Origin of the sequence: Methylosarcina fibrata AML-C10, from assembly GCF_000372865.1 — a bacterium.
GTDB lineage: Bacteria > Pseudomonadota > Gammaproteobacteria > Methylococcales > Methylomonadaceae > Methylosarcina > Methylosarcina fibrata.
On record NZ_KB889965.1, the window covers coordinates 2748292 to 2863634 of the forward strand.

General features: G+C 53.2%; 99 protein-coding genes, 1 tRNA gene and 1 CRISPR repeat array (1 of these 101 running past the window's edge). Of the genes, 52 read left to right on the forward strand and 48 right to left on the reverse strand.

The features are described 5' to 3' along the window. The 7 genes from A3OW_RS0112975 to zwf all read right to left on the reverse strand — a co-directional run. Positions 1–233: the start of a coiled-coil domain-containing protein gene (locus tag A3OW_RS0112975; RefSeq protein WP_020563871.1), read on the reverse strand. 1000 nt of this gene lie to the left of the window's left edge; only the first 233 of its 1233 coding nucleotides appear in the window; it begins with the start codon at positions 231–233; its stop codon lies off the left edge, out of view. Continuing rightward, a complete protein-coding gene (locus tag A3OW_RS0112980; RefSeq protein WP_020563872.1) occupies positions 223–1509 on the reverse strand; it encodes a hypothetical protein in 1287 nt (428 codons plus the stop codon). Before A3OW_RS0112980 ends, A3OW_RS0112975 begins: the two co-directional genes overlap by 11 nt. 333 nt (positions 1510–1842) lie before the next feature. Then, positions 1843–2148: a SemiSWEET family sugar transporter gene (locus A3OW_RS0112985; protein ID WP_332309807.1), complete on the reverse strand. Its 306-nt coding sequence runs from the start codon at positions 2146–2148 to the stop codon at positions 1843–1845. Between the two features lie 403 nt (positions 2149–2551). Further along, entirely contained in the window at positions 2552–3856 is a 1305-nt protein-coding gene (gene gltA, locus A3OW_RS0112990) for a citrate synthase (RefSeq protein WP_033411737.1), read from the reverse strand. 418 nt (positions 3857–4274) lie between these two features. After that, complete coding sequence (locus A3OW_RS0112995) at positions 4275–4925, reverse strand: bifunctional 4-hydroxy-2-oxoglutarate aldolase/2-dehydro-3-deoxy-phosphogluconate aldolase (RefSeq protein ID WP_020563875.1); 651 nt, start codon at positions 4923–4925, stop codon at positions 4275–4277. A 101-nt stretch (positions 4926–5026) separates the two neighbouring features. Further along, positions 5027–6847, reverse strand: coding sequence for a phosphogluconate dehydratase (gene edd / locus A3OW_RS0113000; protein WP_020563876.1), 1821 nt, complete (start codon positions 6845–6847; stop codon positions 5027–5029). Positions 6848–6951: 104 nt separating this feature from the next. After that, positions 6952–8421: a glucose-6-phosphate dehydrogenase gene (gene zwf / locus A3OW_RS0113005; protein ID WP_020563877.1), complete on the reverse strand. Its 1470-nt coding sequence runs from the start codon at positions 8419–8421 to the stop codon at positions 6952–6954. Positions 8422–8973: 552 nt separating this feature from the next. On the opposite strand from zwf, the gene A3OW_RS0113010 reads away from it, so the two are divergent. From A3OW_RS0113010 to A3OW_RS24945, 9 genes are all read left to right on the forward strand, one after another. Beyond that, positions 8974–9333, forward strand: a complete 360-nt coding sequence (locus A3OW_RS0113010; protein ID WP_020563878.1) for a hypothetical protein — start codon at positions 8974–8976, stop codon at positions 9331–9333. A 172-nt stretch (positions 9334–9505) separates the two neighbouring features. Continuing rightward, positions 9506–9853 carry an FUN14 domain-containing protein gene (locus A3OW_RS0113015; protein WP_020563879.1) on the forward strand — a complete coding sequence of 116 codons (348 nt, stop codon included), beginning with the start codon at positions 9506–9508 and terminating at the stop codon, positions 9851–9853. 190 nt (positions 9854–10043) lie between these two features. Continuing rightward, a complete protein-coding gene (locus A3OW_RS0113020; protein ID WP_020563880.1) occupies positions 10044–10244 on the forward strand; it encodes a cold-shock protein in 201 nt (66 codons plus the stop codon). Positions 10245–10487: 243 nt separating this feature from the next. Continuing rightward, positions 10488–11408, forward strand: a complete 921-nt coding sequence (locus tag A3OW_RS0113025; protein WP_026223573.1) for an AEC family transporter — start codon at positions 10488–10490, stop codon at positions 11406–11408. 7 nt (positions 11409–11415) lie between these two features. Further along, positions 11416–12639 (forward strand): competence/damage-inducible protein A, encoded by a 1224-nt coding sequence (locus A3OW_RS0113030; RefSeq protein ID WP_020563882.1) that lies wholly within the window; start codon positions 11416–11418, stop codon positions 12637–12639. A 4-nt stretch (positions 12640–12643) separates the two neighbouring features. Further along, positions 12644–14545: an ATP-binding cassette domain-containing protein gene (locus A3OW_RS0113035; protein ID WP_020563883.1), complete on the forward strand. Its 1902-nt coding sequence runs from the start codon at positions 12644–12646 to the stop codon at positions 14543–14545. A 70-nt stretch (positions 14546–14615) separates the two neighbouring features. Then, a tRNA-Ser gene (locus A3OW_RS0113040) sits at positions 14616–14703 on the forward strand. Between the two features lie 164 nt (positions 14704–14867). Further along, positions 14868–16079 (forward strand): tyrosine-type recombinase/integrase, encoded by a 1212-nt coding sequence (locus A3OW_RS0113045; RefSeq protein ID WP_026223574.1) that lies wholly within the window; start codon positions 14868–14870, stop codon positions 16077–16079. Between the two features lie 27 nt (positions 16080–16106). Beyond that, positions 16107–18635 (forward strand): restriction endonuclease, encoded by a 2529-nt coding sequence (locus A3OW_RS24945; protein WP_033412542.1) that lies wholly within the window; start codon positions 16107–16109, stop codon positions 18633–18635. A 4-nt stretch (positions 18636–18639) separates the two neighbouring features. On the opposite strand, the gene A3OW_RS27165 is transcribed toward A3OW_RS24945, so the two are convergent. Further along, a protein-coding gene (locus A3OW_RS27165; RefSeq protein ID WP_085984322.1) for an IS630 family transposase occupies positions 18640–19753 on the reverse strand; the annotation gives its coding sequence in 2 pieces (ribosomal slippage) (positions 18640–19327 and positions 19326–19753; 1116 coding nt in all). A 75-nt stretch (positions 19754–19828) separates the two neighbouring features. On the opposite strand from A3OW_RS27165, the gene A3OW_RS24960 reads away from it, so the two are divergent. From A3OW_RS24960 to A3OW_RS26490, 4 genes are all read left to right on the forward strand, one after another. Beyond that, complete coding sequence (locus A3OW_RS24960; protein ID WP_157385890.1) at positions 19829–22225, forward strand: type ISP restriction/modification enzyme; 2397 nt, start codon at positions 19829–19831, stop codon at positions 22223–22225. A 53-nt stretch (positions 22226–22278) separates the two neighbouring features. Beyond that, on the forward strand, positions 22279–23295 hold the full coding sequence (locus tag A3OW_RS0113055; RefSeq protein WP_020563885.1) for a hypothetical protein: 1017 nt from the start codon (positions 22279–22281) through the stop codon (positions 23293–23295). Positions 23296–23423: 128 nt separating this feature from the next. Then, positions 23424–23642, forward strand: a complete 219-nt coding sequence (locus A3OW_RS0113060; protein ID WP_020563886.1) for a helix-turn-helix transcriptional regulator — start codon at positions 23424–23426, stop codon at positions 23640–23642. Positions 23643–23651: 9 nt separating this feature from the next. Further along, the gene (locus A3OW_RS26490) at positions 23652–24233 is read left to right on the forward strand and encodes a Rha family transcriptional regulator (RefSeq protein ID WP_020563887.1); all 582 of its coding nucleotides are present in this window, start codon (positions 23652–23654) and stop codon (positions 24231–24233) included. A gap of 30 nt (positions 24234–24263) precedes the next feature. Here A3OW_RS26490 and A3OW_RS0113070 read toward each other — a convergent pair whose 3' ends face one another. Then, positions 24264–25610, reverse strand: coding sequence for an IS5 family transposase (locus A3OW_RS0113070; protein WP_020563888.1), 1347 nt, complete (start codon positions 25608–25610; stop codon positions 24264–24266). A 324-nt stretch (positions 25611–25934) separates the two neighbouring features. Between A3OW_RS0113070 and A3OW_RS0113075 the strand changes: the two genes are divergently transcribed. After that, on the forward strand, positions 25935–26288 hold the full coding sequence (locus tag A3OW_RS0113075; RefSeq protein WP_020563889.1) for a hypothetical protein: 354 nt from the start codon (positions 25935–25937) through the stop codon (positions 26286–26288). Positions 26289–26580: 292 nt separating this feature from the next. Beyond that, positions 26581–27246, forward strand: a complete 666-nt coding sequence (locus tag A3OW_RS24970) for a hypothetical protein (RefSeq protein ID WP_020563890.1) — start codon at positions 26581–26583, stop codon at positions 27244–27246. A gap of 336 nt (positions 27247–27582) precedes the next feature. Here the strand turns inward: A3OW_RS24970 and A3OW_RS0113085 are convergent, their stop codons facing one another. From A3OW_RS0113085 to A3OW_RS0113105, 5 genes are all read right to left on the reverse strand, one after another. Continuing rightward, the gene (locus A3OW_RS0113085) at positions 27583–28323 is read right to left on the reverse strand and encodes a hypothetical protein (RefSeq protein WP_157385891.1); all 741 of its coding nucleotides are present in this window, start codon (positions 28321–28323) and stop codon (positions 27583–27585) included. A 107-nt stretch (positions 28324–28430) separates the two neighbouring features. Further along, positions 28431–28988: a HEPN domain-containing protein gene (locus A3OW_RS0113090; protein ID WP_020563892.1), complete on the reverse strand. Its 558-nt coding sequence runs from the start codon at positions 28986–28988 to the stop codon at positions 28431–28433. Between the two features lie 68 nt (positions 28989–29056). Then, on the reverse strand, positions 29057–29995 hold the full coding sequence (locus A3OW_RS0113095; RefSeq protein WP_020563893.1) for an AbiTii domain-containing protein: 939 nt from the start codon (positions 29993–29995) through the stop codon (positions 29057–29059). A gap of 371 nt (positions 29996–30366) precedes the next feature. Further along, the gene (locus tag A3OW_RS0113100) at positions 30367–31518 is read right to left on the reverse strand and encodes an IS91 family transposase (RefSeq protein WP_020563894.1); all 1152 of its coding nucleotides are present in this window, start codon (positions 31516–31518) and stop codon (positions 30367–30369) included. Continuing rightward, positions 31515–32363, reverse strand: coding sequence for a tyrosine-type recombinase/integrase (locus A3OW_RS0113105; protein ID WP_020563895.1), 849 nt, complete (start codon positions 32361–32363; stop codon positions 31515–31517). The genes A3OW_RS0113100 and A3OW_RS0113105 overlap by 4 nt, the downstream gene beginning before the upstream one ends. Positions 32364–33023: 660 nt before the next feature. Here A3OW_RS0113105 and A3OW_RS0113110 point away from each other — a divergent pair. The 5 genes from A3OW_RS0113110 (at position 33024) to A3OW_RS0113130 (ending at position 39358) form a co-directional block, all read left to right on the forward strand. Beyond that, positions 33024–33680 (forward strand): NUDIX hydrolase, encoded by a 657-nt coding sequence (locus A3OW_RS0113110; protein ID WP_232422380.1) that lies wholly within the window; start codon positions 33024–33026, stop codon positions 33678–33680. Positions 33681–33698: 18 nt separating this feature from the next. Further along, positions 33699–34010 (forward strand): hypothetical protein, encoded by a 312-nt coding sequence (locus A3OW_RS0113115; protein WP_020563897.1) that lies wholly within the window; start codon positions 33699–33701, stop codon positions 34008–34010. Positions 34011–34118: 108 nt separating this feature from the next. Further along, positions 34119–36689: a hypothetical protein gene (locus A3OW_RS0113120; protein WP_020563898.1), complete on the forward strand. Its 2571-nt coding sequence runs from the start codon at positions 34119–34121 to the stop codon at positions 36687–36689. Beyond that, positions 36634–38115 carry a hypothetical protein gene (locus A3OW_RS0113125; RefSeq protein WP_020563899.1) on the forward strand — a complete coding sequence of 494 codons (1482 nt, stop codon included), beginning with the start codon at positions 36634–36636 and terminating at the stop codon, positions 38113–38115. Before A3OW_RS0113120 ends, A3OW_RS0113125 begins: the two co-directional genes overlap by 56 nt. Positions 38116–38497: 382 nt before the next feature. Continuing rightward, positions 38498–39358 (forward strand): UPF0489 family protein, encoded by an 861-nt coding sequence (locus tag A3OW_RS0113130; RefSeq protein WP_020563900.1) that lies wholly within the window; start codon positions 38498–38500, stop codon positions 39356–39358. A gap of 388 nt (positions 39359–39746) precedes the next feature. Beyond that, a CRISPR array of direct repeats spans positions 39747–43021; the repeat unit is 32 nt; unit sequence GTTTCAATCCACGCGCCCGCGGGGGGCGCGAC. 176 nt (positions 43022–43197) lie between these two features. On the opposite strand, the gene cas2 is transcribed toward A3OW_RS0113130, so the two are convergent. The 8 genes from cas2 to A3OW_RS0113170 all read right to left on the reverse strand — a co-directional run bounded on the left by cas2 (position 43198) and on the right by A3OW_RS0113170 (position 52189). Next, the gene (gene cas2 / locus A3OW_RS0113135) at positions 43198–43491 is read right to left on the reverse strand and encodes a CRISPR-associated endonuclease Cas2 (RefSeq protein ID WP_020563901.1); all 294 of its coding nucleotides are present in this window, start codon (positions 43489–43491) and stop codon (positions 43198–43200) included. Positions 43492–43503: 12 nt separating this feature from the next. Then, entirely contained in the window at positions 43504–44541 is a 1038-nt protein-coding gene (gene cas1c / locus A3OW_RS0113140) for a type I-C CRISPR-associated endonuclease Cas1c (protein ID WP_020563902.1), read from the reverse strand. 2 nt (positions 44542–44543) lie between these two features. Next, a complete protein-coding gene (gene cas4, locus A3OW_RS0113145) occupies positions 44544–45170 on the reverse strand; it encodes a CRISPR-associated protein Cas4 (protein ID WP_026223576.1) in 627 nt (208 codons plus the stop codon). A 7-nt stretch (positions 45171–45177) separates the two neighbouring features. Beyond that, positions 45178–46101, reverse strand: coding sequence for a type I-C CRISPR-associated protein Cas7/Csd2 (cas7c, locus tag A3OW_RS0113150; protein WP_020563904.1), 924 nt, complete (start codon positions 46099–46101; stop codon positions 45178–45180). After that, positions 46098–48158 (reverse strand): type I-C CRISPR-associated protein Cas8c/Csd1, encoded by a 2061-nt coding sequence (gene cas8c / locus A3OW_RS0113155; protein WP_020563905.1) that lies wholly within the window; start codon positions 48156–48158, stop codon positions 46098–46100. Before cas8c ends, cas7c begins: the two co-directional genes overlap by 4 nt. Then, positions 48155–48862 (reverse strand): type I-C CRISPR-associated protein Cas5c, encoded by a 708-nt coding sequence (cas5c, locus tag A3OW_RS0113160; RefSeq protein WP_020563906.1) that lies wholly within the window; start codon positions 48860–48862, stop codon positions 48155–48157. Before cas5c ends, cas8c begins: the two co-directional genes overlap by 4 nt. A 260-nt stretch (positions 48863–49122) precedes the next feature. After that, entirely contained in the window at positions 49123–51597 is a 2475-nt protein-coding gene (locus A3OW_RS0113165; RefSeq protein ID WP_020563907.1) for a CRISPR-associated helicase/endonuclease Cas3, read from the reverse strand. A 10-nt stretch (positions 51598–51607) separates the two neighbouring features. After that, positions 51608–52189, reverse strand: coding sequence for a CRISPR-associated endonuclease Cas3'' (locus tag A3OW_RS0113170; RefSeq protein WP_020563908.1), 582 nt, complete (start codon positions 52187–52189; stop codon positions 51608–51610). Between the two features lie 398 nt (positions 52190–52587). Between A3OW_RS0113170 and A3OW_RS29105 the strand changes: the two genes are divergently transcribed. The 4 genes from A3OW_RS29105 (at position 52588) to A3OW_RS0113190 (ending at position 54510) form a co-directional block, all read left to right on the forward strand. Further along, positions 52588–52800, forward strand: coding sequence for an Arm DNA-binding domain-containing protein (locus A3OW_RS29105; protein WP_408605672.1), 213 nt, complete (start codon positions 52588–52590; stop codon positions 52798–52800). 232 nt (positions 52801–53032) lie between these two features. Beyond that, a complete protein-coding gene (locus tag A3OW_RS28315; protein WP_020563910.1) occupies positions 53033–53191 on the forward strand; it encodes a hypothetical protein in 159 nt (52 codons plus the stop codon). 85 nt (positions 53192–53276) lie between these two features. Then, on the forward strand, positions 53277–53543 hold the full coding sequence (locus A3OW_RS0113185; protein WP_020563911.1) for a hypothetical protein: 267 nt from the start codon (positions 53277–53279) through the stop codon (positions 53541–53543). A 292-nt stretch (positions 53544–53835) separates the two neighbouring features. After that, on the forward strand, positions 53836–54510 hold the full coding sequence (locus A3OW_RS0113190) for a 2OG-Fe dioxygenase family protein (RefSeq protein ID WP_020563912.1): 675 nt from the start codon (positions 53836–53838) through the stop codon (positions 54508–54510). 23 nt (positions 54511–54533) lie between these two features. On the opposite strand, the gene A3OW_RS0113195 is transcribed toward A3OW_RS0113190, so the two are convergent. Further along, positions 54534–55787: a cysteine desulfurase-like protein gene (locus A3OW_RS0113195; protein WP_020563913.1), complete on the reverse strand. Its 1254-nt coding sequence runs from the start codon at positions 55785–55787 to the stop codon at positions 54534–54536. 189 nt (positions 55788–55976) lie between these two features. Then, positions 55977–57272, reverse strand: coding sequence for an HDOD domain-containing protein (locus A3OW_RS0113205; RefSeq protein ID WP_020563915.1), 1296 nt, complete (start codon positions 57270–57272; stop codon positions 55977–55979). A 353-nt stretch (positions 57273–57625) separates the two neighbouring features. On the opposite strand from A3OW_RS0113205, the gene A3OW_RS0113210 reads away from it, so the two are divergent. The 6 genes from A3OW_RS0113210 (at position 57626) to A3OW_RS0113235 (ending at position 63605) form a co-directional block, all read left to right on the forward strand. Next, positions 57626–57805, forward strand: a complete 180-nt coding sequence (locus tag A3OW_RS0113210) for a YezD family protein (RefSeq protein WP_033412554.1) — start codon at positions 57626–57628, stop codon at positions 57803–57805. A 92-nt stretch (positions 57806–57897) separates the two neighbouring features. Next, positions 57898–59550: an alginate export family protein gene (locus tag A3OW_RS0113215; protein ID WP_020563917.1), complete on the forward strand. Its 1653-nt coding sequence runs from the start codon at positions 57898–57900 to the stop codon at positions 59548–59550. Positions 59551–59681: 131 nt separating this feature from the next. Continuing rightward, positions 59682–60683: a sulfate ABC transporter substrate-binding protein gene (locus tag A3OW_RS0113220; RefSeq protein WP_020563918.1), complete on the forward strand. Its 1002-nt coding sequence runs from the start codon at positions 59682–59684 to the stop codon at positions 60681–60683. 39 nt (positions 60684–60722) lie between these two features. Beyond that, positions 60723–61550 (forward strand): sulfate ABC transporter permease subunit CysT, encoded by an 828-nt coding sequence (gene cysT, locus A3OW_RS0113225; protein WP_020563919.1) that lies wholly within the window; start codon positions 60723–60725, stop codon positions 61548–61550. A 12-nt stretch (positions 61551–61562) separates the two neighbouring features. Further along, the gene (gene cysW, locus A3OW_RS0113230; RefSeq protein WP_020563920.1) at positions 61563–62420 is read left to right on the forward strand and encodes a sulfate ABC transporter permease subunit CysW; all 858 of its coding nucleotides are present in this window, start codon (positions 61563–61565) and stop codon (positions 62418–62420) included. 141 nt (positions 62421–62561) lie between these two features. Then, positions 62562–63605: a sulfate/molybdate ABC transporter ATP-binding protein gene (locus A3OW_RS0113235; RefSeq protein ID WP_020563921.1), complete on the forward strand. Its 1044-nt coding sequence runs from the start codon at positions 62562–62564 to the stop codon at positions 63603–63605. A gap of 123 nt (positions 63606–63728) precedes the next feature. Here the strand turns inward: A3OW_RS0113235 and A3OW_RS0113240 are convergent, their stop codons facing one another. Next, complete coding sequence (locus tag A3OW_RS0113240; RefSeq protein WP_020563922.1) at positions 63729–64082, reverse strand: CZB domain-containing protein; 354 nt, start codon at positions 64080–64082, stop codon at positions 63729–63731. Positions 64083–64264: 182 nt separating this feature from the next. On the opposite strand from A3OW_RS0113240, the gene A3OW_RS0113245 reads away from it, so the two are divergent. Continuing rightward, positions 64265–64573, forward strand: a complete 309-nt coding sequence (locus A3OW_RS0113245) for a DUF2442 domain-containing protein (protein ID WP_051091856.1) — start codon at positions 64265–64267, stop codon at positions 64571–64573. Positions 64574–64684: 111 nt separating this feature from the next. On the opposite strand, the gene A3OW_RS28870 is transcribed toward A3OW_RS0113245, so the two are convergent. Beyond that, the gene (locus tag A3OW_RS28870) at positions 64685–64807 is read right to left on the reverse strand and encodes a hypothetical protein (protein ID WP_269746764.1); all 123 of its coding nucleotides are present in this window, start codon (positions 64805–64807) and stop codon (positions 64685–64687) included. A gap of 210 nt (positions 64808–65017) precedes the next feature. Between A3OW_RS28870 and A3OW_RS0113255 the strand changes: the two genes are divergently transcribed. The 3 genes from A3OW_RS0113255 (at position 65018) to wrbA (ending at position 68433) form a co-directional block, all read left to right on the forward strand. After that, positions 65018–66976, forward strand: coding sequence for an MBL fold metallo-hydrolase (locus A3OW_RS0113255; protein WP_020563925.1), 1959 nt, complete (start codon positions 65018–65020; stop codon positions 66974–66976). A 172-nt stretch (positions 66977–67148) separates the two neighbouring features. Beyond that, on the forward strand, positions 67149–67514 hold the full coding sequence (locus A3OW_RS0113260; RefSeq protein WP_020563926.1) for a VanZ family protein: 366 nt from the start codon (positions 67149–67151) through the stop codon (positions 67512–67514). A gap of 316 nt (positions 67515–67830) precedes the next feature. Next, complete coding sequence (gene wrbA / locus A3OW_RS0113265) at positions 67831–68433, forward strand: NAD(P)H:quinone oxidoreductase (RefSeq protein ID WP_020563927.1); 603 nt, start codon at positions 67831–67833, stop codon at positions 68431–68433. Between the two features lie 151 nt (positions 68434–68584). On the opposite strand, the gene A3OW_RS24975 is transcribed toward wrbA, so the two are convergent. Beyond that, entirely contained in the window at positions 68585–69451 is an 867-nt protein-coding gene (locus A3OW_RS24975) for a hypothetical protein (protein ID WP_020563928.1), read from the reverse strand. Between the two features lie 51 nt (positions 69452–69502). Continuing rightward, positions 69503–70354, reverse strand: a complete 852-nt coding sequence (locus A3OW_RS0113275; protein ID WP_020563929.1) for an EAL domain-containing protein — start codon at positions 70352–70354, stop codon at positions 69503–69505. A gap of 514 nt (positions 70355–70868) precedes the next feature. Between A3OW_RS0113275 and A3OW_RS24980 the strand changes: the two genes are divergently transcribed. Next, positions 70869–71330 carry a Kazal-type serine protease inhibitor family protein gene (locus tag A3OW_RS24980; RefSeq protein WP_020563932.1) on the forward strand — a complete coding sequence of 154 codons (462 nt, stop codon included), beginning with the start codon at positions 70869–70871 and terminating at the stop codon, positions 71328–71330. 104 nt (positions 71331–71434) lie between these two features. Here A3OW_RS24980 and treY read toward each other — a convergent pair whose 3' ends face one another. The 4 genes from treY to A3OW_RS0113310 are packed head-to-tail and all read right to left on the reverse strand — an operon-like array spanning position 71435 to position 78164. Beyond that, positions 71435–74383 carry a malto-oligosyltrehalose synthase gene (treY, locus tag A3OW_RS0113295; protein WP_020563933.1) on the reverse strand — a complete coding sequence of 983 codons (2949 nt, stop codon included), beginning with the start codon at positions 74381–74383 and terminating at the stop codon, positions 71435–71437. Further along, the gene (treZ, locus tag A3OW_RS0113300) at positions 74380–76227 is read right to left on the reverse strand and encodes a malto-oligosyltrehalose trehalohydrolase (protein ID WP_020563934.1); all 1848 of its coding nucleotides are present in this window, start codon (positions 76225–76227) and stop codon (positions 74380–74382) included. Before treZ ends, treY begins: the two co-directional genes overlap by 4 nt. 9 nt (positions 76228–76236) lie before the next feature. Further along, entirely contained in the window at positions 76237–77478 is a 1242-nt protein-coding gene (locus tag A3OW_RS0113305; RefSeq protein WP_020563935.1) for a glycosyltransferase, read from the reverse strand. Next, positions 77475–78164: a DUF5752 family protein gene (locus tag A3OW_RS0113310; protein ID WP_033411739.1), complete on the reverse strand. Its 690-nt coding sequence runs from the start codon at positions 78162–78164 to the stop codon at positions 77475–77477. Before A3OW_RS0113310 ends, A3OW_RS0113305 begins: the two co-directional genes overlap by 4 nt. Before the next feature lie 621 nt (positions 78165–78785). Between A3OW_RS0113310 and A3OW_RS0113320 the strand changes: the two genes are divergently transcribed. Beyond that, positions 78786–81170: a phosphoketolase family protein gene (locus A3OW_RS0113320; RefSeq protein WP_020563938.1), complete on the forward strand. Its 2385-nt coding sequence runs from the start codon at positions 78786–78788 to the stop codon at positions 81168–81170. A 36-nt stretch (positions 81171–81206) separates the two neighbouring features. Further along, complete coding sequence (locus tag A3OW_RS0113325; RefSeq protein ID WP_232422381.1) at positions 81207–82424, forward strand: acetate/propionate family kinase; 1218 nt, start codon at positions 81207–81209, stop codon at positions 82422–82424. Between the two features lie 54 nt (positions 82425–82478). Here the strand turns inward: A3OW_RS0113325 and A3OW_RS0113330 are convergent, their stop codons facing one another. Then, positions 82479–83675, reverse strand: a complete 1197-nt coding sequence (locus A3OW_RS0113330) for a cation:proton antiporter (RefSeq protein ID WP_020563940.1) — start codon at positions 83673–83675, stop codon at positions 82479–82481. A 162-nt stretch (positions 83676–83837) separates the two neighbouring features. Between A3OW_RS0113330 and A3OW_RS24985 the strand changes: the two genes are divergently transcribed. The 3 genes from A3OW_RS24985 to A3OW_RS0113345 all read left to right on the forward strand — a co-directional run bounded on the left by A3OW_RS24985 (position 83838) and on the right by A3OW_RS0113345 (position 86317). Continuing rightward, complete coding sequence (locus A3OW_RS24985) at positions 83838–84344, forward strand: NUDIX domain-containing protein (protein WP_157385892.1); 507 nt, start codon at positions 83838–83840, stop codon at positions 84342–84344. Between the two features lie 40 nt (positions 84345–84384). Beyond that, positions 84385–84576: a hypothetical protein gene (locus A3OW_RS0113340; protein ID WP_020563942.1), complete on the forward strand. Its 192-nt coding sequence runs from the start codon at positions 84385–84387 to the stop codon at positions 84574–84576. Between the two features lie 334 nt (positions 84577–84910). Then, a complete protein-coding gene (locus A3OW_RS0113345) occupies positions 84911–86317 on the forward strand; it encodes a TolB family protein (RefSeq protein ID WP_020563943.1) in 1407 nt (468 codons plus the stop codon). 176 nt (positions 86318–86493) lie between these two features. Here the strand turns inward: A3OW_RS0113345 and A3OW_RS0113350 are convergent, their stop codons facing one another. From A3OW_RS0113350 to A3OW_RS26495, 4 genes are all read right to left on the reverse strand, one after another. Next, positions 86494–87939: a TolC family protein gene (locus tag A3OW_RS0113350; RefSeq protein ID WP_020563944.1), complete on the reverse strand. Its 1446-nt coding sequence runs from the start codon at positions 87937–87939 to the stop codon at positions 86494–86496. Further along, positions 87926–91102: an efflux RND transporter permease subunit gene (locus A3OW_RS0113355; RefSeq protein WP_020563945.1), complete on the reverse strand. Its 3177-nt coding sequence runs from the start codon at positions 91100–91102 to the stop codon at positions 87926–87928. The genes A3OW_RS0113350 and A3OW_RS0113355 overlap by 14 nt, the downstream gene beginning before the upstream one ends. A 25-nt stretch (positions 91103–91127) precedes the next feature. Next, positions 91128–92213, reverse strand: coding sequence for an efflux RND transporter periplasmic adaptor subunit (locus A3OW_RS0113360; protein WP_026223580.1), 1086 nt, complete (start codon positions 92211–92213; stop codon positions 91128–91130). 264 nt (positions 92214–92477) lie between these two features. Beyond that, positions 92478–92837 (reverse strand): hypothetical protein, encoded by a 360-nt coding sequence (locus A3OW_RS26495; RefSeq protein ID WP_020563947.1) that lies wholly within the window; start codon positions 92835–92837, stop codon positions 92478–92480. A 31-nt stretch (positions 92838–92868) separates the two neighbouring features. On the opposite strand from A3OW_RS26495, the gene A3OW_RS0113365 reads away from it, so the two are divergent. Together A3OW_RS0113365 and A3OW_RS0113370 are read left to right on the forward strand one after the other, a co-directional pair. Beyond that, the gene (locus tag A3OW_RS0113365; protein WP_232422382.1) at positions 92869–94155 is read left to right on the forward strand and encodes a YcjF family protein; all 1287 of its coding nucleotides are present in this window, start codon (positions 92869–92871) and stop codon (positions 94153–94155) included. Further along, on the forward strand, positions 94152–95609 hold the full coding sequence (locus A3OW_RS0113370) for a GTPase family protein (RefSeq protein ID WP_020563949.1): 1458 nt from the start codon (positions 94152–94154) through the stop codon (positions 95607–95609). Before A3OW_RS0113365 ends, A3OW_RS0113370 begins: the two co-directional genes overlap by 4 nt. Before the next feature lie 246 nt (positions 95610–95855). Here the strand turns inward: A3OW_RS0113370 and tnpA are convergent, their stop codons facing one another. The 5 genes from tnpA to A3OW_RS0113395 all read right to left on the reverse strand — a co-directional run bounded on the left by tnpA (position 95856) and on the right by A3OW_RS0113395 (position 101122). Further along, the gene (tnpA, locus tag A3OW_RS0113375; protein ID WP_026223582.1) at positions 95856–96296 is read right to left on the reverse strand and encodes an IS200/IS605 family transposase; all 441 of its coding nucleotides are present in this window, start codon (positions 96294–96296) and stop codon (positions 95856–95858) included. A 148-nt stretch (positions 96297–96444) separates the two neighbouring features. After that, on the reverse strand, positions 96445–97650 hold the full coding sequence (locus A3OW_RS0113380) for an ABC transporter permease (protein WP_020563951.1): 1206 nt from the start codon (positions 97648–97650) through the stop codon (positions 96445–96447). Between the two features lie 5 nt (positions 97651–97655). Further along, positions 97656–98363 (reverse strand): ABC transporter ATP-binding protein, encoded by a 708-nt coding sequence (locus A3OW_RS0113385; protein ID WP_026223583.1) that lies wholly within the window; start codon positions 98361–98363, stop codon positions 97656–97658. 10 nt (positions 98364–98373) lie between these two features. After that, positions 98374–99699: an efflux RND transporter periplasmic adaptor subunit gene (locus A3OW_RS0113390; protein ID WP_020563953.1), complete on the reverse strand. Its 1326-nt coding sequence runs from the start codon at positions 99697–99699 to the stop codon at positions 98374–98376. Beyond that, positions 99668–101122 carry an efflux transporter outer membrane subunit gene (locus tag A3OW_RS0113395; protein WP_051091817.1) on the reverse strand — a complete coding sequence of 485 codons (1455 nt, stop codon included), beginning with the start codon at positions 101120–101122 and terminating at the stop codon, positions 99668–99670. Before A3OW_RS0113395 ends, A3OW_RS0113390 begins: the two co-directional genes overlap by 32 nt. Before the next feature lie 93 nt (positions 101123–101215). Between A3OW_RS0113395 and A3OW_RS27170 the strand changes: the two genes are divergently transcribed. Further along, positions 101216–102329, forward strand: a protein-coding gene (locus A3OW_RS27170; protein WP_085984334.1) for an IS630 family transposase whose coding sequence is annotated in 2 segments (ribosomal slippage) — positions 101216–101643 and positions 101642–102329 — 1116 coding nt in all. Because the reading frame shifts where the segments join, the coding sequence is not laid out codon by codon here. Between the two features lie 160 nt (positions 102330–102489). Here A3OW_RS27170 and A3OW_RS27880 read toward each other — a convergent pair. Further along, entirely contained in the window at positions 102490–102990 is a 501-nt protein-coding gene (locus tag A3OW_RS27880) for a Spy/CpxP family protein refolding chaperone (RefSeq protein ID WP_157385893.1), read from the reverse strand. 169 nt (positions 102991–103159) lie between these two features. Between A3OW_RS27880 and A3OW_RS0113415 the strand changes: the two genes are divergently transcribed. From A3OW_RS0113415 to A3OW_RS0113425, 3 genes are all read left to right on the forward strand, one after another. After that, positions 103160–103849 carry a response regulator transcription factor gene (locus tag A3OW_RS0113415; protein WP_020563957.1) on the forward strand — a complete coding sequence of 230 codons (690 nt, stop codon included), beginning with the start codon at positions 103160–103162 and terminating at the stop codon, positions 103847–103849. 8 nt (positions 103850–103857) lie between these two features. Further along, entirely contained in the window at positions 103858–105240 is a 1383-nt protein-coding gene (locus A3OW_RS0113420; protein WP_020563958.1) for an ATP-binding protein, read from the forward strand. 116 nt (positions 105241–105356) lie between these two features. Next, entirely contained in the window at positions 105357–106391 is a 1035-nt protein-coding gene (locus tag A3OW_RS0113425; protein WP_020563959.1) for an IS481 family transposase, read from the forward strand. Positions 106392–106791: 400 nt separating this feature from the next. Here the strand turns inward: A3OW_RS0113425 and A3OW_RS0113430 are convergent, their stop codons facing one another. Further along, positions 106792–107091, reverse strand: coding sequence for an XRE family transcriptional regulator (locus A3OW_RS0113430; protein ID WP_020563960.1), 300 nt, complete (start codon positions 107089–107091; stop codon positions 106792–106794). Further along, entirely contained in the window at positions 107088–107333 is a 246-nt protein-coding gene (locus A3OW_RS26005) for a type II toxin-antitoxin system RelE/ParE family toxin (RefSeq protein ID WP_198291318.1), read from the reverse strand. Before A3OW_RS26005 ends, A3OW_RS0113430 begins: the two co-directional genes overlap by 4 nt. A gap of 1152 nt (positions 107334–108485) precedes the next feature. On the opposite strand from A3OW_RS26005, the gene A3OW_RS0113445 reads away from it, so the two are divergent. Genes A3OW_RS0113445 through A3OW_RS0113450 form a run of 3 tightly spaced genes read left to right on the forward strand, consistent with a single transcriptional unit; the run spans position 108486 to position 109128 of the window. Then, on the forward strand, positions 108486–108689 hold the full coding sequence (locus A3OW_RS0113445; protein WP_020563963.1) for a type II toxin-antitoxin system HicB family antitoxin: 204 nt from the start codon (positions 108486–108488) through the stop codon (positions 108687–108689). Then, positions 108686–108892 carry a type II toxin-antitoxin system HicA family toxin gene (locus tag A3OW_RS27175; RefSeq protein WP_083918208.1) on the forward strand — a complete coding sequence of 69 codons (207 nt, stop codon included), beginning with the start codon at positions 108686–108688 and terminating at the stop codon, positions 108890–108892. The genes A3OW_RS0113445 and A3OW_RS27175 overlap by 4 nt, the downstream gene beginning before the upstream one ends. A 17-nt stretch (positions 108893–108909) precedes the next feature. Continuing rightward, on the forward strand, positions 108910–109128 hold the full coding sequence (locus A3OW_RS0113450; protein ID WP_020563964.1) for a hypothetical protein: 219 nt from the start codon (positions 108910–108912) through the stop codon (positions 109126–109128). A 32-nt stretch (positions 109129–109160) separates the two neighbouring features. On the opposite strand, the gene A3OW_RS0113455 is transcribed toward A3OW_RS0113450, so the two are convergent. Then, positions 109161–110522 carry a TolB family protein gene (locus A3OW_RS0113455; RefSeq protein ID WP_020563965.1) on the reverse strand — a complete coding sequence of 454 codons (1362 nt, stop codon included), beginning with the start codon at positions 110520–110522 and terminating at the stop codon, positions 109161–109163. A gap of 475 nt (positions 110523–110997) precedes the next feature. On the opposite strand from A3OW_RS0113455, the gene A3OW_RS0113460 reads away from it, so the two are divergent. Beyond that, positions 110998–111294 carry an antibiotic biosynthesis monooxygenase gene (locus tag A3OW_RS0113460; RefSeq protein ID WP_020563966.1) on the forward strand — a complete coding sequence of 99 codons (297 nt, stop codon included), beginning with the start codon at positions 110998–111000 and terminating at the stop codon, positions 111292–111294. Between the two features lie 5 nt (positions 111295–111299). Then, positions 111300–112493: an iron-containing alcohol dehydrogenase gene (locus A3OW_RS0113465; RefSeq protein ID WP_026223587.1), complete on the forward strand. Its 1194-nt coding sequence runs from the start codon at positions 111300–111302 to the stop codon at positions 112491–112493. Positions 112494–112570: 77 nt separating this feature from the next. On the opposite strand, the gene dinB is transcribed toward A3OW_RS0113465, so the two are convergent. Then, positions 112571–113659: a DNA polymerase IV gene (gene dinB, locus A3OW_RS0113470; RefSeq protein WP_020563968.1), complete on the reverse strand. Its 1089-nt coding sequence runs from the start codon at positions 113657–113659 to the stop codon at positions 112571–112573. A 136-nt stretch (positions 113660–113795) separates the two neighbouring features. Next, positions 113796–114137: a zinc ribbon domain-containing protein YjdM gene (locus A3OW_RS0113475; protein WP_020563969.1), complete on the reverse strand. Its 342-nt coding sequence runs from the start codon at positions 114135–114137 to the stop codon at positions 113796–113798. Between the two features lie 206 nt (positions 114138–114343). Between A3OW_RS0113475 and A3OW_RS0113480 the strand changes: the two genes are divergently transcribed. After that, positions 114344–115120, forward strand: coding sequence for a methyltransferase domain-containing protein (locus A3OW_RS0113480; RefSeq protein ID WP_026223588.1), 777 nt, complete (start codon positions 114344–114346; stop codon positions 115118–115120). Positions 115121–115343: the final 223 nt, after the last annotated feature.

The window sequence follows — 115343 nt, forward strand, 5'->3', positions numbered from 1 at the left end:
TCGGTCCGGACGGAAAGATGCCAGTCTTCGATCGGCAATGGGTAAATGCGATGGTAAAAGCGGGGGATGAATTTGGCCGGGCATAAAAAAAGCTTGCGATAGGGTCCAAGCTTCGAATAAACGACCCGGCTTTCCCCGTCGAATCCGGGGTCCCAGAAATCCTGGTTGGATTCGTTGAAAGCCAGATTCGCTTCATTTAACCAGGCATCGAAAGGCGATAAATCACTGCTCATTGGGCGCCTCATTGAATTCGGACTTGGACGATACGGACGGCTGGGCTTTGATCGAGCTGAGCCGGTAACCCATGCGTTCCGCAATCAACGGATACAGGTTGGGGGCAAATTCCACGGATCGGCTGTCGATTTTCCTGAGAAATCCCCGGCTCAACAAAAAACCGACGGCAAATACCCTGGACCAGTCGGAATATCGTCGGGCTTTTTCGATTTCGGATTTTTCGATCACCATTTCCAGTTCGTCGTTTTCGTTGATTCTAAATTCGGTGAACTGCCGAAGGCACTCGAACACCAGATCCTTCTCGCGCTCGCTCAACGGGCCGGGTGCGGTAAATTCCAGCCGGTACGACAAAAACACCGTAAAGAAATCCGCCATCGAAGCACAAACAAAAGCGAACAGCGAGAAATTTCTCCACATCGCGAAGGAAGGGGTGACGCCCTGGGTGATTTCGGCATAAGTCATCAAAATCGGCGCTTCCGGCGCGATGACGCCGCCGTTGGCGGACAACTGATTGAATTTGATTTGCACTTCCTGCAAACCGGCGACGATCCTTTGATATTGTTTTTCCGCGTCGGCGTTCTTCAGATTCCACTGATTGAGACTGGTCTGCAGGAACCGGATGTCATCGTTCAACAGTTCGAGTTTTCGCTCGAGCTGAGCGGCCTGTTCCTTTTTTTCCTGAAACAGCCGGTTCTGATAGCGAAAAAACGGCCCCTGCCCCACCATGTTTTTGCCGGCCGACTGCACGCCGGGATGCGTTCCGTAATAGGCCTCGGTCACTTCGGCCGACGCCTTTTCCAGTTCTTGTTGCTGAAGTTTCAGGATCCGGCTTCTGGCTCCGGCCAGGGCCGTCAGATAACCGCTGACCTCCTTCCGCACCTGATTCATACGCTCTATCCGGATGGGGCCGCTTTGAGAAATTTCGTAAAACTTGAAATAAGAAAAGGTGATGGAGGCAGAAACCGCGATCAGCAGCGAAACCAGCACGCTGAAAAATCGCAGTTTGTTGGCTTTCCAGTGCATGCCGGCGATTTCGAGAGAGCTGATCACGATGATCGACTGGATCGCAATGGTAATGATCAAGGCAATCCACGGCAGAATGAAATGAGACAGGCCGTAGTACGTGGTAAATCCCGTCGCCATGCTCAACATCAAGACAATGGGAATCGTCCAAATCCTTAGCGTAGCGACAAAAAGCGTCTGCACGCTGTTGATGAAACCGCCGATGCCGCCGATTGGGTGTTTTTTGATAACGCTTTTTACTTCCATCGCCATGAATGATGTGAGTCGAACATGAATTTTCTTGTAATTCTTGATCAGCCGGAAAATGTGTATGTCAAGCAGGAACAAAATCCATTGTATAGAAAAAGGGCATGGAAAGGGCACAATTATTCCTTGCCGTGCCTTTTCTCCACCGTTGCCGACGATGCGGGTATTGTACCTTAATTATCCTAAACCGTTATATAAAAAGGCATTTTAGTGTCTCGATCGGGCCTTGGGGGATTCCCGGAAAGTCCGAAACCGCGGTATCGGCGGCAATTGAGGGACCTTACGGCTTAACCGGAACGCCGGTATTTTAAAATTATCCCGCCGGCAGGGACCGCCGGATTAACGGGAATAGCGGCCGGCGCCTGGCCGGCTGAGCGGCTTTTTCTTGCGTAACGTATTGCGGACTTTCACGTACAGAATGGCCGAAGCCAATACAAAGGTAATGGCGTTGGCGGCGATGATGGCCTTATCCCGCAGGTACCATCCGTAAACCAGCCATAAAAAGACGCCCAGGGTAAACGAGCCGTACATCGACAAGGAAAGAGAGTCCGTATTTTTTGTTTTTATCGTTAAAACAGCCTGCGGCAAAAAGGAAGCGGTCGTCAGCACGGCGGCGAGGTATCCGATAGTTTCAGGTGTTGTCATCAGGATCATTTGGATTGTATCAAAAACGGGCCAAACAGCCCGGTTGGCAGCCCGATCAATTCAACTGCTCAATTCAGGGTAGCCGTGAACAAGGTCTTACCGTACGATTCGCTCGACTTGACCGTCATGAAGAGGCTTCCCCGTCATTCCGAATCATGAAAATCGTCGGGAGCGGCTTTAGCCGCGACCAAGGTTTAATCGCGGCTAATATCCCATGGGGCACAAGAGCCGCTCCCACAGACATCTTTCGATCTTCATGGTCACAGTCAGACCTTGATCTTCCTGGACAATCAAAACTCTTTACGGGAGCGGCATCTTCGCCGCAGCTTGAGTCTATAACTGCGACACGGGCGCTGCCGTTCTCACGCTACACACCGCGGGTAAACCGGCGCCTGTCCGGCCGTTACACCGCATTGCCATGGATTGCAGGAACATCGCGTCGCGCGGCGCCGGTATACAACTGCCGGGGACGCCCGATTTTCTGTTCGGGATCGGCGATCATTTCATCCCAATGGGAAATCCAGCCCACCGTCCGGCCCATCGCAAAGATCGCGGTGAACATCTTGCTGGGAATGCCGAGCGCGTGCAGGACGATGCCGGAATAGAAATCGACGTTGGGATACAGTTTTTTCTCGATGAAATATTCGTCTTCCAGCGCGATCCGCTCCAGTTCCAGCGCCAGCTTGAACATCTTGTCGTCGCACAGGCCCAGCTCGGTCAGCACCTGATGGCAGGTTTCGCGCATCAGTTTGGCGCGCGGGTCGTGATTCTTATAGACCCGGTGACCGAACCCCATCAGTCGGAACGGATCGCTTTTGTCCTTGGCTTTGTCGATATAGATGCCGATCCGGGACACGTCTTGAATTTCTTCGAGCATGTTGAGCACGGCTTCGTTCGCACCGCCGTGCGCCGCGCCCCACAGGCAGGCAATGCCGGCGGTAATGCAGGCGAACGGATTGGCGCCGCTGGAGCCCGCCAGCCGGACGGTCGAGGTCGAGGCGTTCTGCTCGTGATCGGCGTGCAGAATCAGAATGCGGTCGAGGGCTTTGACCAGAACCGGATTGGGTTCGAATTCCTCGCAGGGCGTGGCCAGCATCATGCGCATGAAATTTTCGACATAGCTCAGTTTGTTCTTGGGATACATGAACGGCGTGCCGGTGCTGTATTTATGGCACATCGCCACGATCGTCGGCACTTTCGCCAGCAAGCGAATGGCGGTCATCTGGCGGTCGCATTTCGAACGGATGTCCAGGGCGTCGTGATAAAAAGCCGACAGCGCGCCGACGACGCCCACCATGATGGCCATGGGATGCGCGTCTCGGCGGAAGCCTTTGAAGAAATTGTTCAACTGGTCATGGACCATGGTATGAAGCGTGATATTGCGCTCGAACGCCTGCAATTGCTGGTGATCCGGCAATTCGCCCTCGAGCAGCAGATAGCAGACTTCCAGAAAAGTGCATTTTTCTGCCAGTTGTTCGATCGGATAGCCTCGATACAGCAACACGCCGGCTTCCCCATCGATATAAGTGATGGCGGAACGACAACTGGCTGTCGAAGTAAAACCCGGATCATAAGTAAACATGCCCGTTTGCTTATAAAGGGATTGAACATCCAGTACATCAGGCCCCGTCGTTCCGGACAAAACGGGGAGTTCGCATAATGTCTTGGAATCTTTGCTAGTTAAGGTAACACTGGTTGATTGGGTCATGGATCGATTCTCAGTTGTTGTCACGTAGCCGTATGACATTACCATAAAGTTCGGGAAATATTAAGAAACCATGGCGATTAACTACCACTTTCGCTTGATAATCAAGCAAATCGCGGCGTCTCCTGCCGGATTTCTCAATGCCTTTACCGTAAAAATACATTTTCATCAGAAGGAGTGAAAGCCGATTTTCATGAGGGTTAAATTAAGGAATTCCGTAGGCCGAATAAGCAAAGCGCATCCGGCGGACGTGCGGTGGATGCGCTTTGCTTATCCACCCTACCGTGTTTTTCTCTTAACTTAACCGACATAAAGAAGCTTTCGCCCCCCCGAATCATGAACATCATCTGCGGGAGCGGTTTTCGGTTTTCACGATAACGGCATTGCCCTATCTCCCGGGTATCTGTTGTTTACACGTTCGCTAAACCGTCTTGGCGCGGGCGATCGCCTGTTGCGCCAATTCGGTCACTTTTTCCCAGTTTTTCGATTTTACCGCATCCTGCGGCGCCAGCCAGGAGCCGCCCACGCAGGCGACGTTGCCCAGTTGCAGATAAGCCTGATAATTGTCCGGAGAGATGCCGCCGGTCGGGCAAAACGTCATCTGGGGAAAGGGCCCCGCGATGGCTTTCAACATCGGTATGCCGCCCGCCGCTTCCGCCGGAAAAAACTTGAAATGATCCAGTCCGTACTCCATGCCCAGCATCAGCTCCGAAAGCGTGGCGATCCCCGGAATGAGCGCGATGCCGCCCGAGGCGGCCGCCGCCAGCAAGGATGAAGTAATGCCGGGGCTGATCGCAAACACGGCGCCGGCCTCTTCCACGGCTTTCAACTGAGCGGCATTGGCCACGGTGCCCGCGCCGACGACGGCTTCCCCGACTTCCCTGCGGATCAGGCGAATGGCATCAAGCGCTACCGGAGTGCGCAGGGTGATTTCCAGTACTTTGATGCCGCCCGCCACCAGAGCCTGAGCCAGCGGCACCGCGTCGTCGAGATTTTGAATCACCATCACGGGCATCACCGGGCCCGCATTTAAAATGTCTTTGGGTTGGATTTTCCACTGGTTTTTTTGCATAGGTCTCACGGTTCAAGTTTAACAATCCGGCGCTTACGCCGTTATTCCAATCGGCAACGAGGATTCGCCGTACCATTTCAAAAGCCTGCCGAAACCGTCCGTCAATCGTTGACGAACACGTTGGTCGCTCCGGTCTCGGCCGACGAGGCGTTCAAGCGGAAACCGGCGAACAGTTCCCGGCCCATGCCGTGATGATGATCTCTGGCGCTATTGACCGCCGGCGTGCGCGCATTGAATTCGGCATTGTCGACGAGCACGTTCACCTCCCCGGTTTCGGTGTTCAGATGAATGAGGTCGCCGTTGCGCACTTTCGCCAGGGGACCGCCGTCGGCGCATTCCGGACACATATGGATGGCCGAAGGCACTTTGCCGGAAGCACCCGACATGCGGCCGTCGGTCACCAGCGCGACCTTGAAGCCTTTGTCCTGCAACAGGCCCAGCGGCGGGGTCAGCTTGTGCAGTTCCGGCATGCCGTTCGATTTCGGTCCCTGGAAACGGATGACCGCGACAAAATCCTTTTCCAGCTCGCCGCGCTTGAATGCCGCCATCATGTCGTCCTGATCGTCGAACACCACCGCCGGCGCTTCGACCACTCGGTGCGACTTGGCCACGGCGGACACTTTGGAAATGCCGCGTCCCAGATTGCCGTGCATGACGTGGAGGCCGCCCGTGATATCGAACGGTTGGGCCACGCTGCCGAGCACTTCGGCATCCAGCGACGCCTCGGGACAGGGCTTCCAGATCAGCTTGCCGTTGTCCAGATGGGGCTCCCGGGTATAGTTCCTGAGACCGCGTCCGTCGGCAATCGTTGGAATGTCTTCATGCAATAAACCGTTGCTCAACAGTTCGGCAATCAATACGCCCATGCCGCCGGCCGCCTGGAAATGATTGACGTCGGCCGGACCGTTCGGATAAATCCGGGTCAACAAGGGGATGACCCGGGACAATTGATCGAAATCGTCCCAATTGACAAGAATGCCGGCCGCCCGGGCCACAGCGACCAGATGCAGCGTCAGATTGGTGGAGCCCCCGGTGGCCAAAAGGCCGATGATCGCATTGACGATCGCCTTTTCGTTGACGACGTGGCCGATCGGACGGAAATCGTCGCCCAGCGCGGTGAATTTCAACACCTGCCGGGCGGCCGCCTTGGTCAGCTCGTCGCGCAGCGGCGTGTAGGGATTGATGAAGGAGCTTCCGGGCAAATGCAGGCCCATGATTTCCACCATCATCTGGTTGCTGTTGGCGGTGCCGTAAAAAGTGCAGGTGCCGGGGCTGTGGTAGGATTTGGACTCGGACTCCAGCAGTTCCTGACGCCCGACCTTGCCCTCGGCGTATTTTTGCCGGACCCGCGCCTTTTCCTTGTTGGTAATGCCGCTGGTCATCGGGCCGGAAGGCACGAAAACGGCCGGCAGATGCCCGAAGGTCAGAGCGCCGATCAACAATCCCGGCACGATTTTGTCGCAGATGCCCAAATACAAGGCTCCGTCGAACATGTTATGGCTGAGGCCGACGGCGGTCGCCATCGCAATCACGTCCCGGCTGAACAGCCCCAGTTCCATGCCCGGCTGGCCCTGGGTCACGCCGTCGCACATCGCCGGCACGCCGCCGGCAAACTGAGCGACGCCGCCCGCTTCGCGGATGGCCTGTTTGATCAGGGCGGGCGCATCCTTGTAAGGCTCGTGCGCGGAAAGCATGTCGTTGTAAGCGGAAATGATGGCGATATTGGCTTTGCGGTCGCCGGTCAAATCGGTTTTTTCGATTGCGGAACAAGCGGCAAAGCCATGCGCCAAATTGCCGCAAGCCAGCGATAGACGGCGGGGTCCCTGTTCGACGGCCGAATCCACACGCGCCAGATAAATCGCACGCGATTCGCGGCTGCGCTTAATGATTTGATGAGTGACTTTTTCTATAACTGGATGCATCAGGGTTTCCTTCTAGACTAAGGGCAATCATTCATGAGTAACCGCGAACCGCGTCAATACTCGATGATAATCCGAAAAATTCAACAATGGGCGGACTCCGGAATTCAACCTTCCCAGGCTCGACCGTCCCGGTCCAGCAACAAGTCCGAAGCGATCGGCCCCCACGAGCCGGCCTGGTAGGATTTCGGCTTTTCGCTGCTCTTCGCCCAGGCATTCTGGATCGAATCGATCCAGATCCAGGCCTGCTCAATCTCTTCGCGGCTCAAAAACAGGGTGGGATTGCCGCGCATCGCTTCGAGCACGAGCTTCTCGTAACCGCCGAAGATACGGCTCTTCTTGAACGTTTCAAAAAAGCTCAAATCCAGCCGGGTTTTCTGGATGCGCAGATTTTCATCAATGCCGGGCACCTTGTTGAGTATCTCGATTTCGACGCCTTCGTTGGGCTGCAGATGAATGATCAATTTATTGGGCGGCAGCCGCAGGTAGCTGTCCTTGAAGATATTATGCGGCAGTTGTTTGAAATAAACGACGATTTCCGTTCGCTTGTGATGCATGCGTTTGCCGGTACGCAGATAAAACGGCACGCCTGCCCAGCGCCAGTTGTCGATATCGACCCGGATCGCGACAAAAGTTTCGGTAACGCTTTTCTTGTTGGCCCCTTCTTCTTCCAGATAACCCGGCACTTCGTTGCGGTTCACATAGCCGGCGGTATATTGGCCCCGTACCGTTTTTTCGTCGACATTGTAGACCGTAATCGGACGCAACGCCTTCAAAACCTTGATTTTTTCGTTATGAATGCTTTCGGCTTCGAGGTTGACCGGGGGTTCCATCGCGATGAAGGTCAAAATCTGCAGCAAGTGATTCTGCAACATGTCGCGCAACTGACCGGTTTTATCGAAATATTCCCAGCGGCCTTCGATGCCGATTTCTTCGGCAACAGTGACCTGGATGTGGTCGATGGTGTTGTGGTTCCAGTTGGTGGTGAATATGGAATTGGCGAACCGCAACGCCAGCAGATTCAGCACCGTTTCCTTGCCGAGGTAGTGATCGATGCGGTAAACCTGGTCTTCAGCGAACACTTTGGCTACTTCGTCGTTGATTTCTTTGGAAGATTTCAGGTCATGCCCGATCGGCTTTTCCATCACCATGCGCGCTTCGGGAGTCAAAACGCCGGATTGGGCCAGCCCCTGGCAAATGCTCTTGAACAAAAAGGGCGCCACGGCAAAATAATTGACCATGATCCGGGAAGACTGGTCAATGATCCCATTCAATTTCAAATACTGTTCGGGTTGAGTCAAGTCGATCGGCAGATAGGACAGCCGGGCTGAAAATCTCTCCCAGACCGATTCATCCACTTTATCGTTGAGAAATTCATCCAGGCTTTTACGCGCAATCTCGATAAATTCCGGGCTTCCTCCCTCACGCCGATCAATGCCGACGATGCGGGTGGCGGACTCGATTAATCCGGCGTTTTCAAGGCGATATAAAGAAATCAGCAACTTGCGCCGGGACAAGTCGCCCAGCGCGCCATAAATAACCAAATCACAGGGTTTATACGTTTTTTTGTCTTTCATTCGGATTAATTATCGAAAAGATTGAGATTGCCGGGACTGCGGGGAGATTGACTCTCTTAACCCACTTATTATCTCAGAAATCGCTACAAGACGCTGAACTCATTGTCATAAAGGGCGCTGCTCGCCCGGCTTCGGCAAGTTTTGAATCCGTATCCGTCGTCTTGACTCGGCAAGCCTGAGAAAAGCTCTCCCAGAAAAACCGGCCCTGATTGACCAAGGCTAGCACAGACTCGATTAATATCGATTCGAAATATTGTTGACAGAATTCCGGAATTGCTTTTATAGTATCGACTCGCTGCTATATTAAAGAGGACACCATCCGCCCCGCTCTCCGCTTTACACCCGCCCCCAGGAGAAGTCCGGAGAGAAGGCGGTTGGTGAAGGGAGTCCGGTCTGGAATGGGCATGAAAGCGACAGTCATGGCTTAAATGCGCTATGTGCGAATTCCCGTCCGCTCTCTTCCCTCTTGAGCATAGCAGTCCGGGTGAGGGCTCTTCGCCATTTAACCCGACGATTTTATTGATTATAACTAGATAACCGAGGAAAACAGCTATGAAACTCAAAGTCTTGACAGCCGCCTTGCTCTTGTTTTTCGCCCTGGCAGGCTCTGTTTTTGCCGCCGGCAGCGCCATTAATGAAGACCTCTCCCTCCTGACTTCGATTACCGACGATTTGATCGAATTCGGCAAGAAAAAAGACGCGGAAAACTTCACCCGGCTGGCCAAGGCCGCCATCAACCTGACTTCCGAAAACCGGAACAACTCCATGATTCTGTCCCGCGTCGGCACCAAACTTACCGCCGCCAAAAGAGCGGTCAAAAACGGTGATTTCGATCAGGGCGTACTCGTCGTCGAAGAAGCCAAGGCTTTGCTGACGAATAAGAAAGGCTTGACCTGGGATGGCGGTTCCTGAAATCCGGATTTTCCAGTCTTATCGAGCCATTGCCATAACGTCGGCGCCGAAGCAGAAACGGACGCCGCAAGCGAGACGAGGCGGATGATGCCGGCTCTGGTTTGTGCTAATATGGGAACGAAATCAAAGTTCCGGCACAAGCCAATCCGTCATATCCACCCAATCTCTGACCATGTCCAAAAGTGCAATTGAAACAGCGCCTGCCGACGACGTTTTTTCGTCAACCTTTTTATTAGGCAATGTAGGCGCTCCCTTCGTGATCGGCCTTGCCGTCGGCTATTTTGCCAAAAAAATGCTGCGCACCGCTTTATTCCTGGCCGGCGCCGCCATTGTTCTGCTTTTTGCCGGGGAATACTACGGCATCGTCAAGGTAACCGATGCCGAATTGATGAATGCGGCGACTGCCGCATCCCAGGCGGCGAAAGATTCGGGTCATTTCCTGCTGAGCCGGCTGTCCACGATCACCACGCGCGGCGTTAGCGGAGCCGCGGGATTTTTTGCAGGATTCAAGCTCGGCTAAAATTTGATTGACTTATCCAGCCGTCCTATTACAATGGTCTTAGCTTGAAATTGATTTACCGTTATGCTTACCGACACGTAGTTCCTTTGTTTGTACTCGTCCTGTTTATCATTAAGTAATTCTTTAATTTCCCAGCTCCATCAGCCTGAACCAGGCTATAAACTTTATCTTTATTTTATTAGGACTTCTCATGACCACTGGAACCGTAAAATGGTTTAACTCAGAAAAAGGCTTCGGCTTCATCCAACAAGAATCAGGCCCGGACGTATTCGTGCACTTCCGCAACATCGTAGGCAGCGGCTACAAATCCCTGGATGAAGGGCAAAAAGTTCGCTTCAACATCACGCAAGGCCAAAAAGGCCCGCAAGCGGAAGAAGTGACCCCTATCTAACCCAACGCCGCCATACCGTGCTGCCGCCGTTAACCGCCGGCAGCCGGAATTGGGCAGAATCACTCTTTCTTCGGACAGAGTTCTTATCGGTTTCTCTTCTATTTTCACAAAGACGAACTCCGAACGTCCGCTCGCAAAAGCAACTCATCCTTACCGGTAGCCTCCCGTTTCAGAACGGCAAATAGCCAACCCGAAACCCGCGGCCAATGTTAAAATGGCTGTCTTTTAATCCTTTAGACGGCCATGACCTCTACATTACTGCAAATGTTCGCACTAATAGCCTGCGGCGCAGTATGGCGATTATTTTCGTTCGGCGGACTGACGGCGGAACAAACCCGGCCGGTGCTGACGACGGTCGTCTATTATCTGCTGTTGCCGGCGCTCATCATCGAAGTGCTTTGGCGGGCGGACATCGGTCTTCATTCCTTTCAGTACAGCGCGCTCGGCATCTCTAGCAGCTTCTTTGCGATGACCGTGATCTGGGTTTGCGGCCGCCTGTTCAGATTCAAGGACAGACAGATGGGCGCAGTCATTCTGGCGACCGCCTTCCCCAACGTCACTTACATGGGCTTGCCGGTGCTGGAGCAGACCTTCGGCAGTTGGGCCCGGTCGGTGGCCATTCAGTTGGACCTGTTTGCCGCCACGCCCTTCTTGCTGACTGCCGGCGTCGTCGCCGCTCGCCGTTTCGGCACCGACGATACATCTTCCTCCGCTTCGCCCCTGGCGTTCTTGAATACGCCTCCTTTCTGGGCCGCCATCACGGCCGTCTTGCTGAATTTATACGGCGCGCCCATGCCGGTCTGGATCGAAGGCATCCTGCAAAAGCTGGGGGCCGGCGTGGTGCCGCTGATGCTGCTGTCTCTCGGCCTGGCCCTCAGTTGGCAATCCGTCAGTTGGCGGCATCTGCCCTACGCGCTACCGATCGTTCTTATCAAGATGGGACTGATGCCCTGGTTCGCGATGGCATTCAGCCAATGGCTGACCCTGGACCATCCGCACAAGACCGCCGCCGTGCTCGAAATGGGAATGCCCTGCATGGTGCTGGGCATCGTCTTTTGCGATCGCTACCGGCTGGACAGCTCGCTGTATGCGATGGCCGTTACCGTCACTACGCTGTTGAGCCTGGTGACCCTTCCTTTCTGGCACCGCATCCTGACCGGTTGAACGCCTCATGAACCCGACTCTGGAAATTTTTTCCCAAGGCGAAGAAATCGTCACTGGACAAACGGTGGATACCAATGCCGCCTGGCTGTCCGAGCAGGCGGTTCAGCTCGGCTTTACCGTCACCCGGCACACCGCCGTGGGCGACAAGCTCGACGATCTGATCGCCCTGCTGAAAGAAATTTCGCAGCGCGCGGACGCCTGCCTTTGCACCGGCGGACTCGGGCCGACCAGCGACGATCTGACCGCCGATGCGGTAGCGGCCGCATTCGGTTTGCCCTTGCAATTCGATGAAACAGCCTACCGGCAAATCCGGCAGTTTTTCAGCGCCCGCAACCGTCCGATGCCGGCCACCAACCGCAAGCAGGCGATGCTGCCCGAAGGCTCACTCCGCCTCGACAACGATTGGGGCACCGCGCCCGGATTCGCGCTTCAAGCCGGCCGCTGCTGGTTTGCTTTTCTGCCCGGCGTGCCGTCGGAAATGCGTGCCATGTTTGACGAACGAGTCGCCCCTCTGCTGACCCGGCGGTTTACGTTAAATCCGCCCAGACTGATCACGCTGAAGACGTTCGGCCTCGGCGAGTCGGACATCCAGCAACGCCTCGCCCCGATCCAAATCCCCGATACGGTGCAGTTGGGTTTTCGCGCGGGCGTGGACGAAGTGCAAACCAAACTGCTGTTTCCTGCCGGTTACCCCGAGCAGTCTCTCGAGGCGCTCATCCATGACATGGCCCACCGTCTGGGCGATTTCGTCTTCGCCGTTGACGGGCTGGAAGATAATCCCGGCAATCTCGCCTCGGTCGTCGACAAGCTCATGACCGATGCCGGCAAAACGCTGGCCGTGATCGAAACCACCAGCCAGGGTCTACTCGCCGCCAAATGTCTAGGCAGCTCCTGGCTGATCAGCGCCCTATACGCAGACCAGCCGGCGCTGGGGCACCGGCTGGGCGTCGCAATCGATCCGGAAAATCTGCCCCAAACCGCAGCAAGGCTGGCCCAGGCCCTGAAAAATCAAACTTCGGCCGATTTCATCCTGGTTCAGCTTTACGAAGGCGCACGGGAACAATTCCATGACCGGAACCGGACGATCATTCTCTATAATACGCTGCTGCTCGAAGACGACACCCCGCTGCAAAAAAGACACTGCGTAGCCGGAGCCGGTGAACGCAAACAGAATCAGGCGGCCTTACTCGGACTGGACCTGTTGCGCCGCCATTTACAACATCTGACTTGATACAATGCCCTTATTACGCTTAACCAACATTTCCATCGCCTTCGGCGCTCATGAATTGCTCGACCGTGCCGACTTCCAGCTCGACGCCGGCGAACGGGTCGGCCTTTTAGGACGCAACGGCGAAGGCAAATCCACCTTGATGAAAATCATCGCCGGCCAGATCCAGGCCGACCACGGCGAGATCTGGCGCCAGCCCGGATTGCGGCTGGCCTGGCTGGAGCAGGCGCCGGACCTGCCTGCCGACGCCACCATTTACGACGCCGTCGCCGGCGGCCTCGGCGAGCTGGGAGAATGGCTGACCCGCTACCATACCCTGTCGCAGGCGATGGCTCACGACGATTGGACGCTGCGCGAACTGGGCGATCTGCAGCACAAACTGGAGGCTCATAACGGCTGGCATTTCGGCAACCGCGTCGAAACCACGCTGAGCCGGCTCGGGTTGCCGGGCGACCTGAACATCAGCGGCCTCTCCGGCGGCTGGAAGCGGCGCGTCGCCCTGGCCAGGGCGCTGGTGATCGAGCCGGAAGTGCTGCTGCTGGACGAGCCGACCAACCATCTCGATTTCGAAAGCATCGCCTGGCTGGAAGAACAGCTTCTGAATTTTCAGGGCGCCGTGCTGTTCGTCACCCACGACCGCGCCTTTCTGCAAAAGCTGGCGACGCGCATTATCGACCTGGACCGCGGCCACCTGGTGTCGTGGCAAGGCGACTACAACGACTATCTGCGCCGCAAGGCCGCGGCGCTCGAAGACGAAGCCAATCAGAACGCCGAATTCGACAAAAAGCTGGCCGAAGAAGAAGCCTGGATCCGGCAAGGCATCAAGGCCCGCCGCACCCGCAATGAAGGCCGGGTGCGCGCCCTGGAGCAGCTTCGAAGGGAACGCGCCCAGCGCCGGAACCGCCAGGGCACGGCCAGTATCACGCTGGAGCGTGGCGACGCCTCCGGGCGCAAGGTCATCGAAGCCGACGACATCGGCTTTGCCTATGGCGACCGCACTATCGTCAGCCACTTTTCCACGCTGATCCAGCGCGGCGACAAAATCGGCCTCATCGGAGCGAACGGCGCGGGCAAATCGACCTTGTTGAAGCTCTTGCTGAAACAACTGGAGCCCGACAGCGGCACGGTGGAACACGGTACCCGGCTCGAGATCGCCTATTTCGACCAGCTCCGCGAGCAGCTCGACCCCGAAATGACCGTTGCCGACACGATCGCGCACGGCAATGATTTCGTCGATCTGCCCGGCGGTCGGAAGCATGTGATGTCCTATCTGGCCGATTTCCTGTTCGCCCCGGCGAGGGCGCGCTCGCCGGTCAAAAGCCTCTCGGGCGGCGAAAAAAACCGGCTGCTGCTGGCCCGGTTGTTTACCAGGCCCGCCAACCTGATCGTCATGGACGAGCCGACCAACGACCTCGACCTGGAAACGCTCGAACTGCTCGAAGAAAAACTGGTCAACTACGACGGCACGCTGCTCCTGGTCAGCCACGACCGGGCCTTTCTGGACAACGTCGTCACCAGCGTTTTCGTACTCGACGGCAGCGGCAAAATCGAAGAATTCGTCGGCGGCTACAGCGACTGGCAGCAGCAACGCCGGGAACCCGAGCCGAAATTGCAAACGGTCAAAAAAGCGCCGGAAAAAGCGAAAGCCGAGTCAGTAAGCCAACCGCCCAAAAAGAAAAAGCTGAGCTACAAAGAACAACAGGAGCTGAACCAGTTGCCCGAACTCATCGAACAACTGGAAACCCGGCAAACCGAGCTGAACGAGTTGATCAATTCGTCCGAATTCTATAAAAACGACCAGCCCGCCATTACCCGCACTCTGGAAGAATTGAACCAGACCGTGACGAAACTGGAACAGGCCTATCAGCGCTGGGACGAACTGGAAGAACTGGCCGGCGAAAGCAACTGATCCGGATCATTGCAAGGCAGGGCAATTTATATTATCATTAGCGGTTCCCATGCTCATGGGTTCAAACTGTGGAGAGATGGCCGAGCGGTCGAAGGCGCACGCCTGGAAAGTGTGTATACGGAAACGTATCGAGGGTTCGAATCCCTCTCTCTCCGCCAATTGGGCATCCGATAAGGTTCAAACAGATCCAAAAACCCGCAAGATTACTGGCTTAGCGGGTTTTTTTATGTCCGGTAGTGTCCGATGACATACATTGACATACCCCCTCTCACGGGGGTATAAATGGGGGTATATCGTATACTACCATATGGAGATACCCCCAATGCCTCTGTCAGATACCGCTTGTAAGAACGCAAAGCCCAAGGAAAAGCCTTATAAGTTAGCGGATGAAAAGGGAATGTTTCTCTTAATCAACCCCAACGGATCCAAATATTTCCGGCTGAAATACCGTTATAGCGGAAAGGAAAAACTTTTAGCTCTGGGGGTATATCCTGATACCAGTCTTAAATCAGCACGAGAAAAAAGGGATACGGCCCGTGAGCAAATCGCAAAAGGAATTGACCCCGGCATCACCCGAAAAATCGAAAAAGCCGGCAGCGCGGAAAACACGTTCTCAGCAGTAGCCCAGGAATTTATCGAAGCCAGCAAAAATCGCTGGAGCCAAAGCCACCGAGAACACATCGAACAATGTTTCGAACGAGACGTTTACCCGTGGCTAGGCAATCGGCTGTTAAAAGACTTATCGGCGGTCGAAGTTCTGACGGCTTTACGCCGAATCGTTGACCGTGGCGCACTCGAGACGGCTGCAAGAACCAAACAGTTTATCGGGCAAGCTATCCGCTACGGGATTGCCACCGGCAGAGCTGAACGTGATGTAACAGCCGATTTACGAGGCGCCCTGCCCTCGCCAGTACGAGGTCATTTCGCCGCAATCACCGAGCCTAAACCGCTTTCACAGCTATTACGAGATATTGACGCCTATAAAGGGAGCTTTGTCGTAAGAACGGCGCTACAACTTCAGCCGCTGATATTTGCCCGGCCTGCTAACCTTGTAGCAGCAGAGTGGTCAGAGTTTGACCTTGATGCTGCCGAATGGCGTATTGCCGCCGACAAAATGAAAATGAAAGATGCACACATTGTTCCATTGAGCCGACAGGCAATTGCTTTATTGCGCGATATTTATCCATTAACCGGAAGCACAAAATACGTTTTTTCCAGCTATCAGGGAAAAACCGATTGCGAACCGCATATCAACCGTGAGGCGATTGGCGCGGCCTTGCGGCGCATGGATTATAAAGGCGAGCATACCGCACACGGATTCCGGACCACCGCCAGCACCCTGCTCCATGAACAAGGTTTTCATTCCGATATGATCGAACGGCAGCTATCCCATGCCGAGCGTAATCGGGTCAAGGCCGCGTATAACCGAGCACAACATTTACCGGAACGCAGAATAATGATGCAGGCTTGGGCTGATTATTTAGACAACCTGAAAAAAGGCGCAGACATACTTCCATTAAAACAAACGGCATAGAAGAAACAACAGGAACCAATAATTAATATGACACCACTCAGGGAATTGCTGGACAGCTACCGCAAAGCTGCTATTACTGAACGCGAAAAAGGCACTTATTTTGAAGAACTGATTGTCTGTTATCTACGCAATGAAGCAGCCTATCGCGATCTTTACAGCGATGTTTGGACATATTCTCAGTGGGCCGATTTGCAAAATCTTGACAAGCGAGACACTGGCATCGATCTCGTTGCAAAAACCTCCGGTACCGGTGAGTATCACGCCATCCAATGTAAACTTTATGCAGAAAATTATCGGCTGCAAAAAAGTGATATCGACAGTTTTTTCACAGCCTCCGGTAAAAAACCTTTCACCCATCGCATCATTGTCAGCAGCACCATTCATTGGAGTGAGCATGCCGAAGACGCACTCAGGGATCAACAGCCTCCGGTTAGTAAAATCGACCTATACGATCTCGAAAGTAGCCGAATTGATTGGACTAAATATCAACCCAAGGCCGAGCCGGTATTTAAACCTAAAAAACAATTACGCGAACATCAGATTCAAGCCTTGAATGGTGCGAAGTACGGACTTCAACAAGCCGATCGCGGCAAGTTGATCATGGCCTGCGGAACCGGTAAAACCTTCACCAGCTTGAAAATTGCTGAAACCGTCGCCGGCGCGGGCAAAAGGGTATTATTTTTGGTTCCAAGCTTATCTTTGCTTTCCCAAACCCTGACCGAATGGACGCAGGAAAGCGAAACTCCATTGCACAGTTTCGCCGTCTGTTCCGACAGCGATGTTGGCAAGAAGCGCAAAAAATCCGACGACATGGTGCAAACTTTTACCCACGAACTGCGCTACCCAGCCACCACCGAACCGGCGCGCCTGGCTACGGAAATAGCCAAGCGTCACGATGCAACACACATGAGTGTGGTGTTCAGTACTTACCATTCAATTGAAGTCATCAGCCGCGCCCAGCACGACCATGCTTTGGCCGATTTCGACCTGATCATTTGCGACGAAGCGCACCGAACTACCGGCGCGACCTTCGGCGACGAGGATGAAAGCGCCTTCGTGAAGGTCCACGACGCCGGCTTCATCCGCACCGCCAAGCGCCTGTATATGACCGCAACTCCGCGTATCTATGGCGATGTCGCCAAAGCAAATGCCGAAAAAGATAACGTCGCGCTGTGTTCGATGGATGATGAAACCCTGTATGGCAATGAGCTCTTCATTATCACCTTTTCTGAAGCGGTCAAACGCCGCTTACTAGTCGATTACAAAGTGATTGTATTGGCCGTGGAAGAACAACACGTCAGCCGCCGCATCCAGAATCTGCTCAAAGACCCGGACAATCAGCTCAAGGTTGATGACGCAGCCAAGATCATCGGCTGCTGGAAAGCTCTGTCCAAGCAAGGATTAAGCGACGATTTAGCCGACGATGGGGCTGCCATGCAGCGCGCAGTCGCGTTCTGCCAGGTTATCGAAGTCTCGAAGGGTTCAAAAACCCACAAAGTCAGCTCCAAACAGATCGCCGGCATGTTTCAGGCGGTCGTATCCGCCTATCAGGAAAGTGAAACCGAGGAAGCCGTTTCTCAACTGATATGCGAAGCCGATCATGTCGACGGCAGCATGAACGCCAGCGAGAAAGAAGCCAAGCTGGAATGGCTCAAGGCCGAGCCGCCCGCCGATACCTGCCGCATCCTCAGCAACGTACGCTGTCTCTCTGAAGGTGTAGACGTCCCCGCGCTGGACGCGGTGTTGTTTCTGACTCCGCGCAATTCGCAGGTGGACGTGGTGCAATCGGTTGGCCGCGTGATGCGCAACTCGCCGAATAAAACGCGCGGTTATGTGATTTTACCGGTAGTGATTCCGGCAGGCGTTGAGCCGCACGAGGCGCTGAACGACAACAAAACCTATGCCGTGGTCTGGCAGGTGCTGCAAGCCTTGCGTTCGCATGACGACCGTTTCGACGCGATGGTCAATAAACTGGACCTGATCGGCAAGGATATTAGTAAGATGGAAGTCATCGCCATCACTGACAAAATTCAGAAAAAACAGCAAAAAACTAAGGGGACCAAGAACAAGGATGCAGGCAAAGGCGGCTACACAATCGGCAAACACGCGCAATCCTATAAACTCAATCAGCCGATTCAGGACGAACTTCAGTTCGAAATCGGCGAAATTGAACGCGCGATCTATGCCAAGATGGTGCAAAAGGTCGGCAACCGCCATCACTGGGAAGACTGGGCCAACGACATCGCCAAAATCGCCCGCACCCATATCGACCGGATCAACGGTATTCTAGAAAACAACGCCAATATTAAGGAACGCGAAGCCTTCCATGCCTTTGCTCAAGAACTGCGCGACGACCTGAACGATAGCATCAGCGATGCCGAAATCATCGAAATGCTGGCCCAGCACTTGATTACCAAACCGGTTTTTGATGCCCTGTTCCAAGGTTACAGCTTTGCCCAGCACAACCCCATGTCGCAAGCCATGCAAGGCGTGTTGGACGTGCTACAGGAACACCACTTAAGCAAAGAAGCCGACACCCTGCAAGCCTTCTACTAGTCAGTCACGAAGAAACACAAGGATACAGGCGAGCCAGTTTACGTCGTGCCTGTTGCGTCGTAAATCGCCAATTGACGGGCGTCGCCTTGGTGTTGCGCGGTAGGATATTGGCTTCGACCTCACGCCGGAGGCTCTCTGTGTCCGGTATCCGCTGTGATAAACACATGTTCGACAAGACGGCCAGTTCGATCTCAGCGATGTTTAGCCAACTGCCATGCTTGGGCGTGTAGTGGAACTCCAGCCGTCGCGCCAATTCACGGGCTTGCTCTGCTGGAAAGGCTTCATACAAAGACGCCATTTTATGGGTATTCAGATTGTCCAGCACCACCCGGATCACCGCCGCGTCCGGATAAAGTTCAGCGATATGCTTCATGCTGTGCGCGAATTCGATTTTGGTCCGCCGCGCGGTGATGTCCACCTGCCGAAAACCGCGTTTAGGTTCGCAGATCATCATCAAATCGCAGACGCCTTTCCGTTCATAGCCGGTGTCATAGCGGGCCGGTTGACCGGGCTCAGGCGGGAGAGGTTGGCGGACTTCCGCAATGAGTTGCTTCGGACTTTCGTCGAAACACACAACCGGGCGCAACGGATCGTAGGGTTCTTCATAAAGGTCCAGCACGTCTTCCATCGCCGCGACAAATTCAGCACTCACCTCGGGAATGCACCACTCTTGCTTCTGCCAGGGTTTGAGAGTGTTTTTTTAAAAGCTGACGGATGGTTTCATAGCTGCAACGGTCGGCATACGCTAATTCCACCACTTTGTCCGCCAACAACCGCAAGGTCCAGTGATCATGCCCTGTCGGCGCCTCACTACAAGCCAAGGCGATAATATGGGCGGCCTGCTTCTCCGTCAGTTTTGGGGCACGTCCTGGACGGGGGCGTTCTTTCAGGGCGGCTTCCGGGCCTTCTTCCACACACCGTTGGCGCGTCGTCAACACCATTGATTCCGAGACACCCAAAGCTTGGATAATGTCTTTATCCTGAATACCCGCTGCCGCTTTTAATAAAATTCGCGCGCGTGTCAGATGGCGTGCCGCGGCTTTTCCTTTGTTGATCATGGCTTCCAAGCCACGCTTTTCGTCTTCAGTCAGATTGACTTTGTATTTAAGAGCTGGCATTGCTTGACCTCAATCAGTAACCATCAATGCCACTATAGAGTGACTTACAAGCCCAATATATCCTTTTGATTTAAATTGACTGACTACTACGATAGTGTGAAACTCCGAGCCGAAGGCATAGACAACGCCGCCGGCAAACAGAAAATTGTCGTCGAACTATACGACAAATTTTTCCGCAACGCCTTCCCGAAAATGACCGAACGGCTGGGCATCGTTTACACGCCGGTCGAAGTGGTTGATTTCATCATTCACAGCGTCAACCATATCCTGCAAACCGAGTTCGGCCAGACATTGGGCAGTGAAGGCGTACACATCCTCGACCCATTCACCGGCACCGGCACCTTTATCACCCGTCTGCTGCAAAGCGGGCTGATCACCCCGGAACAACTGCCGTACAAATACCAGCATGAAATCCACGCGAACGAAATTGTACTGTTGGCTTATTACATCGCCGCGATCAACATCGAGGCGGTGTATCATGGCTTGGCCGGCGGCGACTACCAGCCGTTTCAGGGCATTTGCCTGACCGATACCTTCCAGCTTTACGAAAAGGAAGACATGGTCGATTCGATGCTGGAGCACAACAGCGCCCGGCGCAAGCGGCAGAAGAAACTCGATATTCGCGTCATTGTTGGGAATCCTCCGTATTCGATTGGACAAGGTAGCCAAAATGACAATAACCAGAACGTGGGGTATCCATATTTGGACAGCCGGATTACGGATACTTATACGGCAATCTCCAGTGCTACTTTAGCCAGAGGTCTTTACGACAATTATATCCGCGCTATCCGCTGGGCCAGCGATCGCATCGGCAACAGCGGCGTGATTGGCTTTGTGACCAACGCCGGTTTTTTGGATGCCAACTCTGCCGATGGCTTGCGGCAATGTTTGGTCGAAGAATTTTCCAGCATTTATATTTTCCACTTACGCGGCAATCAGCGCACCTCTGGCGAATTATCACGCAAGGAAGGCGGCAAGATTTTCGGCGGCGGTAGCCGCGCCCCGATTGCCATTTCCCTATTGGTGAAAAATCCCAATGCCGCTCTGCATGGTCAGATTCACTTCCATGACATCGGTGATTACCTCAGCCGAGAAGACAAGCTGAAAATAATCAGTAAATTCGCCAGTATTGCCGGAATTAGCGAAGCGGGTGGTTGGCAAGTCATTATCCCTGACCAGCATGGTGACTGGCTTAAACAGCGCGATGACCGCTTTGCTGATTACATAGTGCTAGGCGACAAGAAAGGAGACTCTGTTAAGTTATTTGATAATTTCTCACTTGGTGTTTCCACCAGTCGCGACGCCTGGGTATACAACGCCTCCAAAGTCGGCGTTGTGTCCAATATGAGCCGTATGATCAACTTTTACAACAGCGAAGTAGAACGTTTTAATCGGGAACATGCCAAATTAGACAAGAAAGTCCGCGAAACCAAAGTGGACAGCTTTATAAATAACGACCCGACGCAAATAAGTTGGTCAGTTAATTTAAAGCAGGAGTTGGCGAAAGACCGGCGTTATGAATTTGAGGCCGATTGTCTTGTCCTCAGCTTGTACCGCCCCTTTACTAAGCAATGGCTGTATTTCGATCGTCGTTTCAATGAAAGGGTGCTTCAAATGCCGCGAATCTTCCCGGATTCAACGAGTGAAAATCGGGTCATTATTTTTCATGGGCCAGGAGAGATACTTCCTTTCACGGTACTTATGTCAAATGTTGTACCGAACCTACACACGTTACATGGCGGTCAATGCTTTCCACTCTATTTATACGACGACCCGGAAGAAAGCTTCGAATCCACGCCACAAAACACCGACATCTTCGCAGCCCCTGCCGAACAGGTGCGAAATCGCCGCGATGCCATTACCGATGAAGGATTAGCTCACTTCCAAGCCGCTTACCCCGGCGAAACGATCAACAAAGAAGACCTGTTCTATTACGTCTACGGCCTGCTGCATTCGTCGGATTACCGCGAACGCTACGCGGACAATCTGGCCAAGGAATTGCCGCGCATTCCCTACGTGAAAACCTCCGCCGACTTCTGGACTTTTTCGAAGGCCGGCCGCAACCTGGCCGACCTGCACCTGAACTACGAAACGGTCGAAAAATACCCGCTGCAGATCATCGCCCCGGCGCAACTGACCGATGCCGACTACCGCGTCGAAAAAATGCGCTACGGCAAAAACGGCAAGGACAAGGACCTGACCACGCTGCACTACAACGCCAAAATCACCCTGACCGGCATCCCTCTGGAAGCCTACGACTATGTCGTGAACGGCAAGCCGGCGTTGGATTGGGTGGTCGAGCGCCAGTGCGTGAAGACCGACAAGGACAGCGGCATCGTCAACGACGCCAACGACTGGGCGATCGAAACGATGAATAACCCGCGTTATCCGCTGGAGCTGTTCCAGAGGGTGATCACGGTGAGTTTAGAGACGATGAAAATCGTTAATTCCTTGCCTACCTTAAATGTTTAATTATACCCCTTACCCGAATTGCTCCTGATGAATGATTTAAAGGACTCGTATTAATGGAATCTGATACTCAATTTAAAGATTTTGATCTGCTGACTAGTAACGTCCCTTCCTTTCCATTTTCTTATATGCCCGATATTGCATGGCGAGCCAGAGCATTATTGAAACCGTATTCCGCAGAACAAATTTCATGGGTAGCAGGATGGATCAATTCGGCCATAGATGAGTATTTTGAGACAGTCAAAAAAGAAGAAATTGAACGACTACGCCAGGAACTGATTCATCTAGAGAAATATAGAGATGAGGAATGGGATAAAGAAGAAGATGAAGAAGCGGAATATCAAAAGGTCCGTAAATTCTTTCTTTGGGAAGGAGATGAGCATGGTGAATGGGTTTTTAACACTGACTTAGATGATGAGCTGGATATACCCACAGCAGGAAGCATCAGCGAAGTTGATGTACTCAAAGAGTGCGAGGATTTTCTTAGTGAACTTGACGAAAACGAATTGCCCATCAGGAAACCGTTTGAGCATTTTGCTGTGCTGGCTTTGGGGCTTTTATCTAGTACGTTGAGTTGGCTCAACCAAATTGACGGTCCCAGCGACAAATCTTTTGACTCTATTGAAGATTATTTAACCTCCTTCGGCATTGAACGCAAGCCAGTCAAATTTAGTGTTTCGATGGCGGGAGAGCATGCAATAAAGGCAATGGAAGCCGTTTGCCATGCTGAGCATTTACGAGAAGTTGAAGAACTTAAGCAAATACACTTTTTCGAACTGACTAAGAATCAGAATGATTATCAGAATGAGCTGGCTAGACTGCAAGAGGCGGAGCGCCGTAGAAATGCAGAAAAAGTAGCCCGTCTGAATGAATTAAAAAAGAAAAAAAGAGAAGATGCTAAAGATAAAGTAATCAAAGAGTGGTTGAAAGATACTAGTAGATTCCCAAGTGCTGACCAGGCTGGATCCTATTTCTCTGATTGGCTCGCAAATATCAACATTACATTTGTACCCAGAACTGTAGCTAACTGGATCCGTGAAGAAGCAAAAAAAAGAAACATTCGATTCAGATAAGCAGTCTCCGATCGGAAACTGTACGTTTTTCAGATGGGCTCCGTACGGACTCGATTCGTCAAGCCTTTTTTTACTTACTTAGGCATTGCAGGATATTACCGTCTTAACTTGGACGGAGAAAATCCTCAATGCACAATCTGTTTGCTCATACCGCCTTTCTCAGGCTTGTTCAAATCGTCGGCGATCCCAAAGCCGAACCTCCAATTCCTGCCCTCATCCCAGTCAGCAAGTCAACATGGTGGCAAGGAGTCAAAGATGGCCGTTTTCCTAGACCCGTAAAACTTGGGCCACGCACCACCGCCTGGAAGACTGAGGATATCCTGGCTTTGATTAAAAGCATGGAGTAAGGAGGCGCCATGGCTAATAACAAAAAGACCGCTGGGTTTAGTAATACTCATGCGGCCCATCTCCAAAAGAACAATGATTTTACCAGCACATCCTTTGGACTGATCGTTCACGGTGAAAGGAATCAGATTACCGTTGATAGCAGGACGATTGCAAAAGAATTTGCACGCGAACATAAAAGCGTTCTTCGTGCGATTGATAGTTTGATTTCTGACGGAACAATCTCACGGCACGAATTTGTGCCGCGAGATTACATTATTAGAGGTAAAAAATATCGTTGCTACGAACTTAATGAAGGAGGCTTCTTAAAATCTATGCCATTTATTGGTGGAAAAAAATCCCGAGAAGGCCAAAAGCGATTGGTAGATGAGTTTCTCGATTTGCGTCAAAAATTAGACAGGCAAGCCAAGGAGCGGGCGACCCCAGCATATCAGGTAGCAAGATTGTCTGGTAAAGATGCCAGAGCGATTTTAACAGACGCTATTCAGGATTTTGTCGAGTATGCCAAAGGACAAGGCAGCCGGAACGCAGCTCGATATTTTACAAATATAACCAATGCTGTCTACACGGCTTTGCTAATTAGTCGTCCCTGAAAAAGTCATTTTTTTGAAAAAAACAGCTCATTAGGAAACATAAACAGATTCCTGAACCGTTTTATTTTGTAAAAACCGGCAGATGGCTTCCCCGATTTCCGGCCAAAAAATCCTCAACCGCCTGAGGATTAAACGCATGTTGTGTCCAGCGGCGCAGAGAACGGCATTCATGGCATCACCGAGTTGGCCTTTCAGGTAATTTCTGCTCAGCAAGCCATCGTTCTTCATGTGTCCAATCACCGGCTCGATGGCATTGCGCCGTTTTAACGCGGTTTTCAACCGTCGGGTATGGACTCCCCGTTTTTGCCTTGACTTGTACAGGGTGACACCGGGTATTTCTCGCCCCCGATAGCCCAAATCCACAAAAGCTTCTTTGGCTCGGGTACCGCTCAGGATTTCAGCTTGTTCCAGGCAGGAGTACAAGGTATCGCCGTCATAAGGATTGCCGGGAAAGCTCCTGGCGCCCAGCACGAAATTACTTTTATTGGTCACCGTGATGCCGACTTTGACGCCGAACTCGTATTTTTTGTGTGCTTTCCCTTTACTGATGCATTCCACTTCCGGTGCATGAAAGCTGTAGAGTTTGTTTTTGTCGGTGTGTTTCTGATTCAGTATCCGCTGGGTTTTGGCCAGGGCGTCCTGAAGCCCCCTTTGCGCGGCCAGCTCCTGTTGCGGCAGTTGCCGCAGGATATCCCGATAAACACGACCGACCAGGGTTTTCAGTTGCTTCAGGGCTTTTTGCTTACGCTTCATTTGCTTGGCATGATGATAACGATGCGATTGCACTAACAGCAGCGGTGCCTTTTTATTGTAGTTCTGTCGCAGGGGCAGCCCGTGTTCTCCAGCCAGCTTGACCAGCTCCCGACGGCATTTTTCGTACAACTTGCCGTCCGTCGGAAAGCCAACCGCTTTTTCCTGAACGGTNGTATCGACGGTGACCGATTGAAAATCTCGTTTCTTCACGGTCCGGGTAGCGACGCCCGCCTCGATCGTCAATAACAACAGCCACTCACAGCCGGCTTCACCGATCCGTTGCCGCCATTTCGTCAGCGAGGTCGGATGACAGGGAACCTCATGCTGAAAAAAGGTTTCGCCACAAAAGTACTGCCAATAACCGTTTTCAACCCAGCGTTTAACGACCGCTTCATCCGATAAACCTTCCGCATGTTTCAGATAATGCAATCCGGCGATCAAACGGGTCGACAACGCCGGGGCGCCTTGTTCTGCTTCAAAAAACGGGCCGAATTCTTCGTCCAGCCGAGCCCAGTCTATTTTGCTGGCCAATCGATAAAGTTCATGTTTCGGGTTCAAAAACTCGTCCAGGCGAGTTTTGAAAAGGTCATTTTGCACAACTTCCTGAGGACGTTTGGGCTTCATTTTTCGGTGAAAATTTGCAAGAAAATAAAACCCATTTTAACATTTTCTTGCAATTTTTGACCTCATAAATATCCATTTATATGATATTAATCAATTTCTTATGAATTAATCAGGGACGACTAATTATCGAACCCAAAGCTACTGGTGTACGCGAACTCTTGAATGCTATCCAGTTGTCTACCCTTAGCACGCTTGAGCTGAAGGCCGCGCAGACACTCACGGAATGCATGGTAAGGAAAGAATCTTATCGCGATATATATCGAGCTGTCAGAGCTTCTTTGAATGGCTTGTTAATCGAGCGCGGTATGCTGCTGAGGTAAGGTAATGGCGTTGAAGATAAGAAAAAAACAGTATATTGCTCAGGATGTCGACATGATTCGTTCTCCAGCTTATCAGGATTTAAGCGGAAATGCCGTAAAGCTTCTTATTCTGATGCAAACTCATTGGCGCATGTATGAGCCTATTGCCTATAGTGTCACTGAGGCACAGAAACGCGTAGGGTGCTGTCGGGGGATTGCTCATGCTTGCTTTAAAGAATTGGAAAGCCATGGATTCATAAAGCTGATGCTTGAGGGGCATTTCAGCAAACAGCTGGCGCGTAAATGGCGTCTGACCTTTCGCGAATTTAATGATCAAAAACCTACTGATGAGTGGCGTAATTGGCAACCAGAAAATTAATTTACTTATTCACTATTTGAACGCTGCATGTCGCATGGTGAACAAGTCATGCTGCATAGTGAACAGATGTTCATTATATGAACGCCTTTTAAATAAATTCAATAACTTAGGATTACTAAATTCGGCCTTCAGTGTTCACTATTCGGGATGTACCTATTATTTACCATATCCCATGGCCTGAACTGGCAAGAAATCGGTAAGGGAAATAGATCCAGGAAGGCCGGCGGCAGACAGGCTACAACGATTAAGAATTTTAACTTAACCATATTTACTCAATTTGGATATTGAAATAATGACAATAAAAAAGAAAATACCCTCCAATAAAGCCCAGAGGGCTAAAACTAGCAAAGAAAAAGAAAATAACCAGGGCCATAAGATCAAGGAAAAAAATAGAGAGCAACTGCTGGCTGAGTTTGGATTAATGCCCACTTGTGGCAACGCTCTAGCCGCCCAGGCTTTTCTTAAAAGCTCCGTAGGTGATCCGGGATTTATCGAAACTCATGCTGCTATGTCTAAGTCTGTAAAAAAGGTAGTGGCGGGAGAAACGAAAATAGTTGAAGCAACTTTAATAGCCCAGGCAATTACACTCGATAAAGTATTTGTCGATCTGATAAGGCGAGCAGCGGCAAATATCGGACAACACGAAAGGGCAATGGAAACTTACATGAAGTTGGCACTGAAAGCACAATCCCAATGCCGGACAACCTTGCAAACTTTGGCCGAAATTAAAAACCCTCGTCCAGTGGCTTTTGTGAAGCAGGCAAATATAGCGCATGGACACCAGCAAGTGAATAATGGCAATATTACCTCGCGCGCGGAAAATTTTGAAAAAAACTCAAACGAACTATTGAAGGCAAACCATGGCGAACGGCTGGACCCCAGAACGACGGGCGCGACAAGCAGCCTTGATACTAACTTGGAAACCATGGAAACAGTCGACGGGACCGCGAAGCGATAACGGCAAATCCATCAGTTCAATGAACGCAAAAACTCACGGCTTAAGATCGAAAGAATGGCGGATAGCGGAGAATGAATTCAGGGAATATTTCCTTCGATGCCGTGAGTTTAGTGATGAATTGGAGACTTGATGCAAAAGTTTGAATCAGACCAGACAATTTTAGATATTAGTTTAGATTGAATCCGACATTGACGATCTCAGTTCGGCCATTTTCTGCCGGTCGCTCTACATTTATCAGTGGCCGCTGTAGGTCACAAATTGCTCGCCCAACGCAAAGGTCACCGGCGCCCATCATGGTGTCCGGTGCACCGCTTTGCTGGGCGTATGGAGTGGAACTCACCACAGCGCCATCTCTATGTCGCATGGGCGCCAAGTTTGTTGGCCAATTGCCATTGGGTCAGGATCAGCAAACGAAACACCAGCTGCATTGAGACGCGCTGCTTCTGCTTGAAGCAAAGGCACATACACAGCGTTGTACTCAATCCTATTGCCCTGCGTGTCGTTTATGTAATTGTCATTTAGACGCAGACCGAAGTTCGTAAAGTTACCTGGATTGGTCACTAGTCCGGCAACTCTGGAATCGACTATGCCGTATTGTTCCGGGAACAGGAAGCGAAGGAAGGCACTGGCTGTCGCAATTCGGACACCGCCGATCTGGAATAGAGCCACATTTGGCTCAGGCGGATTACCTGCATGGAAGGTGTATGCGTTCATCAGTTGATCAACTGTGCAAAGATTCCATTTTGCTAATACGTTATTCCTGGCTCTATCTGGCCTACCACCTTGACTCGCCATCTTCCAGTGAACAAGAGCAAGTGAAACATTTTGCAAATTGCAGATGTGATTTGGTGTCCTAGCTACTGACGGAGTCTGTACATAGTCACTGAAGACTTCCTGCATAAGGCATTCAAACCTTCGAATTGAGATTCCGTCCGCATGAGGGACTCCGGGATAGATCCCAATACTCGCATGCTCAGCGACATTAGGCGTTGGCAGAAGATTGACTGCTGTATCTGGGGCTGAGTAATTATAGGCTTGACGTCGGGCAATGTATTGCTGGGGTGTTAAGATTGGCATTTAGAGACTTCCTTATGGATTCATGATGAAGGATAGATTTTCTGCCCAACGCTTCGCGTAACCGGCGCCAGAAGGCGAAGCGCAGCGTAGCTTTCTGACGTCCGAGTTCACGCGATTGTTAGAATTTCGGCCAGGAATGCATCAGTTGCTCCCACCAAGTCCTGGATAAATCGTATGTGTTTTCGGAGGTCTTCTCTCGTGACCGCGTGTGGTGTTGATTGGCCGGGACCTGGACGCCATGACCGGTGAGCGATATCACCCCGCTTTTTTGCGATTTTATTGAGCTCAGCACGAGCGCGGGCTGGGTCGTAGTGGTTCCAAGCCCAGCCCTCCGTTACGTCAACGCCCAGGTATTTGGCAAAAATCACCTTGACCCTGTCAGTACTTGGTGTGTGGAAGTACTTGAGGTCGTTTTCGAGCGATTCTTTATAGAACCGCACAAGCCGGCTCGCCTCTGATCCGCGGCCAGACACTTCATCAGCTGCTTCCACAACCCGATCTTCCACATAGGTTTCCAAAGCCGCGAGGGCCATCACTAGGCTTGCACGTTTAAGGACTTCTGCTTCCGGCGGCGGCGGTTGGCTGTTCAAAGCGTCAAAATGATTGAGGAGGTCGATTGCATCCTGAATCGCATGCTCAAATGTTTCGATTGCTCTTGATTTCATTCTTGTAACTCTAATGTTGCCTTCAGCGACGCGGGCGCGTTAGCGACTGCGTCCACTGCAAGGCTTTGTTAAACAATTTTCTCCGGCAGGTGAAGAATTTCACCGATCACGAGATATGTATTTAAGAATAGAGCTCGCGCCTCCTCGACTGTCACGTCATTGTGAACACCTGCGGATACTCGATCATATAAATTTGCAATATTTTGTCGAAACCGTTTTTTACGTGAGTCGCTACCTACCCTTTGATGGATATAGGCATTTATTCTGTTTTGGTGTTTATTTGCAGTAAGAGAAAGTTGATTACCACCAATTTCGATCGCTCCATCTTGAGGAGGAAAAATTGCATCGGCGAACGAATCAATTACTCTCCTGCAACTAGTTAAGGCATGACTAATTGCCTCTTGATCGCCCTCTGCCAATCGCGACATAACCGAGGGTATTTGCTCTAAAATATCTCCGCACGTTTCGCCAATTAGAGTATCGACATCTCGCTTGTACCGTTCAAATATCGATTCTGATAAGCTATCGAACTGCTTTTCGTAATATATTTCGGTCACAAACGAGTGCATTTGCGCCAGCACCTTGGTCCTAATTCCGCTTAGACGCGAAATATTGTTGGCGCATGCAGTCATGGCATTAGTGACGTTAGCTATTGCAACGCTAGCCCACTCACCGCTTGAGTCGGGCGTTCTCAGTGATGCCAGCTTTGCTTTCTCGGCATCAATAGCGGCCGCTTGCTGTGCAAGCGGCCCCCAATATCCAGTTTGTTTCTCCCCATCAATCCAGCGGCCCGTTATCCCCATATATTTCAACGAAATCGGATTGGAGCCGTTGTAGCCGCCCATTTCCATCTTTAGCCAATAACGAATTTCTTCGGAGCCAACCCAGCGCGCTAACCGTGAAGCTTTCAAAACCAAGCTTTCCGCACTGGTTCGACTGAGCTCAATGTCATCGAGTAGTTCCTTGGCGAGTTCAAGGATATGTTCCGATCTGCTTTGCTCTGCCACGAGCTGTTCCTTGCTTTACGCTTAACAAATAAGCATTTTATCTGTCGTGCGCAAGCATGACAGATAAATGTGTGTTGGACTAAGCCGCTCTGGATGTTTGGCTTAGCCCGCCTTCTTTATTAATGGGGATTGTATTGTTTTCGAGCAGGGTTGTCCAAGATTTATCGGCTTTCTATGGACGTTAGTCTTGTTTGTAACTGACCGATTAGCTTCTGATAGGTCCGTCGAGGGAAGGATTTATTCAATTTTGTTCGCTTCATTTGTTAGTTTTTCGGTTTTTTCTTTCTCTCGGCCGCACGGTATCCCAGGCCTTTTGGCGCCTGTGGACGGGCTGTGCCGTTCCTGGCTTAAGCTTCCGATCGGTTTATCGCTTAGCCATACTCTATGCGCTTGGGCGCTATCTCTCCGACGACGATCATACGGCCTGTTTGGCATTGCGGACATAACTGCGGTTTTTCAATGATCGGCGCGGTAACGGGCTGACTGTTTACAACTTCCTGCTCGACGATCTCTTGCTCGGCTATGGCTTGCAGAGTATGCCGGATTTGCGCCAGCTTTTGTCGCCGGCATCGGTTGGCGAGAAAGCCGTAATGGCGAATGCGCATGAACCCGATCGGCAAAATATGCCATAAGAAGCGTCGAATCAGTTCTTCACCGCCCAACACCATGACTTTGTTGCGGTCATGATCCCGGTAGTCCTTGTAGCGCAGATGCACTTGGTCTTCGTCTATCTGCCGGATCCGCCCATTACTGAGTGCGGTTTTGCGACTGTAGCGGGCCAGATACTGGACCACTGTTTCGGCTTGGTTGAGATAGGCTTTGGTGTACACCACCCAGTCTGTTTGCATGAGCTCACGGAGTCGCGTATCGATTTCCGCAGGACGCGTGATCCGTTGCAGTTCACCGCGTTGCGCACTGTACCGCAGGCGGCAAACCATTCGACCCCGAAAAAATCGGGACAAGGCCCGGACCGGAAACAGGTAATTGCTTTTGGCCGGATGCCAGTCGCCTGCTTCGGTCAAGGCGCCGCCGGCGACCAGGCAGTGCAGATGCACATGCCGACTCAGATTTTGCCCCCAGGTATGCAAGACCGCGGTCATCCCCAGGGTGCCGTGCAATCGTTTCGGGTCTTGGCCAAAATGATCCAAGGTTTCCCAAACGCTCTGGAATAAGCACCGGTAGATCACTTCGGGGTGCAGTTCGATCCAGCTATTGAGCGTATGCGGCAGTGTGAACACCAGGTGATAGTAGGTCACCGGCAGAACCGCCTGCAACTGCTGTTGGCACCAGGCTTGTTGGGCTTGGCCCTGGCATTGCGGGCAATGGCGGTCACGGCAGGAATGATACTGCGGCTGCTCGAAGCCGCACTGCCCGCAACGCCGTCGCAGGCCACCCAAGGCTTCGGTGCGGCATTGTTCGATATGCCGGCAGGCTTTTTGCTGAATCGGGGTGAGCGCATGCTGCGTCTGATAGGCGGGCAGAAATCGCTCGAAGACCGCCTGCAAGCCGACGTCGCCGCTCATAACGGCTGCTCCAGTTGGGCCAACAGGTCGCCGCCGCTTCGGCTTTCCTGATAACCCGGCACCCAATGGACATAACGCAAGGTCGAGCGGATATTCTGATGGCCCAGCTGATGCTGCAGTTGATGCAGCGGCATGCCGGCTTCCAGCTGATGGGTCGCATAGGCGTGACGCAGGCTGTGAATGCCGCCGATCTTGTCGACCCCGGCGCGTCGTTTGGCCTCCGAAAAAAGCTTTTGCGCACTGGCAATACTCAACGGCGAGTGGGGATCGGCACCGGGAAACAGCCATTGCGGCGGCCGCAGTTCACGCCAATAGGCACGCAATAGCTGCAATAAAGTAGGCGACAGGATCACGGCCCGATCCTTAGCGCCTTTGCCTTGTTCCACTCGCAGCAGTCGCCGTTCGCCATCCAGGTGGCGAATCTGAATCGACACCAATTCACTGACACGAAGTCCGCAACCGTAACAGGTCGACAGTAACATGCGGTGTTTGAGGTTGCCGTGGGCCGCCAGGATGCGGCTGACTTCACTGCGCATCAGCAGTTCCGGAATGCGTTGTTCTTGTTTAGGCACCTGCAGCTTGACGCCAAAGCTGTCCTGGCCGAGGACGTGCAGATAGAAAAAACGGAGCGCATTCAGATACAAGCGGCAAGTGGCCGGCGAGAGGTGGCGTTCTTTGACCAGTGCGAGGAAGAACCCTTGCAGTTCTTCCCCCGACAGTTGAGCCGGCGAACGATGATAATACTTCGCCAACTCGGCGACAGCCATCAGATAACTGCGCTGGGTTCTCAGAGCCATGCCGCGTACCAGCATGGCATCGATCATTTTTTGACGTAACGGAGTCATCACATTTCTCCTCTAAAGACTGACCAACAGCGGTCAATCAGGAGTGTGCGACTTATTGTTACGAAAGGGAAATTTAGAGCTGTGCCAAGGCACCGCGCAGCGGTTTAGTTCAACAAATTATTATCTAATTCAGTATATTTACACTTAACTTTATTCGACCGCAAGCGACAATAGAATTAAGAAGCCCAACACCTGAATTACTAGGCGGGGTAACACATATTTTCTGGATAATAAACAAACCAAGATAACCACTAAGGTGCATTTTGAATGACCGAAATATCGGCATGAACTGACGTTTGAAAGACAGGATAAATGGACCGGTTAGGGTCGAACTGAGACATTCAATGTCTGTTGCAGTTGAGATTAATTTTTTAAAGGGTTGGATCAAGTTCAGATTTTTACATATTAAAAAACCCGCATTCCGCCCCATGGGAATGCGGGTCAAAAATAGGCATTTTGCTTATCTCTCTTCAATAAGCTATTTGAGTATAGTCCATTTGTAAAAAATGATAGCATTCGGTCTCAACCCTGGCTTTGCAATTGTTTCCGCAGCACGATATGCTGGAGGTCCGTAGCGAAAACGCCGGGCTCCCTGTCCCCCAAACCCGACCGGAACCACCGTTTCTAATCCCAATTGCTTAACAACCTCAGGACGATCCTTTGAATATCAATACGATGAAACACATTCATCCCTGCCGGGACGATAACGGCGATGAGGTCATTATTCATTGCCCCAGCACTCCTTCACCCATAGAGGCTTTTGCCGATCCTCAACGCATCGCGGCGGTAGTGCCGGGGGGTAAAACGCCATCCGAATTAAACGGCATTCCTTTGATGGCGTGGGCATCGGTTCCAGGCTCCTTGGCGGAATGGGCGCAAGTGCCCGGTCAAGCCGCGATCGATGAGCCGCCGATGAAACCACAGCCCGGCAGAAAGCTGTCCGCTGGCGTGGTCACGGTGGAGCAGGATGGTCGTTTTTGGGTGGTCTCGCCCACGAATGCATTTGGCGGCTATAAGGCGACCTTTCCCAAGGGAACCCTCGATCCGGGCATTCCACCTCAGGCGGCAGCCATTAAGGAAGCCTTTGAGGAGTCGGGGCTGCAGATCGAGATTATCGGATGGATTGGGGATTTTGAGCGTAGCACTTCAGTAACTCGCTATTATTTCGCGCGGCGTCTAAATGGCAATCCGGCAGCTATGGACTGGGAAAGTCAATGCGTGATGCTGGTGCCGCAAGACAAGCTGTTCACTGTCCTAGACCATCCTAACGACAAGCCATTAATAGCCGCTGTCCTTACCAAGCTGGCAGCAGTATAAATTTTAAAGAGGTTTTCTATGTGGATTTTTCTGACCGATTCATTTTTGAGTATCGTAGACAAGGGCGATGATTCAGGTAAAACATTACTGGTCAGAGCGCGCCGTGCCGGAGATATTGAAAAAGTATTCCCTGATGCCAAAATACAAGTTGGCGTTGGCACGGATTACCTGTTTCGCGCAAGAATCGACCGTGAAAAAGTCGCCAACGCGATTGCTGAGTCAGCACGATCTATTAATTATAGCAATTTCAAAAGCAAAGTCACCGACCATGAAAGACATGATGCCTATATGGATTGCTGGTCTGCGATGTATGCCTATCAGCGAGAATAATAAACTGGCATCAGGCATGCGGTAATGCTCGGCAGCCGCTAAAAGCGCAGCTTCGGTATTGTTCGATAAATATTGTTTTGAATTGTTTGCGATTGGGTAGTAATCAAGATGGACGATTTTGAAGACGACTATAAAAAGGCAATAGAAGCAGGGCAGCGCAATATCCGAGCAACAAAGCTTCTTAGCAATTGGTGTTTCCATGCCGAGTTCGTAAGGTCTCCAGGCAGAGGAATAATTGAAGCTCAAACTGGTCTCCCAATCGGGCATATGGGCGTCCAGTGCAAATTTTCCAAGAAGAATTCAATGCTCTGTTGGTTGTTGGAAGATGCTGCATATGACTTCTATCAAAACAACTGCAAGGGATGCAAAGAACGCGTTTCCGTTGGCTTTCCTAATATTTTGATGTTCATTGAGCCGAGAGAAAAAGCTGCTGAGCAGCGAAAGCTGGAGCGTGAGGGAGAAGCGCGTAAGAGGAAGCAAGCGCAGACAAATAGACGACTGGAGCGTGCAGAGCTTCGTTACGAACTCTCTCTGGAAGAAACCCACGTGCTTGATCTTTTAGATGAGCTTGATCAGGAAGACATAGCAACAGACGACCCGCGTCTGGAGCAACTTGCAAACCTTGCCCCTGAAACGTTTACCAGAAAGGTGATTGAGCATCTCTTGCCAGCTGCGCTGCACGAATACTTGCCGTATTCTAATCCTGCAGCGAGAGCATTGGTCAGAACACAGTTAGAACCAGACGAAAAGCTCTCGGTAGCAGTGCGTTTGGTTAGTAGTTATGAGGAATCACCATTGGCTATTGATGTGGTTCTGTCGGACGCTGAGAAACTTTCCCAAAGCGACCTGATAAAGGTTTTACATCGCTTTGTGTCAATGGCTCTAAGGCCGCCACCTGGATTGCACTTTGGAGACAGCGAGCCAATTAGACTTGATGCCAAACCAATTAATTCTCTCTTTCAGAAAAAGCGAGCTGAGATTTGCGCGGAGGTTGACGCACTTATATGTGATGCGGATCCAGTAAAAATAGAGTTTGCAGTTAAGATCATACTCGCGACGGATAGTGATGAGCTGTTTTCAAGACATGCAAGAAACGTCTTAGCCAATCTAATGCGCAGGCGAATTTTGCTTCCTGGAGAACGGAGAGATAGCAGCTTACTTTATTATCTTCGGAAAGCTGCCTCGAAGAGTCTCGGACGTTCTCCAGAGGAAACAGACAAGATCATCCAATCGTACCTCGCTGACAACGACGATACCGGAAAAGAAGAAGCTCATAGAACCTATAAATCGATGCTGAAATACCGCTATCGAGAAATGGTACAGATAGGAACAGCACAAAGGATAGCGTTTAGAAGATTGCTTTGGGCTGCCGTAGAAAACCCAGAGAACGGCATGGGTAATGCTGATCAGTTCTTTAAAAATTCTTGCGATGAGTTTGTCCAGCTCGCTGTTGAAAATTTCGATGAACTGATAGGTGCTGCAGCAACCCTCAGCGTGAAGTATAAGCAAATCGATGCAGAGCCAATTCTGGAATTGAGTGACAATGTATTCGCCCAGATGGACAAAAGTAACAAACGCTCAGCAATTGACAGTTTACAGAGGGCGCTCATCAAGTGGGCTGCGGCTGGAGCAAAATTTAAGGGACAAGAGGGGATTGAAGAGTTTTTAGGGGTTTATCGGAGATTGCCCGAGAATCAAACACAAATGCGAGGGAGCATGATTGTTCATGTTTCGGAATTGCTCACAGGAGTCGAAAGTCTCACTCTAGTACTCTCGGACTGGTATCGTGCTCTTATGGATGAGAGCTCACTGGTTCGTGCTAGAGCTGTGCAAGCATGGGAGAACGTACCATACGACTTGGTGAAGAACTTCCCTGATCTGTTCTTTGAAGCATTTTCCGTTTTGCTAACGGACCCATATGTTATTGTTCATCGGTCGGCTGTTCGTTCACTGAGGTATGGTCCTTTTCCTAAAGAAAAACGGAGCCTTATAAAGACAAGACTCTGGCAACTGGTTATTTACTATTCCAAAAAAAAGAAAGAGGACTTCGTTGTTGACTGCATTGATGTACTTGCGCGTCACTGCCTTTCGCCTGAAGAAATAAATGGAAAACTTGGGCAGCTGCTTTCAGGTATTTTGCTCAGCTTGGAACAGGGCGCTCTTTATCATGCTGTTGATCGTTTGCACTATAGCTTTAAAGGGGTTCCTGGTTTCGCGAAGGTGGCATTGAAGTCAATTCAAGATGAGTATACCCGCTCCATTTCTATCGAAGACTGTACCTCCGCAATCTTGAAAGCGCCACGCAATGAGCTTCAAAACTGTGTAGATGACATCAAGAAGGCATTCGAGGCACTCAGACCATTTAGGCCAGAAGGCTTTATTGAGGCTCTTCTATATGCAGCCGCGTTAACCAAGGCAGGAAATTTTGAAATTGCAAGTAGTTGTTTCAAGGAGTTGATGACAAGTATCCACTTGGAAGATCGAAATGAAAAGTGGCGGCTTGAGGCCACTTTAGTCGCTATAGCTGCCGATATTGAACACGCAATAGGAGCAGGAGATGGAGAGACATTTGTTGAGTTGATCGAAAAGTGGACTAGTCTTCTGTCTGAATTGGAGAAAGAGAATGAGGAACAAGCCAAACTTCGAGATTTTCCACCAAGCTTTTTCTTCGAGGATTGAGATTGCCGCAGCACTTGCAGAGACTCTGAAGCCTTCGCCAAGTGGCTGTGAGCGCCTAAAAAAAGCTTGCCTGGAGCTTGAAGCAACCATCTCTGAGATCGGTCAAGGTGATGTCGAGGATCAGTATCGCGCGTATCATACCGCCATTGCCATTTTCGTGGTTTTGGCTGAGTGGAAGCACGCTTTACGCAATGCTGAATCAGATGCTCAAAGGTTTTTGAGTTCGGCGAAGCTAAAAGCGTCAGAGATTGATAAATCTTTGAGTTTTACCGCCGATGAGCAGCTAGAAGCGTTTCTGGATCAAGTAGAAAGTCTTAAGAATGTGGGCGAATTGACCGCCATACAAGATCAGTTGAAACGATGGACCTTGCCGCTCCTCTTGTTCGCTAATCTTCGGGTTCGAACTTTTGGAGGGCTTCGCGTTCCTGACTCCAATGGAGATTCAGAAGAGCCTGAGAAACTCGAAACGACTGTAGCATTCTTGAAGTTTGATATCGATGGAGAACCTGCCAAGAATTTGAACTACCTTAATCCTGAGACTGCGTATGACCTTACCATAGAAGTCCGAGTTTCAAATTGGCCAAAAGCCGCCAGTGTCCTCTCGTTGATGCCTGTAACAATGGATATCCGTGAGCGTGACTGGTTGCCTAGTTTCAGGTTCATGAAACCAGAAGGTAATGGCCCATTCATTCTTACAGGCACTGGCCGGGCGGTTCTAAAGGTGGCTCATTCATTTGGCTCAAGACCATATGAGTTCCTTTACGCGGCTGAGTTCAACGGTACAGGGAAATACCGGGATGTTGCAATTGTAGGACATCGCCGTCTGCTTTTGGAGGGAAGTGATGTTGCTTCAAATCCTTTGAGTGGATTTTCAAATGTTGATCGGCATCTCCTCAGCGTTCGCAACAAGTTGAGAACCTTCCCCGGTTTGCATTCAGATGATGTTGCTAACACAATGATAATACTTGGTGGGCTAGGTAACATAGCTGCACAAGCTTTGAAAGGAGGCTTGTTCGAGACTGGTACGTCAGAACAACAATTCCAAAACAAAGCCACTGAGATGCTTCGAAATCGGCGTGATATTGGTGAGCACTTGCAAGGTCACCCCGAAGCAGCAGGTGGGATCACTGATCTCACATTCCGAGACATTCCGATCGAGTTGAAAGTTGAGAACAGCAAAGTTCTGTTTCCGAAGGATTTCTCTAAATTTTTCGATCAGACAGCTGCTTATTCAATCGGGCTAGGGAAGCGAATTGGTGTGCTGTCCGTACTCGAAGCCTCACCGAAATCAGCACCCGTTGGCGTTGTAGAAGACGATATTGAGGTCTTTCTTCATCCGACTGGCCAGTTATCAATTTTAATTGTCGTGGTTGTTGTTCGGGGTGGCTTCCCTAAACCTAGTTCTTACTCTAAGTCAAACCGGTAGTTCCGAAACCATGTAATACTCGCTTATGTGCTAGCTATAGAGAAATCGTGGATAAACCAGAATAGCACTAACTTTAACTAACCGAGGCTCCATTGATTAACTCGTGAATGCTTTTGAGCGACCATTCACAAACTAAGAGTGGTCGGCAGCTTTTGGCCGTAGTGCTCTTTGGTAATTGAACTGACACTTTCGATCCGTTGCGATCTATCGCTCCATCTGATTCAACATCAGCAATTTGATTATTACCAGCCACTATTACTTATCACTGATGATATACAGAAAGAAAAATCATATGTTGATCAAGAGATTTTCGTGTTGAAGGGTATTTGCTGGTGATATACGGTTAACCATTTAATTTCTATTTAGACGAGAAAAAATAGATATGTATTCACACGAGATTATCAACGATAAGGATGTGTTCATTGTTCGAGATCATCACCATGCGTTATTGCCATGGTCTATTGTTCGAACAAAGCATGAAAAAGCGCCCATATTAATCAGTCTTGATCATCATACTGATAGTAGACCAGCTTACTTAAATCACATGTTTCATGTACATGGAGAGGACAATGTCAACAATGAGGCATTACGGGTACAACTGGCCTCCGAACTTGATTACTCAGAAGAAAACTCAGTAAAGGCTGCTATTCAAAAGTTACGCCATGATGAACACATTCACGCCGCAACGCTATCCGATGTGATTAGCATAGCTTTCGTCATCCAACTAATGGATAACACCGGAACAGATTCAGAAGAACACAAACAGTACATGGAAGATCGTTTTGGCGATGGTTTTCCTTGGAACGATGACGTTGAAGAGCCTAAGCCACCTTTTACGTTTAAGGTGCCAAATAATAGGATATTTATCATTCCAACTCTATGCTTGCCATGGTGCGAGCGTATGCCTCACAACGACGACTGCCAGAAAGTGTTGTATGATAGCGTATTAGAAAACGCTTTTCTCGATGAAAAAATTCGAAAAGGTAATGAAATGGCTGTTTTCGCTAATATCGAAGATATCGAAAAACAGAGTTACATTCTGGATATAGACCTTGACTATTTTCACACTCGAAAAGCCGTCGAGCCCAATGCAATAGAAATATTTTCGCGATTAGTTCGTAACGCGAGCGCTATCACTATTGCCTTGGAGCCATCATGTGTCGAGAAGCTTGCAATAGAAGGTGAAAATTTATCTTCTGAGTACCTGCTGGAGAAGATTAAGGGCCATATAGCATATGCCTAACAAATATAGCTCACCGGACAAAATACTCGCTGCGCTCGCATTTTTCCGGTGAGCTAGGCGTTATGAATGGGCAATTTTTAATCTAAACCAGTCATTCGAAAATACGCCTCAACTGCCCAGTATGGCCGAACTGAGACTGTCAAAGTTTTATTGATAAAAGGGGCAGCCTTGCACTATTGGGGGTATTTTTGGGGGTATATTTACAAATACAATTTATTTAACTATTGATATACATGGATTACAGACTATTGTTTGCCTGACTCTCTCAATTGGGCATTCAACAAGGTTCAAACAGATTCATAAACCCGCAAGTCTTCTGGCTTGGCGGGTTTTTTATTGTTCGGCGAGGCGCGACGTAATCCTGTATGTCCCGCAGTGGCGGCAAACGGTTTCAATCCACGCGCCCGCGGGGGGCGCGACGTTCCGTCCGGGGTTTTATTACCGGACCCAAACTGTTTCAATCCACGCGCCCGCGGGGGGCGCGACGTTCAAGCCTTTGATTTGTTTCAACGTTTGTATGTTTCAATCCACGCGCCCGCGGGGGGCGCGACGTTCAAGCCTTTGATTTGTTTCAACGTTTGTATGTTTCAATCCACGCGCCCGCGGGGGGCGCGACGCGAGTCATTTGCCACAATTGGTACATGCCGAAAGTTTCAATCCACGCGCCCGCGGGGGGCGCGACATCTTTTTATCCGTTCCCGCCTCTCTTTTCTCGGGTTTCAATCCACGCGCCCGCGGGGGGCGCGACTTGTTTATGATAGAGACCTGGCTCTTGGCAGCGTTTCAATCCACGCGCCCGCGGGGGGCGCGACCTTCTCCGGGTTAGGCGACTTCGTCGATGAAATCGTTTCAATCCACGCGCCCGCGGGGGGCGCGACTATTTTCGTGGGCGGACGTTCACAAACGGAGTGTTTCAATCCACGCGCCCGCGGGGGGCGCGACTTGAACACACCGGCCAGCGCGGCGCGATCGACGAGTTTCAATCCACGCGCCCGCGGGGGGCGCGACGTCGATAATCCGCCCGTAGCAGAGTCAACCGGGGTTTCAATCCACGCGCCCGCGGGGGGCGCGACTGGGGGAATTACAACGCTGTAGCCGAATCCTACGTTTCAATCCACGCGCCCGCGGGGGGCGCGACCATTTGGCGGCGCGTAACTTTTTCCGCTCGGTCGTTTCAATCCACGCGCCCGCGGGGGGCGCGACTCGACGACGACTTAATGGGACTGGTCGAATACCAGTTTCAATCCACGCGCCCGCGGGGGGCGCGACGATGCGTTGTTCCTTTTCCGCTTGTTCAATCTCGTTTCAATCCACGCGCCCGCGGGGGGCGCGACTGCGCCTGGGCGATCTTGTCGCATAGGGGCTTGTTTCAATCCACGCGCCCGCGGGGGGCGCGACCTGGCGATGCCGGCCGACGCCGGCGGATTACTCAGTTTCAATCCACGCGCCCGCGGGGGGCGCGACGGGCCGCCCTCCTATCATTTCGTTGAGTTGCAAGTTTCAATCCACGCGCCCGCGGGGGGCGCGACGTAATAGGTCGCGCCGATCTGTCTGGATTTCAGTTTCAATCCACGCGCCCGCGGGGGGCGCGACATGTGTTCAAGATCGGTATGACCCGCCGATTAGTTTCAATCCACGCGCCCGCGGGGGGCGCGACGCCGTCATCGACGGCAAGCCCTACGTCGCGATGGTTTCAATCCACGCGCCCGCGGGGGGCGCGACCCGGATTTTTTCTGCGCCTGGACCAGGTTGCCGTTTCAATCCACGCGCCCGCGGGGGGCGCGACAAAACAACACCCTCAAGCCCATCAATACCGTCGAAGTTTCAATCCACGCGCCCGCGGGGGGCGCGACCTCCTAACAGATTGATAGCAACCTAGCCGATGGTTTCAATCCACGCGCCCGCGGGGGGCGCGACATTTGACTTGGACTACATCCACAGGTGTATCTGGTTTCAATCCACGCGCCCGCGGGGGGCGCGACCTGTATTCGCTTTGGCGTTCGGCATGCCTGGCGTTTCAATCCACGCGCCCGCGGGGGGCGCGACCCAAGGATTTAACCGGCAATGTCCCGTTTCTGGTTTCAATCCACGCGCCCGCGGGGGGCGCGACTCGCAAGCCTCGGTTGAGCTGACGCAAAAATGGTTTCAATCCACGCGCCCGCGGGGGGCGCGACGAAGCTTTAGATGATATGGCCGACGATTTTCAGTTTCAATCCACGCGCCCGCGGGGGGCGCGACAAAAAGGACTGGGTTCAATGGCCAGTTCTCATGTTTCAATCCACGCGCCCGCGGGGGGCGCGACTGAAACGGGTTGTTTGATGGCCATAAGTTCCTCGTTTCAATCCACGCGCCCGCGGGGGGCGCGACTTCCGATCTCGATGCGTTGTATTTTTTCTACAAGTTTCAATCCACGCGCCCGCGGGGGGCGCGACTTCCGATCTCGATGCGTTGTATTTTTTCTACAAGTTTCAATCCACGCGCCCGCGGGGGGCGCGACTTTGCCACTCTGTTGCGCGACCAAACCGAATCGGTTTCAATCCACGCGCCCGCGGGGGGCGCGACTTTTTCTCGACGCTGGCGTAATAAGCGTAACGATGTTTCAATCCACGCGCCCGCGGGGGGCGCGACGTGCGCGCCGGACCGCGCTCGTGGCTGGCAGCGTTTCAATCCACGCGCCCGCGGGGGGCGCGACGAATGCCGTCGATCGACGGCGACCAGGGGTCGGTTTCAATCCACGCGCCCGCGGGGGGCGCGACCGATCTACCCGTATTCACTCGACAATGCCGACGGTTTCAATCCACGCGCCCGCGGGGGGCGCGACATATCTTCTTCGTTCAGTCGCTCAAGCGCGGCGTTTCAATCCACGCGCCCGCGGGGGGCGCGACGATTCGTGCCCGAGTGCCGCCGTCGGTGCCGTTGTTTCAATCCACGCGCCCGCGGGGGGCGCGACGCCATTCGATTCAATCCTGGGGTTTGCGTCATCGTTTCAATCCACGCGCCCGCGGGGGGCGCGACGATGCCCCCCGTCGTCCAATTCGGTATAACCGGTTTCAATCCACGCGCCCGCGGGGGGCGCGACCGTTCCCGCCTCGTTTGTCTCGCTTATCTCGGGTTTCAATCCACGCGCCCGCGGGGGGCGCGACTTTTGTTCAATTGTCATAAGTAACCTCGACAATGTTTCAATCCACGCGCCCGCGGGGGGCGCGACTATAAGGAGTTTACAACATGGCAAGAATCACCGTTTCAATCCACGCGCCCGCGGGGGGCGCGACATGCGTGGTTGAAACAGAATGACGCATAACGCGTTTCAATCCACGCGCCCGCGGGGGGCGCGACCGGGTGCTCTCTATGCAAGCGCTCAGCGAGCGGTTTCAATCCACGCGCCCGCGGGGGGCGCGACATTCAACCCAGACCCGCCGCCCTGTGCTTCGTTTGTTTCAATCCACGCGCCCGCGGGGGGCGCGACCTGCACATTTTACAAACTTTCTCCGGCATCTGGCGTTTCAATCCACGCGCCCGCGGGGGGCGCGACTATGAAGTGCGTCGAGTGCGGGTGGAGTGTGACTGTTTCAATCCACGCGCCCGCGGGGGGCGCGACTTCTAAGTTCCGCTTAGTCGGTTCACTTTCTTAGTTTCAATCCACGCGCCCGCGGGGGGCGCGACTGCATTTACTCAATTGATTGAATTCTAAAAGTAAATAGCGTTTGAATTGCGAATCAATCAAGACAATTGCGAAAATCATTGTAGGATAAAAAAGACTTGATCAAAAAATATTTTAAATCAATTTATTGGAGGTTATGCGAAAGCGCGGGACTTTTTATGGCAGCTACAGGTTCGCATTAAAGCAGTAGCAGCCCGTTTAAATCCAACGCTTTTTTGGCGCCGATATGCTCGACGCGCCGTTCCCAGTTATTGCCCAGATAATAAATGCGTAAACTGTCTTCGTTTTCATCCATGACCTTGATCAAATCATTTTTCAACTGGGTCCACTGAGCCATGTCGACTTCGACTTCAAACACCGAATATTGCACGCGTTGTCCGAAGACCTGGCATAGCTTGGCCATTCTTCGCAGCCGCTTGGGGCCGGTTTCATTTTTGAAACTGACATCATACGTCACTAAAATCATCATCATGATTTCTCCGGTTTATTTCCACAAAAACGGCACATAACTATCGCAATCTCCGCGCAAGAATCTCGCCAAAATTTGTGCTTGCAGCCACGGCAGCATGCCGACCGGCACGGTTTCTTCAAACCACGGATGCATCAGCGTGTCTTGTTTACGGTCTTGCCAGGCGGCCAATAATGTCCGGCGCGGTTCTTCTTTGAGGGTGACCGAATCGTTCGGCCAATACTCGAAGTCTTTCGACTGCAGTTGGCGCTTGTTGATCAACGACAACACGAAGCGGTCGACGATAGGCCGCAATTCCTCCGCCAAATCGAGCGCCAACGATGGCCGGCCGCTGCGCAGTTGATGCAGAAAACCGCTGGCGGGATCGAGGCCGGTGGTTTCCAGTGCGGAACGGCAGTCGTGGGTCAGGAGCGTATAGCAGAACGACAGCAGGGCATTGACCGGATCGGTCGGCGGCCGCCGTCGGCGCGCGTCAAACTGGAAATCGCTTTGTCGCAGCAGGTGTTGAAACACGCTGAAATACACTTGCGCCGCTTCGCCTTCGCGTCCCATCAGGGTATCGATGGTCTGGCATTCGTGCAGTTGCTCCAGGCAGCGGCTCAAGCGTTTTTCCGCCGTGCCAAGGTCGGCGATTGCCGCCTGCGAAGTCGCTTCGTGGTCGCGGTAATCGCGCAGATAGCGTTTCAACACGGAGCGCTGATTATAGAGTTTGCCGGTCAGCAAAGTGCGCGCGATCGCTACACTCTTACTCTTGTCGACACCGGTCAGGTGCTGCGTGCGCCTGAGCAGCACGTTGCCGCTGACCGGGCCTTCGACGCGCGCTAGAAATTTGCCGTAGATGTTCAGGTAGGTAATGGTGATGCCGTTTTCGGCGCAGTGTGCCATCAGATATGGCGAGATGCTGACTTGCCCGAAACAGACCAAGCCTTGCAATTTGTGGATCGGCACCCGTGCCTTGGTTTCGTCGCCGACCTTCAACACCAGGTTTTCGTTGTCTTTATGCACCCAAGCGTTTTGGGTCTGAATGTAAATCACATTGCGCAAGGGCCGCATGGTCACTCCTCTGTCAATTGTCGGGCCAGCCATTCCGAGGCTTTTTTACCGAAATCCTGCGGATGGCAAAGATCGAGCAGCGAGCAATTCCGGCATTTTTGATTTTGGTAAATCGCTTTGGGTGTGGTTTGGGTTTGGATGATCCGCCGACAAGCCTGGATGGTCTGCAAGGTCAAGGCGCGCAGCTCGTCGTCGAAACGGACGACGTGACGGCGGCGCACCTCGCCGTAGAACAACGCGCCTTCCGGCACCGGCACGCCCTCCATCTCTTCCAGGCACAACGCCTGCGCGCAAAGCTGCACTTCGTCGGCCCGGTGCGACTTCGGTTTGCCGCGTTTGTATTCGATCGGATAGGGAATTTCGCTGCCGTCGGCCTGCCGGTGGTATTCGACCACGTCGGCGACGCCCTCGATGCCCAGTTCAGCGTGCGCCAAACGCAACGACCGGATGCTGCGCACGTCGCCGCGCTTTTCGTGGTCAGCCTGATTGACCCGTTGATGCAGCACTTGGCCTTCGGCGGTAAACTGGTTTTCCAGCCAGGCGTTTTCCAGTTCGATCAGGGCGAATTGGCGCGGGCAGTACAGGTAATGCTGAAGGCTCGACAGATAGATAGGTTCCAGGTTCGGCACAATGGCCTCAAAAGCCGTCAATTTCTTCAACTTTTAAGCCATCGAGCGCGCCGAGCGTATAACTGCCGTCCGAATTGACGTCAAGCAACGCATGAACCTTGGCCGACGAATATTGCCCGGCTTTCGAGTTGTGCGGCCACCAGATGAGCTTTTTCACCGCCATCGAGCCTTCGGGGCGCGCGGACGAGGCGTCGCCCTCAAACAGCCGGGGTAACGCGGTTTTGATCGTTTCGGCATCGTCGTCGCTAAAGCCGGTTTTTTCGGCAAGTTGCGGTGTCATGGCGCCGTAAGCAACATAAACGGCACTGTCCACGCGATGTTTCATGCCCATTGTATCCGAAGCTTTTTTAGTGCCATCCCCTTCACCGCTGACGCTTTTGGTGATTTGGGTACTGGTAATGTTGACGGGGTCGATGCTGAAGGCCGATTGGATGGTGACGGGGCCTCGAATTGCAATCGAAATACCTTCGCCAGAACTACTTTCTTCGCTGTCGGCTGTTGTGTCTTCAGCATCGCTTTGCCCTTTTTTGGATTTTGCAGCTTTCTTTTTATCACTTTTCCAAGCAAAGACTTGTCCAAAAGCACGAACATCGAACCATTTTTCACAAGCTTTTTTTCTAGCGTCATCTGGTGTATTGTCTTTTCCATCAAAAACAAACGCCGCTTTACCTAAACCATGCTCTGCTGATTCGGCACGACTTTTTAAACTCGGCATACCATCCGTTTTCTTTTCGTCCGATTGGACAAATATATTTTTTCCTTGCTCCTGCAAACGATCGCGTAGTTTCCGCTTTAAGCAGACGTCGGTGATCTCACCAAAGCCGTCATAATCGGTGCGCGGACGATTACCGTTTAAAGGGTCGCCATTAGGGTTGGCGTGTTTGACGCTGAAGATGATGGCAAAATCGATTTTGTGGCTTAACGCGCTCATGCTGGGTCTCCTTGTAAGTTGGCTTTGGTATCTGTTGCTTCGTTATCTTTTTTCTCGGCAAAACGTTTTCTGTTTTCCGCTGATTCGTCTTTCATTTTTTGGCGTTGGCAGTAATAACCCAATAAAAACTCGCCGGATAACGGTGCGTTATTGTTAAAGTCTTCAATAGCGAATGCCGCCATAATGGTTTCCAGTTCTTCACGCTGGTTATTTAAAAAAGCGGTACGCGAGACTTGTAAGCGTTGCATATACGGGTCCAAAGCTTTATAAATCACAAGCCACGTTTGTGCCGGACGGTCGGCAAAACGTTGCATCAAGCGGGCGGCGTTGGTCGAGCGATTTTCATCGGTAACGCTTAACGCAACGCTTTCTATGCGTTCGGCAACGGCAAGCAGTCGGCCGTAAAGATAATCGCGCTTATGGTAGTTTTCATCGAGTGCCATTTTGTAATCTCTCCGTTCTTCGGGATTGGAATGTCGGGCGTAATAGCCTTTGTATAGAGCACAGGTAATGCCTAAATTTTTTTCCCAGAGCCATTGCTCATCATTGGCATAGGCCGCGCGATTGCTGGCTTTCCGCACACAACTTTGCACTAAATCGAATGGCAAGGGAAAGCCGTCCACAATGCAAGGAATCAAGCGTTCTATGACTTTTTTCTTTAAATCATCGCTGACGTTTTCGCCGTAAGCGGCTTTGGCTATGTCTCTCGGCACAGGTGAGCCGATAGGGTAAATGACTTTGGTTTTGGGCTTTTTGCCCGTATCGTTGGGAATTTCTTGGGTATGGCGTTGATACCAGGCAAATTCTTCGTGCCAGTTTTTTAAACGACCCAGAAACTCAGCACTGGACATTTCTCGATAGTACAAAATACCCATGCGTCCAGGGGTCGCAGAATCCAGCCCCATGATGATGATTTGGTCTGTTGCGTCCAGCTTTGCCGCATAACCCGCCATGTATTTGCGGAGTTTTTTTGCGTAGGCTTCACCTAAGTCCGCGCCGTAATCTAACGCAGCATGTATTTCATTAGCTTCTTGGCTGGGCTCAACTTCGTCTAAATTGGCTTCATCATCAAATTGTTCGGCAATATCCGCTAAAGGTTCTGGTATGTCTTTACCTGAAACGGCCCACGACACATACACTTGGTCGCCATTTTTAAAGCCTTGTTTTTGGATTAGCCAACTTAAGGCGTTATGGGCTTTTTGGGTGACGGTAAAGCCAACGCCATTGGCTTGTTTGTCATCCAAAAATTTGCCGCGATAGGTGTAGCCGCCCGAATCATTGGCGGAAATCAGTTTTGCCCCGTCGCCCGAATGGCGGATTTTTTTCGGATGGCTGCTGGCCAATACCTGCTGTTCGCCCGTGATGTAACACAAACCTTGCTCGGTATTGGTGGAACTGTCGTAGTCGATCCAGCTTTGTTGAATGGCAGTGTCTTTCCAAGTGTCCGTCACGGGGTCGTCCGGCAATTCGACTGACCAACACACCAGGGCGGAACCTTGGTCTAACACACCTTTATCTTTCGGCAGCAATTTAAACAATGCTGGGGCTTCGCCGTAGCCGCTGTCCCATTGGGTGAGCAATACGTTGTTGTCATCCACATGAACAATGTTTGCGGCGACCAAATCTTCAATCACCCTGCCTTTTTCGATGTATTGCAGAACTGCTTTGACTTTTGGATGGGCATACTCCGAATTGCACCAGTTTTTTAATAACTCGTGATACTCCGTGAAGAAACATGGTTTATTTCCACCATAATCGAAATAGTCTTTAGCTACATACTGCAATTTATCGGCTAATGGGTGAGGAGGTGGTTTTTTTCCAGTTCGCCCCGCAGACTCTTCCGTTGCAGGCAGAATCGCCTGAGTTTTTTCTTTTAATACAATGGCTTTTATAAAATTGCCCGCGCCGTCAAGAGTAATGTTGATATGGGCATTTTGTTGGGTATGGCTGATCGGCACTAACGGCGAGTATTTTTTCTTGTCGTTATCGGAGGGTGGTGGCTCATCAAGCAATACCGCTTGCTCATAGGTTTGGTAGAGCTTTTCCATCCAGCTCATAATTCCGCCTCCTCGGTTTGTACGTCTTTTAAACTCGTGCCGATACCGAAGGGCTTGACCGACATGGGGCGTACGATGCGACGTGTGGCGCACTGTTCAGGACGGGGAAACTCTAAAATACCGTGTTTTAGCGTGGCTTGCCAAAACAGGCTTTCCAAGTTTTTGCCGCCTGTTTCATCGGGGTAGGCAAAACTGTGGAACATCAAGCCAAAGCTGAGTTCTTCAATGTCTTGATAGGGGCTATCGCCTGAGCCAAATTCGCACGGTTCAATGTATCCTTGGCAATCGCGGGTGCCTAGAAAAATATCTTGCCTGCCGCCTTTGTCCAGGCTGCGGTTCACAATACTGAAATGTTTGCCGTCGATGCGGTCACCCGCAAGTTCTGGACGGTGTTCATTCCATTCAAAATGCGCCTGCACTTGGTATTCGACATCTCGCAAAAAGGTGTAAATCGCCAAGCTGTTGCCGCCCGCATTCCACACCAAGGGTTTGGTGCCTTTGGTTTGAGTGCTTAAGGGTTTCATCACCCGCACTTTGTCAACATGCCAAATAATCGTGGGCTTCCAGTAAATGGATTTGAGTACGCCTTTTATGGCTTCGTAAGTGGGCAGGTGATAGGAACATTTTTCACCGCCGACTTTGGTAATTGGGTCGGTAAATAAGGCGTACCGGCCCCGCAATCGAAAAGTAATCGTGTTTCTCATTAGAAACGCTCCTTGAATTTAAAAGTCTGATGCCATGGCTAACGCAGTTAGTGCAGTCTGTTTTGATTGTCTTGCCGATTTAATGTCGGCAAGGCAATCTGACTCACACCAACCCAAACCATTAATAGTTTCAATCCACGCCTTCGATAGAAGCACGACAAGCCCCTTTAGAAAAAGGACTCGGTGAAAGAATAGGTCTGATGGAGATTGTAGTCAATAAATTTATTCTATTATTGGTTTGGGTAATATTTTTTAGGATCCTATAAGTAATCAAGTCCATATTTGGCAACTGGTTCAGTGGACAAGCCAAACTCAGGGCTGTAGTAGCGTTCATCCAGGTAATACACGCCCGCCTGTTGAATTTCGTGTACTGCGCCCTGTTCAAGCAATTTTTTCCAAACATTGGGAAAAACATTGACGCTGTATTTTTGCGCTTCCCGAAGGCGCTTATGAAACCCGGCCGCGTCGAACTTTTCTGATACCCCGCACAGTTCGGTAATCAAGCAGTTTCCGTGTCCATAGGGGACAATCACAGAATGCGTAGGAGCATCTATGGCTTTGAATGCCTCGCCAGCGGTCATGAACGATTGCTTTAAATCAAGCTTGGCGTTTTTGCCGTTGTTCTTTTTATTTTCACTCAGTAAATTCAATAGGCTATCGTCTCTTTCCGCGATTTTGTCTGAAACGGGATAACACATTTGATCTGCACGTTCATAAAAGAAATATTTGAAATACAGTTTCATCACGTCGGGAGCCAATAAATCTAGGCCTGCACATTCTCTAAAAACGCGACCGGTCTTTTCTTTTCCCACTTTGATGTCAGTCAGTTGGTCAATAGTTTCTTTTTCTGGGTTGACAACGTGAACGGTTGCTGTGTCCAAAACGGCATTTCGATTACAGCGTCCCGCCGCTTGGGCAATGGAATCTAGCCCTGCCAAAAAGCGGATCACGCTGGCAAAGTCGATATCAACACCCGCTTCAATCAATTGGGTGCTAAAACACAATACCGGTTTTTTAGCTTTTAGACGCGCCTTGATGGTGTTGAAAATCGTGGTGCGGTGGGCGGAACATTGATGGGTGCTGAGGTGAAACACGCTGTCTTTGTTTACGCTGTCCACACAATTACGGTATAAGACTTCCGCCCAAGCTTTGGTGTTGACGATGACTAAGCAACTGCTTTTGTCTTGAAACTCGCTTATTGCGAGTCCAGCGATTTCCTCTAGCTTCCAACCGTTGGGTTTGGTCTTATCTACGATGTCCACGCGCTTAAGCTGTTTAAACAACTCTACTATGTCTTCCACCAGTTCGTTTTCTTTTGGAATGGTAAGCTGCCCTTTTTCAGGGCTTTTGAGTTGATCCAATAGCGGTTGGGTTGCCGTGCATAACACCGCCGTCGTTTTGGTATAAGCGGTCAAAAAATTCAGCGCGTTGCAAAATAGATGAGTGCAGTTAATTGGCAAGGTTTGGATTTCATCAAAGATGACCACGCTATTGGCTAACTGGTGCAATCGTCTGACCCCGCGTGTGCCGCCGCTAAAGCAGGTTTCCAAAAATTGCACCATCGTCGTCAACACAATCGGCGCATCCCAATTTTCAGCGACTAATTTACTGTGCCAAGTTTGTTGCTCGGGTTCCAAATTAGAATGGTGTTCCATTACCCAGGGCCATTTATCATCGGCGTGTTCAATCGCTTTGCGGATGGCTTCGGCGTTTTGTTCAATGATGGAGGTGTAAGGAATGACGTAAACAATGCGTTCCAAGCCATGCTTTTTTGCATGATGCAAAGCAAAACGCAAACTGGCGTAGGTTTTGCCGCCGCCTGTCGGTACGGTTAGGCTGTAAATGCCTTGCGGATGCGCCGCACGGTTAAGGCAGGTGTCGGAAATGAAGCGCCGTCGTTCGTTCAGTTGTAACGTATTCTCTGCTAATTGTTCACGCTTTCGCTCAATTTCGCTTTGCTGTTCAGTTAAGAAAATTTCCAAGCGAGTGATGGCAACATCCCACGATACCGTTTGGTTGCGGTATTCGGCTAGATGAGGGTTTTCAAAGTCGGCGCTGCTAATCCGGTCGGCATCGATCAGGCAACTGAACAAAAAGCGCGTCCAGAAGCCAAAATAAAACTGCCGAATGGTTTCGGACTCACGGGTTGCCAGCATGATGGCTTGCCGTTGCCGCCACAATGTTGAAATCGCAGGCTTAACCAGTTGCCGGGCTTTTTCTAAAACTTCGGGATCAGCATCGGCATTTTGTCGGCATTCGTCAAGGTGAGTAAAGTCGTCATTCTTGGTCATTCGCCGCTCAAATTCATTGGTGCCGTCTGGTTTTAAACAATCAATCAATCCTGAATGGTGCGATGCAATACACAGGGCCAACATTTGCCCGCAAAGCTTGCCTTCGCCGCTCCTGCCAATGTTGCTCATCGCTTGCCAAAGCCATTGTGCCCCTGCTGTGGAATGATCTATTTTGCCTTTTTTCCCCTTGGCGTCGACATAATCTATGTGGTCTGCGTCATATAAGCCCGTGCCGGATTTTATGTAGTCTTGGAAAGCTTGGCTGTATTTGCCGAAATCATGCAGCAAGCCGATCATTTCGCCCGCTTCCGGTATATTGATTTTGCCCGCTAACTGACGGGCGATTGAGGCGACTTCATGCAAATGGGTGGCCACACTTTGGATGGTATTATCCGAGGCCCGGACATGGGCAATATAACCGGTATTTGATTGATTTGTATGCATCGATGCTGATTTACGAATAGTGCGTATAGGCAACTGGCGGCAAGGTTGATAGTCTATTCTGCCCGCGCGACGAGGATTTGCCGGCAACCCGGTTTTCGTAGTCCTCAGTATCCAAGCGGTCCGCATCGACGAGGCAAGACAGAATCATCCGGGACAAAAAAGCGATTTGAAAATTTTTAAAGCCGGCTTTCGGTTTTAGCGGCGGCACGGACAGTTTGCACGGTAAGAGCGGTTCTATTTCGTCCTTCCAAGCCGAATTCAGGATGGGCAGGCGGGATTTGTTGCAGCGCTCTTTCAGCGGCGTTAGCTTCTGTTCTGTGCGGTAATCGCCGTTGGCAAGCCCCGCATGGTGGCCGGCGATGCCGTAAGCAATCAAATAACCGAAGTCGTTATTGTATTTTTCGAGCGCTATCTTCGCGCCCCAGGTGGCATGATCGACTTTGGGGTGCTTTCCTTCGAGTCGTCGTTGAAACTCGTCCGTGTATTTGCCCAGGTCGTGCAGTAATCCTGCAGCCTTGCCATAGTCGGCGCAGTTGAAGATCTCTGCATATTTCTCGGCCAGCAACCCGACGTTATTTAGATGTTCTTTCAAAGGTTGCCAGATGCATTTGTCAGCGTTTACTGTTGAATGGGCGTAAAAAATAGTTTTTTGTGTTGTCATTATTAATTGAGTTATTAAGCGAATTTTCTTTCAGATCAGTTTGAAAAAGTAAAGTAACATTAAAGTCCAGTCGCCATTTACAGATCATTATCTAAAAATGCAGTTCCAGTCAACGTTTAGCAATAAGTCTGCAGGTAATGGGGTGTACTGATGGCATATAAATGACATTGCCGACAGCTAATACATAGCAAACACTTAAATAAACGAAGTATATTCTGCATTCCCCAGATAGAGATATCACTTATAGCCTGATCTGATTCTTCCTGCAAGAACGTCAAGCTCCAGGAAAAGCCATACAAATTGGCGGATAAAAGTAAATATTTCTATTAATCACCTCAACCGGCTTTAATTATTTTCGTCTGAAATATCGTTTCGGTGGTAAGGAGAAAGTTTTAGCCCTGGATACATATCCTGAGATCAACCTTGAATTAACTCGAAAAAACGGGATAGATCCGATCCATGAGCAAATCATAACAGGAATTGATCCAGCATTACCCGGAATATCGAAGATGCTGATAATTCAGAAAAGATGTCCTCCCTAGTCGTTAAGAAATTTATCGAGGACAACAAAAAACTGTCGGAGCGAAAGTGGCTTTTTCGCCTTGACATCCTTTCAGAAAATGGAATATTGACGGAATTGATCCATGCGTAAGCCAGGAATTTTTCCGGAAGGCGGCAATGCCCATGGAGTGGGCGAGCGCTTATCATTCTTTGCGGGCAAGCCAAGCCGGCCGCCTGCCGTTTAATTGACTCGATTCAGGGGAGGAGAAACACATGGGACCGTATTACCGGGGGACGTCGCAGGGCATGGGCTCTTTTTTCAATCTGTTTTACGAGCATCCGACGTTGATGGTGCTTTTGGTCGCCGGCGCCGTCGGCACGGGCATTTATCTCTGGCGCAAAATAAAGCCGCGGGGAAGCGAAGAAATATAGTCTTTCGATCTTCCCCGAGGAGCCGCCGGGCGGACAGCACATCGGCAGCCCCGCGCACGGCTCGTGAACCCTGGGTGATCACCGTATGAATACGGCGTCGTTAACGATTCGCGTCGACTGTTCTACCGGTTACCGGGAAGAGCAAACGCCTCGGCGCTTTTTCATGGGCGACAAAGCCGTCGACATCGAAGAAATCCTCGACCGCTGGCTGTCGCCCGAATACAGCTATTTCAAAGTGCGGGGAGCCGACGGCGACATTTACATACTGCGGCACGATCAATTGACCCGGCGGTGGCAGTTGACCCTGTTCCAGAGCGGGAAATACGGCGGCGGCCCGTTGTCGTCGGCTTGATTCTTCTTTCACCCCCCTGAACGGCCGTTTTCCGCCCCTGGCGAAGACATCCAAAACGCACGTCTTCTCAACGAAAAGACGAGAAACTTTATCCGAATGGCCAGGGTCTTATGCATCGAGTATGAGTTGGCGGCTTGCCTCAATAATAAGGAAGAGCGCCTTTCCGAGGCTGTTTTCCATCAAAATAAAGATTCATCGAAAACGGAAAAGATGCAGCCGCCCACCGCTGAGTTTACGGCCTATTGCCTTAAGAAAAAGCAGGATCTTATCATTTGCAGGGAGACTTTAACCTATGCAAGAAGTATTCGTATCGACCGGCTTCGAATTCGGGTTTCTGTTTTGCATGAGAACGGAAAACGCCATCGATCCGGCGGCATTCAAACCATTCTTCAATGACCTTCCGGTCGACCCCAACATCAAGGGGCATTACCGCTACCGGCGCCTGTCGCGCTTCAAATTGACCGAAAAAGGCGTAATGAAGCTTCCCCACGGTTATCTGTTCCAAAGCAAGGCATACAACCCCCTGGTTGGCGACATCAAAAGGGAGTTCGAAGAGCTTGACGACGAGTTGGTCAATCTGGAGATGTTCAAAGCGCTGCTGCTGGTGTTTCGGGATTTTTGCGCGCTCCGTCCCGGCGCCGAAATCGGCGTCCACCAGATCCGGACGACCTGCTCCCGGGAAAGTTTCGGCGATCCCGCTCCGGAAGGCATCCACCAGGACGGAACCAATTTCGTCTGTATTTACTCGGTCGACCGGAACAACGTCGAAGGCGCGGAAACGCATTTGTACACCAGCAAGAGCGGGGAATCTTCCGTATTCAATAAAGTCCTGTACCCCGGAGAAATGGTGCTGGTCAACGACCGGAAGTTTTTTCATTACACGACGCCCGTGCATCCGGCCGGCGACGGCACCGGCACCCGCGATGTCTTCGTCTTGACCTGTCCGAGCCTGATGATGGATTTTTGACGAAGCCTGCCGCCTCGAAGGCGCTATCCCGAAGCGGCCATTTCCTGTAAGGCCAGCAACAGCCATTTGACTTCTTCGCGGGTGTTGTAAGCCAGAAGTCCGATGCGCAGAAAGCCGCCGTCCGCCTCGACCTTCAATTTTTCCGAAAGGCCCAGCGCGTAAAAATTGCCGTGCCAGGTAAAAATGCCGCGTTCCGCCAGTTTCAAGGCAAGATCGGCCGGAGATTTACCGGCCAGCCGGACCGCAACCGTAGGCGTACGCCAGGCGAAACGGGCCGGATCGGCGATGCCGTACAAGGTCAGCCCCGGGATCTTCAGCAGCCCGGCAATCAGTTGCTCGCACAATTCCCGCTCGTACTCCCGGCCGGCTTCCATCGCCGCGGCCAGCGCCGCGCGCCGGTTCGACGCCGACGGCAGGACGCGCCTGCCGAGTTCGGCCAGGTAATCGACCGTCGCCAAGAACCCCGCCAACCCCTCGTGATTCAGCGTTCCCGTTTCCCAGCGCGACGGCCCCTCCTCGGGCGCGGGCCGGACCTTGTACGGGCGAAGCCGGATCAGATGCTGCCGTTTGGCGTAGAGGATGCCGACGTGCGGCCCAAAGAACTTGTAGGCCGAACAGACGAGAAAATCGCAATCGAGCGCGCGCACGTCGATCGGGCCGTGAGGCGCGTAATGAACCGCATCGACGAAGACCCAGGCGCCGACCGCGCGGGCCAGGCGCACCACGGCCGCGACGTCGTTGACCGTACCCACCGCGTTCGACGCATAGCCGATGGCGACCAGCCGTGTTTTCGGATTGATCAGCCGCTTCAGATCGTCCATATCGAGCGTACAGTCATCGGCACGGACATCCGCGACGCGGACGACGGCCCCCACCTCGTCCGCCAGCGCCAGCCACGGAGAAACGTTGGCGTCGTGATCGAGCCGCGTCACGATCATTTCATCGCCCGGCTCGAGTTCGCGGCCGATGGCGCGGCTGAAGGCAAAGGTGAGCGTGGTCATATTGGCCCCGAACACCACTTCATCGGCGCCGCAACCGAGAAGATCGGCGGCCGCTGCCCGCGCCGAGGCGATGCATTCGTCGGTGCGCCGGCTGGTCGTAAAGGCTCCGTGGGCGTTGGCGTTGGCCGTGACCAGATAATCGGACATGGCCTCAAGCACGGAACCCGGCACTTGCGATCCGCCGGGACCGTCGAAAAACACCGGAATACGTCCGTCGATTTCCCGGGAGAGCGCCGGAAAACGGGACCGCACCCAAAAAGGGTCGAGAAACGGCATAAGGAGCTCCTGTTGTTATTGTTATTGACGGATTTTTAGACAGACCGGCGGAGGGTTTTGTTTTCGGCTTGAAGAGAAAAACCGGGCAATCGGCATTTCATGTTTTTCGCCCGATCCGACTTTAATACGGAACCTTTTAACGATGCTTTCGAGGATGGGCTGAAACGCTGCCGGCCAATGCAACCGTACTCAAGCCCTGAAAAAATTAAGCGCTTCCGAGACCTGCTGCTTGGCGTCGTGCAAGGCTTGCAGCGACATGGACGGAGTCAGGGCGCTTTCGCCCAGTTTTGAATACGCCGGAAGCGTGTTAAGCGGCGGCAGGTTTTGCATCGGAGTTTTACCGAGCTGGCTGTGAAACCGGGCCAACAATACGATGTCGCTGAGCTGCAACTCCGGATTTTCATCGTGATACCAGTTCCCCGACTGGATGGGAATGTCGTGCAACCGTTCGGGAAAATGCCATTTTTGTAAAATGGCCTTTCCGAGAAGCCCTTGCAGAACCTCGATGGTTTGATCCATCTCTTCGTCGGTATAGTGCCCGGAACCTAAACTTTCGGCATAGGTAATGATCGGCAGGACGCCGATATTATGGGTCAGGCCGGCCAGCAACGCTTCGTCCGCATTGAAATGATTGCCGAGCCAGGCCAGCGTATAACTCAGACTGGCCACCTGAATGCTTTGCTTCCATATCTGTTGAATGCGCTCGTTCAGCTTCCTGTTCTTGCTCTGAAACAAATTATACATGCTGATGGTCATCACCAGGTTTTGCGTGGTTTTCAAACCCAGGCGGAACACGGCATCGTAGCTATTGGTAATCGGATCGAACGTGCGATAGACCGGACTGTTGACCACTTGAATCAGCTTGGAAGAAATCACCGGATCCAGGTTGATGATTTTCACGGCTTCGCCGATGCTGATTTCTTTTTGCAGCGCTCTACGCAAACGCAAAACCACGTCCGGCAAGGCAGGCACTTGCAATTCGTCGTTGCGGAACGCTTCGCAAATGCCGTTAAAAAGCAGGCTGTTCTTTAACTCGGCCGGCACGTCGTCCGGATGGATCAGAGCTCTGTGGTCGAGCACGGTGTCGGAACTGCGCCGAAGCAGCGACAAAGGCAGATAAACGATGCTGGCCGGCGATTTGGCGATCGCGCTGAAGTGATGCACGGCATTGGTCGACAACGGATAGCAGGCTTTGAAAGTAGCCGCATCCACGCCGTATCCGTTGCCGTTGCCGGCTTCGAGATACACTTCGCCGGCATAGAGATAGGTCAGCGAGTCGGACAGATCGCCCCGCTTGAAGATGATTTCTCCGGGATTAAAATCGATCACTCGAGCTTCCGCCGCCTCCAGTTCATCGACAGGCAACTCGCCTATCGGGATAAGCTTTTGCAGAAAGGCGATAGGCAGCGAGGTGATGTTGTCTTTCGATTTGGTTTCGGAATGCTGGGGTTTATCGGTGAGTTTTTTCAGAAATTTCCAGAACATAAGCGGTTGGCTGGCAAAGAAAATGGGACGAAGTTCTGCGACGGCATCGAAATAGATAATCCAACAATAGATAATCCCATTTGATAAGTCAAACTCTTACTATCGATGCCGTTCCCGGAGACGAAAAAGCAGCGTCATGCCGTCGAAGCGAAAGTTCCGGCAAAGCGGGGGATGCATCGGTCTTGTCCATCCGCGCCTTATGTCATCTAAAAAAAAGATATAGAAATCTAAATATATCGTTTCTTTAAAACAACAAGCTCATCTATTATTTGTTCGAAAGCAACAGAAAGCTGCCGGATGGGCACGATTCGAAGGCTCGTCAAGGAGCCTTCCCATTTTACAGGTGTATGAACATGACAACCGAAAGCCGAAGCAATCCAATCAAAAAACCGGACGCGGACGAAATCGTGAGTCATCTGAATCGGATGCTGAAAGAAATCCGGTTCGGCTCGATCGAGATCGTCATCCACGACAGCCGCGTGGTGCAGATCGAGCGCCGGGAAAAAATCAGGCCGGACGCGGCCAAAGCATAACGAAATCCAATCCAGCGGACTACCGAGGATGAGCCATTAGTTAAGTTAACAGCGAAAACCGGACAACCGGATGTCACTTTATCGGGGGAAAAATGAAATTCAACAAGCTTTTAATCTTATCCGCAGCCATCCAGGGACTGCTGGCCACTGGCGTTACGCAATCGGCAAATGCGGCTGACGATCATTCGGGCGGTGCCGCTCAAACAACGCCGAGTGAAGAAAATCTCGACATGAAAGCCAGGATCGAAGCGCGGAAAAAAGAAGTCGAAAAGGAAATCGCGGAAGAAGAGCAAAAAAAGAACGGCTATTACAAGGAAGCCGGCACTTACGGCACCAAGCGCCTGACCCAGCCGCCTTCTTACACGGTGAATCTGAGCAAGACCGGCATCGATTCGGTCAGGGACATCACCTGGCTCGACGTGGGCCTTGAAAATCGGACCCGCTACGAGCACCGGGACGACGATATCCGCCGCAGTAACCCGCTTCCTGACGCAGGCCCTGCCGCCAGACGCTCCTATGCGGGCGGCGTCGACGAGCCGGTTTTGCTGAAAACGCGCGCCTATCTTGGCCTCAAGGAGATTCTTGATCCCTTCCGCTTCGCGGTCGAAATCCAGGATTCCCGCCGCTACAACAGCCGGTTCACTCCCGATAACCGCGACGTCAACGAATTCGAATTCATCCAGGCTTACGGCGAGTTGTATTTCAAGGATGCCCTGGGTAGGGACGATCTGGGTACGAATCGGCCGCTCAGCATCAAGGCCGGGCGATTCAATTTCGAGTTTCTCGACCGCCGCCTGATCGCCAGCAACGAATGGCGCAACACCACGAACACCTTCCAGGGCTTTCAAGTCGCGCTCGGTCAGGACAAAAACGACTGGAGTATCGACGGGCTGGCGCTGCAACCTCTCGACCGCCTCAAGTACAACACCGACAAGCCGATCGAGCAGCAATGGTTTTACGGTGCGATCGGGCACTGGCGCAAATGGAGCCGATGGATCACTCTCGAACCTTACTATCTCGGGCTGAGAAAGGAAGACACCGGAATCGCGGGGGACAAGGACAATCGGGACATTATCGCGCCCGCTCTCAGAGCCTACGGTTTCATTCCCGGTACCGGCTTTAACTGGGACATGGACGCGATGTATCAATTCGGCCGCAGCAACGATAGAAATACCGGTCAGAGTCTGCAGCAGGATGCGTTCGGTTTCACCTTCGAGGCCGGCTATACCTTCGATCATCCGTGGAAACCCAGAATCAGCGCCCAATACGGCTACGCCAGCGGCGACAAGGATCCCACCGACAATAAGAACAACCGCTTCGAACGGTTCTTCGGTTTTGCCAGGCCCTGGAGCGCGGACGATTACATCATCATGGAAAACATCAGCGCGCCCAAACTGCGCCTGGAATTCGAGCCGACCAAAAAGCTGAAAATCGACACCGGTGTCGGCCTGTACTGGCTCGCCAGCGACCAGGACCGTTTCAACAACCTGTTCAGCATCCCGGATGCCAATAATTTCAACCGGGACCGCACCGGCGACAGCGGCGATTATCTTGGAAACTCGTTCGACATCCGGGCGCGTTACGAGCCTTTTGCGCATGTCAAGACCACCGTCGGCTACTCGCATTTTACGACGGGATCTTTCGTACGCAACCGGATGGTGGCGTCCAACGGCGGGGTTCCGGGATCTTTTGCCGATGACAGCGACTTCTTTTATATCGAAGTTCTGCTGAATGCGTTCAAGTAAAAATACGCCTGTTAATATCTATAAAACAGAAGTCAATATCATATTATATCATTTTTAATGAGTTTCTTGAGCGATTAAGATAACTCCGTAAATTAATTAGTCTTTTACTTATTTCAATCAAGAGGGAACCGATGAATACCAAATTTATATTGGCAGGCTTGCTGACGCTATCGCTGCTGCTCGGCGAAACCGCCTACGCCGACCGAACCCTGCTCAACGTGTCGTACGATCCGACCCGCGAGCTTTACCAGGACTTCAACCAGGAATTTATCAAATACTGGAAAGAGAAAACCGGCGAAACCGTCGACGTCCGGCAATCGCACGGCGGCGCCGGCAAGCAGGCTCGGGCCGTGATCGACGGTCTGGAAGCCGACGTGCTGACCCTGGCGATTACCGCCGACATCGACAACATCGCCCGGAGAACGCGGCTTTTGCCGAAAGACTGGCGGTCGCGTCTGCCCAATAACAGCATCCCTTATACCTCGACCATCGTCTTCCTGGTGCGCAAAGGCAATCCGAAAGGCATCAAGGACTGGGACGATCTGGTCAAGGAAGGCACGGTGGTGGTCACGCCGAATCCGAAGACCTCGGGCGGAGCCCGCTACAACTATCTGTCGGCGTGGGCGTTCGCCGAGAAAAAATACGGCAGCAAGGACGCCGCCAAGGATTTCGTGAAAAAGCTCTACAAGAACGTGCCGGTGCTCGACTCCGGCGCGCGGGGCGCGACCACGACCTTTCTGCAGCGCGGCATCGGCGACGTGCTCTTGACTTGGGAAAACGAAGCCTATCTCGCGATCAAGGAGCTGGGCGAAGGCCAGGTCGATATCGTCGTGCCGCCCACCAGCGTGCTGGCCGAAACGCCGGTCGCCGTGGTCGACGGCGTGGCCGACAAGCACGGCACGCGCGATCTGGCCGAAGCCTATCTGCAGTTTCTGTATTCGCCGGTCGGGCAAAAGCTGGCGGCGAAACATTATTACCGTCCGAGCGAGCCCAAATACGCCGATCCGGCCGATATCGCCCGCTTTCCCAAGCTGGAGCGTTTCCGGGTGGACGACGTGTTCGGCGGTTGGGACAACGTCCAGGAAGAGCATTTCGACGATAACGGCATCTTCGACCAGATCTACGAACCTTAAATAAATCACTATGAACTACCCTGACAGAGGCGTTCGATCATGAGACAAAGTCATATTCTGCCGGGCTTTCGCCCGGCCCTGGGGTTCACCCTGTTCTATCTGGGCCTGGTGGTGCTGATTCCGCTCAGTACCTTGATTTTCAAAAGCCTGCTCCTGAGCTGGGACGAGTATCTGGCGATCCTGACCAATAAGCGGGTCATCGCCTCGTTCCGGGTCAGTTTCACGACCTCGCTGATCGCGGCGGGGGTCGCCAGCTTGTTCGGTTTTATCATCGCCTGGACCTTTGTCCGCTACCCTTTTCCCGGAAAGCGCCTGCTCGACGCCCTGATCGACCTGCCGTTCGCGCTGCCGACGGCGGTCGCCGGGATCGTGCTGGCGACGATCTATCAGCCCAGCGGTCTGATCGGCCAATGGCTGATGAACAGCTTCGGCGTCAAGGCGGCCTACAATCCGACCGGCATCGTGATCGCGTTGATTTTCATAGCTCTTCCGTTCGTCGTTCGCACCGTGCAGCCGGTCCTGCAGGAATTCGACGGGGCGATGGAAGAAGCCGCCTCCACCTTGGGCGCATCGCGCTGGCAGGTTTTTTTAAAAGTGATTTTTCCCAATACGTTTCCGGCGCTTTTGACCGGCTTTGCCCTGGCTTTCGCCCGCGGCATCGGCGAATACGGCTCGGTCATCTTCATCGCCGGCAATCTGCCGTATGTCTCGGAAATCGTGCCCTTGATGATCATCACCAAGCTGGAACAGTACGAATACGCCGGCGCGACGGCCATCGCCCTGACCCTGCTCACTTTCTCGTTCCTGATGCTGCTGGTGATCAACCTGCTGCAGTACTGGGTGCGCAAACGTTCCGGCCAACTCTAGGAGGATAACGACATGAACGCCATCACCATTCCCGCAACTGAACTGCAAACACAGGCCCGCCGGCGCGCGCTGCACGACCCGGACTGGGTCCGCTGGGGACTGACCGCCGTCACCGTCGGCTTCATTTTTTTGTTCCTGTGCCTGCCGGTGGCGATCGTCATTACCGAAGCCTTCGCCAAGGGCTGGCAGGCTTACTGGTCGGCTTTGGCCCGGCCGGAAACCCGGTCGGCCATCGAACTGACGCTGCTGACCGCGCTGGCGACCGTGCCGCTTAATACCGTTTTCGGCATCGCCGCCGCCTGGGCGATCACCCGGTTCGAATTTCCGGGCAAAAGCCTCTTGACCACGTTGATCGATCTGCCGTTTTCGGTATCGCCGGTGATTTCGGGCCTGATCTTCGTGCTCTTGTTCGGAGCCCAGGGCTGGTTCGGCGAATGGCTTTCGGCGCACGACGTCAAGATCATTTTTGCGGTGCCCGGCATCATTCTGGCCACTTTGTTCGTCACGTTTCCGTTCGTAGCGCGGGAATTGATTCCGTTGATGCAGGAAATGGGCAGCGAAGAGGAAGAGGCCGCGCTGTCGTTGGGCGCCGGCGGCTGGAAGACTTTCTTCCTGATTACCCTGCCCAACATCAAATGGGGGCTTTTATACGGAGTGCTTCTGTGCAACGCCCGCGCGATGGGCGAATTCGGCGCGGTGTCGGTGGTATCCGGCCACATCCGGGGCCTGACCAATACGCTGCCGCTGCACGTGGAAGTCAGCTACAACGAATACGATTTCGTCGGCTCTTTCGCCAGCGCCTCGATTCTCGCCGGCTTGGCCATTGTCACGCTGATTCTGAAAAGCATTCTGGAATGGAAAAAACGATAAACAGGTTGGGTTTACCCTAAAGGGCATAAAAGGCGTTAGCCGTAACCCAACAAATCGAAGCCAACAATTGCCGGGTTTCGCTATCGCGCTTGTGCCCTTTAGGGTAAACCCAACCTACAAATTAAAACCTGGACCCCAACCATGAGCATCCTTCTTTCGAACATCAGTAAAAATTTCGGCGCGTTTTCCGCGCTGAACCACATCAATCTCGAAATTCCCGAAGGCGAACTGGTCGCCTTGCTGGGGCCGTCGGGCTGCGGCAAGACCACGCTGCTGCGCATCATCGCCGGACTGGAGCAGCCGGATCAAGGGCGCGTCTTGCTCCGGGGCGAGGATAAGACCGAGCACCACGCCAGTCACCGCGGCATCGGTTTCGTGTTTCAGCATTACGCGCTGTTCCGGCACATGACGGTATTCGACAACATCGCCTTCGGCTTGCGGGTCAAGCCGAAAAAAGAACGCCCGACCGAAGCCGCCATCGCCGAGAAAGTCCATGATTTGCTGAGCCTGGTGCAACTCGACTGGCTGCACGACCGCTATCCCGACCAGTTGTCCGGAGGCCAACGCCAGCGCATCGCCCTGGCCCGCGCCCTGGCCGTGGAGCCGTCGGTTTTACTGCTGGACGAACCGTTCGGCGCGCTCGACGCCGGCGTGCGCAGGGATCTTCGCCAATGGCTTCGGACGCTGCACAACGAGCTGCACGTCACCACGATTTTCGTGACGCACGATCAGGAAGAAGCGATGGAGGTCGCCAGCCGCGTTGTGGTGCTCAACCACGGCCATATCGAGCAGCAGGGCTCGCCCAGCGAAATCTACGACCATCCGGCCAATGCTTTCGTCTCCCGTTTCATCGGGCAGACCAATGTATTTTCCATTGAAAACGAAGACAGCCACTGGCTGAAGGAAGCGGGCATTCTTCTGGATGAACCTAAAGGCTCGACGGCCCATGTGCGCCCGCAGGACATCGAAATCGAAAAAATCGCCGACCTCGACTTATCCGGCTTCATCCTGAAAGACTGGCAGCACCTGGGCGCCCTGATCCGCGTCGAACTGACCCAAAGCAAGCCGAGCGGAGCAGCCGCCACCGTTTTTGCCGAAATGCCCAACGACCGATTCAAGCGCCTGCAGCTCGACAGGGGAGACAGGGTGGCGGTGCGAGTGAGGAATGCGCATTGGTTTCATTGAAGGTTAAAGCGAAGCAGGTAGAGGGCTTGTTAGTATTGAAGGTTATTCTTGATAATCGGTCATTGTGTTGGGTTACGCTGCGCTAACCCAATCCACGCACTGAGCCATCGGCCAAACATCGGTTTACAGTTTGGCCTCTTTTTTAAACTGTACGATGGCGATACCCACCGCGTTCGAAGCTTGCGCATAGGGCGTTCCGGCATTTAACATGTTTTCAGCTTCATCGTATTTCCTTGCGTTAATGATCTGCGCGACCTTGCTGGCTTCGGTATGAAACAGGGCGTGCTTGGCTACGCATTGCTTGTAACTTTGCAGCGACCCGAATTTCGTCTTGGCTTCGCTGTGAAGCCATTTCCCGAGCTCGCAGCAGTTGTCTTTGGAAATGGTGGCAACGTCCATGGTTTCTTGTGTGTTGATGGCGGAACGGAATTTAAGCTTCCATTCTGCGTGCTTTTCAAGGGCTTGGTTCAAATCCATCTTGCTCTCCTCTGTGGGTTTATATGGCGTATTAACTATAGCTAAGGCATCTTAAAAGACAAGAAATCGCAGCCTGGTAGGGTATGCATTGCATACCTTTTTTAAATCTATTTCAAAGGAATGCTCTAGAAATGGTATGCGGTGCGTACCCTACAATTCACTTCATTTTTCGGAAGCTTGGCATGCATACTTCCACGATTGAAATCGAGGTTCCTGCCGCTGAAAACACCACGGTTTCAGAGGATACTCTGAGCGTTGACTTGAACGATGGCCGAACGATCTCCGTCCCGCTGGCGTGGTATCCGCGCTTAATTTGCGCAACCCGATCGGAGCGGAATAATTGGCGCCTGATCGGAAAAGGCTATGGAATACATTGGGAGGACATCGACGAAGACATCAGCGTAGAAGGGCTATTGGCAGGTAAGCCTTCGGGCGAAAGTCAAACCTCATTCAAGAAATGGCTCGCAAGCCGTCCACTCCAATCTTCCTGACCACTGCGAGTTCAGTAGAATGCGGTGGCGCCAGGAACCGCGCTTGTGCCCTTGAGGGTATCCATCGCGAACGATGCGGTTCGTTTCCTTACAGCAATCCCACAATTCAATTTATTCGCGGCTATTCTGCATCACCTTGTCGTGATGGTTCGGGTCGTGCCGATCCTGTCCCTTGGTGTTTTCGCAGCCCGAAAGAAATATCAGCAAGAAAAGCAACAACGCGGAAGTTTTCATCGTTCTCTCCTTCATCAAAGATTGGCCGAGGCGGATAACATAGCAGATTATGGAGCCGCTCAATAAGAAAATCTTGTCTAAAAAGGATCTTATCCGAATGAATCCCGGCAAATAATGCTCGTCGAACGACAATGGCACCGTCGATATCGTCGCCTTGCCACAGGCAGGGATGATCTGCGATAGTAATTGCGTCCTTTGGAGGTAGCCGCCATGATCGATCCAGCGCCGGAAACGCTATTGCCGTATTGTCCTACCAGTCTGACCGAGCAATTGCTAACCGGAGGGCCGAGGATTTTGCTGTACGGCGAGGCAGGCATCGGCAAGTCCTACCTGGTTAACGAACTGGCCCGGATCTTCGCCGAAAAGGGTCTGTCCTGCTCCTGCATCACCGCCGATCCCGGCTCGCCCCTGTTCGGTTTGCCGGGCACCGTGTCTTTGGGGCAGTGGCGGAAAGAAGGCTGGCAAGTCTCGTCATTCGAAGCCTTGTGCTCGTTGGATGCGGGCCGCTTCCGCCTGCCGCTTCTAACCGCGGTCGGCCGGTTGAGCCGCAAGGTACCCACGGGTCTGCTGCTGGTCGATTCCCCCGGCGTGGTTCGGGGGATCGCCGGAGCCGAATGGCTGACCGGCGTGGCCGAACTGCTGAACATCGACACTGTGCTGGTGCTGAACCGCCGGTCGAAACCGCTGCCGTTAAGGCAGGAGCTGTCGTCCTTGGGCATTCACATTCTTGCCGTTCATGCGCATCCCGATGCCTGTCATCCCGGCCAAACGGCCAGAACGCGCAAAAGAACCGAACGGTGGCGCGCTTATCTCGAGACCCTTCAGGACATAGCGGTTCACCTTGACGACCTTCATTTGATCGGCGCGCCGCCGCCTATCGACGTGCCGGCGGCCTGGAACGGCCGCCAATGCGCCTTTGTCGAGCCCGGCCGGACCGTGAGCATCGGCGAAATCGTTGCCCTGGAACAGAGGCGGCTTCGAATCCGTCTGCCCAGGGCGGCATCGACCACCGGCATTCTGCTGGTGCGCGATGCCCGCAGCGAGAAAAACGGCCTGCTGGTCAGCGCCAGGCCGTTCACTTCCGGCAATCTGCAATTTTTGCCGCCGCCCGACGCCCTGCCCTATCGGGCCAGGGATGACGGCGGAGGACCCAGGCCCGTCGCCCGATTGCGCGGCGGTTTCGCGACGATGATCAACGGCGTTTTCGGTGACCCGCTGCTGCATCTTAGGCTCCGCCAGCGCCAACGCAGCCTGCTGTTCGATCTTGGCGACTCCGGCCGCCTGCCCACCCGCATCGCCCATCAGGTCAGCGATGTCTTCATCAGCCATGCCCATATCGACCATATCGGCGGCTTTCTCTGGCTGTTGCGTTCCCGTTTCGGCGATTTTCCAAGCTGTCGCCTGTACGGTCCGCCGGGACTGGCCGCGCATATCCGGGGCCTGATCGCCGGCGTGCTCTGGGACCGCATCGGCGATGCCGGGCCGCGGTTCGAAATCGTCGAAATTCACGGTGATCGCTTGCGCCGGACCCGGCTGCAGGCCGGCCTAAGGGAAGGCGTTGCGCTTCCCGAAGTGCCGCTTGCGAACGGAATCGTCCTGGACGATCCGCTGTTCCGCGTCCGCACCGCGACGCTGGACCATCTCACACAGGTACAAGCTTATGCTTTCGAGAGCAAGCCCAGCATCAGCGTCGATAGCGCCGTGCTCAAAGCGATGGGCCTTCCGCCCGGCCCCTGGCTGAACCGTCTGAAGGCGCTGATCGGCAAGGGCGACGGCGAAACGATGATGCCATTGCCCGACGGCAACCGCCGGAAGGCAGCGGAGGTAGCCGCACAGCTTCTGATCGTCAGGCCCGGAGAAAAGCTGGTCTATGCGACCGATCTGGCCGATACCGCAGCCAACCGGAAAGCACTCAGCACCCTGGCGGAGCGCTCCGACTTTTTTTTCTGCGAGGCCGCCTTTCTCGAAGACGATGCCGATCAGGCGCAGCGCACCGGCCATTTGACGGCAAGGGCCTGCGGCGAAATCGCAAATCTGGCCGACGTCAAGCAACTGGTGCCGTTCCATTTTTCCCGGCGCTATGAAAACCGGCCCGAAGCCGTCTACCGGGAAATCGGCGCGGTCTGTTCAAGAGTCGTCACTCCTGCGCAAAGCGGCAAGAACGATTGAAACGCAAACAGGGCTTTCATTCCCGTCTTGAATCGAAGGCGACTATCCAAAATCGTCGAAAAAGTTTATAGTACCGAGTAAAAATAACCGTTTATCAAGCAGTTAAATCGGCTTATCCGTTTTTTGACGTCCATTGAAAGGACGCAGTTCCTGCTCACGTTCCGGAAAACTCATGAGTATCGGCATAAAAATAAGCAAATACTGGGGCTTCATTTTCTGGATTTGCCTGCTATTGATTCTTTTTCTGTCTTTAATGCCCACCGTGCCTCATATGCCGACTACGGGTTGGGACAAGACCAACCATCTTGTTACTTTCGCTTTTCTGTCCGTTCTGGGACGCAAGGCCTATCCGGAGCGTCATGCGGCGCTGTTCCTGGGGTTGCTGTTTTACGGGGGGCTCATCGAATTATTGCAGTTCTTTACGCCTTCCCATTTCGCGGAATGGGAAGACTGGGCCGCGGATGGCTTGGGGTTGGTTATCGGAGGGAGGCTGGAAGGTTTATTCTACAGGTCCGGCCGCGCTTCTTATTCGGAATGAGAGGCGGTAGGGATTTTTTCCGACCGATACGCGGTGAAACCCGGTCCGGACCATCGTCCGTTAACCGTATTGAGCTCAATCGATCGGCGCGGGTTTCAAACAGGTAGATATTTCACTTTCCCACTTTGGATGCCGGCGAACAGGATCCGGATATCAGTTAAGGATCTCCTGAAACTTTTTATCTTGTCCGAATCTCTTACTTATCCGGTTTAAAAATAAATAAAGGAGCAGTCGTGTTTGCCGGACGGGATGGCCGAAGCACCAACTATTCAGATCCAGACAACAAATTGCGGGCGCTAGCCGAAGGAGACTGACAATGAGCAAAATCCTAGTTTTGTATTACAGCATGTATGGACATGTCGAAACCCTGGCGAAGGCGGTGGCCGAGGGGGCGCGTTCGGTTGAAGGCGTTGAAGTTGTCGTCAAGCGGGTGCCCGAACTGATGCCGGAAGACAAGGCGCGCAAGGCCGGGGCGAAACTGGATCAGGAGGCGCCCATCGCCACGACGGACGAGTTGCCGGATTACGACGCGATCATTTTCGGGACGCCCACCCGTTTCGGCAACATGTGCGCCCAGATGCGCAATTTCCTCGATCAGACCGGAAAGCATTGGACTCAGGGCTCGCTGATCGGCAAGGTGGGCAGCGTCTTTACCTCCACTGCGACCCAGCACGGCGGTCAGGAGACCACCGTTACCTCGTTTCATACGACGCTCTTGCACCACGGCATGGTCATCGTCGGCGTGCCGTATTCCTGCCAGGGGCTAGTCAACATGAATGAAATCACCGGCGGCTCGCCTTACGGCGCGGCGACGCTGGCGGGCGGCGACGGCAGCCGCCGGCCGTCGGAGAACGAATTGGCCATCGCCCGATTTCAAGGCGAGCATGTGGCGAAAATCGCCAAAAAGCTGGCGGCGTAACGAGTCGAGCCTCTTCTAACCGTGATAGGTTGGGTTGCACGCTTTTTGCAACCCAACATCGATCGGCATCCCAATCCTGTTGGCTTGGCTACGTCAACCGCAACCCGCGTGGTCCTCATAGCGTTTTTGATGCAGCCGAACGGTTCTTTCATTATTGAAAAACGCTCTCGGCGACCGGCTCTGCCAATGACGAGGGCTCCGAATACATATCGAAATTGCCGCCTTCGATCAGGTCGAAGCGGGCCAGTTGCGCCATGAAGGCCTGTTCCCCGCGGTCGATCTTCAGGATCGTTTGCGCGCCCGCCGTATCCAGCAGTTCTTTCAAGCGGCTCAATGCCCTGGGTAAAATGCACTCGGCCACGTATTGCTGCGAAGCATGGACGCGAATGTAGTCCGGTGCGATCCGTGTCACCAAATCCCAGATGCCGGTCATCGAATTCAGATTGCCAGTGTTGAGCGCGATCCGGTAGCCTCGGCTTCGGTAATTGTTCAACCCGGTCAAAAGCCGGTCCTGATGGGACACGTACAGGCTATTCAGAGTCATCGCAATCACCACGTTGCGGGTGGACAGTCCGCAGCGGTCGATCACTTCGGCAAAATAAGCTCCGTGATCGCGCCGGACTCCGACCACGTGCCGGGGATCGACCTCCAGAAACAGCACTTTATCCGGAGTGACGATAGGAAGGTAGTTCAGCATGTGCACGGTGCGGGTCAACCGGTCCAGATTGATGATGGTGTCGAAATCGGACTGGCCCTCATCGGCGGCCGCCGGGGAATTTTCGATGACATGTCTCTGTATCGCAAAGGGGTCGTGCGTCGCCACCGAGCAGGCGACCGTATGGCCGATGATCTTCAAGGGATCGGCAAGAGGCCTGACCGAGGTGAACACGCTGCCGACCCGTATCGGACCGAACAGTCCGCCGACTTGTCCGCCCTGCAAGATTAAAGGACGAAAATGAGCGCGATGCTCTTGTTCGAACCGGTCGTTAAAATATTCGACTAATTGTTGTAACGGCATAATTTTTTCCTGTGTTAATAATTCGCGGTGACGAGTCTGTTTTGCTAAGTTTCAGCCTCCGGCCTGCTGGCCGGGATGCCAGGCGTTTTTTTGCTTGAGCCAATAAGCGGCGGAATTCGGTCTCGACAGACAGAATCCCTGGCGAAAGCGCGCTCCGGACTGTTCCGCAAGAGCCAATTGCTCGGGCGTATCGACCCCCTGAACAATGGCGACGCTGCCGGATTGATGGATCAACTCCACCAGCGTGGGCAAGGAACGTCGGGCTTTGTCATCCTTTACCGCCGCGTGCAGGAGGGAGTTGTCCAGTTTCACGAAATCGGGGCTGATCCGCCACAATCGCTTGAAATCGCTGCGTTCCTTGCCGAAGTCCGAAACCGCGATCTTGAATCCGCTTTGGCGAAAATTCCTCAGCGCCTTGTCCAGCAGCGGCGAATCTTCCTGATCGCTTTCCTCCAGTTCGATCACGACGCGCCCGGGCGGCACCGAAAGCGACTGCACGATGCCTTCGAATACCTTGCCGTGCGTATCGACGCGGCTCAACAAGGCCGGATGAACGTTGATGAAAAGCAGATCCCGGGCGGAGCTGAACGGAAGAAAATTCAGCAGATGGAGCGTTCGGCAGATCCGGTCGAAAATAACCAATCCTCCGGTTTTCTCGATGTACCGGAAGACAAAAGGCGTCTCCACTTGTAACGTTCTGCCGAGCGAAGGCCTGAGCAGCGCTTCGTAGCCCAGAATACCGCCTTCGCCTGCAACCAGCGGCTGAAATACGCTTTCAAGATGGAACCCCCGATACCGGCCGAAATATTGACCGGCTTTGCCGGGAAGCAGATGTTCTTGAAAATCGTGCAGCAACGCGTCCTGCATTTTTTCGTTCAAGGTCGTGATGAGAGTGCTGGTCATTTTCCTGCTCCTGTGGTGTTGTTCAATAATGCAAAGCCAGGGTGAAAGTCCTGAGAATTCGGTATCCGCTAAACCAGTCCGCCGCTCTTCTTCATAAGCCAAAGGCTTCGTTCGCCGAAAAAATGGCGGGCAAAGCCCGCCGAGCGGGGTATCAACTTTCGGCAAGAGACAGAACGAGCCTTGGGATCGTCCGGTCCATTCATGACGGACCGCGGCAATGGGGATTATCTTAGGAAAAATTTGATTTTTAATAAAACGATAAGATTAGAAATATATATCTTATTTTTTGATATATACAGCCTCAACGTCTTCTTTCTAGCATTTAAGATAATTCTTGACAGATGAGTTTGAAGACAGTAAAAAACAGATGGGTCCGGGCGGTAATGCGCCGCCCGCCCGGGAAATTCCGGCCGGATGAAAGAATCGGCGCCATAGCCGTCCTGCCGGGCTTTGAAAGCACTACCGTTTGCAACTTCTTTCTTGATTTTTACCTGGATCGTTAGGGAGGTTAGCCATGCCGTACAAGCTCATCGTATCATTCATCGGCTGCTGTTTCACTCTGGCCCTTGCCGGCTGCGAAGACAAGTCGAATACCCCACCGCCGCCGAAAACGGAGATTTGCGGCACCATCAAGGGAATTAGCTGCCCTACGGGGCAATACTGCGACTTCGGAGTCGGTCAGTGTAAGGTAGCCGATGCCCAAGGCACCTGCAAGACCCGGCCCGACGTTTGCACCAGGGAATTCCGGCCGGTCTGCGGCTGCGACGGCAAGACTTACGGCAATGCCTGTACCGCTGCGGCGGCCGGCGTCTCCATCGACCACGAAGGAGAATGCGCTCCGGCCAATCCGCAGGCCTGTGGGGGCATCGCCGGAACTCAATGTCCCGAAGGCCAAAGCTGCGTCGACGATCCCACGGACAGTTGCGATCCCGCCCAGGGCGGCGCCGATTGCGGCGGAATCTGCAAGAGCCAGTGACCATCGCCGCCGTCTGCAAGAACGCGTGACCCGGCTTTCCAGTTGGAGGCCGACGGCAACCGGGATCGGTAAGGGGTTGCCGTTGTTTTTCATTCACCGAAAGATCAGGGCGCCGATAAAATGGCGAAAGGAAAGGCGTTAAACACGTCCCGCACCCGAAGTTGAAGATGATCTTCGGCGGGCGTGGCGGCCATTTTGCGCCGAGAAAACCATTCCCGATAGTCCGTCGGCGCATCCGGCGGCAGTTCCAGCCAGGTATTGTCCCAAAAACCCTGAAACGGCGGATCGAATCCCGCATTGAACAGCGAGGCCGTTAACCTCGGGACCACGATAACGGCAAAATCATCCGGAATCTTTCTGGCATAGGCGAGACAGTGGTCGGCGTGCCTGCCGCGGACGCTGATTTTAATGTATTCGCCTTGCTGGAATAACGCGGAATGGCGAAGCCGGAAACGTAAGGTCAGGGTAACCGTGAACAGTTTGATGCGCCCGTCGTCCATGGTCCCCAGCAAGGCATCAATCAGCGGCCCTCGGTCGCCGTCCGACTCGGCCAGCAACGCTTCCATCTCGTCCAGAATTCGTTCGTGCCGGTGAAAATCGATCGGACGCCGGTTGTCGGGATCGACCAGGGTAAACTGCCATAATTCGCTTCCCTGGTACAAATCCGGCACGCCGGGCGAAGTCAGGTGCAGCACGGTTTGCGCCAGAGCATTCAAAAGGCCCGGTTTTCGGATTTGTTTTTCGAAATGGACGAAGTCCGTTAGAAACGGCGACCGGGTTTTGACGTCCAGGCACCGGCAAACGAAATCGTCCACCGCCTGCTCGTAAGCTTCGTCGGGATTGACCCAGGAAGTCTCCTGTTTGGCTTCCCGGATCGCCTTGATCATATAGTTGCGGATCCGCTCCCGGTAACGTTCCAGTTCCGGATCGGTCAAAGCCGCCAGCGGCCAGGTTCCGATCAGGACCTGATAAAACAGATACTCGTCATTGCGGGTGATGTGTTTTTTACGCGCTTTGGACCGGTGCGGCCGGTTCAATTTATGCCAGCGGATGACGGCTTCCTGCCATGGCCTGGGCATTTCACTCAAAACGTTGAGTTTCGCCCGAACGTCGGCGCTGTGCTTGCTGTCGTGCGTAGACAAGCTCAGAAGACTGTGCGGCCATTTCCTGAGCCGTTCCTGATTGATGTGATGAAAGGCATTCACCGAAGTGCCGAAGCAGCCCGGATCGCCGCCCACCTCGTTCAAGGAAACGAGGCGGTGGTATTCGTACAGCGCGGTGTCCTCATAGCCTTTGGCCATGACCGGAGCGGTATACTGCTGCAGTTTCATCACGAACCGGAGCAGATCCCGGCTCGCCACCATCGGATTCGGTTCCAGCAACAGAACGCTCCGGATGAAATCGAATACGGTCTTGTCGGCGGCGCGGCTTCGCTGCCTGCCGCATTGAACCGCCCAATGGATGTACTGGCCGTCTTTCTTGCTGGGCGGCTCGCTGTTGATGTAAGTACGGTACACCGGAAAGCAGGCGACGACTTCGGTCAAAGCCTGCCGCAAGGCATTCAGGGTATAGTCGCGGGTTTTATAACTGGCCTGCGCGATTCTGTTGAGCTGATTGGCGAGCACGGTGAGTTCACTGGCCAGCAGCGTGGCGATCACGAACTTTTTGGCCTGGTAAACCACTTCGCCGAAATCCTTCCGCTCCTTGATAAACTGTCCGTAACAGCGCGTCAGAACCGGTTCCGCCCGGCTGTCGATGAAAACGCCGTTGACGGCATTGGCGTATTCGTAACCCGTCGTGCCGTGAATCGCCCAGTCGCTCGACAGATATTCGTAATTGGCGACGATTTTTTCGGCCACGACGTAAACGGGCGGCGTACTGGGCGGCGGCTCGATGCCGAGAGCCTCCGAGAGTTTGCGGCAGAGACGCTGATAGTAAGCCACGGGATCGTACAGTCCGTCGGCATGATCGATTCTGAGCCCCTGGATTTTACGCTCCGCGATCAGCGACAGAATGAACCGGTGCGTGGCGTCGAAAACCTGTTCATCCTCGACGCGGACGCCGGCCAGATCGTTGACGTCGAAAAATCGGCGATAATTGATTTCATCGCCGGCGACGCGCCAGTAGGCCAGACGGTAAACCTGCTGTTCCAGCAGGGCGTGCAGTTCACTGCTTTCTCCCACCGAGCGGTTGATTTCGTCGAGGCGGGCTTCGATGTGCCGAAGAACCGGCGGATTATCGGCACAAAGGCGGGCAAGATGTTTCTTGAACACTTCTTTGTCCCGGTTGCGCTCCTCCTTCTTTTCTTCCGTCGTTTCGGTGCGCTGCGGCAATTTGCTGAAGCTGTTTTCGAGCGTCTGATATTCCAGAAAGACCGGATCGTCGGCGGCGAACGTTTTTTTCAACGCCTCATGCTGGGAATTCAGGATGAACGGGTAGGTCTGCGGATCCACCGGAAAACAATGCTGATGGTAATCGATGGCAAACTCGCCTTTGAACACATCGAAAAACAATTTTAATTCATGCTGTTCCAGGATGTCCCCGTACGGGCCGCCCAGAACGGGAACCAGGATTTTGTTTTGCAGCGCCCGATTGCCGGGATGCCAGTCGATGTCGAAAAAAGAGGCGTAAGCCGAAGTCTGTCCGTTCTCCAGCACGTCGAGCCACCACTCGTTATTGTTGCCCATGATGCCGACGTGGTTCGGCACGACGTCCATGATCAGGCCCATGCCGTTTTTCCGCAGTTCGGCAACAAAACGCTCGAAATCTTCCCGGCTGCCGATTTCGGGATTGATGGTATTGTGATCGACGATATCGTAACCGTGGCTGCTGCCGGGACGCGCTTTCAAAAAAGGCGAGGCGTAACAGTGGCTGATGCCGAGCCGGCGCAGATAGGAAAGGTAGCGGGTCGCTTCGGTGAAATTGAATTGCTTGTTGAACTGCATGCGATAGGTAGCGACGGGAATCGCCGCTTCGCTCGGGGGCGGCGCCAGTTTCAGCGTGCCGCCTTCGGTGTCGGCGAGAGCCGGAAACTTCGCATGCCATTCGTTCATGACTGCGGCTCCTCGAGATAAATCAGCACCGACCAGGGACTTAGGCGCCCGAGACGAAATTCATCCTGCAAATCGCCGGCGCTGGCATACAATATTTGACCTTCCGGCGGATGATCCAGAGAAATCGGCTCCCGGCCGAGATTCGCGTTCAACAGCAGCACGGAACCGTCGTTCAATCGCCAGCGCACATGAATCGCCCGATCTCCCAGCAACCGGAAGCCGGCTTGCCCGCCGCCTAGATTTCCTATCCTCGGAATAATCTCGCGTTTCCGGATGCGCAGCAATTCGCGGTGGAATTCCAGCCAGTGCCGGTGGTGCGGCAGCTCGATTTCCTCCCAGAACAGTTTGGCGGACTGAAAGGTTTGCGGCGCGCCGGGCAGCGGCATCTGGCTCAGCACCTCATCGTCGGCGAACGCCGGAAACCCGGAGAATTCCCGGCGGCGGCCCGCCGCCACTTGCTCGGCCAGTTCCTCGGGAAAATCCACAAAATAAGGAAAAGGCGACGAACAGGCCCATTCCTGCCCCATGAACAACAGCGGCGGAAAGGGCGCAAGCAGGAGCAGCGCGGTAGCCGCCCGCACCGCTTCCGGGATGGACAGATCGGTAATCCGTTCGCCCAAAGGCCGGTTGCCCACCATGTCGTGATTCTGTAAAAAGGAGATGAAAGCCGTCGGCGGCAGATCCGAGGACGGTTTGCCTCTCGGCCGGCCTTGCCGATAAGCAGACTTCTCGCCCTGATAAGCGAAGCCTTCGGTCAGGCAGCGCCCCAGATGGCGCATCGGTTGCTGTCCGTAATCCCGGTAATAGCCGAAAGTCTCCCCGGTCAGCAGCACGTGCAGGGCGTGGTGCAGATCGTCATTCCACTGGGCATCGAAAAAGCGACGAGGATGTGCCGGATCGTGCCGCAGATACTGCGGAGCATTGTTGTCGTTTTCCAGCATCAAATACACCTGCCGGTCGAAGCCGGGCCATTGCCGCACCGTTTCAGCCAGTTCCTCGAGAATGCCGGGCGAATTGTCGTCGAAAATGGCATGAACCGCATCCAGCCTCAATCCGTCGAAATGATATTCTTCCAGCCAGTACAGCGCGTTGTGAATGAAATACTGCCGCACCCAGCGGCTGCCGGAAAAATTGAAGGCGTCGCCCCAGGGAGTGAGAAAACGGTGGGTGAAAAAATTCGGCGCGTATTGCCGGAGATAATTCCCTTCCGGCCCGAAGTGGTTGTAGACCACGTCGTTGAAGACCATCAGGCCTTTGCCGTGCGCGGCGGCGATCAGATCCTTCAGGTCGTCCGGCGTGCCGTAGCTGCTGTCGGGTGCAAACGGCAAGACACCGTCGTAGCCCCAGTTGCGCTGGCCGGCGAACTCCGCGACGGGCATGAGCTGGATCGCGGTCACGCCCAGATCGACCAGATGATCCAGGCGGTTTTTTACTCCGGCGAACGTGCCTTCCGGGCTGAACGCGCCGACGTGCAGCTCATAAATGACCGTATCTTCCCAGGGGCCGGCCTGCCAGCCGTGGTCCTGCCAGCGATAAGCCGACGGGTCGACGACCTGGCTGGAACCGTGCACGTCCCACGGCTGATAGCGGGATGCCGGATCGGGCACGTAATGAGTGCCGTTGATCAGATACTGGTAATAAAAACCGCTGCTGGCCAGCTCGGTCGTGATGCCGAACCAGCCGTCGTCTTCAGCCGCCATGTGCAGCCGGAATTCGGGCGCTGCGCCCTGCAGGCATAATTCGACCCGTTGGGCGCCCGGCGCCCACAAGCGAAAATTGACCCGGCCGTCATCCAAGATCCGGGTTCCGAAAGGCATCGGATGACAACTGTGAACGTCGGTCATGGCCACTAGTCAACTCAGTTCCAGCCGGTCGACGGCGCCGTACTGGAGGGAGACCAATAAAGTCAGATACTCGCGCAATTGCCGGGTCAACAGAAAGTTTTCGCGGACGAACTCCCTGCCTTTGTTGCCCATCTCCAGCATTTGCTGCTTCTGGTTGAACAGATAGCGGATACGCAGGGCGGCGCCTTCCGGCGTATTCACCAGAAAACCGGTATGAAAATCGATCACCTGCAGACGAATGCCGCCGGTATCGCCGCCGATCACCGGCTTGCCTTTCCATAACGCTTCGGTGACGGTCAAACCGAAACCCTCCCTAGTGGATTTCTGCAGCACGATATCGGACAGCCTCTGCAGCGCGTTGATCGTGCGATGGGCGTCCGGCGGCAGCAGCAATATTTTAATGTCGGGATCCTCGCCCGCGGCGAGGCGCACTTCGCTGAGCACGGCCTCGCCTTCGGGATCGTCGCTGGCGCCGCCTCCGGCCAGCACCAGTTGCAAGGAAGGAATGTATTTTTTCGCCAGCTTATAGGCTTCGATAACGCCTTGCGGATCTTTGAAGCGGTCGAAACGGGAAATCTGAGTGATCAGCGGCGCCTCGGGAGCCAGTTCGAAACGCTGCCGGACAGCGTCCAGTTCGTCTTGAGCCAGCTCCACGTTCTTTTCGCTTAAGGGGTCGATGCTGGGCGAGACGATGTAGGAAGGATGGGGCAGCTTCTGCACGAACTGCGGCAAAGAAAAAATGCTGGCGTCGTAATTCCGGATGAAGCGATCGATAAAGCGCCAGGTTCCGCGATGCGGATGACTGGCGTCGATATGGCAGCGCCAGATCCATTTGCCCTTGCGCTTGGGACAGAACGACAGCAGCGCCATCGGTTGCGGATCGTGGATTATGACGTAATCCGCCTCTTCCAGAATCGGCCGCAACTGGACGGCGTTCTGTTCGTTCACTTCCAGGAAATGATCCAACAGCTTTTCGGAGGTAGCGACCCGGTTGCCCTGGATGGCGTTATGAAAATTCTTCGTGCACTGGTAAAAATCGCTGTCTCCGGTGATGACTTCCCAGCGCGTGTCGATGCCGAGTTCGCGGCTTAACGGCACCAGTTTGTCCAGGATCTCGGCGACGCCGCCGCCCATCCTCGTGGAGTTGACGTGAACCAGCGTCTTGCCCCTGAGCGGCTCGGTCAACTGCTGAAGGTGCCGGATGACGTCCCGGCCGGTGACCTCGGCATAAGATTCCAACATCGTAGTCATGGCATGGGCTCCGCAAAATAAGCCTGGAAGGTATCGGCCAACTGCCGGCGCAGTTCGACCAGCGAGAGGAAATAAGGATCGATGCTGCCAAGCCGGGCAATCAGGGGCTGATAGGTTTCGCCGAAAAAGGCGAGCCAATGACGGAAATCGTCGGCTTTGTCCTCGGCGCGCCGACGGGCATCGATGAAATGATAGAAAATGCTGCTGACCGACATGCGCGGGATCAGCTCCGCCAGTTCCTGCGCGGACTCCACCCGCTTGTGCGTATCGAATACGACGATCTCGGAGCGGATGAAGTCGAATCGCTGCGAGGCACGGGCCCATTGCAGGTATTCGTTTTCCTCGAGACGGGCATCGATGTATTCCAGCAAATGGTAGCGCAATTCTTCCAGATCATTGAACGACGTAGGATCGAGTACGGCCAGTTGCTCCGCCAGCTTGGCATCGTGCAGGCTGTGCCGCACCCAGCCGGCAAAATCGTTGAGATATTCGCGTTCTTCGAAACGGGGCAGCAGCAAATTGGCCCAGAAATGATGATAAAGGCTGTCGTGCCCCAGGATTTCGATGTGATCGCGGAATTCTTTCAGAGTGGTCGCGCGTTTATTGATGGCGATCGCGATCAAGGCGCAATCCTTCATCACAAAGGGAGAAACTCCGGATTCGGGATTGTTGTTTGTTGCGTTCATGTTACCATCTCCCAAGAGCTTGCCAATTTTACTGTAGGAGCCGTTGGCCGGGCTCCCGGCGCAGAATCTTGTATTGTCTTGACCGATCGCCGAACATTTCGGGCAGTCCGGAATCCGGAAGGTTTATCCCCGCCATCCGCGACTTCCCTGCGCCGGTTAATGGTTGAAAAGCCTAAATAAATGACTGTGCATAATTTTCCGAGTTCAATTTTGTTCAAGGACGAGGCCGAGCAAGGGAATTCCCGCGCCATCCGACGTATCGGCATTTCGAACGGTTTCCGGGAAGCGGCTGAGACGGTGAAAGTATTCCGGAAATTTTCTCAAAAACTTTTAAGGGTTCTTCAAGTGATTGATCCTTAATCTGTGGGAGCGGCGCTAGCCGCGATCGTCGCGGCTAGCGCCGCTCCCACGCGAATATCTTCACAGTCCAGGTTGCGCTCCGGCCGATGAAGCGAGTCTTTTACCTTACCGGCCTCGACCCATGCCGGAGACGAAACGGAAAGGCCGGCACTTGTCCGAAGCCGACATACGCGCGTAATGAAAAATAAATTATCATGGGCTGGAGTTTTTATCCCTTCCTCCCATCCAATGGAAATTATTCAATAAAAATAGGAGCCTGCCATGCATGAAACCGCCCTCAAAAAAAATCATCCGCTCGACAAGGAATCGCTGCGCAAGATTCATGCTTACTGGCGAGCCTGCAATTATCTGGCCGCCGGCATGATCTATCTCCAGGACAATCCTTTGCTGAAAGAGCCGCTCCAGCCCGAACACATCAAAAAACGGCTGTTGGGCCACTGGGGCGCCAGTCCGGCCTTGAGCTTCACTTACGTTCACCTCAACCGCCTGATCAACCGCTACGACCTGAACGCCCTCTTTATCGCCGGTCCCGGCCATGGCGCGCCGGGCGTGCTCGGGCCGGTCTATCTGGAAGGCACGTATTCGGAAATTTATCCGAACAAAGGCGAAGACGCCGAAGGCATGCAGCAGTTCTTCAAGGAATTCTCCTTCCCCGGCGGCATCGGCAGCCATTGCACGCCGGAGACGCCGGGCTCCATCCATGAAGGCGGCGAACTGGGCTACAGCGTTTCCCATGCTTTCGGCGCGGCATTCGATAATCCGAACCTTCTGGTTGCGGTCGTGGTCGGCGACGGCGAAGCGGAAACCGGGCCTTTGGCGACCGCCTGGCACTCCAACAAATTCCTGAATCCCGTTTTCGACGGAGCGGTGCTGCCGATCCTCAATCTCAACGGCTACAAGATCAACAATCCGACGCTCCTGTCGCGCATCAGCCATGAAGAACTGGAATGCCTGTTCCGGGGCTACGGCTGGACGCCCTATTTCGTCGAGGGCAGCGAACCCGAAGCGATGCATCAGCGCATGGCGGCGGTCATGGAAGAGTGCATCCTGGAAATCCGCAACATCCAGTCGTCGGCGCGGGCCGGCGGCACCCTGGCGCGGCCGAAATGGCCGATGATCGTATTGCGCAGCCCGAAAGGCTGGACCGGTCCGAAAGAAGTGGACGGCCATAAGGTGGAAGGCTATTGGCGGGCCCATCAGGTGCCTCTGGCCGGCGTCAGGGACAATCCGGCGCATCTGAAACAACTGGAAAACTGGCTGCGCAGTTACAAGCCGGAAGAGCTGTTCGACGCCGACGGACGGCTGATCGCCGAGCTCAGAGAGCTGGCGCCGAAAGGCGCGCGGCGCATGAGCGCCAATCCCCATGCCAACGGCGGTCTGCTGCGCAAAGCGCTGCGTCTGCCGGATTTTCGCGACTACGGCGTCAAAGTGGAGAAACCGGGTCAAAGCGAAGTGGAAAACACCAAGCCTCTGGGCGTCTTTCTGGGCGACGTCGTCAAGCTCAATCCGAAAAATTTCCGCGTGTTCGGTCCCGACGAAAACACGTCCAACAAACTCGATGCCATATATCAGACCAGCAAGAAGATGTGGCTGGCCGATTATCTGCCGGAAGACGCCGACGGCGGCGAACTGTCGCCGGAAGGCCGGGTCATGGAAATGTTGTCCGAACATACGCTGGAAGGCTGGCTGGAAGGCTATCTCCTGACCGGACGCCACGGTTTTTTTTCCAGCTACGAAGCCTTTGTGCATGTGATCGATTCGATGTTCAACCAGCACGCCAAATGGCTGGACATCAGCAACGACCTGCCCTGGCGCGCGCCCGTCTCGTCGCTTAACCTGCTCATTACGTCCACGGTCTGGCGGCAGGATCACAACGGCTTTACCCATCAGGATCCGGGCTTTCTGGACGTGGTCGTCAACAAAAGCCCGGAAGTGACCCGCATTTATCTGCCGCCCGACGTCAATACGCTGCTCTCGGTCGCCGACCATTGTTTGAAGAGCACCGATTATTTCAACGTGATCGTTGCCGACAAGCAGAAGCACTTGCAATATCTGGACATGGACGAAGCCGTCACCCACTGCATCAAAGGCATCGGCATCTGGGACTGGGCGAGCAACGACCAGGATTCGGAACCGGACGTGGTGATGGCGTCCTGCGGGGATATTTCGACGCAGGAGGCTCTGGCCGCGGTCTGCCTGTTGCGCGAGCATTTTCCGAAATTGAAGATCCGTTTCATCAACGTCGTCGATCTGTACCGGATGACGCCGGCGAGCGAACATCCGCACGGCCTGACCGACCGGGATTTCGACAGTCTGTTCACCACCGACAAGCCGATCATTTTCAATTTCCACGGCTATCCCTGGCTGATTCATCGTTTGGCCTACCGGCGCACCAATCATCCAAACCTGCACGTGCGGGGCTACAAGGAAAAAGGCAACATCAATACGCCGCTCGAGCTGGCCATTCGCAACGAAGTGGACCGCTTCAGCCTGGCCATCGACGTGATCAACCGGGTTCCGGGCCTGAACGTGGCCGGCGCCCACGTCAAGGAGAAACTGCGCAACATGCAGATCGAGTGCAGCTATTATGCCTACGAGTATGGAGTCGACAAGCCGGAGTTCGCCTCCTGGCAGTGGCCGCAATGACCCTTCTGCGCTAATCGGGAATTGGAGGAAATGGACATGCCACACGGTTTCTCTACGGTGCTGGTCGTCAACTGCGGCAGTTCCTCGATCAAATACTCGATGATGGCGATGGATCGGGGCCATCTGTGCGCAAGCGGCCTGGTGGAAAAAATCGGCGAGAACGGCAGCCTGCTCAGGCATCGCGCGGACAATGCCAAAGGGGAACCGGTCGAAAGCCGCCGCGAGATCAAGGCAGGCGATCATCGCGCCGCCTTTGCCCATATCGCAGCTCTGTTGCGCAATACCGGCATCCTGGCGGACGGCGCCGGCCCAGATGCGATCGGCCATCGGGTCGTGCACGGCGGCGAAGCCTTTTCGGCGCCGGTACGGATCGACCCGGACGTCATCGCGGCGATACGAACGCTGAGTCCCTTGGCGCCGCTGCACAATCCGGCGAACCTGATCGGCATCGAAGCCTGTCTGGACGCGTTTCCGTCGGCGTCCCAGGTCGCAGTGTTCGACACCGCCTTCCATCAGACCCTGCCTCCCCATGCCTACCGCTACGCGGTTCCGAACGACTGGTACGAGCGCCACGGCATCCGCCGTTACGGTTTCCACGGCACTTCCCACCGCTACGTCGCCGAACGGGCCGCGGAATATTTGGGACGTTCCTTGCAGGGGCTGAAAATGATCACGCTGCATCTCGGCAACGGCGCCAGCGCCGCCGCGATACGGCATGGCCGCTGCATCGATACCTCGATGGGCTTCACGCCGCTCGAAGGCCTGGTCATGGGCACCCGCAGCGGCGATCTGGACGCGGCGGTACCTCTGTATCTGGAAACCGCTCTCGGCGAAAGCGCCGATTCGTTGCAGGCCATGCTTAACCGGGAGGCGGGATTGAAGGGCTTGTGCGGCAGCAACGATCTCAGAGAAGTGCTCGGCCGGGAGCAGGCCGGGGACGAGCACGCGCGGCTGGCGCTGGAGATCTACTGTTACCGCATCAGAAAATACGTCGGCGCTTACTTCGCCGCGCTCGGCGGTCTGGATGCCCTCGTGTTCACCGCCGGCGTCGGCGAAAACTCGCCCGTGGTCAGAAGCCGGATCTGTGCCGGACTGGAAGCTCTCGGCATTGCCGTCGATCCCGAATTCAATGAGCGATCGCCCGAACCGGTCAATGAAATCGGACGGCGCGGGCAAGCCGTCCGCGTGCTGGCCGTGCGCACGAATGAAGAGCTGCAGATCGCGCGGGAAACGTTGTCGGTGCTGACTTCCTGAAGCCTTTGCGATTTGCGCGGCGGGCAGGACGAATCTCTTCGTCTGGCGTGCTCCCTAAAGCCGTCCCTGATATTTACTGTAAAATCCTTTCAAGACGAAAGGCGTGACCAAAGTCGTCAGCGCAATGACAAGAATCATCCCCGCATAAATCTCATTCGTAAAGATTCGGCTCTGCCTGCCCAGCTCGGCAAAGATCAGGCCGACTTCGCCCCGCGGCACCATCGCCAATCCGATGGCCCACCGTTGCAGCCAACTGCCTTTGATAAAAACGGGGCTCAGCACTTTTCCTGCCACGGCCACCAGCAACATGCCGGAAGAAAACAGCCAGACAAACGGTGAACTCCAGTCGACCTCGCGCAAATTCAGCGTCAATCCGACGGTGACGAAAAAAATGGGCGTGAACAGCCGGATGATCGGTTTCATTTGCGCTTCGATTTCGTGCGCGAAATCGGGATCGGTGGCCAGAAAAGCGCCGAACGGCAGATAAAAGCGCCGGGACAGGGCCAGCCCGGCGGCAAAGCCTCCGAGCAACTGCGGCGCGCCCATCTCGTGGGCAAGCCAGGCGAACAGCATCATCAGAGCGACAATAGTCGTGGGAATCAGGCCCGGCGCCTCGCTTCGCCTGTACAACCGGTGAATGACGAACGACAGCAATTTGGCGGCGAACGGCGCGAGCACGAAGAAACCCAGCATCGACAGCAAAATTCTTCCTGCATAGATCAGATCGATTCCCGCTCCCTGGGAAAATTGATACAGCAGAGCCAGCAGAATCACGCCGAGAACGTCGTCCAGCACCGCTGCCCCCAATACGATTTGCCCTTCGACCGAATCCTGACGGCCAAGATCGACCAGCACTCTCAAGGTGATGCCGATGCTGGTCGCGGTCAACGTCCCGCCTATGAACAAGGCGGTCAGCAAAGGCAGTTTGAACAATCCGTAGGCCATCCAGAGCGCCAACACGAACGGCAGATTCAGACCGATAAAGGCGACCGCAAACGATTTGAGGCCGGTTTTCACCAGGCGCTTGACGTCCGTTTCGAGGCCGACTTCGAAAAGCAGCATGATGATGCCGATTTCGGACAGCAGCCGGACGCCTTCGACGGGCTCGACCCAGCCCAGCAAGCTGGGCCCCAAGAGAACGCCCGCCAGCAGTTCGCCGATGACCGGCGGCATTTTGAGCCGAACGGACAACTCGGTAAACAACCTGGCCGAGAGCAGAATGAGAAACAGCTTTAAAAAATAGTCGTGCATGGTTCAATCGGGTCGCCGGATGCCAGTCTTCAAGATATCGGACTCTGAAAGTCGTCAAAATATCTATCGAGTCAATAAGTTCATGCGGGCGGAACGGCTTCGGCTTGAGGAGACGAGGGCAATCGCCCGAAACTCTGGTAAAATCCGGAGCCATTATCTCTCATGAGTTTTTCTCGTTCCATGCTTCAAAGCGCCGGTATTTTGTTGTTCAAATACGCCGATGGCGAGCTTCAAGTAATGCTGGTGCATCCGGGCGGCCCTTTCTGGTCCGCGAAAGACCAAGGCGCCTGGTCCATTCCAAAAGGGCTGATCGATGCCAACGAAGAGCCGCTGGCCGCCGCCCGCCGCGAATTCCGGGAAGAAACCGGCGGCGAGGCGCGAGGTAATTTCATCGAGCTCGGCCGGCTGAAACAGCCGAGCCGCAAAATCATTCACGTCTGGGCGGCCGAGTGCGACTTCGACGTGAGCAAAATCGTCAGCAATACCTTTGTGCTGGAATGGCCGAAAAACTCGGGCCGGCTCAACGAATTTCCCGAAATCGACCGGGGCGGCTGGTTCGGCTTGGCCGAGGCGAGAGTCCGGATGCAGAAAGGCCAGCTCGGCTTTCTCGACCTGCTGGAAGCCAAGCTTCGAGAAACGCGCTCAGGCCGGCTCCCGGATCCGGATTGAGCCTCCGCAGCCCGTTCGAAAGTTTAACAAGCCGGCGGCATTGACGGTCGCGATCATCGAACGCGACTTTGTCAAGCTGGCGCTGTATTGTCCGCCCTGTCTGATCCATTCCTATCGCTGGGCTCCGGGCGATACCGCGCTGTCGTTAACCTCGGTCTGGGAGTGGGCCGCGGGCTACGCCTTGATGGCGGCGATCTTTTTAAGCGACCGCCGGGTTTATATCCGGGGATAGCGGTTTGGAGCCGAAAGGTAAAGATAATTCCGGAAGCCAAAATTAAAGGCGAGCCCTCCGCGTCATCAGGCTTGTAGTGCGGTAAGTCGAACTGGTGAGCCGCTCCGGTTTGGACTCGAAGTAACGAGAACGGCTAAAATGAATGGAAGGTATTGACTACATATGTTAGAGTCTCAAGCCCACTCAGGCCAAACCCGTCTGCAAGTCAAGGGCGACGGAAAGCCTCCGATCGGGATCAATGGAAAAAGCCGGGCGTCCGAAATAAAGTTCCCTGACGGCAGAAGAGTGGTTTTATAAAGCCGACCCCATCGTAAAAATAAAAAAGCGACTAAAAATGAAAATAAAAAGCTCTATCTCCGATAAATTATCCTCCCGTTCCCTTTTCGCCTGCCTGATTCCGATTCTGGCGACTTCTCCCGCCGCCGTCGCCGCGCCGTCTTCGATTGTTCGCGCGTCGGTAGCAGATAACGGCCAGGAAGGCAACAATTCCAGTTCCACTTATTTCGGCCCGACGCTCTCCGCCAACGGCCGCTACGTGGTTTTCAAATCCGATGCCAGCAACCTGGTGCCGGGAGACAACAACGGACTGGCCGACATCTTTGTCCGGGATCTCAAAAAAGGAACCACCCAGCGCGTCTCCGTATCCGCTGCGGGAACCGACAGTAACGGCGACAGCTACGCTTTCGCCCTATCCTCCGACGGCCGTTACGTAGCGTTCAGTTCGGGAGCGAGCAATCTGGTGGAAGGAGACGCCAACGGCGTTTACGACGTGTTCGTGCGTGATCTCAAAATCGGTGTCACTCAACGAGTGTCGGTAGATAGTAACGAAAAAGAAGCGGACGGAGGCAGTTACGAGGCTTCCGTTTCTGCCAACGGGCGCTATGTGGTATTCAATTCCTCGGCCGGCAACTTGGTTCCGGGAGACGACAACGAGACCACCGACGTTTTCGTGCGCGATCTTAAAACCGGCATCACGGTGCGTGCATCGGTCGACAGTGCCGGAACCGGCGGCAACAGCTACAGCCAGGATCCCGTCATTTCGGCCAATGGGCGGTTCGTGGCGTTTTCGTCCGGTTCCGACAACCTGGTGCCCAACGATACGAACGGACTGGCCGATATTTTCGTTCATGATCTGAAAACCGGCGAGACCAAGCGGGCCTCGGTGAACAGCGCCGGCGGGGAAGCCAGCGGGGCGGGATACGCCCCCTCCGAATATTGCGGCGGCGCCAGCGAATATGTTCTGTCAAGCTATCAGCCTTCCATTTCCCGTTACGGGCGCTTCGTCGCGTTTGCGTCGGGCGCCTGCAATCTGGTGGAGGGCGATCACAACGCGGACATTGTCGAGGGCTCCTATAACGGGGCGGATATCTTTGTGCACGACTTTAAGACGGGCAAGACGACGCGCGTCTCCGTCGACAGTGCAGAAGGCGAGTTCAAGGGATACAGCGTCTTGCCTACCATTTCCGCCAACGGCCGCTTCGTGGCGTTCACTTCCGATTACGGCGGAGCCTACAATGAGTGGGGTTATTTGACCACGAATGTGGTCGTGCACGACCGTAAAACCGGTACGACCGAAGTAGTGTCGGTCGATCCGAAAGCGGCGAACAGCAATTATTTCGGCAGTTACGGCGCTTCCGTTTCTGCCACCGGCCGTTTCATCTCGTTTGCGTCCGATTCCAGCAATCTGGTTCCGGGCGATAACAACGACTCCGACGACGTCTTCGTGAGCCGCAGGTGGTAGGCTCGGGCCGATCAGCAACGGCCTGATTCAATCCGTTCGGGGTGGGATAAGCCAGTTTTGGCTTTCCCGATCAGCTCACAGGATGCGGTGACGACAGGAACCGCATCCATCGCGAACGATACCCAAAGGGCACGAGTGCGGTTCGATCCTCACCGCGCCCTACAGCCCTGCGACCCTTACGACTGCCAACCGCCGCCGAGCGATTTATACAAATCCACCATGGCGCTCATTTGCTTCTGTTTCGTTTCGATGAGTTCCTTTTTGGCGTCCAAAGCATCCCTTTGCGTCAATAAAACCTCCAGATAATCGGCGCGGGCCGACAGAAACAACTGGTTGGCCACGTCGATCGATTGCACGAGCGAGTCCACTTGATTGCTCTTGAAGCGATAGTTTTTGTCCAGGTTGTCGATGTTCGAAATTTGATTGGCCACTTCCATATAAGCCTTGATGATGCTTTGCTCGTACTCGTAAGCCGCCTGAATCTGCTTGGCGTTGGCGTTTTTGTATTCGGCGATGATCGCGTTTTTGTTCACCAGCGGCGCGACCATCTCGCCGGCGATCGTCGCCGCCAGTGACTCCGGCGTGTTGATCAGGTATTTGAGCGCGAACGCCTGAAAGCCGATGCCGGCCTTGATGCCGAAAGTCGGGTAAAAATTTGCCCGCGCCACTTTGATGCTCAAGTCGGCCGCCGCCAGCTCCAGCTCCGCTTGCCGGATGTCCGGCCGGTTTTGCAGCAATTGCGAGGGGATGCCCACTTCGAGCATTTTCGGCTTGATACTCATGAAGCCGGCCGAGCGGCGCTTAATCGTTCCCGACGTGCGCCCCAGCAAAAAATTGATGCGGTTTTCAATGACGCTGATCTGCTGTTTGATCTCGTATTTTCTGCTTTCGTTTTTGGTCACTTCCGCTGCGTAACGTTTGACCGCGAGCGCATTCGACCTGGCATAAATCTGCAATTGCTTGACCATCTCCAAGCCATTCTGCAGAATGGTGATGTATTGCTCCAGATTCTCAAGCTGATTGTCCAGCGCGAGCAGTTCGTAATACGAATGCGCGACCTCGGCGACCAAATTGGTCACCAAAAAGTGCCGGCCTTCGATCGACGCCATGTAGTCCAGCACGGCCACTTGTTTCTCGTTCCTGAGCTTTTTCCAGACGTCGATCTCCCAGGTCGAAAACAGCCCGAACTGATAATCGCCGAGCAAGGTCGGAAACGACTCGCCCGGCCGTATTTCGAGATTTTCCTCGACCGCGCCGCTGCGCGTAAATTGGCCGACCTTGTCCGCGCCGGCGCCCGCGCCGATGCCCACAAAAGGCAGATAAGCGCCTTTCCGCCGTTGAATTTCATTTTCCGCCACGCTGATGCGCTGCAGCATGATGTTCACTTCCTTGTTGTTCGCGACCGCCGATTTGATCAATGCGATCAAATCGGGATCTTCGAAAAAATCGGCCCAGTTCGCGGTCGCGGTATTTTTTTGTGCCGAAACGCCCTGCGTATTCTTGAAACCGTCCGGCAACGCGGTGTCGGCTTTTTTCGCGGTCATCGCCGGGATGCCGCAGGCTTGCAACATCAGCCCCGCAACGCCCAACAGCAAAAACCGCAATGTCTTACTCTTCAACATCATTCGTACCGTAGTGATATTTTTCGGTTAAAGGATCGATATCTTCGTGCTTAATTAAGCGCTTGCCTTCGATCATCTTGGCAAAGACGTAATACAACCCGGGAATCAGCACGACGCCGAATACGGTACCGAACAACATTCCGCCCAAGGCGGCCGTGCCGATCGTCCGGTTGCCGACAGCTCCCGCTCCGGTGGCAATCGCCAACGGAATCAGGCCGGCGATGAACGCGAACGAAGTCATCAAGATCGGGCGGAAACGCGCTTTGGCGCCCTCGATCGCCGCCTCTTTAACCGTCATGCCCTGAGCTTGCTTCTGCACCGCGAATTCCACAATCAATACCGCGTTTTTGCCGAGCAACCCCACTAACATCACCAGCCCCAGTTGGGAATAGACATCGTTGGCAAGACCCAATTCTTTCAGCAGGAAGAATGCGCCGAAAAGACCGGGGGGCAGCGAGCATAATACGACTAACGGCAAAACAAAGCTTTCGTACTGTGCGGCCAGCACCAGATAGACGAACATGATAACGACCACGAAGATCTCTATTGCTTCAGTACCGCGGCGGGCTTCGTCAAACGTCAAGCCTTCCCACGCGACGGCAAAACCTTGCGGTAAAACTTCAGCGGCGACTTCCTGGATCGCCTTGATGGCGGCTCCTGTGGTATAACCGGCCGCCGGCTCGGCGCGGATAGCGGCGGAATTGTAAAGGTTATAACGCGTGATCTCGTTGGGACCTTGCCGTTTCTTCATGGTCATGAAGGCGGAGTACGGCACCATCTCGCCTTTGTCGTTTTTCACGTAGTATTTCAACACATCCTCAGGGAAGCGCCGAAATTCGGGCAGAGCCTGGGCATAGACCTTAAAAAAGTTGTTGAAGCGGATAAAGCCCTGCTCATAGGTGCTGCCGATCATGATGTCCAGGTTGTTCATCGCCTTGTCGATGGTCACGCCTTTTTGCATCGCGAGCTTATTGTCGATAATCAGTTCGTATTGCGGATAATTGGCCGCATAAAAGGTAAATAATCCGGTCAGCTCCTTGCGTTTGCGCATCGCATCCATGAACGTATGGTTAATTTTGTCGAACTCGAAGTAATCCGTGTCTATGGTCTTGTCCAATAAACGAAACGCCAAGCCGGATGCCGCGCCGTAACCCGGCACTGCCGGCGGTTGAAAAAACTCGATGACCGCACCCATGTCATGGGTTTTCTCCTCGAGTTCGTGGATGACGTCCTGTACGGAATGTTTACGTTGGGTCCAATCTTTCAGATTGATGACACAGGTGCCAGCATTCGAACCGCGTCCTTCGGTGAGCACTTCGTAGCCTGCCAAGGAAGAAACCGATTGCACGCCGTCGATTTTTTCAGCTATCTCTTCCAGTTGCCGCGCCACTTTGTTCGTCACTTCGATGGTGGAGCCGGGCGGCGTCTGGATAATCGCGTAAATCATGCCTTGGTCTTCACCCGGAATAAAGCCGGAAGGCAAGGTTAGACTGACAGTATAAATACCGAAACAAAATCCGCCCAATATCGAAAAGGTCAACAACCGTCGCATGACGACGACATTAAGAATTTTAATGTATCGTCCCGTGACCTTTTCAAAAATGGCGTTGAATGCATCAATGAAAAGACTGATCGGCGTTTTCCGTTTTTTCTGTCCGTGCGTGTTTTTTAGAATCATCGCGCACAGAACCGGGGAAAGCGATAACGCCACGATCGCTGAAATGACGATCGACGATGCCATGGCGATACCGAATTGCCGGTAAAATACGCCGACCGGCCCGGACATGAACGCAATAGGGACGAACACGGACACCATGACCAGCGTAATCGCTACAATGGCGCCGCCGATTTCCCCCAAGACTTTTTTCGAGGCGACAAAAGGAGAAACATGCTCTGCCTCCATTTTCGCATGCACCGCTTCGACCACCACGATCGCATCATCGACCACGATGCCGATGGCCAACACCAGGGCGAACAGCGTAATCAGGTTGATGGAAAGCCCGAACGCCGACATCACGGCAAAGGCTCCAATCAGCGAGACCGGTACCGCAAGTATTGGGATCAAGGTGGAACGCCAGTCGCCCAAAAACACAAACACCACCAAGGATACCAGCAAGAACGCTTCGCCCAAAGTGTGCAGGACTTTGTCGATGGAAGCTTCAACGAATCTCGATACGTCGTAATTAATTTCGTAGTCCATGCCTTCCGGGAAGGATTTTTTCAACTCTTTCAATTTTTCCTTGACGTCCTCTATGACCTTTTGGGCATTAGTACCGTAGTTTTGTTTCAGCACGATGGATGCGGAAGGAAACCCGTCTTTATCGGAGTAAATATTATAAAACTCGCTGTTCAGATCGACTTTGGCAATGTCTTTAATGCGCAGAATCTCACCTTCCGGGTTGGCCCGGACAATAATGTTTTCATATTCTTCCTTTTTATTGAAACGCCCTTTATAGACCAGCACATATTCTTTGGACTGGGCGGCAATGCCCGTGCTTTGGCCCAGTCGGCCGGGACGTCCGATAATGCTTTGATCCCCGATGGCGTCCATCACCTCGTCGACCGAAACGTTATAGGCCCGCATCCGGTCCGGATTCAGCCAAATCCGCATCGCATATTGGCGGGCGCCCAATATGGTTGCTTGGGCGATGCCGGTGATGCGCTGAATTTCCGGAATAACGCTGACGTAGGCATAATTAAATAAAAGCTTCTGATCGGCGTTTTTGTCCTTGCTGTACAGGTTGACGTACATCAGCATGCTGGGCTGGACGAAGTTCACGATCACGCCTTCCAACTGTACCAGTTTGGGCAGTCTGCTCATCATCTGATCCACGCGCGTCTTTACGTTAACCATCGCAATGTTGGGATCGACCCCCAGATTGAAATACACTTGAATGGTCGATTCGCCGGCGCTGGTCGCATCCGAGGTGAGGTATTTCATGCCGGGCACGCCGTTAATGGCGCGTTCGATCATAATCAGGGACGACTGCACCAGCACGTCGGCGCTGGAGCCGGGAAACGATAACGAAACCGTAACCCGCGGCGGCGCAATATCTGGAAACTGGGCAATGGGCAAGGATCGGATTGCCAGGAAGCCCATGAACAGGAACACGAGCGATAACACGATCGCCATCACGGGTCTTTTAATAAAGATGTTAAACATGATTGATCACTGCTTAGATTAAAGGTTACTCGGCGTACAGTTCCAACTCGGGGAGAACCTTTTCCGGCGGCCTTAAATCGATCTTCACCTCTTCCCCGGGATGTACTTTACGCAAGCCTTCGAGCAAGATCTTGTCATCGTCCTGCAAGCCATCTTTGATGATAAACAGATGCGGTATGTCGGCTTCGATCTTGATTAGCCGTTGCTCCAGTTTGTTTTCTTTGTTAATGACGTAGACGTAGTTTTTATCCATGATTTCGAATACCGCTTTTTGCGGAATGAGCATAGCGTTTTTATAGGGCTTGCCCATTAAGATTGTTCCCGTCTCGCCGTGCCTGAGCAACATATCCGGATTCTGAAAGGTGGCGCGAAACTCGATGTTGCCGGCGGTATTGTCGAAATCCGCTTCGATTGTCTCGATCACGCCGGTTTGATTGTAAATCTGGCCGTTCGCCATTCTGAGTTTGACCTGGGCAGGCGCGCCGTCCTTTTGATGCATTTTGTAATCCAGATACTCGGCTTCCGGGACGTTGAAATACACCCATAATTTGCTGACGTCCGACAGCGTGGTCAGCAAAGCGCCTTCTTCGACAAGGCTGCCGTTTCTGACGTCCAGATGGTCCATGATCCCGTCGAAAGGCGCATTGATGTTGGTAAAGCCCAAATGGGTTTCCGCCAGTTTCACTTCCGCGTTGGCCTTGTCCAGTTTCGCTTTAGCCAAGGCCAATTCATTCAATGAAACGATTTTTTGATCGGCCAAACCCTTGGTATTGAGGTATTCGATATGGGCGGTATTGGCCTCGGCTTTCGCTTTTAAAAGTTCAGCCTGATAGATGTTGGGCATGATTTTGAACATGGGTTGCCCCTGCTTCACCATTTTTCCCTCGTCGACAAAAATAGCCTGTAAATAACCTCTTTCCAGAGCACGAACCTCGATATGCCGGATGGCATGAATCTGACAGACATATTCTTTCGTGACGGAAGTATCTTGACGAAGCGGCGTGGTAGCCTCCAGTTTAGGCATCTCTTCATGATGCTCGGTTTCGGCTTGCTGGCAACCGCTTGACAAAATAACGGTCAAGCCGATCAATACGGGGATTCTATTGATCATTGCTTTGGAACCCGGAGTGTAAAAAAACAAAAAACGGCTGATGGAATTAGCCGTTTTGATATAGGAACTTATTATTTTTCGTAAGGGAAAAATCCATTTTAAAATTCCGGATAACCTGATCAGGTCATACTTGCATGCCATATTGTCCATTCCGCTATTTGTACTAGTAAAAATAAGATACCGATTTATTGATGCCGGTTTTGTCATGAGTTACATTAATAAAATTTTGCCGCCAGCACGGATCTGTGCCTAAACCACGGCAAGTCAAAACAATTTATGCAGCGATTCATAGCGCATGAAAGGTAATACGCAAAATTGATGCCAATTTAAGCAAGTCATTGACAAAAAATAATTATTCGAAATTTTAATGACTCTCACTAGCTTCAATCGCATCAAAAAAACCGGTTGCTGTGGGTTAAATAAACCAAAAAACGGTTTACCCTTCCATTCCCTGCCGGATCTTGAAGAGAGCTTCCTATGAATATAATCTTTAAAAAACTCTTCCGGAACCGCGGTTTCATCCACGCCATGAGCTTCGTCCGGAAACCCGATGCCTCTGGCCGCGACCGTGCCAGACGTTGCCGGCGGGTAATAATTATTTTTGCCGGATAACAATCGCTCCATCCCCTTGTCTAACCGGAGTGTTTTTTTAAATGTGCAAATCAATCAATCTGTCATGACCAAGCCGAGCCGCCGCTCCGTTGACTGGAAATTCTGGAAAAAATGGAGCGATAAAGTCGACAAGCCTTTTTCAAGCCTTCAGGATTACACCGGCAGGATTCTCAATCCGAAACTCGATGCGGAAGCCGAAAACGCCATCCGGGCCGTTCACGCCGGCGCACAGGTTCCGGTGTTCTGGCTGCTCGGCAAGACCCAAAGCGGCAAAAGCGCGATCATCCGGACGCTGACCCGGTCGACGGCAGCGGAAGTGGGGAACGGCTTCAAGCCATGCACGCAAACGGCGATGCTGTTCGATTATCCCGACAGCGAAACCGCCTTTTTGCGCTTTCTGGATACCCGCGGCTTGTCCGAAGCCGGTTACGATGCCGGAGAAGACATGGCCTGGTGCGAGCGGCAGGCGCATTTGCCGATCGTGGTCATGAAGGCGATGGATCATCAGCAGGACGCCGTGCTGAAGGCCGTCCGGCAGATCCACAAAGCCCATCCCAACTGGCCGCTGATCGTCGCACAAACGACCCTGCACGAAGGCTATCCTGGCCGGACGATGGAACATCCCGAGCCGTATCCGTTCGCAAGCGGTGCGATCGGCGCTGCGGTGCCGCCCGATCTTCGCTATTCGCTGCTGAAGCAACGCGAATATTTTCAGGGAATGAACGCACAATTCGTACCGATCGATTTTACCTTGCCCGAAGACGATTACACGGTGCAGGATTACGGGCTGGATGCGCTGTGGGCCGCCATCGAAACGGCTTTGCCGTTGGGGCTTCGGGAAATGCTGGACATCGGCCGGATCAACGACGTGTATTTGAAAACGGCCCACTCCCATATCGTCGGCTACGCGGTCCTGGCCGGCTGCACCGCGGCGATACCGGCGCCTGCCGCCAGTTTGAGCGCGGTCATCGCGCTGCAGGGAAAAATGTTCCACAGCATCGCCAGCGTTTACGGCTTGCCTTTGACCAAAAAAAGCATCAGCGAAATCGTCGGCGCCGTCGGGCTCGGCTTCCTGTCGGGCATGGGCGGGCGCGAGTTGCTGAAGCTGGTGCCTTTCTACGGACAAACCGTCGCCGCCGGCATGGCGGGCGTTTATACGGCGGCGGTCACTTACGCGCTGGGCAAAACGCTGTGCTCCTATTTCGCCCATACCCGGCAAGGGAGGGCGTTGAGTCCGGAAGCCCTGAGCGAGCTGTTTAAAAAGGAATTCCTGCGGGGCGGCGAATTACTGCGCGACGCCGTCAACCGGAAGCAAGGCTCGGCGCCATGAGAACGACGACCCGCCTGGCGATTCTTCTCGTTCTGGTTTCGCTGCCTTGGCTGGCCTTGCTGGTGCTCGGCGGGGTTTGGCTGTGGCAGCACCATTACCTGCTGGTCGCGTTGCCGGTGTTGCTGTCGTCCTACGGCATCGCCTGGATCCTGAGCCGGAAAATGAAGGAGGAAACGCCGTTGCCGGCCGACTGGCCCAGCGTCGCTCCGGACGACCGCTGGTCGCCGGCGGCCCGGGAAATCTGGGGCCGGATCGATGCCCTGGCCAATGAGATAAAGCCTTCGGAATATCCTTTGACCGATACCGCCCGGCTGACCGCCCTGGCCCAGCGCGTCATTACCGAAGTGGCGGCCCAGTTCCGGCCCAAAACCGACCGGGCGGCACTGGACGTGCCGCTGCGCAACATTCTGTTCATCGTCGAACAGGTATGCCGCGACATGCGCGAGATCCTCGACGAGTGGGTGCCGTTCAGCCATCTGATTACGGTTCGGGACGGCCTGCAACTGTTGAAATGGCGGGAACGATTCCGGCAGGCCAATTACCTGCGCCGCACGCTGTCGATGGCGGCGGCACCGTTCACCGCGATCCCGCAGGAATTGAGCCATTTTTTTACCGGCAAGATCGCCAAATACCCCAAAGGCCTGCTGGAGCGCTGGCTGCTCCAGACGGTCGTGAAGAAAATCGGCTATTACGCGATCGCCCTGTACAGCGGCCATCTAATGCCGCCTTCGGTTTCACCGGCCGCGCCGGAAGAGGAAAACGCCCTGGTCAAAAAGCCGTTGCGCGTCCTGGTCGCCGGCCAGACCAAAGCCGGCAAGTCCAGCCTGATCAACGCCCTGCTGGGCGAATTCAGAACCACGGTCGACGTGCTGCCGGTCACCGATGAACTGCGGGTCTATAAAATGCAGCAGGCCGATAGGGACGAGCTGCTGATTTACGACAGTCCGGGCTACGGCGACGATCCGGCCTGGTTCGAACAAAACGACCGGCAACTCGGCGAATTCGATCTGGTGATCGTGGTCTGTTCGGCGGTTCATGCCGGGCGGGCCGCCGACAGCCGTTTTTTGGCGGGACTGAGAAACTGGTTCGACCAACGGCTCAATCGCCGCATGCCGCCGGTGCTCGCGGTCGTCAGCCATGTCGATCAACTGCGTCCCGTGCGCGAGTGGCAGCCGCCTTACGATGTCGACACTCCGGACGGCGCCAAAGCCGGAAACATCCGCGCGGCCGTCGAGTCGGTGGGCGAGTCGCTGCAACTGGCGTTCGAAGACTGCGTGCCGGCCTGTCTGGCGCCCCCGAAGGACCGGTACAACATCGAGGCGGTCCTGGCGGCGATGGCGCACAAACTGCCGGAAAGTTTGCGGGCGCACTATCTGCGCATGCTGGCCGAAGGCCACCAGAAAGACAAGCTTCAACTGCTGCTCGGCCAGTTGAAAATACGGAGCAAACCATAGGGCGTGTCCGTGCAGATATCGTTATTTTAAAGCGTAAAAACCCGGACTTGAGCTGCCGGTTTCAACAATTAATCTGAAGAAAATTTCGCATTAATGGTTGAGTTCGGCCCTTAACCACCGATCATTCATTTCTATCGAATGACAGCAATTTAATGACAGCAATTTACTTAACAACCACCCGCTAAAAGCGGGTGGGTTCGGATAACGGACTGAAAGTCCGGATACGCGTCGACTCAACGACGCGTCTTAGTCAGGCTCCATTTTAAAATTATCGTTTGGATTCGGTTCAAAGTGATGCTCCAAATAGTGTTGAATCGTCTCATCAGTCATCTGGCCAACGGTGGCGCAAAAATACCCGCGCGCCCAAAAATGCCTTCCCCAGTACCGCTTCTTCAAGTGCGGAAACTCCTCGAACAGGCAGCTCGAAGTCCTTCCTTTGATTCGCCTCATGATTTCGCTGGGCGCCAGATTCGGCGGAGCACTGACCAAAATGTGGACATGATCTTTGCTCACCACGCCTTTTATAATCCGTATCTCAAACGCTTCACAGGTCTGTCGCACCAAGTCTCTTACCCGTTCCGCGATGTCACCACTCAGCACTTTGTAGCGATACTTCGTGACCCAAACAAAATGGTACTCCATTTGATAAACCGTATGGCTGCCATATCTACCGTATGGCTGCCATATCTATAGTCCATTGCCACCTCCTTGGCCAAATTATCGCAGCTTAAGCTAACCGGCTAAAGCCGGTGGTTTAAACATTATGATGGAAAATTAAATTTTGCTATCTTTCAAATATAAGACAATCTTCATTTTAGAGACCGCAGCTAAGCAGTTATTCGTGCCGTAAAGCTTCTATAGGGTCTAACCGAGCCGCTTTTCGCGCCGGGAAATACCCAAAAATCACTCCCACAGTTGCTGAAAACAAAAACGCAATAATAACTACCTCTCCTTGAAAAACAAAAGGCACTTGAAGAACGCCGGATAATGCTAATGCCGTGCCAAGCGCCAGGACGATGCCTATAAAACCACCGAACGACGACAGGACCACGGCTTCCACCAAAAACTGCAACAACACTTCATTCTCTAATGCGCCTATGGCTAACCGTATACCGATCTCCCGCGTACGTTCAGTGACGGAAACCAGCATGATGTTCATGATGCCGATGCCGCCGACCAACAAGCTGACGGCACCGACCGCGCTGAGCATTCCGGTCATGGTTTGGGTGGTGCTCGACAACATCGCGGCGATTTCTTTCATGTCCATGACATTAAAATTATTTTCCTCGGCACTGGAAAGGTGCCGGCGGGTGCGCATGATGCTTTCTATGGATTGTTTAACTTGATCGGAATTGACGTTGGTTTTCACCGACACTTTAATCAGGTTGACGTCCTGATTTCCGGCTATACGGCGTTGGTAAGTACGCAATGGTATGACGACAAGATCGTCTTGGTCTGTACCCATGGTGGATTGCCCTTTAGCTTTCAACAGTCCGATTACTTCGCAGGACAGTTTTTGCAGACGAATCCGTTTGTTTAATGGGTTTTGATCGCCGAACAACTTGGTAGCCACGGTTTGGCCGATCACGCACACTGACGCACCGCGCCGCGCTTCGCTGGCGGAAAATAGGCGGCCTTCGGCAACCGGCTGATTGCTGACCGTAAAAAAGGCTTCCGTCGAACCCGAAACAGCCGTTGACCAGTTTTCATTGGCATAGATGCCGGTGGTTGAGCCTGATGCTACAGGGGCTACGGCAGCCAAGCCATAAACGTCCCTGGCCAGAACCTCGGCATCGGCAATCTTGAACGCTTCTGCGCTCGATGTTTGCCCAGGTCCCATCCGTTTACCTACGCTAATCATCAATAAATTACTGCCTAGACTGGCGACCTGCTGGCTGACTTGCTGGGTCGCTCCGCTGCCTAGGGTTACGACCACAATAACCGCCGCAACCCCGATAATGATGCCTAGCATGGTTAACAACGATCGCATCACGTTGCGGCGTAATTCCCTGAATGCCAATAATAATGCATTGCCTAACATATTATTTAATCACCTTGTTTGCGGTCGCTTTCTATCAAGCCATCTTTGAAAGAGATAATACGGCTTGCATAATCGGCCATGTCCGGCTCGTGCGTTACCATTACTACCGTAATGCCCTGATTCCGATTGATGGAGGTTAACAGTTCCATGATCTCGATACTGCGTTTCGAATCGAGGTTTCCGGTTGGTTCGTCCGCCAACAGCAGAGAGGGTTCCGTAACAATCGCACGGGCAATCGCGACGCGCTGTTGCTGGCCGCCGGAAAGCTCGCCTGGGGTGTGGGTTTCACGGGACGATAAACCCACGGCTTCCAGGGCCGCTTTGGCCAGCTGGTGTCGAGTAGCGGCACCCAGTCCTCGATAGATGAGCGGTAATTCCACATTTTCCAAAGCTGTCGTGCGGTTAAGCAGGTTAAAACCCTGGAAGACAAAACCTAGAAAATTCCGACGTAATAAAGCGCGTTGGTTTCGGCTCAGTCCGCCGACATTCACGCCCTGAAACAAGTATTCACCCTTGTTGGGTGTATCCAGGCAACCCAGTATATTCATACAAGTGCTTTTACCTGAACCACTTGGACCCATGACGGCAACAAATTCACCAGGGCTAATACTAAAGTCGATGCCCGCTAACGCATGCATCTGAGCATCACCTATGCCGTAGGTTTTAGTCACACCGTGCAACTCAAGCAAAGCGGTCGAAGAATTATCAGCCATTGCGGTTACGCTACTCACTTTCTTCTAACAGGCTGGTCACTAATTCGGCCTCGACATCAACAGATCCGGGCTCAATTTCAGTATACGCGCCATCCGTCACACCTTTGGTGATTGAAACAGGAATTAAATTTCCTTGGCTGAGTTTCCACACTTGCTGTTGCCTACCCGTAGTTTTTTCAACAGCCGACGGTTTGGAATCGGAAGAGGGTGGGCGCGGTAACATGGCTTGAAGCAAGCCTCCTGAGGATTTTTTTCCAACGGAGAGTGTTTGCGGTGGGGAAAATCTTAACACGGCATTACTGACCAAAAGCACGCCGACTTTTTTATTGACCGTAATCGTGGCGGTAGCGGTCATTCCAGGACGCAACGCTAAGTTCGGGTTATCCACGACCAATACCGTTTTATACGTTACGACACCATCGACCGTTTCAGATCCGAAGCGGACTTGGGTGATTTTTGCCGGGAAGGGTTGGTCCGGATAGGCGTCCACCGTAAACGTGGCTTCCTGACCTTCCCTGATCGAACCAACATCCGCTTCATCGACATCGACCTGCAACTCCATCTTGGTCAGATCTTCCGCCAGTGTGAACAGGACAGGCGCTTCAAATGACGAAGCGACCGTTTGTCCCGGTTCAATCGAGCGTTCCAAAACTACGCCATTGATAGGGGAATAGACAACGGCTTTTTTTAATTGGATTTGATAATCTTTATAGCTATTTTCCGCTTGCAACACAGAGGCCTTAACGTTAGCCAGATCGGCTTTGGCCCTGGCCAAGTCTGCCCGTGCCTCATCCATCTCCAAAGAGGACGGCGCCTTGCCTCCGCTGAGTTGGCGGGTCTCATTGTAACGGTTCATTTTCAGTTGCGATTCTTGTAAGGTTGCCTTGGCCTGCAACACTTTCGCCCGCGCAGCCTCCAACGTCGACCTGCTTTGTTCGGCTTGCGCCTCAAGCCTTCGAGTATCCAGTTTTGCCAGCACTTGCCCCACTTTCACTTGGTCATTGTAATCGGCATAGACTTTTTCGATGGTGCCCGACACTTCAATACCGACTTCGACTTCATTGACCGGTGATAGCGTACCGGTAGCGCTGACGGTAACCACCAAATCGCCGCGCCGAACTTTTTCGGTTTGATAGCGGACAGGCGTGGGTTTTCCTATCCCCAAGGCGATGAATAGAATAAGAAATAAAATAATGGCGACCAGCAACCACCAGAGCCAAGGTCTTTTTAGCCAACGGAATTTGCCATTGGCCTCTTCTATCCCTAAAATTTTTGTGATGTTTTTATTCGCTTGCATGTTTACTTTAACTGTGTGTTCCAACTGGTTTAGCTTCATTCTGATTCCATCCGCCACCTAAGGCTTTGTAAAGCGTGACCAGGTTTGAGGCGACTTCCGTTTCACTTTCTATCAGTTGATTTTGGGCCGTCAATAACGACTGCTGAGATTCCAATACAGTGAGAAAATCGGCTGTCCCTGCCTGATATTGTTGTTCAGCCAGAGTCAACGCATCTTTCCCAATCGTTACGGAGGCTTTAAGGGCATCGCAGCGTTGCCGTTCTTGGGTGTAAGCGATAAGGGAATCCTCAACTTCTTTTAAAGCCGTCAAGATGGTGTTCTGGTATAGGCCTAACGCCTGTTCCTGGAGCGCAGTTTGCATTTTTACATTGCTGCGGATACGCCCGGAATCAAACAAAACCCACGCAGAGCTCACTGCTAGTTGAAAAGCCTTGGCCGCGGCTGTATAAAGGTTAGCCGCCGCCAGGGCTTCCACACCGATCGAGCCCGACAAGTCAAAGCTCGGGTAGGCAGCCGCTTCCGCGACGCCGATTTGGGCAGTTTGCGCCGCTAGTTCGCGCTCTGACCGGCGTACATCCGGCCTTTGCCGAAGTATGTCGGCTGGGATTCCGATGGCAATGCTATTGGATGCTGCAGGAATAGGCGCACTCTGTGCCAGTAAGGCGTTTAACTCGGCAGGCTGCTTTCCTAACAACACTGCCAAGCCATGTTTGGCTTGTTCCAGTAAGCTGGTATACTTCGGGATATCAGCGCGGGTAGTTTCGACCGATTGTTTGGCTTGCAGCACATCCACCCTTGAAACGAGCCCGGCTTGTTCCCGCCAATAGGCAATATCATAGTTTTCCTGCTGTGCTTTAAGGCTCTCCTTGGCAACAATCAGTTCGTTTTGATAGCGCCTGACATCAATGTAATTTATGGCGACCTCGGCATACAAGCTGACTAATACATCCCGCAAATCCTCTTCCGCCGCATCCAGTCCTGCTTCTGCCGACTCAATGGAGCGCCGCTGTTTGCCCCATAAATCGACTTCCCAACTGGCATCCAGGCTATGGCTAAATTGATTATAAGCGCTGCTAAACTGGCCGACTTGGCCAAAACGGGAAGCGTTGCTCGGCTGGTTTTTGCTCGCCGACGCATTCATCGACAAGCTCGGCAAAATGTTGGCAATCGCCAGATCGCGGCTGGCACGCGCTTCCCGTATCCTGGCTTCCGCTTGATAGAGATCGCGGTTGCCTAAGCGGGCTTGGGTTATCAAGGACGTTAATAGGGCATCGTTGAACGACTGCCACCACACCTGCGGATTTTGCTTACCGTCCATTTGGTTATTAGGAAGTTCTGTACTCCATTTAGCCGGTAAATCGGTTGTTGGCCGCTGATAGTCCGGCCCTACCGTACAGCCCGATACCAACGCAGCTATCAGCACACGGATAAATATGTTAGATGGACGATCAAAATAAGTCATAGTCTAGTAGTCAGTCAATTTAAATCAAAAGGATATATTGGGCTTGTAAGTCACTCTATAGTGGCATTGATGGTTACTGATTGAGGTCAAGCAATGCCAGCTCTTAAATACAAAGTCAATCTGACTGAAGACGAAAAGCGTGGCTTGGAAGCCATGATCAACAAAGGAAAAGCCGCGGCACGCCATCTGACACGCGCGCGAATTTTATTAAAAGCGGCAGCGGGTATTCAGGATAAAGACATTATCCAAGCTTTGGGTGTCTCGGAATCAATGGTGTTGACGACGCGCCAACGGTGTGTGGAAGAAGGCCCGGAAGCCGCCCTGAAAGAACGCCCCCGTCCAGGACGTGCCCCAAAACTGACGGAGAAGCAGGCCGCCCATATTATCGCCTTGGCTTGTAGTGAGGCGCCGACAGGGCATGATCACTGGACCTTGCGGTTGTTGGCGGACAAAGTGGTGGAATTAGCGTATGCCGACCGTTGCAGCTATGAAACCATCCGTCAGCTTTTAAAAAAACACTCTCAAACCCTGGCAGAAGCAAGAGTGGTGCATTCCCGAGGTGAGTGCTGAATTTGTCGCGGCGATGGAAGACGTGCTGGACCTTTATGAAGACCCCTACGATCCGTTGCGCCCGGTTGTGTGTTTCGACGAAAGTCCGAAGCAACTCATTGCGGAAGTCCGCCAACCTCTCCCGCCTGAGCCCGGTCAACCGGCCCGCTATGACACCGGCTATGAACGGAAAGGCGTCTGCGATTTGATGATGATCTGCGAACCTAAACGCGGTTTTCGGCAGGTGGACATCACCGCGCGGCGGACCAAAATCGAATTCGCGCACAGCATGAAGCATATCGCTGAACTTTATCCGGACGCGGCGGTGATCCGGGTGGTGCTGGACAATCTGAATACCCATAAAATGGCGTCTTTGTATGAAGCCTTTCCAGCAGAGCAAGCCCGTGAATTGGCGCGACGGCTGGAGTTCCACTACACGCCCAAGCATGGCAGTTGGCTAAACATCGCTGAGATCGAACTGGCCGTCTTGTCGAACATGTGTTTATCACAGCGGATACCGGACACAGAGAGCCTCCGGCGTGAGGTCGAAGCCAATATCCTACCGCGCAACACCAAGGCGACGCCCGTCAATTGGCGATTTACGACGCAACAGGCACGACGTAAACTGGCTCGCCTGTATCCTTGTGTTTCTTCGTGACTGACTACTAGGTAAGCGCCTAGCAATAAGTTATCAGAAACAGTGATATCTCAAGTGATTGAGTCCGCAGGAAAAGTCACCATTCATGGCTGAATGCCGGTTTCGTGTTAGGAACGGATCACGTAAACCGGCGAGCCATGACGAAGATGGTTTTTGCGGTTTAGTGCTTTTGTTCAAAGCCTTCGCTAAATTTCTTAAAATTGGCCTGCACTTGTTGCTGTTGGGAGACCGTCAGCAAATCGAAAATGGCACGATCCAGCTTTGCCATGCTTAATGCCTTTTCCTCATGTTGGGACAAGGATTTTTTAATCATTTCGGTAACTGCTTGTTCCGAATATTCCTTGGAAAAGACTTTTGCTTGGATAGCATTCCTGTATTCAAATCCGCGTTTTTCTTTCGCCTGCCACCCGGTTTGGTTTTTTTGAATCAGTTCTTGTATAGATTTCTTCTGGGCATCCATTAACTCTACTCCCTGTAAGTACGGCGGCAAAAACTCCCCGCATTTCATATCGGGATGATGCGGCGGGCGGTGCGGCATTCCGTGTGGGCTATGGGGTTCATGACTAAACAAAGGGTCATAATAAGCGGCAAACGGATTTGCGAAAGCAAACACGGGGATCAACCCTAAAACAGCTACCATTTTGTAAATATTTGGTTTCATGATCGGCTCCAAAAAAATTAATAATAACGACATCAAGCAAAGCTTTCGTTGTGTACAGTATCGCCGAGATATTTGTTAACTGCCGTTAAGGTAATGTAAATTCAGGTAAATTTTGGCTTTCACGCATCATTAACCGTTATTATTAGCTTGTAAAAATTGGAGGTAAATTTTGGTAAAAATATTATTGATAGACGATGATATCGAACTGGCGGAAATGCTGAAGGAATACCTTGAACAAGAGGGGCTTGTTGTGGCCGTCTGCCATGACGGCGAATCGGGCAGAGATGAGGCAATAACGGGAAATTATGACTTGGTAGTGTTGGATGTCATGCTGCCCGGTATGAAAGGGATCGAGGTATTGAGCAGGATTCGCCTGGAAAGCCAAGTTCCGGTTCTTATGTTGACGGCAAAAGGTGACGATATAGACCGTATTGTCGGCCTTGAGACGGGAGCCGACGACTACGTTCCTAAACCCTGTACTCCCAGAGAATTGGTTGCCCGCATACGGGCGATATTACGCCGGATAGAGCCTATCAATGCGCCCAGGCAATCCGAAGATCAGTTAATTGAAGGAGTATTGACCTTATGGCCGAAAAAACGTAAGGCGGACTGGCAAGGCCGATCTTTGGAGTTGACCAGCACGGAGTTTAATCTGCTCGAAGTGTTGGCAGAAAACGCCGGTTTAACTGTCAGCAAAAAAGAACTGTCCGAAAAAGGGTTGGGAAAGCCATTGGCACGGTTTGATCGTAGCATCGATGTCCATATCAGCAGTATTCGGCAAAAACTCGGTAACTTACCCGATGGCGGTTCGTGTATTTTAACCGTTAGAGGCAAAGGCTATTTGCTAGTAAAAGGATAAAAGGCAAAATGGGCAAGTTGTTTTGGAAGTTTTTTTTGGTGTTCTGGCTGGCGTTCTTGACCATTGGCGGGGGAATGGGTACGGCTGTTTGGTTGCAACGCAATGCCATGACGGATGCCGAAAGGAAGAGCGAAACCTCGATCGATATTTATGCCGAACCTTTTGTCAGCGCCGCCAGCCAGATTTTACAGAAGGGCGGCGTGGATGTGTTAAACGATTTTTTGAAAGAAACCCTGAATACTCCGGCTCCGCGCGTTTTTGCCGTGGATGATCAGGGCAAGGACTTGTTGAACCGGGAAGTGCCGCCTGAAATTATCGAGCAAGCCGAAGCTTTGTTGGCCAAAAATCCCAAAATAGTAAGGCGGATTCTTGCCGATAACGGCCTTACTTATCTGGTGTTTGCACTTTTCCCCGAACATGCCCTTACCAAAGCTTCAAGCTACCCGCCTGACGGAAACGGCTCTCCTATCAAACTTAAACACAAATATCCCGAACCACCGCCGATTTGGCTACCTGTCTTATTGGGATTTATCGTCAGCCTGATGTTCAGCGGAATGTTGGCTTGGTATCTGGCAAAACCCATTCGGCAATTGCGGTCGGCTTTTGATTCTGTTGCCAAAGGCGATTTGGATACACGCGCCGCGCAAACGATGAGGGAACGTCGAGACGAGTTATCCGACCTAGGCAAAAACTTCGACGATATGGTTTCCAAAATTCAAGTGCTGGTGGACGCGCAACAACGGCTTTTGCACGATGTTTCGCACGAATTACGTTCCCCCCTGGCAAGAATCCAGGCCGCAATCGGTTTGGCGTACCAGCAACCCGATAAGATGCCCTTGACGTTGGAACGCATTGAAAAAGAATCGCAACGGATGAATGATCTGGTCGGCGAATTGCTTGCGCTTTCCAGGCTGGAAGCAGGTGTGATTGGCAAACTGGAAGTCATTGACATAAATGAGCTGATTGCTGAAATTGTCGAAGATGCCCGACTTGAAGCCGATAGCAAAAACGTAAGCATTAAATTAACCACTACGGAAGAAGTTTTTATTAAGGGCTTTTATGGTCTGTTAAACCGTGCCATCGAAAATGTCCTACGAAATGCTATTAAACATACAAGAAGTAACAGCGAAGTCACCGTGAGCGCCAATCTTGGTGTCAGCGATCACCAATTATACATAGACATCACCGATCAAGGACCGGGCGTAGCCGAAAATGAATTATCGGCTATTTTCGAGCCTTTTTTCCGAGGCTCCAATAGCCAAAAATCCCAAAGCATCGGCCTGGGATTGGCCATTGCACAGAAAGCTATCGAAGCCCACAATGGCAAAATCAGCGCTTGCAACAGGAAAGAAGGCGGGTTTCGGGTTAAAATTAATTTGCCAATACCCTAACTATTGGGTTAATCTGGAATAGTTCAGATTTGATCGGACACCGCGCTTGAAAAGAGCGAGGGTTACTGGTGAGATAGAAGTGTCTGCTTATTATCACACCACGAGAGGTAACCCTCATGCTTGAGAATAACGTAAGAATCATCAAACATAAAGTCGGCTTGCTGAATCTAGCCGAAGAACTCGGCAATGTGTCGAAAGCCTGCAAGACCATGGGCTTATCGCGGGATACGTTTTACCGTTACAAGGCCGCCGTCGAGACGGGTGGGATTGAAGCCCTGTTCGACAAGAGCCGACGCCAGCCGAACCTGAAGAACCGAGTCGATAAAGCCACGGAACGAGCCGTATTGACCCATGCCCTGGATTATCCTGCCTACGGCCAAGTCAGGGTAAGCAATGAGTTGCGCAAGGCCGGCGTATTCGTTTCGCCCAGCGGTGTGCGCAGCATCTGGCTGCGGCATGACCTGGCGAGCTTCAAGGCGCGTTTGAAAGCCCTGGAAGCGAAGGTAGCGGAGCAAGGGTTGATCCTAACCGAAGCGCAAGTCGCCGCCCTGGAAAAGAAAAAGCAGGATGACGAAGTCAGCGGGGAAATCGAGACGGCGCATCCGGGCTATCTGGGTTCCCAAGACACCTTCTATGTCGGCACCTTTAAAGGCGTCGGGCGGGTGTATCAGCAGACCTTTGTCGATACCTACTCCAAAGTCGCCTTTGCCAAGCTCTATACCACCAAAACCCCGATCACGGCCGCTGATCTGTTGAACGACAAGGGGCTGCCGTTCTTCGAGGCGGAGCAGCTACCGATGCTGCGCATTCTGACCGATCGGGGCAGCGAATACTGTGGCCGGGCAGAAACCCACGATTACCAGCTCTATCTGGCGATCAACGACATCGAATACAGCAAGACCAAGGTCAAATCCCCGCAGACCAATGGCATCTGCGAACGCTTCCACAAGACGATCCTGCAGGAGTTTTATCAGGTCACCTTGCGCAAGCACCTGTATAACGATCTGGCGGCCTTGCAAAAAGACCTGGACGACTGGCTCGATGTCTACAATAATCAGCGAACGCATCAGGGTAAAATGTGCTGTGGGCGAACGCCAATGGCAACCCTGATCGCTGGTAAAACAGTCTGGAATGAAAAAGATCTAGGCTGAATTTAACCGGGCAGACACCGCTAAAACACCAGTCACTGTCCGATTAGATTTGAATTACTACATTTTATGGCCACTGATCCAAGATTTGGCGATTACCATCTACCAATCAATTCATGTACTTTTTTAGTATTCAGATCTGCGGCGGAAGCGATAAAACTTGGCGTTACGGGTTATCTAGAAGCGAGTGACGAACCGGTCATTCTGGATTTCGACGATGTTCAATCGTGAGATTTTATGGCATGGAACCTTCAGGTTTTGAAGTTCAACATAAGTCTGAGAGCAGTTCATAATTTAGCTGGAAGGCATCTGTTCATTCAACAGATGCCAATGGTAACTGAAATCCAGTCGTCCTATTATGGCCAGTTTTAAACCTACAACTGTGGCTATGTCCGCACAAAGTTCACATCGGCTCCAACTCTATTTTTACCTTTTTACCAAGCGCGGCGGCGCTCACTAAGGTGGTCAAGGTTAAGCTGGTATCTTTCTCATCCAGCAACCGATTAAGCGAAGCTCTGCTGGTGTGCATTTTTTTTGCCATTGCCGTTTTACTGAGCTGAAGCGCAGACATGCCTTCTGCTATTTGCCACGCAATGACTCGTTTGGTCGCGACCGCCGTGACTTCGTCAAGAAGGGCTTCCTCGCTCAGGAAGTCATCGAAACTGCTGCCAATATGAGGATTCTCTTTGGGTTGACTGTTCATTGCTTACCTCGTAATGCTTTCAATCTTTGTTTTGCCAAATCGAATTCCGGCTTCGGTGTTTTTTGACTTTTCTTGATAAAGCCATGCAGCAAAATCATCGTATGTTTGTCGATGACAAACAGAACGCGCGCAATCCGGTTATCCAGCTTGATTCTGGCTTCCCGAATGTCGCTTTCGAGACGATCGACTAACGGCATACCGAGAGGCCAACCGAATTTGCACCGTTTTAATATCCTCGCCAATCGTTTTTCTATCTCGGGCTGATAGTTCTTTCAACCATTCTCTGACAGGCTCGCTGCCGGTTTCAGTTGCAAAAAATCTAACAGAAAGGATTGGAGTCATTGATATGGCGTACCAAAAAGATACACAGCAACAAGTACTTATTGGTTTGTAACTATTCAGCGAAGCCTTCAGTCCCTTCTCCCTTCGCACCCTAAAGGGTATAAAGGAGAAGGTTAGGATGAGAGGATCAAAATGGAGCTTTTTTCCTTGTATTTTCCCCTCACCCCGACCCTCTCCTTTATACCCTTTAGGGTGCGGAGGGCGAGGGAGTTAAACGCCTTAACTAAAGGCATTGTTCCTTCGTCGAGGGCTTAAATTGCTTTTCGCTGAATAATTACATTGGTTCGAAAAAACGATCATTTTGCCGAACCTTCAGCAGCTATGTCATTTTCCGTAGGCCAGCACTCATAGCATGACATAAAATTACTTGACTGCGCGCCGGCCTGTCTGGCGCCGCCGAAGGACCGGTACAACGTCGACGCGGTGCTGGCGGCGATGGCGCGCAAGCACGTTGGGTTGGGGCTTCGCGGAAACCCAGCACATTATGCTGGTGGAGGTTCGGCGTTAGGTGTATTATCCTGTCCAACCCAGCAGTCAAAGGAACGCGCCGCCCGTTGGTGGCTTTAAAGGTTTGTTTTTGAATCGGGTTCGGCGGCTTCGTTTAAGGTTTATTCACGGTGCGCCACTTATCTTTGCGTTAGGCAAAAGGGCGAAGGGGAGCTGTATGGTAACTTGTGAATATTGCGGTAAACCATTCAATGTTTGGGGATGATGGAGACTATATGTGTCCTGAATGTATTTCCGGCTACATTGAAAAATCTGAACGCTCAGGGCAAAAACAAAAAATGAACAACTTCAACAAAAAGCCACTGACAAGCCAAGCACGAAAACCTAAAATCATGGTAACTATTCAGCGGTATTCGTAGGAGCGACGCCAGTCGCGATTTGGGCGGTGATTATCGCGACTGGCGTCGCTCCTACAGTTGGTTTTCCTTACTTTGAAACCACTTATAAACAAGCCAGTGATTTCCGCTGAATAGTTACAAATCATGCTTTGTTTTTAACATGCAAAGCCTTATCAACAGTATAAAAGCATTGTCGCTGAAATAGATATGAAGCTAAAAGTCATCATTCATCCAGCCGAAGAAGGTGGATTTTGGGCAGAAGTTCCAGCAATTCAGGGTTGCGCCACACAAGGCGAGACTTATGAGGAACTGCTGTCCAATTTATATGAAGCAGTGGAAGCTTGTCTTTCCGTGGATTTGGAACAAATTGAAATTTCCAAGAACGACAGAGTCTTGGAGCTTGCGGTGTGAAATCCATTTCTGGCAAACAGTTTTCCAAAATTCTGGAAAATCGCGGCTGGCATTTAGTTCGGGTGAACGGTAGCCACCCTGTTTATATGAAACCAGGAAGTCCAATCCGCATTTCGTTGCCTATTCACGGCAATGAAGATTTGAAAATCGGTTTGCTTAAACACTTTATGAAGGTTGCCGATATTACTGAAAGTGATTTATAAAGCCTTCGGAATATCCTTTGACCGATACAGCCCGGTTGACCGCCCTGGCCCAGCGCGTCATTACCGAAGTGGCGGCCCATTTCCGGCCCAAAACCGACCGGGCGGAACTGGCGGCGACGGCGCGCAAGCTGCCGGACAGTTTGCGGGCGCACTATCTGCGCACGCTGGCCGAAGCTCAACAGAAAGACAAGCTTCAACTGCTCTTCGGCCAGTTGAAAATACGCGGCACATCGTAGGCTATGCCGTGCCGGCGCTCCCGGTCTGCGGTTTACCGGATACGCACGAAGACGTCCTTGACGGCGTTGTTGTCGCCGGGAACCAGATTATAGGCTGCTGAATTGAACGCCACCCGGCCGCCGTTGGTTGAAACCGAGGGAGCACCGCTGTCGCCATTGCTTTCCGTTCCGAAACTGCTTACGGACATCCGTTGGGTTGTGCCGAGTTTGAGGTCACGCAGGAAAATATCATCTTTCGAATTGTTATCTCCCGGCACCAGATTGTTGGAGGAAGACGTAAACGCGACAAAACGGCCGTTGCCCGAGATCGCTGCGCTGTAACTGGCGGTAAATATGTCGCCATTGCCCTCGACCTCATTGCTATTGACGGAAGCCCGGCGGGTCACCCCGGCTTTAAGATCACGCACAAAAATATCCTGCGCGTCATTCGTGTCATCCGGTACCAGATCGCAGGCAAAGGACTGGAACGCCACGTAGCGTCCGTCGGCGGATATGGAGGCTCCCCCCGTGCCGGCAACCCCCGTATAAAAGCAAAAAGCTCCCGCCTCTTCCCCTGAGGTATTGACCGACACCATCCGCGTTGTCCCGGTTTTAAGATCGTGGATGAAGACGTCGGAATTGGTATTGTCGTCTCCCGAAACCAAATTGCTGGCAAAGGATTGAAATGCCACGTAGCGGCCGTTGGCTGAAATGACGGCACCCTGACTCGAGTCATTGGCTTCCGTTCCCGAACTGTCGACGGAAATGCGCCGGGTCGTGCCGCTCACCAGATCGCGCACGAAGATATCCGGCACCCCATTGTTGTCGTTTTCGACCAGGTTGCTGGCGTAGGATTGAAAGACCACGTAGCGGCCGTTGGCGGAAACGGAAGTTTCGAGGCTTCCTTCATTGCCCTGATTGCCCGAGCTGTCCAATGAAGCGCGTTTCGTGACCCCGGTCTTCAGATCGCGCACGAACACGTCCAGATAGCCATTGGTATCTCCGGGCACCAGATCGGCGGTGGCTGAGGCAAATGCGACATAACGCCCGTCCGGAGAGATGGAGGGGTATTCGCTTTCGCCAAGCCCCTGGCCTCCTGAACCGTTGACGGAGACGCGTCGAGTGGTGCCTGTCAGGAGGTCGCGGACGAAAACGTCGGAAACGTTATTAGTATCTCCAAGCACCAGATTGCTGGCTTCCGACGCGAACGCGACGTAGCGGCCGTTGCCCGAGATGACAAGTGCGCCGAAAGTAACGCCGCCACTGTCGCCGTTACCCTCTACCTCCGCGCTCGATACGGACGCCCGGATGGTCGAGGGCGCGGCCAGAGCCGTAGACGCCAGAACCGAAAGCAGGAAACCTGTCAGGGAAAGAACGGAAAATTTATTCGAAAGAAAAGTTGAACGAGTTTTCATTGTAAGCCCCTTTTTTGAAATTATGATAATGGCGCCATCGTGGTTGTTTTTGACTCATTGCCGGCTGTCTTGATTGATTGCAGACAGTTGCGATTAACCATATTCGTTAGAGTCGTTTGACTTGTACGCCGTTTTTTTCAGGATGTCAATCTTTTATTCTCCGCATTTTTCTTTTGCCAGTGATCCTAAATGCAAATAATAAAAAACGTTAGAATCTATCTAAAAATACCGATTACAGCAAAGCAAGCCAGCGGGATCCGTTAAGAATCCGACACCTGCCAGGTTGCTCAAACCTGACAGGTGTGTTATTGCTCCCGCAGAGAAAAAAATTGGATGCGGCAATGTCGTGGGCATGAGATCCTGACCGAACCCCGATTTGCCGAAAACCGAACCGCACCGACAATCCTTTTGCAAAATTGGAAACTTTGCCGGATAAAATATAATAAAGTCTAAATCTTTGCTCAGGAGGCCTCCCATGTACGTTACCCTGGTCCATGTTCAAGTCAAACCCGATCACATCGACGATTTCATCGTCGCCACACGGCTCAATCATCAAGCGTCCATTCGGGAACCGGGCAATCTCAGGTTCGACGTGCTGCAATCTCCCGAGCATCCGGATCAGTTCATTCTTTACGAGGCGTATGCGACGGCCGAGGACGCGGCGGCACACAAACAGACCGCCCATTACGCCGCCTGGCGCGATTCGGTGGAAAACTGGATGACCCGTCCCCGGCAGGGCATTCGGTATCACGGCCTCTTTCCGAAGGGGTGAATCCGATGCAATTCTCTTCTTTTTCGATTTCCCGGTTGCCGCGGATCAGCTACGGCAGCGGCCGGATCAGGGAAGTGCCGGCGCTGGCCGCAGCCTACGGACGTACCGCCCTGCTGATAACCGGCAGACACTCTTTCTGCGCCACGCCGCGCTGGCCTGCCTTGACCTCGGCGCTTGAAGAAAAAGGCGTGCGCTGGCTGCATTTCACCGTTTCGGGCGAGCCTTCTCCGCAGTTGGTGGACGAGGCGGTCGGCCGGTTTCGAAGCGAAGGCATCGAGGTCGTCGTCGCCGTCGGCGGCGGCAGCGTGCTCGATGCCGCGAAAGCGATCGCCGGGCTCCTGCCGCACGGCAATTCGGTGATGGATCATCTCGAAGGCGTCGGCCGGGACATTCCTTACCGGGGGCCGAGCATTCCATTCATCGCCGTGCCGACGACCGCAGGAACCGGCAGCGAAGCGACCAAGAATGCCGTATTGAGCGTTCAGGGCCCGGACGGCTTTAAAAAATCCTTCCGCGATGAGTGCCTGATTCCCGAATACGCGGTGATCGACCCGGATTTGCTGGCAAGCTGCCCGCCCGAACTGACGGCGGCCGACGGCATGGACGCCTTTACCCAATTGCTGGAATCCTACGTGTCGATCAAGGCCAATCCGTTCACCGACGCACTGGCCTGGAGCGGACTCTCCGCCTTCAAGGAAGGCTTTTTCGCCGCCTGGGAAGGAAAGGAACCCGCGGCTTGCCGTGGCCGCTGCGCGATGGCCTATGCCTCGCTGATTTCGGGCATCACTCTGGCGCAGGTCGGACTGGGCTCGGTGCACGGTCTGGCTTCGCCGTTGGGCGCTTATTTTCCCATTCCTCACGGCGTCGTTTGCGGCACCCTGGTGTCCGCGGCGACGGCGGTCAATATCCGGGCGCTGCAGGAGCGCGAACCGAATCATCCGGCTTTGACCAAATACGCGCAAGTGGGGCGGCTGCTGCTGGAACAGGCCGGGATGGACGATGCTTCGGCCCGGTCCGGACTGATCGAGCTTTTGGGGAAATGGAGCGAACTTCTGCAATTGCCGCGTCTTGGCCGCTATGGAATCAGCGAGTCGGATTTCCCGCTGATCGTCGCCAACAGCCGGGGCAGCAGCATGCAGACCAATCCGATCGTCTTGACCGATCCCGAGATTCAAGCCATTCTGGCGCAACGGATTTAGTTTTCGAAGAGCCTTGCCACCGATTGCGGCTCTCGTCGAGAAATGCTTCCTGCCGGAACAGTAAACCGAGCGCCGAATCAGCCGTTGAACAAGTCCAGTTGCCGGTGCTCGGCCGGCTCGGCGGTCTGGAGCGAAGACAGCGCAACGCCCAGAAGGCGCACTTTTTTGACGCCGGCCTCGGTGTCTTTCAATAACCCGGCCAGGAGAGCGTCCGTATTTTCCTCCCGCGTGATCGGATAAGGCAAGGTTCGGCTGCGGGTAATCTGCACGAAATTGTGGTATTTGAGCTTGACCGTGAGCGTACGGGCGCTCATTTGCTTGAGCGCCAGGCGAGCCAGGGCTCTGTCCAGAAGCAACCGCAACTGCTCCAGGATCACGGCCGGATCGTCCAGATCTTCCTGATAAGTGGTTTCCACGCCGACCGATTTGCTCGGACGGTAATTTCTGACCGCCCTATCGTCGATGCCGCGCGCGATGTCGTAGTAATAATGGCCCGCCTTGCCGAAATGCCGGACCAGGGACGCCAGCGGCCATTGCTTGAGATCGCGGCCGGTGTGAATGCCGAGTTCGTGCATCCTTTTTTCGGTGGCCTTACCGATGCCGTGAAATTGGCCGATCGCCAGGCCTTCGATCAATTGCGGCCCCTGCTCGGGCGTGATCAGGCAGAGCCCGTCGGGTTTGTCGAGATCGGAAGCGATTTTCGCCAGAAATTTATTGTAAGAAATACCCGCCGAGGCGGTCAGCCCGGTTTCCAGGCGGATTTTCTCCTTGATTTCGCGTGCGATCCAAGTGGCCGAACCCCGGCACTGCGAAGCCTCGGTGACGTCCAGATAGGCTTCGTCGAGCGACAGCGGCTCGATCAGGTCGGTATACTCGGCAAAGATGCCGCGGATCGCCGCCGAGACTTCCTTGTACACCTCGAAGCGGGGCTTGATGAACAGCGCTTCGGGGCACAGGCGGTAAGCCAGCGCCGAGGACATCGCCGAACGGACGCCGAATTTTCGGGCTTCGTAGCTGCACGTCGCCACTACGCCGCGCGCGTCCGGCCGGCCGCCGACGATGATCGGCCTGCCCCGGAGCTCCGGATTGTCGCGCTGCTCGACGGCGGCAAAAAAGGCGTCCATGTCGATATGAATGATTTTCCTCGGAATTCGATCGGCCGGCATGGGGTAGTGAGAGATCGAGTTCGGAATGAAATCGCGGGCTTCATTTCCGGGATGAAACGGTTTGCCTGTTCGATGCGGCCGGTAGGCATGAAACGAGGTTTCCTGGAAGCCTCATCCCAATTCCCTGCCGGGCCGGTCAGGATTTTTTGACAAACTCCGATTTCAGCTTCATCGCACCGATGCCGTCGATCTTGCAGTCGATGTCGTGATCGCCTTCGACGAGGCGGATGTTTTTGACTTTGGTGCCGACTTTGACCACCAGGGACGAGCCTTTGACCTTGAGGTCCTTGATGACGGTGACGGTATCGCCGTCTTCCAGCACATTGCCGTTGGCGTCCTTGACGATGCGAACATCGCTTTTGTCTTCGGCGGTGGCGTCGAGCGTCCATTCGTTGGCGCAGACGGGGCAGATGTAGATGCCGTTGTCTTCGTAAGTGAATTCGGCTCCGCATGCCGGACAGGGAGGCAGATTGCTCATTAAATTACCTTTATCTCGTGTTAAAGCGCCTTGTGCAGGACAAGGCAAAAGAAAGGCCATGATGCCAGATTCAGGGGCGGATTGTCCAATACCCGAGAATTTTCGATGCTTCTCTCCTTTCGAAGAAATCCAGGCTCCGGGTCGGCAAGGAAGCTTAAGCGGAATGCCTCATTCCGGCCGGGCTGAGGCGGCCCGGAAAGCGTATAATGTCTCTCATGAAATACGACAGAAATTTTGACGATCTGGTCGAACGCTTCGAGCAACGCATTTATGAAACCGCGAAAGGCGATTGGCGGCTGAAGCTGCTGCGGGAAGATCTGGCTCCTTTTTATCGGCCCGAGCCGCCTTTGACGGTTTGGGATACCGGCTGCGGGCTGGCGCAAATCAGCCTGGAATTGGCCGCGAAAGGCCACCGCACGACTCTCTGCGACCTATCCGGAAAAATGCTGGCCCGGGCCAGGCAGCAATTCGGGGATCAGGGTTTGAATGCCGAGTTTCATCATCAGGCCGCCCAGACGCTGGCGCCGAGCCTGCCCTTGTTCGACCTGGTGCTCTGCCATGCCTTGCTGGAATGGCTGGCGCAACCTTTGCCGACTTTGCAAGCCATCGCCGGGCGGGTAAAACCGGGCGGCCATCTGTCGCTGTTGTTCTACAACCGCAATGCGATGGTCTATCTCAACGTGCTGAAAGGGCAATGGCGCTGGCAAAATCTGCTGAACGACAGTTACCTCGGCAAAGGCACCAAACTGACCCCGCCCCACCCTCAATATCCGCACGAAGTGATCGAACAGCTCGAGCACTGGGGCTTTACCATCACCGTTCATACCGGCATCCGCGTTTTTCACGACTATGTCGCAAGAGAAACGAGGGAACAGAGCGAAGTGTCCGAACTCTTCGAGTTGGAACGGCGTTATTGCCGAATGCCAACTTACCGCGACATGGGCCGTTACGTGCACTTGGTCGCGCAACGGATGCAGGATTAACGGGCCGGAACGAAGCCGGCGGCCGGCCCATCAAAACGGTCCGGCGCAGGCAGGACGTCTGCTATCGTTGCCGATGCGGATCGGATCAGGCGGCTCTGAAAAAACGGAGCCGGTCTTGTTTACTCGGGTTCCCGGATAAGTCCATGTCGGCCGTCTTCAACAACGAAAACGGTATCACTATATTAGATAATGATTTCGAATTTTATCATTTTTCATTATCGTG

Excerpts from the sequence above, each read along its gene's own strand:
- A3OW_RS0112980 (WP_020563872.1), bottom strand. The coding sequence starts at position 1,509 with ATGGCGATGGAAGTAAAAAGCGTTATCAAAAAACACCCAATCGGCGGC.
- A3OW_RS0112985 (WP_332309807.1), bottom strand. The coding sequence starts at position 2,148 with ATGACAACACCTGAAACTATCGGATACCTCGCCGCCGTGCTGACGACC.
- gltA (WP_033411737.1), bottom strand. The coding sequence starts at position 3,856 with ATGACCCAATCAACCAGTGTTACCTTAACTAGCAAAGATTCCAAGACA.
- A3OW_RS0112995 (WP_020563875.1), bottom strand. The coding sequence starts at position 4,925 with ATGCAAAAAAACCAGTGGAAAATCCAACCCAAAGACATTTTAAATGCG.
- edd (WP_020563876.1), bottom strand. The coding sequence starts at position 6,847 with ATGCATCCAGTTATAGAAAAAGTCACTCATCAAATCATTAAGCGCAGC.
- zwf (WP_020563877.1), bottom strand. The coding sequence starts at position 8,421 with ATGAAAGACAAAAAAACGTATAAACCCTGTGATTTGGTTATTTATGGC.
- A3OW_RS0113010 (WP_020563878.1), top strand. The coding sequence starts at position 8,974 with ATGAAACTCAAAGTCTTGACAGCCGCCTTGCTCTTGTTTTTCGCCCTG.
- A3OW_RS0113015 (WP_020563879.1), top strand. The coding sequence starts at position 9,506 with ATGTCCAAAAGTGCAATTGAAACAGCGCCTGCCGACGACGTTTTTTCG.
- A3OW_RS0113020 (WP_020563880.1), top strand. The coding sequence starts at position 10,044 with ATGACCACTGGAACCGTAAAATGGTTTAACTCAGAAAAAGGCTTCGGC.
- A3OW_RS0113025 (WP_026223573.1), top strand. The coding sequence starts at position 10,488 with ATGACCTCTACATTACTGCAAATGTTCGCACTAATAGCCTGCGGCGCA.
- A3OW_RS0113030 (WP_020563882.1), top strand. The coding sequence starts at position 11,416 with ATGAACCCGACTCTGGAAATTTTTTCCCAAGGCGAAGAAATCGTCACT.
- A3OW_RS0113035 (WP_020563883.1), top strand. The coding sequence starts at position 12,644 with ATGCCCTTATTACGCTTAACCAACATTTCCATCGCCTTCGGCGCTCAT.
- A3OW_RS0113045 (WP_026223574.1), top strand. The coding sequence starts at position 14,868 with ATGCCTCTGTCAGATACCGCTTGTAAGAACGCAAAGCCCAAGGAAAAG.
- A3OW_RS24945 (WP_033412542.1), top strand. The coding sequence starts at position 16,107 with ATGACACCACTCAGGGAATTGCTGGACAGCTACCGCAAAGCTGCTATT.
- A3OW_RS0113055 (WP_020563885.1), top strand. The coding sequence starts at position 22,279 with ATGGAATCTGATACTCAATTTAAAGATTTTGATCTGCTGACTAGTAAC.
- A3OW_RS0113060 (WP_020563886.1), top strand. The coding sequence starts at position 23,424 with ATGCACAATCTGTTTGCTCATACCGCCTTTCTCAGGCTTGTTCAAATC.
- A3OW_RS26490 (WP_020563887.1), top strand. The coding sequence starts at position 23,652 with ATGGCTAATAACAAAAAGACCGCTGGGTTTAGTAATACTCATGCGGCC.
- A3OW_RS0113075 (WP_020563889.1), top strand. The coding sequence starts at position 25,935 with ATGGCGTTGAAGATAAGAAAAAAACAGTATATTGCTCAGGATGTCGAC.
- A3OW_RS24970 (WP_020563890.1), top strand. The coding sequence starts at position 26,581 with ATGACAATAAAAAAGAAAATACCCTCCAATAAAGCCCAGAGGGCTAAA.
- A3OW_RS0113085 (WP_157385891.1), bottom strand. The coding sequence starts at position 28,323 with ATGCCAATCTTAACACCCCAGCAATACATTGCCCGACGTCAAGCCTAT.
- A3OW_RS0113090 (WP_020563892.1), bottom strand. The coding sequence starts at position 28,988 with ATGAAATCAAGAGCAATCGAAACATTTGAGCATGCGATTCAGGATGCA.
- A3OW_RS0113100 (WP_020563894.1), bottom strand. The coding sequence starts at position 31,518 with ATGAGCGGCGACGTCGGCTTGCAGGCGGTCTTCGAGCGATTTCTGCCC.
- A3OW_RS0113105 (WP_020563895.1), bottom strand. The coding sequence starts at position 32,363 with ATGACTCCGTTACGTCAAAAAATGATCGATGCCATGCTGGTACGCGGC.
- A3OW_RS0113115 (WP_020563897.1), top strand. The coding sequence starts at position 33,699 with ATGTGGATTTTTCTGACCGATTCATTTTTGAGTATCGTAGACAAGGGC.
- A3OW_RS0113120 (WP_020563898.1), top strand. The coding sequence starts at position 34,119 with ATGGACGATTTTGAAGACGACTATAAAAAGGCAATAGAAGCAGGGCAG.
- A3OW_RS0113125 (WP_020563899.1), top strand. The coding sequence starts at position 36,634 with ATGAGGAACAAGCCAAACTTCGAGATTTTCCACCAAGCTTTTTCTTCG.
- A3OW_RS0113130 (WP_020563900.1), top strand. The coding sequence starts at position 38,498 with ATGTATTCACACGAGATTATCAACGATAAGGATGTGTTCATTGTTCGA.
- cas2 (WP_020563901.1), bottom strand. The coding sequence starts at position 43,491 with ATGATGATGATTTTAGTGACGTATGATGTCAGTTTCAAAAATGAAACC.
- cas1c (WP_020563902.1), bottom strand. The coding sequence starts at position 44,541 with ATGCGGCCCTTGCGCAATGTGATTTACATTCAGACCCAAAACGCTTGG.
- cas7c (WP_020563904.1), bottom strand. The coding sequence starts at position 46,101 with ATGAGCGCGTTAAGCCACAAAATCGATTTTGCCATCATCTTCAGCGTC.
- cas8c (WP_020563905.1), bottom strand. The coding sequence starts at position 48,158 with ATGAGCTGGATGGAAAAGCTCTACCAAACCTATGAGCAAGCGGTATTG.
- cas5c (WP_020563906.1), bottom strand. The coding sequence starts at position 48,862 with ATGAGAAACACGATTACTTTTCGATTGCGGGGCCGGTACGCCTTATTT.
- A3OW_RS0113165 (WP_020563907.1), bottom strand. The coding sequence starts at position 51,597 with ATGCATACAAATCAATCAAATACCGGTTATATTGCCCATGTCCGGGCC.
- A3OW_RS28315 (WP_020563910.1), top strand. The coding sequence starts at position 53,033 with ATGGGACCGTATTACCGGGGGACGTCGCAGGGCATGGGCTCTTTTTTC.
- A3OW_RS0113185 (WP_020563911.1), top strand. The coding sequence starts at position 53,277 with ATGAATACGGCGTCGTTAACGATTCGCGTCGACTGTTCTACCGGTTAC.
- A3OW_RS0113190 (WP_020563912.1), top strand. The coding sequence starts at position 53,836 with ATGCAAGAAGTATTCGTATCGACCGGCTTCGAATTCGGGTTTCTGTTT.
- A3OW_RS0113195 (WP_020563913.1), bottom strand. The coding sequence starts at position 55,787 with ATGCCGTTTCTCGACCCTTTTTGGGTGCGGTCCCGTTTTCCGGCGCTC.
- A3OW_RS0113205 (WP_020563915.1), bottom strand. The coding sequence starts at position 57,272 with ATGTTCTGGAAATTTCTGAAAAAACTCACCGATAAACCCCAGCATTCC.
- A3OW_RS0113210 (WP_033412554.1), top strand. The coding sequence starts at position 57,626 with ATGACAACCGAAAGCCGAAGCAATCCAATCAAAAAACCGGACGCGGAC.
- A3OW_RS0113215 (WP_020563917.1), top strand. The coding sequence starts at position 57,898 with ATGAAATTCAACAAGCTTTTAATCTTATCCGCAGCCATCCAGGGACTG.
- A3OW_RS0113220 (WP_020563918.1), top strand. The coding sequence starts at position 59,682 with ATGAATACCAAATTTATATTGGCAGGCTTGCTGACGCTATCGCTGCTG.
- cysT (WP_020563919.1), top strand. The coding sequence starts at position 60,723 with ATGAGACAAAGTCATATTCTGCCGGGCTTTCGCCCGGCCCTGGGGTTC.
- cysW (WP_020563920.1), top strand. The coding sequence starts at position 61,563 with ATGAACGCCATCACCATTCCCGCAACTGAACTGCAAACACAGGCCCGC.
- A3OW_RS0113235 (WP_020563921.1), top strand. The coding sequence starts at position 62,562 with ATGAGCATCCTTCTTTCGAACATCAGTAAAAATTTCGGCGCGTTTTCC.
- A3OW_RS0113240 (WP_020563922.1), bottom strand. The coding sequence starts at position 64,082 with ATGGATTTGAACCAAGCCCTTGAAAAGCACGCAGAATGGAAGCTTAAA.
- A3OW_RS0113245 (WP_051091856.1), top strand. The coding sequence starts at position 64,265 with ATGCATACTTCCACGATTGAAATCGAGGTTCCTGCCGCTGAAAACACC.
- A3OW_RS28870 (WP_269746764.1), bottom strand. The coding sequence starts at position 64,807 with ATGAAAACTTCCGCGTTGTTGCTTTTCTTGCTGATATTTCTTTCGGGC.
- A3OW_RS0113255 (WP_020563925.1), top strand. The coding sequence starts at position 65,018 with ATGATCGATCCAGCGCCGGAAACGCTATTGCCGTATTGTCCTACCAGT.
- A3OW_RS0113260 (WP_020563926.1), top strand. The coding sequence starts at position 67,149 with ATGAGTATCGGCATAAAAATAAGCAAATACTGGGGCTTCATTTTCTGG.
- wrbA (WP_020563927.1), top strand. The coding sequence starts at position 67,831 with ATGAGCAAAATCCTAGTTTTGTATTACAGCATGTATGGACATGTCGAA.
- A3OW_RS24975 (WP_020563928.1), bottom strand. The coding sequence starts at position 69,451 with ATGCCGTTACAACAATTAGTCGAATATTTTAACGACCGGTTCGAACAA.
- A3OW_RS0113275 (WP_020563929.1), bottom strand. The coding sequence starts at position 70,354 with ATGACCAGCACTCTCATCACGACCTTGAACGAAAAAATGCAGGACGCG.
- A3OW_RS24980 (WP_020563932.1), top strand. The coding sequence starts at position 70,869 with ATGCCGTACAAGCTCATCGTATCATTCATCGGCTGCTGTTTCACTCTG.
- treY (WP_020563933.1), bottom strand. The coding sequence starts at position 74,383 with ATGAACGAATGGCATGCGAAGTTTCCGGCTCTCGCCGACACCGAAGGC.
- treZ (WP_020563934.1), bottom strand. The coding sequence starts at position 76,227 with ATGACCGACGTTCACAGTTGTCATCCGATGCCTTTCGGAACCCGGATC.
- A3OW_RS0113305 (WP_020563935.1), bottom strand. The coding sequence starts at position 77,478 with ATGACTACGATGTTGGAATCTTATGCCGAGGTCACCGGCCGGGACGTC.
- A3OW_RS0113310 (WP_033411739.1), bottom strand. The coding sequence starts at position 78,164 with ATGAACGCAACAAACAACAATCCCGAATCCGGAGTTTCTCCCTTTGTG.
- A3OW_RS0113320 (WP_020563938.1), top strand. The coding sequence starts at position 78,786 with ATGCATGAAACCGCCCTCAAAAAAAATCATCCGCTCGACAAGGAATCG.
- A3OW_RS0113325 (WP_232422381.1), top strand. The coding sequence starts at position 81,207 with ATGCCACACGGTTTCTCTACGGTGCTGGTCGTCAACTGCGGCAGTTCC.
- A3OW_RS0113330 (WP_020563940.1), bottom strand. The coding sequence starts at position 83,675 with ATGCACGACTATTTTTTAAAGCTGTTTCTCATTCTGCTCTCGGCCAGG.
- A3OW_RS24985 (WP_157385892.1), top strand. The coding sequence starts at position 83,838 with ATGAGTTTTTCTCGTTCCATGCTTCAAAGCGCCGGTATTTTGTTGTTC.
- A3OW_RS0113345 (WP_020563943.1), top strand. The coding sequence starts at position 84,911 with ATGAAAATAAAAAGCTCTATCTCCGATAAATTATCCTCCCGTTCCCTT.
- A3OW_RS0113350 (WP_020563944.1), bottom strand. The coding sequence starts at position 87,939 with ATGTTGAAGAGTAAGACATTGCGGTTTTTGCTGTTGGGCGTTGCGGGG.
- A3OW_RS0113355 (WP_020563945.1), bottom strand. The coding sequence starts at position 91,102 with ATGTTTAACATCTTTATTAAAAGACCCGTGATGGCGATCGTGTTATCG.
- A3OW_RS0113360 (WP_026223580.1), bottom strand. The coding sequence starts at position 92,213 with ATGATCAATAGAATCCCCGTATTGATCGGCTTGACCGTTATTTTGTCA.
- A3OW_RS26495 (WP_020563947.1), bottom strand. The coding sequence starts at position 92,837 with ATGGAGCGATTGTTATCCGGCAAAAATAATTATTACCCGCCGGCAACG.
- A3OW_RS0113370 (WP_020563949.1), top strand. The coding sequence starts at position 94,152 with ATGAGAACGACGACCCGCCTGGCGATTCTTCTCGTTCTGGTTTCGCTG.
- A3OW_RS0113380 (WP_020563951.1), bottom strand. The coding sequence starts at position 97,650 with ATGTTAGGCAATGCATTATTATTGGCATTCAGGGAATTACGCCGCAAC.
- A3OW_RS0113385 (WP_026223583.1), bottom strand. The coding sequence starts at position 98,363 with ATGGCTGATAATTCTTCGACCGCTTTGCTTGAGTTGCACGGTGTGACT.
- A3OW_RS0113390 (WP_020563953.1), bottom strand. The coding sequence starts at position 99,699 with ATGAAGCTAAACCAGTTGGAACACACAGTTAAAGTAAACATGCAAGCG.
- A3OW_RS0113395 (WP_051091817.1), bottom strand. The coding sequence starts at position 101,122 with ATGACTTATTTTGATCGTCCATCTAACATATTTATCCGTGTGCTGATA.
- A3OW_RS27880 (WP_157385893.1), bottom strand. The coding sequence starts at position 102,990 with ATGAAACCAAATATTTACAAAATGGTAGCTGTTTTAGGGTTGATCCCC.
- A3OW_RS0113420 (WP_020563958.1), top strand. The coding sequence starts at position 103,858 with ATGGGCAAGTTGTTTTGGAAGTTTTTTTTGGTGTTCTGGCTGGCGTTC.
- A3OW_RS0113425 (WP_020563959.1), top strand. The coding sequence starts at position 105,357 with ATGCTTGAGAATAACGTAAGAATCATCAAACATAAAGTCGGCTTGCTG.
- A3OW_RS0113430 (WP_020563960.1), bottom strand. The coding sequence starts at position 107,091 with ATGAACAGTCAACCCAAAGAGAATCCTCATATTGGCAGCAGTTTCGAT.
- A3OW_RS0113445 (WP_020563963.1), top strand. The coding sequence starts at position 108,486 with ATGAAGCTAAAAGTCATCATTCATCCAGCCGAAGAAGGTGGATTTTGG.
- A3OW_RS0113455 (WP_020563965.1), bottom strand. The coding sequence starts at position 110,522 with ATGAAAACTCGTTCAACTTTTCTTTCGAATAAATTTTCCGTTCTTTCC.
- A3OW_RS0113460 (WP_020563966.1), top strand. The coding sequence starts at position 110,998 with ATGTACGTTACCCTGGTCCATGTTCAAGTCAAACCCGATCACATCGAC.
- A3OW_RS0113465 (WP_026223587.1), top strand. The coding sequence starts at position 111,300 with ATGCAATTCTCTTCTTTTTCGATTTCCCGGTTGCCGCGGATCAGCTAC.
- dinB (WP_020563968.1), bottom strand. The coding sequence starts at position 113,659 with ATGCCGGCCGATCGAATTCCGAGGAAAATCATTCATATCGACATGGAC.
- A3OW_RS0113475 (WP_020563969.1), bottom strand. The coding sequence starts at position 114,137 with ATGAGCAATCTGCCTCCCTGTCCGGCATGCGGAGCCGAATTCACTTAC.
- A3OW_RS0113480 (WP_026223588.1), top strand. The coding sequence starts at position 114,344 with ATGTCTCTCATGAAATACGACAGAAATTTTGACGATCTGGTCGAACGC.